This is a genomic window from Sphingopyxis sp. CR5 (genome assembly GCF_059693785.1).
On record NZ_JCATIE010000004.1, the window covers coordinates 276,577 to 367,023 of the forward strand.

The following is a 90,447-nucleotide window of genomic DNA, read 5'->3' on the forward strand; positions in this document are numbered from 1 at the left end:
GCATCTCGAGGCGCTCACCGAACAGGCGACGCAGCGGCGCGAGGCGATCGCCGCGAGCTGCGACGTGCTCGCGCGGATCGACGTCGCCGCCGCGCTCGCCGACCATGCGATGAGCCACAATTGGTGCCGCCCCGATCTCGCGGACGAGCCGTGCCTCGAGGTCGGCGGCGGGCGGCATCCGGTGGTCGAGGCGGCGCTCGCAAAGGGCGGCGAGCGCTTCGTCCCCAACGATGTCTCCCTTTCGGAGGCCGACCGGCTGTGGCTCGTCACCGGCCCCAATATGGGCGGTAAATCGACCTTCCTCAGGCAGAATGCGCTGATCGTCGTTCTTGCGCAGGCGGGCGCCTTCGTTCCCGCGAACGCGGCGAAGTTGGGGCTCGTCGACCGGCTGTTCAGCCGCGTCGGGGCGAGCGACAATCTCGCGCGCGGGCGCTCGACCTTCATGGTCGAAATGGTCGAAACCGCCGCGATTCTCGCGCAGGCGACGCCCGACAGCTTCGTGATCCTCGACGAGGTCGGGCGCGGCACCTCGACCTATGACGGGCTCGCGCTCGCCTGGTCGGTGGTCGAGGCGGTGCATGAGGTCAACCGCTGCCGCTGCCTGTTCGCGACGCATTATCACGAGCTCACACGCCTCGCCGAGACGCTCGATGCGCTGTCGCTCCACCATGTCCGCGCGCGCGAATGGCAGGGCGATCTGGTGCTGCTCCACGAACTTGCAGAGGGACCGGCGGACCGCAGCTACGGCCTTGCGGTCGCGCGGCTCGCGGGGGTGCCGGCCGGCGTCGTCAAGCGCGCCGAGGCGGTGCTCGCGAAGCTCGAGGCGGGGCGCCAGGCAACCGGCGGACTCGCCGCGGGACTCGACGACCTGCCGCTTTTCGCCGCGACGCTGGCCGAGGCGCCGGCGGAGGCGGCCGATGCGCTGCGAACCGCGCTCGCCGACATCGATCCCGATGCGCTGGCACCGCGCGAGGCGCTCGACGCGCTCTATCGGCTCAAGCAGATATTGGCGGAGGGGGCATGAGCGAGCTGTTCGCCAATCTCGAGGGACGCCGCGCGATCATCGACCGGCGCGCGGTGGCCGAGCGGCTCGAGGCGCTCGCCGTCGAAACGAACGACAGCGGCAAGCGACGCCGCGCGCTCGTCGACGAGCTCAAGGCCGCGCTCGAACAGGGCCGGGCGGAGGTCGCGCGCCGCCTGGTCGCACAACCGTCGTCGGGGCGCATCGCGGCGCAGGCGACCGCCTTCCTGATCGACCAGATCGTCCGTCTTTCGTACGACTTCACGGTCGATCACCTCTACCCCGCGGGCAATCGCTCGGCGGGCGAGCGGATCACGGTCATCGCGGTCGGCGGTTATGGTCGCGGCGAAATGGCGCCGTTCAGCGACGTCGACATCGGCTTCCTCACCCCGTTCAAGCAGACGAGCTGGACCGAACAGGTGATCGAGGCACAGCTCTATACGCTGTGGGATCTGGGGCTGAAGGTCGGCCATTCGTCGCGCTCGTTGGACGAGATGGTGCGCGCGGCAAAAGACGATCTCACCATCACCACCGCGCTGCTCGAAGGGCGCTTCGTCTGGGGCGACCGCGATCTTTACGATGCCGCCGCGGCGCGGTTCGATGCAGAGGTCGTCGCGGGCAATGCGCGCAGCTTCGTCGCCGAAAAGCTCGCCGAGCGCGACGAGCGGCACAAGAGGATGGGCGATTCGCGCTACGTCGTCGAACCCAATGTGAAGGAAGGGAAGGGGGGGCTGCGCGACCTTCACACCCTGTTCTGGATCGGCAAGTTCATCCACCGCGTCCGCACCGTCCCAGAACTCGTCGACGCGGGGCTGCTCACCGCAAAGGAGCTCCGGCAATTTTCGCGGGCCGAAAATTTCCTGCTCGCGGTGCGCTGCCATCTCCATATCCTCGCGGGGCGCGCCGAGGACCGGCTGACCTTCGATTTCCAGCGCGAGATCGCGGCGCGGATGCAGTTCGCCGACCGGCCGGGCAAGAGCCCCGTCGAGCGCTTCATGCAGCTCTATTTCCTCCACGCCAAAAGCGTCGGCGATCTGACCGGCACCTTCCTCGCGCATCTCGACGAACAGATGGCGGCGCGCGGGCGGCGCTTCCTGCCTTCGATCCGGCGCCGGCCGGGCAAGCTAAACGGATTCGTGCTCGACCGCGGCCGGCTCGCGCTACCCTCGGACGATTTCTTTCAGGCCGACCCGGTGCGCCTGCTCGAAATCTTTGCGCTCGCCGACAGGCACGGGCTCGAAATCCATCCGCAGGCGATGCGCCAGGCGCGCCACGATGCGAAGCTGATCGACGGCAAGGTGCGGCGCACCGCGCGCGCGGATGCGCTGTTCCTCGATGTCCTCACCAGCCCGCGCGACCCCGAAACGGTGCTGCGCTGGATGAACGAAGCCGGCGTTTTCGGCCGCTTCGTGCCCGATTTCGGCCGCGTCGTCGCGCAGATGCAGTTCGACATGTATCACCACTATACCGTCGACGAACACACGATCCGCGCGATCGGCCTGCTGTCGGACATCGAACAGGATCGGCTGAAGGGCGATCACCCGTTGTCGACCGCGATCATGGACCAGATCCAGTCGCGGCGCGTCATCTATGTCGCGGTCCTCCTCCACGACATCGCCAAGGGGCGCGGCGGCGATCATAGCGTGCTCGGCGCCGAACTCGCGCTGCGCGTGTGCCCGCGGCTGGGGCTGACCGACGCGGAGACCGAGACGGTGTCGTGGCTGGTGCGCTATCATCTGTTGATGTCGGCGACCGCGTTCAAGCGCGACCTCGCCGATTTCAAGACGATCCTGGACTTTGCCCAGATCGTGCAGAGCCCGGAACGCCTGCGCCTGCTGCTCGTCCTCACCGTCGTCGATATCCGCGCGGTGGGCCCGGGCGTATGGAACAGCTGGAAGCGCCAGCTCCTGACCGAACTCTACGATGCCGCCGAAGAAGTCCTCCGCCTCGGCCACAAGCAGCGCGGCCGCGAGGTGCGGATCGCGAGCAAGAAGGAGGAAGCGCAGGCGCTGCTCCAGATGGACGACAGGGATTTCGGCAAGCTCGCGAAGCGCCTGCCCGAAAGCTATTGGATCGCCGAGCCGGTCGAGGTCATCGCGGCGAACCTGCTCCACATCCAGAAGGCGGGCAGCGCGCCGCTGCATATCGCCGCGGTGCCCGACGACGATCGCGGGGCGACGCTGGTGATGGTGCTCGCCGCCGACCACCCGGGCCTCTTCTACCGGATCGCCGGCGGCATACACCTCGCCGGCGGCAATATCATCGACGCGCGCATCCATACGACGCGCGACGGCCTCGCGCTCGACAATTTCCTCGTCCAGGACCCGCTCGGCCGCCCCTTTGCGGAGGCCGAACAGATCGTGAGGCTGACCCGCGCGATCGAGGACGCGCTCGCCAACCGACAGAAATTGCTGCCGAAACTGGAGGCACGCGCGCTGCCCCGCACCCGCGCCGAAGCGTTTCGGGTGGCGCCGAACGTGTTCGTCGACAATAAGGCGTCCAATCGGTTTACAGTGATAGAGGTCAATGCGCAGGACCGCCCGGCGCTGCTCAACCAGCTCGCCTACGCGCTGTTCCAGTCGAAGGTCACGGTCCACAGCGCGCATGTCGCGACTTATGGCGAGCGCGCGGTCGATACCTTCTATGTCACCGACCTGATCGGCGACAAGATCGACGGCGGCGCGCGGGTCAAGAGCCTGGAAAAACGGCTGCTGGAGGCGGCGGGGAGCAACAGCGAGGATGCGGTCGCCGCCTGACGGGGGCCGTCGTCCGGGCGTCAGTCTCTCGCGGCGAGCACAAGGTTCCGGCCGCCCTGCTTCGCGGCATAAAGGATCGAATCGGCAGCGCGCATGGCGTCGTCCAGACCGGCGGGGTCGCGGACCCGCGCCATCCCGCAGGAAAAGGTGACCCGAACGCGGCCGACGAGAAACGGCGTTTCGCCCGCCATCGACTCCTGCATCCGCTCGACGATGTCCGATGCCTGCGACAGCGACGTATCGGGGAACAGGATCGCGAACTCCTCACCGCCCCAGCGCGCTGCAATGTCGGATCGACGGATCGACGAAGCGAGATGCTCGGCGAAATCGGCGAGCAGGCTGTCGCCGCGATCATGGCCATATTCGTCGTTCACCCGCTTGAAGCGATCAAGATCGACGATCGCGAGGACCGAATCGCGATGTCCGTCAAGCACCGGGCGAATGGCGTCCAGAAAGCCGCGCCTGTTGCGCAAACCGGTCAGGACGTCCCGCTCGGCCGCGTCCTTCAGCCGATCGATCCGCCGCGTCGTTTCGCTCGCAGCGTGCGCAACACCCTGAAGCAACCTGCCGACGATGTCGTCGCCGCCCGGCGGTACGGCCCCGACATCCTCGCCGCGCTGAACCGTCTGCAACAGCGTCACCGCATGCCGGACGGGCGCGAGCAGGGCAGATATCGACCAGATGGCGCCGATCGTGCCGGCCAGCGTGGCGACGAGCAGCACGGCCAATAGCGGCAGGTCCCAGTCGTGGCGCCAGCTCAAGATCGCCACGCACGCGATCAGCGGCAGGTGCACCGCCAGGAAGCAGACCACCAAAAGTCGTCGTTCATAATGACGGGGAAACAGGAAGCGCGTTGCGAGGTAGAATTGCATCCAACATGCCATCTATCTGATTTAACCGGCAATTTGACGCGGATTTTCGGGGATCGTTCCGGCGGTGGATCGTCGCATGGCGGTCGCTGCGACGAATCGTGGCATCGACCCGATGGATTGTTCTGACGGCGGCGTGTCGGGGGCGGCGCCTGCCGGGCCTACCCGCCGGCGGGGGCGGTCATCGCCGCCGCGGCGGCGAGCAAGCCGGCGTTGAAACGCTGCGACAGCGCAGCGGTCGGCACCGCGTTGAAGGCGTGAATCGCCCCGGCATAGCTGTGCAGGTCGACGGGGACCCCCGCGGCGCTCAGCCGGCGCGCATAGTCGAGATTTTCGTCGAAGAAGAGGTCGAGGCTGCCGGTTGCGATATAGGCTGGCGGCAAACCCGACAGGTCTTCGGCCAGACTCGGCGAAAACCAGCCGCGCCGCGCATCGTCGGCGCGATAATCGCCTTGCAGCGCGCGCCAGCCGAAGCGATTGCTCGCGCGGGTCCAGATGAACTCGCCCGTGCTCGGGTTGCGATAGGGGCAGGCGTCGCTTCCGGTGCGATGGTCGAGCATCGGATAGGTGAGCAGTTGCCCCGCGATGCGGGGTCCTCCCAGGTCGCGCGCCATGATCGCGAGCGCCGCGGCAAGCCCGCCGCCCGCGCTTTCGCCTGCGACAACGATCCGCCCGGCATCGAAGCCCAGCGCGTCGGCCTGGCCGGCAAGCCATGCCAGCGCCGAATGGCAATCCTCCTGCGGGGCCGGAAACGGATGCTCGGGTGCCAGCCGATAGTCGACCGACGCGACCGGTACGCCCGCGGCCTGCGCGAGCGCGGCGGGTGCCGACTGGATCTGCCGCGCCGATCCCATCACCATCCCGCCGCCGTGGATGTGCAGGATCGCCCCGGCGTCGCGACGCGGCGCTTCGGGACGATAGAGGAGGAGCAGGATGTCGGGGCCGCCGTGGATCGACGCGATCCGCACCTCTTCGGGTGCGATCGCCGGCGGCGGCAGGAAGGCATAGCTTTCGGCCGCCTTGGCCCGGATGTCGGCGATCGGCGCCGCGTCCAGGTCGAAGCGCGGGAACAGGTCGATCAGCGGCGCGATTTCGGGATCGACCAGCGGCCGTGTCGTCATCATCCTCTCCTCCGGGCCGGACGCCGCCCGTCACCCCCGAAGGCCAGCGCCCAGCTTCGCCGCTGCGGCGACCACCTTGTCGGCGATCGCCTTCAACTCGGCCTCGGTGAAACTCTTGTCCTGCGGTTGCAATTCGACCTCGATCGCCAGGCTGACCTGCCCGTCGGGTACGCCGGCCCCTGCAAAGCGGTCGAACAGGCGGGCGTCGACGATCGCCGTCTTGTCGGCGCCGCGGATCGCGCGGACGAGGTCGGCCGCGGCCAGCGTTTCCGGCGCGAGGAAGGCGAAATCGCGACGCACCGATTGCAGAGCGGGGGGCGCATAGGCCGCGCGCGCGGGGCCGCTTGCGCGCTTCGCGGGAACCGCGTCCATGAAAAGCTGCACCGCCATGACCGGGCCGTCGACGTCGAAGTGGCGCGTCAGCGCGGGATGCAGCGCCCCGAATTCGGCAAGCACCGTCTTAGGGCCCAGGCGAAGCGTGGCCGACTGGCCGGGATGCCAGACCGCCCCTTCGCTCACCGTCTCCATCACCTGCAACCGGTCGGTCGGCGCGCCGGCGGCGTCGAGCAACGCGAGGGCGGTCGCCTTGGCGTCGAAGGCGTCGAACGGCACCGGCTTGCCCGCCTGCCAGCTTCGCGCGCGCTTGTCGCCCGCCATCAGCAGCGCCAGCGTCGGATGTTCGGCGTCGGCGAGATAGCGGCGGCCGATCTCGAACAGGCGGATGCTGTCCGCGCCGCGATTCCGGTTGCGGGCGGCCGCCGACAGCAGGCCGGGAAGCAGCGACGGGCGCATGACCTTCAGGTCCTCGCTGATCGGGTTGGCGAGGCTCCACGCGCCGCCACCGAAGGGGGCGGCTTCACGATCCGAGACAAAGCTCCACGTCACCGCCTCGTGATAGCCCGCCGCCGCGGCGGCGCGGCGCAGGCGGCGTTCGAGCAGCTGGTCGGGGGTCGCGGTCGGCCGGGCGACGCCGTCCGTACGCGGCAGTGGGGTCGAAGGGATCGCATCGAAGCCGTGGATGCGGGTGACTTCCTCGACCACGTCGGCAGGCCCGTCCATGTCGCGGCGCCAGCTCGGCACGGCGATGCGCCACGCGCCTCCCGTTTCGACGCCGAAGCCCAGCGCCTCCAGAATGTCGCGCTGGCGTTCGGCGGGAATCGCGATTCCGCCCAGCGTTTCGGCGAGCGCCGGATCATAGGCGATCGTTCGCGGTTCGACCGGAGGCGTTCCGGCGCGGGTGATCGCCGAGGGGGTGCCGCCGCAGATCGACAGGATGTGGCCGGTGACGATGGCGGTCGCCTCGTCCAGAAAGGCGGGATCGACCCCGCGTTCGAACCGGCTGCGCGCATCGCTCGTCAGCGCGAGCGCCTGACCCGTGAGCGCGATCCGCTCGGGCGTGAAATAGGCGATTTCGAGCAGCACGTCGGTCGTCGCTTCGCTGCACCCCGAATGCTCGCCGCCCATGATGCCCGCGATGTCGTGGACCCCGGCGTCGTCGGCGATCACCGTCATCGTGCCTGTCAGCGCATAATCCTTGCCGTTGAGCGCGGTGACGCTCTCGCCCTCTTGAGCGCGGCGCGCGACCAGGGGGCCGGTCAGTTTGGCGCGGTCGTAGATATGGCTGGGACGGCCGAGGTCGAACATCACATAGTTGCTGATGTCGACGAGCGCCGAGATCGAACGCTGGCCGATCGCTTCGAGACGGCGGCGCATCCAGTCGGGCGCCGTACCGTTGGCGACCCCCGCGATGGTGCGGCCATAGAAGGCGGGACAGCCTTCGGGGTCGTCGGTGCGGATTTCGGTGGCCGGCCCGCCTTTGCCTTCGATCGCGGGCACCGCGAGCGGCTTCAGCGCGCCCAGCCCGGCCGCGGCCAGGTCGCGCGCGATCCCGCGCACGCCCATGCAATCCTGCCGGTTGGGGGTGATAGAAATGTCGATGACCGGATCGTTCGCTTGCTGATAGTCGGCGAAGGCCGTTCCCACGGGCGCGTCGGCGGGCAGTTCGATGATGCCGTCATGCTCGTCGCCGAGTTCGAGCTCGCGCACCGAGCACATCATGCCGTTCGACGTGACGCCGCGGATCGCGGAAACTTTCAGCTCCATGCCGTTCGCGGGCACGACCGCGCCAGGGGTTCCCAGCACGCCGACAAGCCCGGCGCGGGCATTGGGCGCGCCGCATACGACCTGCAACGGGGTGCCGTCGCCGGCGTCGACGGTCAGCACTTGCAGCTTGTCGGCCTGCGGGTGCTTCTCGGCGGTCAGAACCTTCGCGATGCGAAAGCCTGCGAGCCGTTCGGCGGGGTTTTCGACACCTTCGACCTCGTGACCGATGCGGTTGAGCGTGGCGACGACATCCTCGACGGTGAAATCGCCGTCCAGATGGTCGCGGAGCCATTCGAGGGTCAGTTTCATGCCGAGATTCCTCCGCTCAGCGTCGGAACGTTGAGCGCGCCGAAGCCATAATGGGCAAGCCAGCGCAGGTCGCCGTCGAAGAAGGCGCGCAGATCGTCCATGCCATATTTGAGCATCGCCAGCCGGTCGACGCCGACCCCGAAGGCGAAACCCTGCCATTCGGCGGGGTCGAGCCCGCAATTGGCGATCACGCGCGGGTGGACCATGCCGCTGCCCAGCAGTTCCATCCACGCATGGCCCGCATCGTCGCCGTTCCCCCCGACGATGCGGCGGCCCTTTTCCTGGGCATAGCCGACGTCGACCTCGGCCGACGGCTCGGTGAAGGGGAAATAGGACGGGCGCAGCCGCAGCACGATATCGTCGCGCTCGAAATAGGCCTTGAGAAAGGTCTCGAGCGTGTATTTGAGGTGCCCCAGATGGATGCCGCGGTCGATGACGAGACCTTCGATCTGGTGAAACATCGGGGTGTGCGTCGCATCGCTGTCGCTGCGATAGACGCGGCCGGGGGCGATGATGCGGATCGGCGGTTCATCGCGCATCATCGTGCGGATCTGCACCGGCGATGTGTGCGTGCGCAGCAGCATCGAGCGGCCATCGGCATCCATGTCCGGAAAATAGAAAGTGTCGTGCATCGCGCGCGCGGGATGTGTCTCGGGAATGTTGAGCGCGGTGAAATTGTGCCAGTCGTCCTCGATCTCCGGACCCGTCGCGACCGCGAAGCCCATGTCGGCGAAGATTTCGGCGAGTTCGTCCATCACCTGGCTGACCGGGTGGACGCTGCCGCTGGGCGCGATCTCGGCCGGCAGCGTCATGTCGAGCCGCTCGGCCGCAAGCCTGGTTTCGAGTGCGACGGCTTCGAGCGCGGCCTTGCGTGCCGCGATCGCGTCGGTCACCGCCTCGCGCAACGCATGGATCTGTGGCCCCTGTGCCTGCCGTTCATCGGGCGTCATGCCGCCCAGGGTCTTGAGCAGCGCCGAAACGCTGCCCGCCTTGCCCAGCGCGGCGACGCGCAGTGCCTCGAGCGCGTCGAGGTCTGCGGCGCTTTCAATATCGGCCAATAGCCCGGCCTTCATCGCCTGATAGTCGCTCATCTCATTCGTCCTGCGGCGGCGGGTCGCCCGGGGGCGCGCCGCCGCTGTCTGTCCTTTTGGCTTATCGGGCGATCGGCGATGGGAACCCGCCCTTGCCCCGCCGCCGCTTGCACCGAAGCGGCGGCGCGGGTCAACCCATATGAGCGTATCATCAGGCTCTAGCCTTGCGGCTTGTGCAGCCCCTGCACCGCCTCGCCCGCGGCGGCGGCGCGTGCAAGGGCCGCAGCGCCGAGGATCGGCTTCGGACGTGCGGCATAGGCGCGGGGGCTCATGCCCATGAAGCGCCGGAAATCGCGGTTGAACTGTGCCTGATCATAATATTGGAGGTCGAGCGTATCGATCCACGCCATCGAAGGGTCGAGCATGAACCGCGCGAGGCTCCGCAGGAAGCGCTGGCGGCGGAGCAGCAGTTTCGGCGGGAAGCCGAACGCCCGCCGACTGAGCCGTTCCACAGAGCGTTCGGAAAGGCCGAGCATGTCGGCAAGCGCGGAGACGCTGGCCAGCCCCTCGTCGACCAGCGCGGCATGGGCACGACCAATGGCCGGATCGCCGGGCGCGCTGTTGGCAAGGAGCGCGGTGAAATGTCCGTCGATCATCCGCGCGCCGGCATCGGCGTCCTCGATATGCGGCAGGCCGCTGGCGAGCGGCGCGATCGTGGCAAAGGCCGGGTGCGCGGCACCATCGCAAAAGCGGTCGGCAAGCGCGTCCGCGCGAAGCGGCACGAATCGCGCCCAGCCCATCGGGAGGATACCGATCCCCCAGGCACGCATCGTTCCAGCGGCGAAATAGGTCGCCCGGCTGGTCGGCCCCGCCACGATGAATGCAGGCGCCGGGCGCGGCGTATCGCCGCCGATCGCCGCCAGCGGAACTTCTCCCGTCACGAAGCGCATATTGGCCCATTCGGGATGCAGATAATCCTCGGCCCGGACCCCGGGCGGCGCGTCGATCTCAAGCAAATAGATGGTGCTGGCATAGGGGCGCAGCGCCGGCGACACCGGAAAGAAACGCGTGGTTACGCGCGGGCGGTTGCCTGCGGTTCGATTGCACTCGTCCATCGGCGCCAGCTTGCGAGGATCGCCGCCGAAAAACAATGAATTGAACGGCGCGATGTCGGTTTTCTACAACTTTTGTCACAGGTGTGACGCTATACGTCACCGACAGGGACCAGGGTTTATGCCACAGTATAGGAACACTTCCGCCGGCCGACGGCTATCTGCGACCCACGGCTAACCGGTTCGGAGGGAGGGGGGCGATGCATCCTCTGGATCATCGTCGAGACGGCGCGGGGGCATCGCCTTCCGCGCCGTCTCTCTCGGGCCGGACGGCCGTGCATGGAAAAGGGCGGCCCCCAGCGATGGAGGCCGCCCTTTTGGTTTTCGGTGTACCGGGGCGCGTCAGGCGGCCTTCGGCAGCGCCTTCTTGGCCTGTTCGATGATCGCGGCGAACACGGCGCCTTCGTTCATCGCAAGATCGGCCATGACCTTGCGGTCGAGTTCGATTCCGGCCAGCTTCACGCCGTGCATGAACTGCGAATAGGTCAGGCCTTCGGCGCGGACCGCGGCGTTGATGCGCTGAATCCACAGGGCGCGGAAGTTCCGCTTTTTGACCTTGCGGTCGCGATAAGCGTACTGGCCGGCCTTTTCGACGGCCTGGCGCGCGATGCGGATGGTGTTCTTGCGACGGCCGTAATAGCCCTTCGCCTGTTCCAGGATCCGGTTGTGCTTGGCGCGCGTGGTCGTGCCGCGTTTGATACGGGACATGTCTTAGCGCTCCTTACTTCAGGCCATAGGGCGCCCAGAGGCGCACATGGGCCGCGTCCGAATCGCTGAGCACGCTGGTGCCGCGGTTGGTGCGGATATATTTGGCGTTATGCGAAATCAGGCGGTGGCGCTTGCCGGCGACGCCGTGCTTCACCTTGCCCGAGGCGGTGAATTTGAAGCGTTTCTTCACACCGCTCTTGGTCTTGAGCTTGGGCATTTTCGTCTCCTTCTGTGCGACGATATCGACCGGCCCTGGCAGCCCTTTCCGGCCAGGCAGGTCATCCACTTATCGTGCGAAGGCGCGCGCCTAGCGGGATTCGCGGCGAAATGCAAGCGCGGCGGCGGTTCAGAAGCTTGCGCCGTCGACCCTCTGGATCGCCAGCGAATCGAGATCGGCTTCGGGAACGCAGCGCAGGTTCACCGCCGCCATCTTTTCCCCCGTCGGACCCGTGCCGACCGAAAAGCCCTGGCACCCGCAGTCGGTGCAGAACTGGTGATCGATATTATGCTTGTTGAACTTGTAGCTCGCGAGCTTGTCGGCGCCGCTTTTCAGGCGGAACCGGTCGATCGGCACGAAGCTCAGCAGGAATCCCTTGCGGCGGCAGTGCGAACAGTTGCAGCTCGTCGCTTCGCCTGGAACGTCGCCTTCGACTTCGTAGGTCACGGCGCCGCAGTGGCAGCTTCCTTCATAGGCCATGATCGTTCCTTTCGTGCATCAATGGTGACAGGCAAGCCCTTCGATCACATCTTCGAGCCGCGCCGGATCGCCGAGTGCGACGATATGGCCGCTGCTGTCGGCGTTCAGCGGGTCGCCGTTCCAGTCGCACATCATCCCGCCAGCGCCATCGACCACGGGAACGAGCGCGGCATAATCGTGCAGCTTCAGGCCGGCTTCGACCACCAGGTCGATATGCCCGCTGCTGAGCAGTCCGTAATTATAGCAGTCGCCGCCAAAGACCATGCGCTTGTGCGAGGTCTTCGCCGCGAGCGCCATGAAATGCTCGCCGTCGTGATCGCTGAAATATTGCGGGCCGGTGGTCGCTAGCGTCGCATCGGCGAGGTCGCGGCAGGCCCGCGTCGCGGCGGGGCGGCCATTGAACAGCGTCGGTTCGCCCATCGCGCCGACCCAGCGTTCGCCGCTGACGGGCTGGTCGATGATGCCGAGCACCGGCCAGCCGTCCTGCAACAATGCGATCAGCGTGCCGAAGATCGGCCGGCCGGCCATGAAGCTGACCGTGCCGTCGATCGGGTCGAGCACCCATTGCCGCGCCGCGCCCGCGCGCTCGGCGCCATATTCTTCCCCGATTATTCCGTCGCGCGGTGCCTCCGCGTCGAGCAGCCGGCGCATCGCCGCCTCGGCGGCGCGATCGGCCTCGGTCACCGGCGAGGCGTCGGCCTTGGCCTCGTGCGAATAGTCGGTGCGGAACAGGGGGCGGATGGCGGAGCCGGCCGCATCGGCGAGGCGATGGGCGAGCGCAAGATCGGATTCGAGCGACATGGCGCGGTGCTAGCGCGGCCGGGGCAGCGCCGCCAGCCCTTCGCGATCACCGGCCCGGTGAATTGAGCGATTCAACGCGATTTACAGATTGAGTATAATTTGTAAAAATCCTTTATGGCCGATGCCATTTCTCTCGACCCGGTGGTGGCGACCATCGCACGCTACGGCGTGCGTCGCACGTCGATGACCGACGTGGCACGGGCGCTCGGCATGTCGCGGCAATCGCTCTACAATCGTTTCGGTTCAAAGCCCGCGCTGATCGCATGGGCGCAAGGATCGCTTGCGGACCGCTCGCTCGCCGAGGCACTGGCGTCGATCAACCAGCCGGCGAAAACGCTTCCCGCGCGGCTCGTCGACGCGCTCGATGCTTGGGTCGGACGGCACCGCCACGCGCTCGACGCCTCGCCGCATGGTGCCGAGATCGTCTTGGCCCTGCAGCCCGACCCTCCCGACGCCGTCCGCGCCTCCGAACGAAAACTCGTCGCCGCAATGGCCGAAGCGATCCGGCTCAGCGGGCCCGGATCGGCGGTGCCGCGCGCGGGCAGCATTGCACAGGCGCTATGCTGGACGGCACGCGGCCTCGTCCATGCCGTGCCCGACCACGCGGCCTTCCGTCGCCAGATGGATCATATCGCCGGTGCGCTGGTTGCGCGATGATCGCTCAGTCGAACAGGGACGAGACGCTCGTTTCGTCGGCGATGCGCTTGATCGCTTCGCCGAGCAAAGGCGCCACGGTCAGGGCGCGCACCTTGGTGCTGTCGTTCACCGCATCGGTCGGCTGGATTGAATCGGTAATGACGAGTTCGGTCAGCTCGCTCGCATCGACGCGGGCGACCGCGCCGCCCGACAAGACGCCGTGGGTGCAATAGGCGACGACGCCCTCGGCGCCCTGCGCCTTGAGCGCGGCGGCCGCATTGCAGAGCGTGCCCGCCGAATCGACGATATCGTCGATCAGCACGCAGAAGCGGCCTTCGACATCGCCGATGATGTTCATCACCTCCGATTCGCCGGCGCGCTCGCGGCGCTTGTCGACGATCGCCAGCGGTGCGTTGTCGAGCCGTTTGGCGAGCGCCCGGGCGCGGACCACGCCGCCGACGTCGGGCGACACGACCGTCAGATTCTTGCCCCCGAACCGCGCCTGGATGTCGGCGCTCATCACCGGCGCAGCATAGAGATTGTCGGTGGGGATGTCGAAGAAACCCTGGATCTGTCCTGCGTGAAGGTCGATCGCGAGGACGCGGTCGGCGCCCGCAGTGGTAACGAGGTTGGCGACGAGCTTGGCCGAGATGGGGGTGCGCGGCCCGGGTTTGCGATCTTGTCGCGCATAGCCGAAATAGGGGATCACCGCGGTGATGCGCTTGGCCGACGCGCGGCGCAGCGCATCGGTGATGATCAGCAGCTCCATCAGATTGTCGTTCGCGGGGAAGTTGGTCGGCTGGATGACGAACACGTCCTGACCGCGGACATTTTCGTGGATCTCGACGAAGACTTCCTCGTCGGCAAAGCGGCGAACACTCGTGTCGGCGAGCGGCAGCTCCAGATAGTCCGCGATCGCGCGGGCGAGAGGAAGGTTGCTGTTGCCGGAAATGAGTTTCATGCGCTGCCCCTTGTCGCCGGTTGGGGATGGATGCGCGCCCCTTAGCCAGCGCACGCGGATAGGGGAAGGGTCAAATCCACCCGGCGGCCCGCAAAGCCGGCATTGCATCGCGCGCCACGGGCGCCTGGTGCCCCGTCGCCAGCGTCACGACGGCGGTTCGGCCTTCGCGGCGGATTGACGCGACCGCGTCCTTCGCGACCCACCAGCTGCGGTGGATGCGCAGGCCGTCGACGTCGCCGAGCCGCTCGATCGCGTCGCGCATCCGCATAAGGATCATCTCTTCGCGTGTGTCGCCGATCACGCGAACATAATGATCCTCTCCCTTCAACGCGCGAACGGCGCCAAAGCCGGGCGGCAGGTCCATCGCGGGCCGACCGGCGGGCGCGGGCGGCGGGGGATCTGCGGCGACGACTGCTTGTTCCGCGTCGCCGCGCGGCCGGAACAGCGCCTTCATCGGAACGACGACGACGACCGCAATGATGAGAATATAGAGGTACATCGTCCAGAAGCCGCGCCAGCGCAGCGTCCCGGCCAGGTCGAGGGGCGACGTCAACAGGACGATGACCAGCGTAACCGGCAGTGCTGCGACGGCAAGCGCAACCAAGTCCCCCGCGGCGCGCGGCAGTCCGGTCGTCTCGCACAGCCACCCCGCGACGATTCCCGTCGGGCGGAAAAAGGCATAGCCGGCGAGCAACCAGGCGATCCAGTTCAGGATCCGCAATGCGGGCGGCAGGGCAAAGGTTCCGAAGGGGCCGAGCAGCCCGATGACGAGGCCGATTGCAACCATCGCCAATATCTCGATCGCCAGTCGCTTTGCCATGCAGCGATGTCTGCGTGCCATTTCACGAAGCGTCAATGGGCTGGATGCCCCGGTTCGCGAACTTTCCTGCCGCGCCTGCGAAGCCGGGGTTGTTCGTCAACGGCGCTGCGACAGGAAGGGGCCATCGCCGATCCACCCGGACCAACTGCAACAGGAAACGCCCCGCATGACCAGCCCCCTCTCCTCCGCCATGCACACCAGCCAGCTCCCCGCGGATCGCCTTCGCCGTTTCGCGCTGATGGCGCTGCTCATCGTCGCCGCGGTGCTGGCCGCGCTCGCGGCGCGCAGCTTCGTGGGTTCGGACTATCGGACGCCCATGTGGGCGATATGGGTGCATCTCGCGACCGTCGTGCCCGCCGTGCCGCTTGGCGCCTGGTTGCTGTGGCGCGCCCGAAAGGGCGACTTGGCGCACCGGATCGGCGGCCGGCTGTGGGCGGTGATGATGCTCGTCACCGCGGTCGACAGCTTCTGGATCCGTACCGTCACCGGCACGATCGGACCGATCCACATTTTTTCGGTCATCGTGCTGGTCCAGATTCCGCGCGCCATCCTGCTCGCGCGGGCGGGACAGATCGACCGCCATCTGAAGATGATGCGCGGGGTCTATTTCGGGCTGATCGCGGCGGGTCTGCTCGCGATGGCGCCGGGCCGGACGCTATGGTCGCTCGTCTTCGGTTGAAATCGGGGCGGTTCGTCGTAAACGCGAAGGCATGACCGCTCCCGCCGACACGCTCACCCTCGTCCTGTCGCAGATGACGCAGGCGGTCGGCGACCTGTCCGCCAATGCCGAAGCGATGCGCGCCGTCCGCGCGCGTCACCGGCACGCCGACCTGATCCTCTATCCCGAGCTGCAACTGATCGGCTACCCGCCCGAGGATCTGGTGCTCAAGCCCGCGCTCGCGACACGTGCCGCGGCCATGCTCGCCGAACTGGCAGCCGACACCGCCGACGGCGGCCCCGCGATGCTCGTCGGCTCGGTCGAGCGCGACGCCGGGGGCAAGCTCTATAATATCGTCGCCCTGCTCGACGGTGGCGAGGTCGTCGCGATACGGCGCAAGCACGAGCTGCCGAACTACGGCACGTTCGACGAAAAGCGCGTCTTTGCGCCGGGACCCTTGCCCGACATCGTCGAATGGCGCGGGGTGAAGCTGGGCCTGCCGATCTGCGAAGACGGCTGGCTGCCGGCGGTCTGCCGCCATCTCGCGAAGCAGGGCGCCGAACTGCTGGTCTCGGTCAACGGCAGCCCGTACGAAATCGACAAGGACGACCGCCGATTGAGCCAGGTCTTCGGAACGCGCGTCGCGGAGAACCGGCTGCCGCTCGCCTTTTTGAACCGCGTCGGCGGGCAGGACGAGCTGGTCTTCGATGGCTGCTCCTTCGTGCTCAATGCCGACGGGACGACGGCGCACCGGCTCGTCGATTGGGAAGAGGAAGAGCGCGTCACCCACTGGGCCAAAGACGCCAGCGGGGGCTGGGTCTGCGCGCCGGGCGCGGTCGCGGAATGGGACGCGCATCCCGCGGACATCTATCACGCGATGCTGGTGTCCTTGCGCGACTATGTCGAGCGCAACGGCTTCCCCGGCGTCGTGCTCGGCCTGTCGGGCGGAATCGATTCGGCGATCTGCGCCGCGATCGCTGCCGACGCGCTGGGCCCCGACAAGGTCTGGTGCGTGATGCTGCCGAGCCGCTTTACCAGCCAGGAAAGTCTCGACGATGCGCGCGGATGTGCTGAGATGATCGGCTGCCGGCTCGACACGATAGCGATCGCGCCAGCGGTCGAGGCGTTCGATACGATGCTCGAAGGCAGCTTCGCCGACAGGGACGTCGACACCACCGAAGAAAATGTCCAGTCGCGTATCCGCGGCGTGACGTTGATGGCGCTCAGCAACAAGTTCGGCCCGATGCTGCTGACCACGGGCAACAAGAGCGAAATGAGCGTCGGCTATGCGACCATCTATGGCGACATGGCGGGGGGCTATAATCCGCTGAAGGATGCGTACAAGACCACGGTATTCGCGATCGCGAAGTGGCGCAACGCGCACGCGCCGCGCCTCTCGCGCAATCCGGTGTTCCCGGTGATGCCCGATCGCATCATCACCAAGCCGCCGAGTGCCGAACTGCGGCCCGACCAGAAGGACGAAGACAGCCTGCCGCCCTATGAGGATCTCGACCGCATGCTGCATATGCTCGTCGAGGAAGAGGCGAGTGTCGACGATGTGGTCCAGCGCTACGGTTTCGACCGCGATGCGGTGGCGCGGATCGAGCGCCTGCTCGCGATTGCCGAATACAAGCGCCGCCAGGCACCGCCGGGCGTCAAGCTGTCGACGCGCAACTTCGGCCGCGACCGCCGCTATCCGATCACCCACGGGTTCCGGACGGCCTGACTCGCCCTCACACCGGTTTGCTCGATGACTCGCATCGCGCGCGAATCGGGCTATAGGCGCGGCATGACCGTTATCACCCGCTTCGCCCCCTCGCCGACCGGCCACCTGCACGTCGGCAATGTCCGCACCGCGCTCCACAACTGGCTGTGGGCGCGGAAGGCGGGCGGGCGTTTCCTGCTGCGCATCGACGACACCGACATCGAGCGATCGAGGGAAGAGTATGTCGACGCGATCCGCGCCGATCTGGCGTGGCTGGGGCTCGACGCTGATGGCGAGGAGCGGCAGTCGGCGCGCTTCGCGCTCTACGAGGCCGAGTTCGAGCGCCTCAAGGCAGCGGGACGCGTCTATGCCTGTTACGAAACGCCCGAAGAGCTGGAGATTCGCCGCAAGGTGCTGCTCTCGCGCGGGCTGCCGCCGGTCTATGAGCGCAGGCCCGCCGATGCGCCGGAACCCGCGGGCGTGACGCCGCACTGGCGTTTCCGGCTTGACCATGACGCGGCGATCATATGGACCGACCTGGTCCGGGGGCCGCAGCATTTCGAGCCGAAGACGCTGTCTGACCCCGTCGTGCGCCGCGCTGACGGAAGCTGGCTTTACCTGCTCCCCAGCGTGATCGACGATATCGCGATGGGGATCAGCCATGTCGTGCGCGGCGAGGACCATGTGTCGAACACCGCGGCGCAGATCCAGATGTTCGACGCACTCGGCGCGCTGCCCCCGGCGTTTGCACACGAGGCATTGCTCGTCGGGACCGAAGGCAAGCTGTCGAAGCGCCTCGGCTCGCTCGGCATGGCCGATCTGCGCGAGGCTGGAATCGAGCCGATCGCGCTCGCGGCACTGCTCGCGCGGCTCGGGACGAGCGACCCGGTCGAGCCGGTGACGAGCCTCGCGCCGCTGATCGCGGGGATCGACTTCGCACGCTTCGGCCGTGCGCCCGCGCGCTTCGACGAGGCCGAGCTTGCGCTGCTCAACCAGAAGATCCTGCATCATACCGACTATGCCGCGGTGGCGCCCCGCCTGCCCGCGGCGATCGACGACGCGCGCTGGCAGGCGATTCGTCCGAACCTGATGACCGTCGCCGAGGCGCGCGACTGGGTCGCGGTCTTCGACGGGCCGTTCGCGCCGCCCGCGCCCGATGCCGCCGACCTGCCGGTGCTCGCCGCCGCTGCGGCCGCCGCGCCGGCGCTCGACTGGGATGCCGACCCCTGGCCCGCGCTCACCGATGCGGTAAAGGCGGCAACGGGGGCGAAGGGCCGCGCACTATTCCTGCCGCTGCGCCGCGCCCTCACGGCGCGCGACCATGGCCCCGATATGCGCGAACTGTTGCCGCTGATCGCGAAGGACGAAGCGCTGGCGCGGCTTTCGGCGCGCTGATCCTTTCCGGATGAATCGTTTGCGCAGGCTCGTGTGTTCCCGCGAAGGCGGGAACCCATCGCCGACCAGTGCAGGATCGCGCGGTCGGGAGATGGGCTCCGCCTTCGCGGGAGCACTCGGGTTTGAGAGCGCATCCACCCGCGCCACGCTTTGCCGACTTCTCCGATTGACAATTTGTGTCACGTTATATTATCTCGTCATTCGGCCTGGCCAACAGCTGCGGTCCAAGATGCGGCGGGGCCCGGTCGTTACTGGCAAGGAGAGAGGCCATGACGCTGATACCCCTGATGTCCGCCCTCGCCGCTGCGCCCGAGCGCGCGCCGGCGTCCGCGAATGCCCGCTACGGCTATGACCCGGGCGCGCGGCATCGCCCCATCGCGGCGGCGATCGCGATCGGGCTGCCTGCGGCGCTGGTTGTCGCCGTCGCGCTGTCGCCGATGATCGTCGACCAGGCGCCGCGCACGACTCCGCTCATCGGAACGCTGATCGAATTGCCGAAGCCGCCGCCACCCGACCCCGAACCCCGACCCGATGTCAGGCCGCAGTCCAGGGCCGATGCGGCCACCGAAAGGGTCGAAAAGGTCTTCAAGCTTCCGTTCGACGACACGAATCGGGTCGCAGACGGGCCGGTGATCCTCGATCCGCCGCCCCTGCCTCCTGGACCCGAAATCGGGATCGAGCGGCCCGCGCCGCCGAAGCTGGTTACCGCCCAGGTCGATCCGCGCTATGCTGGGCAGTTTCAGCCGGATTACCCGCTGCGCCAGCAACGCGCCGGCGTCGAGGGCAGTGTCGTCGTGCGCGTGCTGATCGGCACCGACGGGCGCGTGAAGGCGGTCGAGCTGGTCCGCGCCGACGATCCGGCCTTTTTCGAAGCAACGAAGAAGCGCGCACTGGCCAAATGGCGCTTCAAGCCTGCGACCCGCGGCGGCGTGGCCGAAGAAAGCTGGCGCGAAATGACGGTCAGCTTCGTCATCCGCGACGCGTAAAGCCGCTGCAGGCGAGGCGCACACACCGCCTCGCCTCCCAGGGGCTTTTCGCGGCTTTCGCTTGACAGAGGCGGCGAATCCCGCCAAGGGCGCCCGGATAAATGGGGGCGGCGCCCGGCGCGCGGCCCTCTTCGTTTTTCACACCAACCGCCGGGGCCGCCAACGCCCCGCCGCATCGGTCGGGCCCCCGGCGGATGTGCCAGATATTCTAAGGATAGGGCCATGGCCAAGCCGACGACCGTCAAGATCAAGCTGGTGAGCACCGCCGACACGGGCTTTTTCTATGTCACCAAGAAGAATCCGCGCACGATGACCGAGAAGATGTCGGTGCGCAAATATGACCCGCGCGCGCGCAAGCACGTCGAGTTCAAGGAAGCCAAGATCAAGTGACGCCTTGTCCTGCGCGGCATCGCCGCGCGGACTGAAAACGCGTCATTCCGGGCTCGATCCGGGATCCAGAAGGGCGGCGCCGCGCCGCCCTTTTTCGTGCGCGCGGCATATGCGCCATCGCGCGAGGAGGCCGCGCCGGTCCCGTTGATCGAGCGCGGAATCCGTCCCGGGGGGTGACCGACCTTTCCGGCGCCGCTATGGGCGGTCCGGAAGGGAGCGGCCATGCGGGTCATGTTGTTGGGGGCCGGCGGTTTTATCGGACGCCATATCCTCGCGGACTTGCTCGCGGCCGGGCATGACGTCGTTGCGGTGGTCCGGCGCGCGGAGGGTCTCGAACAGGCGTTTCCCGACGCGCGGTTCGTCGCGATCGATCTCGAGCAGGCTACCGATCCGTCGCGGTGGCGTGCGTATCTGGACGGCGTGACCTGTATCGTAAACGCGGCGGGCCTGCTGCGCGGACCCCATATGGAGGCGGTCCATGTCGCGATGCCGCGTGCGCTTTACGCCGCCGCGCGCGCCGCCGGGGTTCGGCAAGCCCTGTTGATCTCGGCGATCAGCGCGCGCGAGGATGTGCCGAGCGATTATGCGAAAACGAAGCTCGCGGGCGAGGCGGTGCTACGCGAATCGGGTCTCGATGCAACGATCCTGCGCCCTTCGCTCGTCTATGGCGACGGCAGCTATGGCGGAACCTCGCTGCTCCGCAGCCTGGCGGCGTTGCCGCTGGCCATTCCGGTTCCCGGCGCGGGTGACCAGCTCTTCACCCCGATCCACGTCGATGATCTTGCACGCGATGTCGTCCGGCTCTGCGGCGACGCGGCCGTAGCGGGCCGCACGCTCGAGCCGGTTGGTCCGGAGACGATCGAGCTGCGCGACCTGTTGCGGCGCTATCGCGCCTGGCTTGGGTTTGCGCCCGCGCGCTGTGTTTCGGTACCGATCCCGGTGATGCGCGCGTTGGGTTGGCTCGGCGACCTTGCGGGCCGCGGGCCGATCGCCAGCAACAGCCTGATACAGCTTGTCGCCGGCAATGGAGGCGACAGCGCCGCCTATGCGTCGGCGATCGGCACGACGTCGCGGAGTCTGGACGAGGCGTTGCGGGCCCGCCCAGCCGAAGTTCAGGATCGTTGGCACGCGCGCCTCTTCTTTATTGCGCCCGCGATCCGTGCGGTGCTCGTCCTGCTGTGGCTTGCATCGGCCTGGCTCGGGCTCGTGTATGGAAAGCACGCGACGGGCGAGGTCGTGACGGGCCTTGGTCTTTCGCCCCTGCTCGCCGATCCGCTGCGCATCGGCGCCAGCCTGGCCGACATCGGCATTGCGGCCTATCTGCTGCTCGGGCGCAGCGTGCGGATCGCAACGGGTCTTCAGGTCGCCGCGATCCTCGCTTTCTCGATCGTCATCGGCATCGCGCAGCCTCGCTTATGGCTCGACCCGTTGGGGCCGTTGCTCAAGAATCTGCCGATCCTGCTGCTCGTCGCGGTTCATGGCGTGATCGGGGACAAGCGATGATCGAGCCCTATTGGCTGGTCAAGACGCTGCACATCCTCAGCAGCACGATATTGTTCGGCTTCGGGGCCGGCACCGCCTGGTACTTCTGGTCGGCGCATCTTACGCGCGATCCAGCGCTCATCGCGCGCGTCGGGCGAATGGTGGTCCGCGCCGACTGGATCTTCACGGGTACGAGCGGCGTCGTCCAACCCGCAAGCGGGTTCTGGCTCGTTTTCCACGCCGGCTATTCTCCGACCGAACCCTGGCTCGTCGTCGCCTATGGCCTCTATGCGCTGGCCTTTGCCTGCTGGGCGCCGGTGGTCGTGCTTCAGATTCGTGCGACCCGCCTGGCCGAAGCCGCCGCGGCGCAAGGGCGCGCGCTCGGGCGCGATTATGCGCGCACGATGCGGTGGTGGTTCCTTCTTGGCTGGCCGGCGTTCCTGGGACTGACCGCCGTCTTCTGGCTGATGGTTGCGAAGCCGCAATTGTGGTGACGGCCGGTCGCCTGCTCAGGCGAACGCGCCGACGCTCTCGATGAATTTGATCACCGAAATCGGCTTCGATACATAGGCCTCGGCGCCCGCGGCGCGGATCTGTTCCTCGTCGCCCTTGCCGGCATAGGCGGTGACCGCCATGATCGGCACGGGGCGCAGGGCGGCATCGGCCTTCATCTGGCCGATCAGCTCGAGCCCGCTGACGTGCGGCAACTGGATATCCATGATGATCAGGTCGGGCGACACCTCGCGCGCTTTCGCCAGCGCGTCGCGGCCGTCGCGCACCGGATGCGCGCTATAGCCGTGGGCGTTCAACAGGTCGCAGAAGAGGCGGAGGTTGAGTTCATTATCCTCGACCACCAATATGGTCTTGCCCATGCGCGTTCCGTTTCCCACCTTGCGTCCGCCGCCCGTTTAGGCGAATCGGCCCGCGGAAACAATCGCCTCACCGATGAAGGACGAGACATTTGCACGAAGGCGACGAAGCACTCGCGCTCCACGCGCTCGGCTGGATCCTGGCCGATGAGCCGCGCGCCGAGCGACTGCTCGGGATGACCGGCCTCACGCCCGAGGGGCTCCGCGCCTCGCTCGGGCAGCGCGCCACGCTCGCCGCGGTGCTGGGCTTTCTCGCCGCGCACGAGCCCGATCTCGTCGCTTGTGCGTCGGCACTCGGTCAGGATCTGGACGCGCTCGCCGCGGCGGCGCGGCGCCTCGAAGGACAGGAAGGACAGCCATGACCCGCCCGCTCGTCATCACCGATTGCGACGAAGTGCTGCTGCACATGGTCGTCCCCTTCGCCAAATGGGTCGACGAAGAGCATGGCGTGCTGTTCCGCATGGAGGATGCGAGCTTCGCGGGGGCGCTCAAGCGCAAGGAATGCGGCACCCCGCTCGAGGCGGCCGAGGTATGGCCGTTGCTCGACGGCTTTTTCCGGACGGAGATGGAGCGGCAATATCCGATTCGCGGTGCGATGGCGGCGATGGCGGCGATCGGCGTCGCGGCCGACATCGTCGTGCTTACCAACGTCGGCCCCGACCATCAGGCCGCGCGCGCCGCACAGCTTGCCGCGCTCGGCCTCGCCGTGCCGGTGATCGGCAGCCGCGGCGGCAAGGGCGAGCCGGTGCGGCGCCTGCTTGCCGAACGGCAGCCGAGTGTCGCGGTGTTCATCGACGATCTTGCGGGGCATCATCATTCGGTCGCGCTCGAGGCGCCCGAGGTCTGGCGCCTCCACATGGTCGGCGAGCCGGCCATTGCCGACAAGATCGCCCCCGCGCCGCATGCGCACGCGCGGATCGACGACTGGGCCGAAGCGGCGGACTGGATCCGCGCGCGGCTCGCCGAAAATATCCCGGCCCCCCGGCCCCAACTGGTATAAGGACGCATCATGGACATTCCCGCCAAGCTTGCCGAACTCGGCCTCGACCTTCCCAAGCCGGCAGCGCCGGTCGCCGCCTATGTGCCCGTCGTCGAACAGGGCGGGCTCCTCCACATCAGCGGCCAGTTGCCGTTTCGCAGCGGCGAAGTCGTGACCGGACGGCTCGGGCTCGATCTGGACGAAGCCTCGGGCTATGATGCCGCACGGCGCTGTGCGCTGATGCTCGTCGCACAGATCGGCAAGGCGCTGGACGGCGACTGGTCGCGGCTCGAAAAGATCGTCAAGCTCGGCGTTTTCGTGAACAGCGACCCCGCCTTCACCGCGCAGCCGAAGGTCGCGAACGGCGCATCGGAACTGATGGAGCAGCTGTTCGGCGAGGCGGGACGCCATGCCCGCAGCGCGGTCGGCGTCGCGGTGCTGCCGCTCGGCGCGGCGGTCGAGGTCGATGCCATCGTTGCGGTGAAGCCCGCGTAAGGCTTTATGGCCGAAGCCGATCCGCCCGCGCGTACCCTGTCGCTCGGCAGCGGCGTCGCCGCGCTCGACGCGGCGGCGTGGAACGATCTCGCCGGCGATGCCAATCCGTTCGTCGGCCACGACTTCCTGTCGCTGCTCGAAGACTCGGGCAGCGTCGGTCCCGGCACGGGCTGGCAGCCTGCTCCGCTGCTCGTCGAAGACGCGAACGGTGCGCTCGTCGCCGCTGCCCCGGCCTATCTGAAGGCGCACAGCCAGGGCGAATATGTCTTCGACCATGCGTGGGCCGACGCATGGGAGCGCGCCGGGGGCAGCTATTATCCCAAGCTGCAGATCGCGGTGCCGTTCACCCCGGTACCGGGGCCGCGGCTGCTGGCGCACGGCCACGACGATGCCACGCTGCTGATCCGCGCCGCCGAAGCGGTGGCGCGGCAGAATAATCTGTCGTCGGCGCACGCGACCTTCGTCGCTCCCGAGCAGGTTCAGCTGTTCGAGGCGGCGGGTTGGCTCGTGCGGCGCGACATCCAGTTCCATTTCGCCAATAGCGGCTATGCGAGCTTCGACGATTTCCTTTCCACACTGACTTCGGCGAAACGCAAGCAGCTGCGCAAGGAACGCGCGCGCGCGGCCGGGGGCCTGCGGATCGAGGAGGTCACGGGCGCGGCGATCGCGCCCGCGCATTGGGATGCGATGTGGGCCTTTTATCAGGATACCGGCGCGCGCAAATGGGGGCATCCCTACCTGACGCGCGAGGCATTCGACATGATGGGTGCGCGTATGGCCGACCGCATCATCCTCGTCCTGGCGTGGGACGGCGATCGCCCGATAGCGGGCGCGATGCACTTCCTCGGCCTCGACGCGCTGTACGGCCGCTATTGGGGCTGCCTCGCCGACATCCCCTATCTGCATTTCGAGCTTTGCTATTACCGGGCGATCGACATTGCGATCGAGCGCGGCCTTGCCCGGGTCGAAGCCGGCGCGCAGGGCGGGCACAAGCTCGCGCGCGGCTATGGCCCCGTCGCGACCTGGTCGGCGCACTTCATCGCCGATCCGGGCTTCCGTCGCGCGGTGGCCGACTTTCTGGAGCGCGAGCGGTTGGCCGAAGAGTCCGAAATGGACTGGCTCGAAGGGCAGATGCCGTTCAGGCGCCCGGACGAGTAAAGAAATTTCACGCGAAGGCGCGAAGAAGATGGTTTGGGCCTACAGGCCCATTTCTTCACGAACGACGCGGATGGCCGCAGGAATTGAAAGAGCTAGCCGCTTCGCGGCAAACGCGACCTCTTCGCGTGAACCAATATCAGGCGGCGTAGCGCCGCGCGGCCGGACGGCGTGCGGTTTCGTCGAGCCACGCGCGCGCCTGGCGCTGCGCTTCGGCGATTTCGTCACGGCTCATTTCGTCCGACACGTCGGCGCGGCATTGCTGCCCTTCGAGGCTGCCACCGAGCGCGGCGAGATTGAACCACTTATGCGCCTGGATCAGGTCGACATCGACACCGCCGGTGCCGGTCGAAAACGCGATACCCAGATCGAAATAGGCGTTTGCATCGCCGCGCGCCGCATCGAGCAGACGGCTTTCGATCAGAAACTGGGCGGACTTCAGACTGTTGGCCATGATAACCCCCTTCGCTTCCCCCCACAGGAAGCTTCGAGGGCCGAACCTTGCCGTTTATGGTCAACAAAGCGTTAACGACGCGGCGATTTTTGGTGGGCAAGGTCCGTAATTGGCGGAAAACCGGGGTCCCTCGAACGAATCATTCGATGGCGAGATTGTCGATCAGCCGCGTTTTCCCGATACGGGCTGCGGCCAAAAGGCGCGCGGGCGGGCGAAAATCGACCAGGCGCCGGAGGCTGTTCGCGTCGGCGACCGCGACGTAATCGACGCTCGCAAAGCCCCCCGCCAGGATCGCCGCTTCGGCCTTCGCAAGGCTGTCGTCGACATCGGCGCCGCCCGCGATCGCCGCAGCGGCGGCCTTCAGCGCTGCCGGAAAGGATGCCGCCGCCGCGCGCTCGTCCGGCGACAGATAGGCGTTGCGCGACGATAGCGCGAGCCCGTCGGCATCGCGAGCGATCGGTGCGCCCAATATGTCGACCGCGAAATCGAGGTCGCGCGCCATGCGGCGGATGATCGCAAGTTGCTGCCAGTCCTTTTCGCCAAAGATCGCGATATCGGGGCGAACCTGGTTGAACAGCTTGGCGACGACGGTCGCCACCCCGTCAAAATGGCCGGGCCGGGCCGCACCGCAATAATCGGCGCCCAGTTCGGCGACTTCGATATGCGTGCGGTGCCCCTCCGGATACATGGCGTCGATATCGGGGGCCCAGAGCAGCGACACTTTTTCCTCGACCAGCAAGGCGGCGTCGCGCGCCTCGTCGCGCGGATAGGCGGCAAAATCCTCATTTGGGCCGAATTGCGTCGGATTGACGAAGATCGACGCGACGACATGGTCGGCAACCCGCCGTCCCATACGGACAAGCGACAGATGCCCGTCGTGCAGCGCGCCCATCGTCGGCACCAGCGCGACGCTTTTGTCGCCTTGTTTCAGCGCCGCCACTGCGCGACGAAGCGTGGCGATATCACGGATGATTTGCACCCTTGCCCGGCCTCCGATAATGGCGGCGCAAACGCCACCCCACGCGGCCGCCATGCCGCGCCGACAGGAAAATCGCAACGGTCATGACGAATCCCGCGCCGCACCGCATCATCTTTGCCAATGAAAAGGGCGGCACCGGCAAGTCGACCTGTGCCGTGCATTTCGCGGTTGCACTGGCCAGCCAGGGCTGGCGCGTCGCGGGGCTGGATCTCGATCCGCGCCAGCGCACCTTTCACCGCTATCTGGAGAATCGCGAGAACACCGCGCGGCGCCGCGAGATCGACTTGCCGACCCCGCGGTTCGAGGTGTTCGGCGGCTCGACGATCGAAGAGCTCGATGCGCAGGTCGCGCGCGTGTCGGAGGGCGCCGACTATTTCATCGCCGATACGCCGGGGCGCGACGATGTCTTCGCGCGGCACCTCGCGACCAGCGCCGACACGTTGATCACGCCGATCAACGACAGCTTCATCGACTTCGACCTGATCGGCCAGGTCGACCCCGAAACGTTTCAGGTCACGCGCCCCAGCTTCTATTCGGAACTGATCTGGGACACGCGCAAGGCGCGAGCGAAAAGCGACGGGCGTACGATCGACTGGATCATCCTGCGCAACCGCCTGCAGCATGTCGATGCACACAATATGCGCCGCGTGGGCGAGGCACTGACCCAATTGTCGCGTCGCGTCGGCTTTCGCGTGATTCCGGGACTCGGCGAGCGCGTCATCTATCGTGAGTTGTTCCCGGCCGGCCTCACCCTGCTCGACAAGGCGCATCTGGGCGGCATGGGCATGGGGCATGTGGTCGCAAGGCAGGAATTGCGCGAAGCGATGGCGGGACTCAACCTGCCCGCGCGCGAAAAAATGCACCCCGACGGAGACCTGTTCGCCGTCGCCTGATTTCCCTCCCCAGCCAGCAGAGAGAGCGACCTTATGACCCATGTTTTCCACCCGACGATGCTGCGCGAATATGACATCCGCGGAATCGTCGGCGATACGCTGACCGAAAACGACGCGCGCGCGATCGGGCGCAGTTTCGCGACCCTGATCCGCCGCGCGGGCGGGCGCCGGGTCGCCGTGGGCTATGACGGGCGCCTGTCGTCGCCGATGCTGGAGGTCGCGCTGGTCGAGGGAATCAACGCCGCGGGGGTCGACGCGCTGCGCGTCGGCATGGGACCGACGCCGATGCTCTATTACGCCGCGTCAACGCAGGACGTGGACGGCGGCATACAGATAACCGGCAGCCACAACCCCCCCGACTATAACGGCTTCAAGATGGTGTTTCAGGGCCGTCCCTTTTTCGGCGCCGACATCCAGGGGATCGGCGAAATCGCCGCCGCGGGCGACTGGGAAAGCGGCGAGGGCGGCTCGCAGCAGGTCGATATCGTCGACGCCTATGTCGATCGCCTGGTCGAAGGGTTCGCGGGAGCCGCATGCCGCGTCGGCTGGGACGCCGGGAACGGCGCCGCCGGCCCCGTGATCGAAAAGCTGACCGCGCGCCTCCCCGGCGAGCACCACCTCCTGTTCACCGATGTCGACGGACATTTTCCCAACCATCACCCCGATCCCACGGTCGAGGCGAATCTGGCCGATCTCAGGAAGCTGGTCGCCGAGAGGAATCTCGATTTCGGCGTCGCTTTCGATGGAGACGGCGACCGCATCGGCGCGATCGACGGCGAAGGGCGGGTAATCTGGGGCGACCAGCTGTTGCAAATCTATGCCGCGGCCGCGCTTCGCGACCGGCCCGGCGCGACGATCATCGCCGATGTGAAGGCCAGCCAAGCGCTGTTCGATCGCGTTGCCGACCTCGGCGGAACCCCGCTGATGTGGAAGACCGGTCACAGCCTGATCAAGGCGAAGATGAAGGAAACCGGGAGCCCGCTCGCGGGCGAGATGAGCGGCCACATCTTCTTCGCCGACCGCTATTACGGCTATGACGATGCGCCCTATGCCGCCGTCCGGCTGATCGAAGCGGTCGCCGCGCTCGGCCAGAGCGTCACCGAGATGCGCAGCGCGATGCCCGCGATGGTAAACACGCCCGAAATGCGGTTTCAGGTCGATGAGTCGCGTAAATTCGCCATTGTGGACGAAGTTCTCGACCGTCTTGCCGCGTCGGGCGCCGAAGTGAATCGCACCGACGGCGCGCGCGTACTGACCGAGGACGGTTGGTGGCTGCTCCGGGCTTCGAACACGCAGGATGTGCTCGTCGCGCGCGCCGAGGCAAAGGAGACGGCGGGGCTCGATCGATTGGTGGCGGCGATCGACGACCAGCTCGCGCGGTCGGGGGTGACGCGCGGCGAGACGGTCGGGCATTGACTAATGGCAAACGCCCTTCCGTTCCGGGGAGGGCAGGGAGACTAGGGACCTTGTTACCTGGTCGCAGCGGGTGGTGCCGCCGGCCGTGCCAAGCCGATGGCCCCACCCCGACCGAATGCAATAATCTTGCCAGATTGACGCTGGCGCCGCTCCTCGGGTAACGCCCGCCTATGACCGACGAACCGAAGCTTGCGACGCTGTCCGATGCCGATCATGGCGTCGCCGAACATACTGCGCATGTTCAGGAGGATGCGGCGGCAGGCAATGGCCTTGCGGTCGTGTCGATTGCCAAAAGCTACGACAAGCGCGTCGTGCTCTCCGATGTGTCGCTGTCGGTCGGCAAGGGCGAGGTCGTCGGCCTGCTCGGTCCGAACGGCGCCGGCAAGACGACCTGCTTCTATTCGATCATGGGACTGGTGAAGCCCGACGCCGGTCGCATCATGCTCGACGGCGCCGACATCACCTCGCTGCCGATGTATCGCCGTGCGATCCTGGGTCTCGGCTATCTGCCGCAGGAAACGTCGATCTTTCGCGGGATGACGGTCGAGCAGAATATCGCCGCGGTGCTCGAACTCGCCGAGCCCGACCGTATCGCGCGCGAGCAGAGGCTCGACGAGTTGCTCGAGGAGTTCGGCCTCACGCGCTTGCGCGACTCGGCCGCGATGGCGCTGTCCGGCGGCGAACGGCGGCGGGCAGAGATTGCGCGCGCGCTCGCCGCTAACCCGTCGATCATGCTGCTCGACGAGCCCTTCGCGGGCATCGACCCGCTGTCGATCAGCGACATTCGCGACCTTGTCGCCGACCTGAAAACGCGCGGGATCGGCGTGTTGATCACCGATCATAACGTCCGCGAGACGCTGGACCTCGTCGATCGCGCGTGCATCATCTACGACGGCAAGGTGCTGCTCGCCGGATCGCCCGCGGAGCTCGTCGCCGACCCGGAGGTGCGCCGCCTCTATCTCGGCGAGGGCTTTTCCCTATGACCACGGGCCCAGGCCTGCATATGTTCGTGCGGGGACACGCGCCTCTGCTGACGGGATAGCAGCGGTTGGCTCTGGGTCCACGCCTCGATTTACGCCAGTCGCAATCGCTGGTGATGACGCCGCAGCTGCAGCAGGCGATCAAGCTGCTGGCGTTGTCGAACCTTGAACTCGAATCCTATCTCGCCGAAGCGCTGGAGGGCAATCCGCTGCTCGACACGGCCCCGGCCGACGAGGGCGGCGGCGCGGACGAGCCCGCGGACGAGGTTCCCGCTCCGGCAGCCGAGGCGCCCGAAACCGACGCGGCGCTGGCATCGGACGCCGGAACCGCCGACGATCTCGACGTCGATTTTGCCGAAGAACGCTTCCATCACGATAGTGCGAGCGATTCGGTCGGCTTGTCCGGATCGGGCGACGATATCGATTTCGACAGCTTCGCCGAGGGCGCCGCCACGCTCCACGAGCATCTGCTCGCGCAGGTCGGCGAACGCTTTTCGGGTCTCGAGGCGATGGTCGCCGAACAGATCGTCGCGCTGATCGACGAAACGGGCTATTTGCGCGCCGACCTCGCCGAGCTGGCGCAGCGACTCGGTGTGCCGCTCGCGCTTGTCGCGTCGGTACTCGAAGGCGTCCAGACCTTCGATCCGTCCGGGGTCGGCGCGCGCGACCTCGCCGAGTGCATCGCGATCCAGGCGCGCGAAGCCGACCGCTACGATCCCGCGATGGAATGTATGATCGCGCATCTCGACCTCGTGGCAAAGGGCGCTTTCCCGCAATTGAAGCGCATCTGCGGCGTCGACGACGAGGATCTGGCCGATATGATCCGCGAACTGCGCGGCTATGATCCCAAGCCCGGGTTGCGCTTCGGCGGCTCGCCGCCGCAGGCGGTCGTGCCCGATCTCCACATCCGCCGCACGGCCGAGGGCTGGGCGGTCGAGGTCAACAGCGGCACCCTGCCGCGCCTCCTCATCAACCGGCGCTACTACAACGAACTGGCGGCGGGCGCGGCGGCGAAGAGCAAGGCGTGGCTCTCCGAACAGCTGGCCGGCGCCAACTGGCTGGTGCGGGCGCTCGATCAGCGCCAGCGCACGATCGTCAAGGTCGCGAGCGAGATCGTCAAGCAGCAGGAGGGATTCTTCCTGCACGGGGTCGCCCACATGCGACCGCTGACGCTGCGCCAGGTGGCGGAGGCGATCGGGATGCACGAATCGACGGTCAGCCGCGTTACCAGCAACAAATATCTGTCGTGCGCGCGCGGATTGTTCGAGCTTAAATATTTCTTTTCGAGCGGCATTTCGGCGACCGCCGGCGACGGCGCGGTGTCGGCCGAGGCGGTGAAGAGCCGGATCAGGGCGCTGATCGACGCCGAAGAGCCGGGGGCGATCCTGTCGGACGACGCGATTGCAAAGAAGCTCGCGGGCGAAGGGCACGATATCGCGCGGCGCACCGTGGTCAAATATCGCGAAGCGATGGGCTTTGGCTCGTCGGTGCAAAGGCGGCGGCAAAAGGCGCTGGCGGGATAATACCCCTCGTCACCCCGGACCTGATCCGGGGTCCACGACATCGCCGCGGCGATGGATGCCGGATCAAGCCTGTCCTGAGCTTGTCGAAGGGTCCGGCTTGACGAAATATGGGCGTGGAGCGGTTGACTTTTCGGCTGCTTCCCCATAGTTGCGCCGCTTCGCGTCAATACGCCCAGATTTACGGACAAGAGCCATGAAGATTCGCAACAGCCTGAAGTCGCTGAAGGACCGCCACCGGGACAACCGCGTGATTCGCCGTCGCGGCCGGACCTATGTGATCAACAAGACCAACCGCCGCTTCAAGGCGCGTCAGGGCTGATGGCCCTGCGGGGCGCTCGCCGCCCCGCGCGCGCATTGCAGGCCAGCGTAACGCCGTCGGATGCTTCCGGCGGCGCTTTCGCGTGTCCGCCATCCAAACCCCTCCCCTTCAGGGGAGGGGCAGCGAGACTTGATCCGGCGCAGCCGGTCTAGTCGCAGCGGGGTGGGCTTCGGACGGCGCGCCCTCTTCACTCCACCCTCCCTCGCTCGATGGGACCATTGGAAGGAGCCGCCATGATCGCCCGCTCGGTTATCTTCGACGTCGGCAAGGTGCTGTTCGAATGGGACCTGCGCCATCTGTTCGCCAAGCTGATCGACGATCCCGACGAGCTCGAATGGTTCGTCGGTCATGTCGTCACCCCGGCGTGGCATTTTCAGCACGACGCAGGCCGCCCGCTTGCCGAGATGGTGCCCGAACGCCAGGCCGAGTTTCCCGATCACGCGCATCTGATCGACGCCTATGCGGCGCGCTTCAACGAGACGATTCCGGGGCCCGTCCCTGGCAGTCTCGACCTCGTCGAGCGCCTCGACGCCGCAGGCGTGCCGCTGTTCGCGATCACCAATTTCGGCCATGAATTCTGGCACGGCTTCCGCCCGACCCAGCCGGTCTTCGACCGCTTCCGCGATATTATCGTCTCGGGCACCGAAAGGCTGATGAAGCCCGACCCCGCGATCTACGCGCTCGCGATCGAGCGATTCGGCATCGACCCCGCGGGCGCGCTGTTCATCGACGATAATCCGGCCAATGTCTCGGGCGCCGAGGCCGCAGGCATCGCTGCGCACCGGTTCGAGGGCGCGGCGGGGCTGGAGGCTGAGTTGGTGGCGCGGGGGTATTTGGCGGCATAGGCGGACGGGGTGCGCGTATATGGTTTCGCACGAAGACACGGAGACACGAAAAAACTTCTTCTTCCGTTCGCCCTGAGCCTGTCGAAGGGCCGTTCTTTCTTCAGCGCCGGAGAAGGAGAACCGTGCTTCGACAAGCTCAGCACGAACGGTGAATGGGTGCTCTTCGCGTCTTCGTGCCAACCAGAAGCCGTTACTTCTCCACTCCCAGCTGCGTCAGCACGAAGGCATATTCCTCGGCATCCTCGCGCAGCGCGCCCCAGCGGCCTGACTTGCCGGCGTGGCCCGCGCCCATGTTGGTGCGCAAGAGCAGCGTCGCGTCATTGGTTCGCGTCGCGCGTAGCTTGGCGACCCATTTCGCGGGCTCCCAATAGGTGACGCGCGGGTCGTGGAGCCCCGCCGACACGAGCATCGGCGGATAGGCTTTGGCGGTCACATTGTCATAGGGGCTGTAACTCAGCATATAGTCGAATGCCGCCTTGTCGATGACCGGATTGCCCCATTCGGGCCATTCGCCGGGGGTCAGCGGCAGGTCCTCGTCGATCATCGTGTTGATCACGTCGACGAAGGGCACCCCTGCTAACACCGCGCCCCAGAGTTCGGGCGCTTCGTTGGTGACGACGCCCATCACCTGCCCGCCCGCCGAGCGGCCTTCGATCGAAATCTTGCCGGCGCTCGTATAGCCCTTCGCGATCAGGCCTTTCGCGACGTCGATGAAGTCGTTGAAACTGTTCTTGCGGCGATCGGTCTTGCCCGCGAGATACCATTGGCGCCCCAGATCGTCGCCGCCGCGTACATGCGCGATGGCGTAGATCATGCCGCGATCGATCAGGCTGAGCCGCGTCGTCGAAAAGCCCGGCGCGACGCGGTAGCCATAGGAGCCATAGGCATAAAGGTGCAGCGGCGCGCTGCCGTCGAGCTTCGTCCCCTTTTTGTAGACGAGCGAGGCGGGAATGTTCGTCTTGCCGTCGCGGCTCGGCAGATTCACCCATTCGGTTATATATTGTGAAGCATTGTAACCCGAAGGGATTTCCTGCACCTTCAGCGTCTCGAGCGCCCCGCTCGCGACGTCATAATCATAGACGGTATCGGGGGTGACCATCGATTCATAGTCGAGGCGCAGCTTGTCCTGATGATATTCGGGATTGTCGCCGAGCCCCGCGACATAGGTCGCCTCGGGAAAGGCGATCCGTCCCGCCGTCAGCGGCGCGTCGTAGCGGCGCACGTCGACCTGATCGAGCCCGCTTTCGCGGGTTTCGAGCACGAAATAGTCGCGGAAGACCGCGAGGTCGGTGATGTAGGTCGAATCGGACCCCGGAATCAGCGTCGTCCACGCGCCCGGCGCGTCGAGGCGCGCAGTCGCGACGCGGAAATTGGGATGCTCGTCGTTGGTGTGGATATAGAGCGTCCCCTCGCGCTCATCGACGCTATATTCGCGGCCCTTTTGCCGCGGCGCGACCAGCAGGGGCTCGGCTTCGGGGTTGTCGGCGGGGAGCAGATAGACCTCGCTTGTCTCGTTATCGCCCGTCGCGATAACGATAAAATTGTCCGCCGCGGTCTTGCCGATGCCGACGCCGAAACCGATGTCGGCCTCCTTGTAGAGCAGCTTGTCGCCCGAAACCGGCGTGCCGAGTTTGTGCAGACGCACGTTGTCGGTGCGCCAGTTTTCGTTCGCGAGGCCATAGAGCAGGGCGTCGTTCCCTGCTGTCCACACCAGCGCCGACAAGGTACCGGGAATGACGTCGGGCAGCATCTCGCCGGTGTCGAGATTGCGGAATCGCACTTCGAATCGCTCCGAGCCATTGTCGTCGAACGCATAAGCCATCAGCTTGCCGTTCGGGCTTACCGCCAGGTCGGCGAGGCGGAAATAGTCCTTGCCCGCGGCGAGCGCGACCTCGTCGAGGATCAGTTGCGCGTCGCCGCCCGCGACCGGCCGGCGATACCATTTCTTATACTCGGCGCCCTGTTCGAACTCGATCCAATAGAGGTAGTCGCCATCCTTTTGCGGCACGCTCGCATCGGCTTCCTTGATGCGACCCTTCATCTCCTGAAACAGCGTCTCGACAAGCGCCTCGTGCGGTTTCATCGCCGCCTCGAAATACGCATTTTCCGCCTTCACATAGGCAAGCACGTCCTTGTCGTCGACGACGGGATAGCTTTGGTCGCGCAGCCAGTGCCAAGGGTCGGACAGCGTCTCGCCGTGCAGCGTCATGGCGTGGGGCCGCTGTTCGGCGACGGGCGCGGAAGGCATTTGGGTCAAATCATCGTCTTTCTCTTGGGCCGAAAGGGGCGGGGATGCGACAAGCGGGGTGGCAATTGCCGCCAGGAACATCCAAATAGCGCGCATAGACCGATACTCCCGCTGCGCCGCCCCCGCCGGGCAGGAATGGCAGCGATGTAGGAACAAGGAAGCAAGCATGTCCACCCCCGACTATCGCGCCCGCCTCACCAACCTGCGCCGCGAACTCGCGACGCGCGGCCTCGACGGTTTCGTGATCCCGATCAGCGACGAACATATGAGCGAATATGTCGGCGCCTATGCACAGCGGCTTGCCTGGCTCACCGGCTTCGGCGGCTCGGCGGGCACCGCGGCGGTGCTACCCGGAAAGGCGGCGATCTTCGTCGACGGGCGCTATACGGTACAGGTGCGCGACCAGGTCGACGGATCGCTCTACGACTATGTCGGGGTGCCGCAGTCGAGCGTCGCAGAGTGGCTCGGCGCCAATGTCGGCGCTGGGCAGAAGATCGGTTTCGACCCGTGGCTCCACGGCATCGACTGGGCGCGCGGACTGGCGCGCGCGCTCAAGGCGAAGGGCGCCGAACTCGTCGCGGTCGAGAGCAACCCGGTCGACGCGGTGTGGGACGACCGGCCCGCGCCGAGCGACGCGCCGGTGATCGTCTATGACACGCAGCAGGCGGGCCAATCGGCCGCCGACAAGCGCGCGGTGATCGCCGATTGGCTGAAGGCGCAGGGGCTCGACACGACGGTGATGACGGCGCTCGACTCGATCGCGTGGACCTTCAACATCCGCGGCTCGGACGTCACGCACACGCCGGTCGGCCTCGCCTTCGCGCTGCTCCACGCCGACGCGACCGCCGACCTGTTCGTCGCGCCCGAGAAGGTCACCGACGCGGTGCGCGCGCATCTGGGCAACAGCGTGCGGATCCACGACCGCGACGCGTTCGAGGCGGCGCTTGCCGAGCTTGCCGGCAGGCACGTCGCGGTCGATCCCGACCGGGCGGTCGCGGCGATCTTTACCGCGCTCGAGGGCGCGGGCGCGAAGATCGCGCGCCACCGCGACCCGGCGGTGCTGCCCAAGGCGATCAAGAACGCGACCGAACTCGGCGGTACCCGCGCCGCGCATGTTCGCGACGGCGTCGCGGTCGCGCGCTTCCTGAAGTGGATGGAAGAGGCGGCGCCGCAAGGGGGGCTCGACGAACTGGGCGCGGCGGCGAAGCTCAAGGCGTTTCGCGAAGACAGCGGCGCGCTTGTCGACCTGTCATTCGACACCATCTCGGCTGCCGGCCCCAACGGCGCGCTGCCGCATTACAAGGTCGACGAAACCACCAACCGCGCGATCGAGACCGGGACGCTCTACCTCGTCGATTCGGGCGGCCAATATGCCGACGGCACGACCGACATTACGCGCACGATCGCGATCGGCACGCCCACCGCCGAAATGCGCCGCCGCTTCACGCAGGTGCTCAAAGGCCATATCGCGCTCGCGACCGCGCGTTTCCCCAAGGGGACGCGCGGCAGCCAGCTCGACATTCTCGCGCGGCAATATCTGTGGGCTGACGGGGTCGATTACGCGCATGGCACCGGTCACGGCGTCGGCGCCTATCTGGCGGTCCACGAAGGGCCGCAGCGTATCGCCAAGCCCGCCGGCGGGCAGGCGGGGACCGAGGAGCCGCTGCACGCGGGCATGATCCTCTCGAACGAACCCGGCTATTACAAGGCGGGCCATTTCGGCATCCGCATCGAAAATCTGGTGATCGTGATCCCCGTCAGCATCGATGGCGCCGAAGAGGATATGCTGGGGTTCGAGACGATCACCTTTGCGCCGATCGCGCGCAACCTGGTCGATCCGGCGCTGCTGTCGTCGGCCGAGGCCGACTGGCTCGATGCCTATCATGCCGCCGTGCTCGAAAAGCTGGCGCCGGGGATGGGCGATGCGGAGCGCGAATGGCTGGAGGCGGCCTGCGCGCCCATCGAGCGCGTCCCGGCTGCGCTCGCGGCCTGAGCGGGCGATGACGGTTCGCCGCAGCGAGGTGCCGCTCGCCGATTTTCGCGTTCGCGAGGTCGTGCGCGTTCGCTTCAACGAGATCGATGGACAGAATGTCGTCTTCAACGGCAATTATCTGGTCTATGCCGATATCGGGGTTACCGAATATTTCCGGGCGCTAGGCGAGGGCCAGCCCGGACCCTATTTTCACCAATATGGTACAGACATTCGCGAGACGCATTGCGAAATCGACTATCATTCCGCCGCCCGGCTCGACGAGCTGATTACCATTGCGGCGCGGATCAGCCGTTTCGAGCGCGCGAGCTTCACGCTTCACTGCGGCATTTTCCGCGGTGAAGAGCGGCTTACCGATATCGAAATCAGCTATGCCCATGTCGACAGCGATAGCGGCCAGTCGACCCCGCTCCCTGGGACCTTCATCGCCGAGGTGCGGCGGTTCGAGGTGCGAACACCGGTTCAGGAGTGATTCGCCGCCACCGGGCTGGACCGGAAAGGCACGCGATTCCGCCGGATGGCAAAAAAAAGGGCCACCCGAAGGTGGCCCGTGAAAGTTTTGGGAGAGGATGCCTAAAAGGCGAGTGTGATATTGCACTGCACAATGAATTGTGCAACTGCGAAATAAGCATCCGCGATTGCATTTTTTGCAACTGATAACGATATCACTCTTCACTGCGCGCAATCCCTCGTCCCTCTCGCAAAAGGGCGTCCAATCGCGTAAATCGGTCGAATGGGAATGTTCAATCATTGGGATGTCGGCGGAGGCGTCTCCGACTTTTGGGATTATGTGCGCCAGCCGCGCCCGCACCGCTGGACCAGCTGGGGCGTGGCCATTGCCTTTTCGCTCGTGCTTTTCTGGGGATTTTCCAAATATCTGATCCCCTATGAACGCCCCAAGCCGCAGATCATCTATTTCGAGAACTGGAAGGCGAATCGCAGCGAGGCGGACATTCGCGCCGACTGGATCGCCCGCGCCAGGGAAACGACGCGGGAGAACGCCAAGCGCCGCGCCGAATTCCAGAAGCTCGCCGACATGATGGGGGTCGAGTATGATTCGACCGAGGCCGACAAGGTGACGCGCGAAACGTTGGGCAAGGAGGCCGATACGATCGGCGCCAAGCCCGCGCCGCCCAAGCGCTCGACCCTCGCCGAGCGTGCGGCGCGAACCCCGCCGGCGCCCGCTGACGAGTCGCCGCAGCGCTGATGCGGCGACCACCCGCCGATGCCGACTGGATGGCCGCCGCCGTCGCGCTGGCGCGGCGCGGGCGCGGGCTGACGGCACCCAATCCCAATGTCGGCTGCATCATCGTGCAGCCTGCCCCCGCTAAGGCGGGGGGCCGGATCGTCGCGCGCGGCTGGACCCAGCCTGGCGGGCGTCCCCACGCCGAGGCGGTGGCGCTCGCCGCCGCCGGCGACGCCGCGCGTGGCGCCACGGTCTATGTCACGCTCGAACCCTGCGCCCATGCGAGCCCGCGCGGCCCGTGCTGCACCGACAGCCTGATCGGCGCGGGCGTCGCGCGCGTCGTCGTCGCGGTGCGGGACCCCGACGCGCGCACCGACGGCCGGGGTATCGCGCGGCTTCGCGACGCGGGGATCGCGGTCGATACCGGCGTGCTCGCAGACGCGGCCCGCGCGGCGATGGCGCCCTGGTGGACGCGCGCGATGCGCGAACGGCCCTTCACGACGCTGAAGCTCGCGACATCGCTCGACGGCTGCATCGCGATGGCCGACGGGTCGAGCCGCTGGATCACCGGCGACCGCGCCCGGGCGCACGCTCATCTCGAGCGCGCGCTGCACGAAGGCATCGTCGTGGGACGGGGTACCCTTGATGCCGACATGCCGCGGCTCGATGTGCGGCTCGCCGGCCTCGAACGACGCAGTCCACGGCGTTTCCTACTGACCCACGGCGCCGCGCCCGCCGGATGGACCGCCCTGCCCTCGCCGACCGCCGATCCGCGTGTCGATTCGCTGCTGGTCGAAGGCGGCGCGCAGGCCGCCGCCGCGTTCCTGGCCTCCGACCGCATCGACCGACTGCTCCTCTATCGCGCGCCGATCCTGGTCGGCCGCGGCCGCGCGGCGCTCGGCGATATCGGACTTGCGGACCTGGCGCGCGCGCACGGCCGCTGGCGCCTTGCCGATAGCCGGATGCTTGGCAGCGACCGGCTCGACGTCTACGAGCGCATCAGGAAGGATTGACTGCTTCATGTTCACCGGAATCGTTACCGACATCGGCACCGTCCGCGCGCGCGAGGATCGCGGCGACACGCGTCTGATCATCGGCACCGCCTATGACGTCGATACGATCGATCTCGGCGCCTCGATCGCCTGCTCGGGCGCGTGCCTGACGGTGGTCGACAAGGGCGTCGACGAGGGCAGCAACGGCCCCGCCGGCTGGTTCGCGGTCGATGTCAGCGCAGAGACGATCGCACGTACCGCGCCGGGGATGTGGGATGCGGGTCGCCGGCTCAATCTCGAACGCGCTCTGCGCGTCGGCGACGAACTTGGCGGGCATATCGTCACCGGGCATGTCGATGCGGTCGGGCGGATCGTCTCGGTCGATCCCGTCGGCGACAGCGTCAGGGTCACCGTCGAAGCGCCGGCGTCGCTGGCACCGCATATCGCGCCCAAGGGGTCGATCACGCTCGACGGCGTCTCGCTGACGGTCAACGACGTGACCGATCAGCCGGACGGGACCGCGCATTTCACCCTCAACATCATCCCGCACACCCAGGCGGTGACGACGCTCGACGAGGCGGCGGCGGGGCGTCCGGTGAATCTGGAGATCGACGTGCTCGCGCGCTATCTGGCGCGGATGCAGCAGGTGCGGGGATAATCGGTTTCACGCGAAGGCGCGAAGAAGAAAAAGCTCACACAAAGACGCAAAGAGGCAACGGCGATTGCGCGACGGCTTTTCGTCGCCGCCAGCGATTATGAGAAAGGTGCCTCGTGCGAGTCCTGCGCAAGGCGTCCGGACGAGCCGCCCTCTTTGTGTCTTTGTGTGAGATAATCGAAACCTCGACGCAGCGGCTCTTCTTCGCGCCTTTGCGCCTTTGCGTGGGATATTCAGATGCCCTCGCCCCATCCCGCCGCCAAATCGGGGTCGGCGGCGATCATCGACCGGCGCATCGCGAGGCGGCCGATCCGCAGCAACTCGGCCTTGCGGCGCGCGGGGGCGAGGTCGCAGCGCGCCGCTTCGCGCACCACTGCCGCGCCATAGCGGTCGGCGACGATCAGGCCCGAGGTTTCGGGGCGATAATCGGGCGTTTCGAGGATCGCGGGGTCGAGTCCCGCCGCGAGCGCCCAATAGAAATGGTCGCACCAGTCGCAATAGTCGGGCCATTTGCCGTCGCCGTGCAGGTCGGCGCGGCTGACCTTGATCTCGACGATCGTGATCCGCCCTTTGGCGTCGATCGCGGTCAGGTCGGTGCGCCGCCCGTTGGGCAACGTCACCTCGGGGATGGCGACGAGGCCGGCTTGCGCGAACAGGCGGCACACGCCGCGCGCGACGTCCGCGGCGGTCAGCAGGTCGCTCGCCATGCCCATGCCATCGGACTCTCATATCCTCAGAAGGGGACGTCGTCGTCCAGATCGTCGTCGAACGGCGGCCGGCCGCCACCGCCGCTTCCGCCGCCGCCCTGGTTCCAGCCGCCGCCCGAGCTTCCGCCCGAACCGCCGCCCTGATCCCAGCCGCCCGACGATCCGCCGCCCTGGTTCCAGCTGTCGCCGCCACGCGAGCCGCCACCGCCGCCGCCCGGCGCGCCGTCGAGCATGGTCAGATTGCCGCCCATGCCCGCGATGACGACTTCGGTCGTGTAGCGGTCGTTGCCGTCGCGATCCTGCCATTTACGGGTGCGCAGCGACCCCTCGATATAAACCTTGGAGCCCTTTTTCAGATAGCGCTCGACGACGCCGACCAGCCCGTCGCCGTTGATCACGACATTATGCCATTCGGTGCGCTCCTTGCGCTCGCCGGTCATGCGGTCCTTCCACTGTTCGGAGGTCGCGATGCGGATATTGGCGATGCGGCCGCCGTTCTGGAACGACTTGATTTCGGGATCGGCGCCCAGATTGCCGATCAGAATAACCTTGTTGACGCTGCCAGCCATTGCCGCTCCGCTCCGCTAGAAGATGTGGAGGATCAGCCTAGGCCAAAGGCGACGGCTGTCCAGTAGGTGATACCAGCAGCGGCATAGGCGAGCAGGAACAGATAGCCAACCATGAACATTGGCCATTTCCACCCGTTTGTTTCGCGCCGGGTGATCGCGATCGTCGAAATGCATTGCGGGGCGAAGACGAACCAGGCGAGGAAGGCGAGCGCGGTCGCGATGCTCCAGCGTCCTTGCAGCCGCTCGCTCAGCGACTGCGACATCGCCTCCTCGTCGTCGCCGGCGTCGATCGCATTCGCGGTCGCGAGCGCCGACACCGCGACCTCGCGCGCCGCCATCGCGGGGATCAGCGCGAGCGCGATGTCGTGGTTGAAGCCGATCGGCTTCACGACGACCTCGAGCCCGCTCGCGATCCGGCCCGCGATGCTGTAATCGACCTGGCGCATGGCGCTGTCCGCCGGCGCCTTGGGAAAGCTGAGCAGCAGCCACAGGATCACCGTAGTCATCGCGATGATCGTCCCCGCGCGGCGCAGGAAGATCCACGCGCGCTGCCACAATCCGATCGCGATGTCGCGCAGCCGCGGCATCTGATACCGCGGCATCTCCATCATGAAGCTCGCCGAATTGCCGCGCGCGAGCGTGCGCCGCAGGACGAAGGCGACGATCAGTGCGCCGACGATTCCCGACACATAGAGGCCGAACAGGACGAGTCCCTGCAAGCCGACGGGCGATCCGCCGACCGCGCGATCGGGGATGAAGGCGGCGATGATCAGCGCATAGACGGGCAACCGCGCCGAACAGGTCATCAGCGGCGCGATCAATATCGTCGTCAGCCGGTCCTTGGCGTCGGGAATCGCGCGCGTCGCCATGATCCCCGGCACCGCGCAGGCAAAGCTCGACAGGAGCGGAATGAAGCCGCGCCCCGACAGGCCGACCTTCGCCATCAGCCCGTCCATCAGGAAAGCGGCGCGCGTCATATAGCCAGAGGCTTCGAGCAGCAGGATGAAGAGGAAGAGGATCAGGATCTGTGGCAGGAAGACGACGACTGCGCCGACGCCGGCGAGCAGCCCCTCGACGATCAGGCCGCGCAGGACAGTGTCGGGCATCGCGCCGACGACCCATTGCTGGAGCACGCCGATTCCGGCCTCCAGCGCATCGGCGGGCGGCGCCGCCCAGGCATAGACCGCCTGGAACATCACGAACATCAGCGCGAGCAGGATCAGGAAACCCGCGACCGGATGCAGGAACAGGGCGTCGACGCGCTGGGTCCAGCGGCGCACCGGGGTTTCGGACAGCGTGGCGGCGCGCGCGATCGCCCGCGCGCGCTGGTGCAGCGCGACGTCGGTGGGCGGCGGCGCAGCGTGGGTATGGGTTTCGAGCTGGTGGGTCAGTATCTCGCGGTCGACCGCCGCCAGCACCGCGTCGAGGCCGCGCCGTCGCACCGCGACGGTGGCGACGACCGGAACGCCAAGCTCTTCGGCCAGCCGGTCGGGATCGAGCACCAGCCCGTCGCGTTCGGCCAGGTCGACCATGTTGAGCGCGACCACCGTCGGCAGCCCGAGCGCGATCAATTCCAGTGCGAAGCACAGGTGATTGTCCAGGTTGGCGGCGTCCACCACGACGATCAGCGCGTCGGGACGCGTCTGCCCTTCCTGTCGCCCCAGCACGACGTCGCGGGTCACCGCCTCGTCGGGGCTCGACGGGGTCAGGCTGTAGCTGCCGGGCAGGTCGATCAGCGCCAGCGGCCGCCCGTCGGCGAAGCTCGCGTGACCCGCCTTGCGCTCCACCGTGACGCCGGGATAGTTGGCGATCTTCTGCCGTGCGCCGGTCAGCGCATTGAACAGGCTCGATTTCCCGGCGTTGGGATTGCCGGCAAGCGCGATCGTGGGAATGGCGCTGGTCATGCTGCGGCCGCGATCGCTTCCACCTCGATCGCGGCGGCCTGCTTGCCGCGGATGATCACCTGCATGCGCCCGATGGCGAGCGCGAGCGGCTCGCGTGAAAACAGGCTGCCGCGGTGGAGCGGGGTCACCTCGACGCCTTCCATCAGGCCGAATTCGCGCAGGCGGCGGCCCTCGTCATGCGACAGGAGCTGCCAGTCGATGCGGGCGATGCGCACGGTCGTCCCGAGCGGCGCGGAATCAAGCTTCGCGATCATTTGCGAGCGATTATCAATAACAGCGAGCAAACGCCAGCCCTAGTTTTCCATCGTCGCGTACGGGTCCCTCGACCCGATCAGCGCCCCGGATAGCGCAGGCGGCCGACGAAACGCGCCAGGCTCGGGCGTTCGCTGCGGCGGGCGGCGCGGCGATGCTTCCAGCCTTCGAAGCGCATCACCGCGTCGATGCGCCGCGCGAGGAAGGCCCGCGTGTCGGCAAAGCCTTCGCTCTCGTCGTTCAGGAATACCGCCATCGTCGAGGCATAGACCGCACCGAGGATCGCGCGCTTGCTGTAATGATTATAATCGGTCGCGGTGTCGCCCGCGAGGCGCCACATCGCATCGGCGCTGCGCCAGCCGAGCTTTGCGGCGAACGGTATGTTGGTCGGCAGTGCGAGCAGCGCGAGCGCGCGGCGCAGCGATTCGCGATTCGGCGCGAGTAGGTCGAGCCGCGCTTCCACGAGCGTCGTGATGCGCTCGCGGATCTTCAGTGTCGCGAGCTTTTCGGCGGGCCAGCGCCCTTCCATTGCGGCGTCGACATCGGCGAACCAGGCGTCGACCATGCCGCGTGCAGCGTCGGGAAAGGCGAGGCGGGCGACATCGGGATCGACCCCGACACGCTGCGCCGCATCGACCAGCGCCGCGTCGCTGAACCCGTCGAAAGCGGCATTTTCGGCGATCAGCGGCGCGAGCGCGGCGCGAATCTCGTCGAGGGTCGGGTCGGCGGGCAGGATCGAGGCCATGCGTGTCAGATAGGCCGCGGACGGCGCGACGGCAACCGAATCAGCACCAGCGCCGCGCCGACCAGCATGCCGCCCATGATGTCGACCGGCCCCAGTCGCTCGTCGAACATCAGCCAGCCCGCGAGCGCGGCAAACGCCGGCTGGACGAGCAGGGTCAGCCCGACGACGAGCGACGAGAAGCGCGGCAACGCCCAGATCAGCAGCCCCTGCCCCATGATCTGACTGGTCAGCGCGAGGACAACGACGACGGTCCAGTCCTGCGGCCAGATCCGCTCGCCGAGCAGGAGCGCCGTGGCAAGCAGGATCGGGATTCCCGCAGGGACCGAAATCGCAAGCGCCGACCACGACCCCAGTTCCCCGCGCACCCGTTGCATCAACAGCACATAGCCGGTGTAGAGCGCGCCGCCGAGCAGGCAGAGCAGGTCGCCGGCCAGATAAGCGGGCGACAATTCATAGCTCTGGCCCATGAGAAGCCCGGCGCCGGCAAAGGCGAGCAGGATCGCCAGCGCCTGCCAACCGCGCGGCAGCTGGCGGGCAAGGGCGATGCCCCAGACCACGAGCAAGAGACTCGCGCAATTGCCGAACAGCGTCGCATTGGCCACCTTGGTCCGTATGATGCCAAGGTGCCAGGCGGCGAGATCGAGCGCGAAGAACGCCCCCGCCCCCGCGGCGACCAGGACGGCGCGACGCGATGGCAGTCGTCCGCCGGCCTCGCGCCAGCCGAGCAGTGCGATCACCGGCAGGGCGAGCGAGAGGCGCCAGAAGGCGGCCGCGACCGGCCCGGTGTCGACGAGTCGCACGAGCATCGCGCCGAGCGACAGGCAGATGTTGCCGCCGAGAAGCCCGGCGAAGGCGAACGCGCCGCCGCGCGGCGGCGGCGCCGCGCTGGTGTCGATGCTGTCGGTCTTGGCGGTCATTTAGATTTTCTTTTGCTACCGGCTATTGTTTCGTCTCGCGGGCGTCCATAGCTCGGTCGGCCCATAGCGGCGGCCCGCCGGACCGTCGCGACAAAATTGGAACAAGCCGGAGGATTTATGACCGCAACGCTTTTCGATCCGATCATGCTGGGCGCCATCGAGGCGCCGAACCGCATCGTCATGGCGCCGCTCACGCGTGGTCGTGCGGGACCGGGCTTCGTGCCGAACGAGCTCGCCACCCAATATTATCGCCAGCGCGCCGCCGCCGGGCTGATCATTTCGGAAGCGACCGGCATTTCGCAGGAAGGCCTGGGCTGGCCGTCGGCACCGGGGCTATGGAGCGAGGCGCAGGTCGAAGGCTGGAAGCCGGTGACCGACGCGGTTCACGAAGCAGGCGGGCGGATCGTCGCGCAGCTCTGGCACATGGGCCGGCTGGTCCATTCGGTGTTCAACGACGGCAAGCCGCCGGTGTCGGCCTCGGCGACGAAGGGCGAGGGCCGCGCGCACACGCCGGTCGGCCGCCTCGACCTCGAGGAAGCGCGGCCGCTGCGCCTCGATGAAATTCCGCGCGTGATCGCCGATTATGCGAAGGCGGCCGAGAATGCGAAGCGCGCCGGCTTCGACGGGGTGCAGCTTCACGGCGCGAACGGCTATCTGATCGACCAGTTCCTGCGCGACGGCACCAATTTGCGCGACGACGATTATGGCGGCCCGGTCGAGAATCGCATCCGCCTGCTCCGCGAAGTGACCGAAGCGTTGATCGGCATTTGGGGCGCCGACCGCGTCGGCGTGCGCCTGTCCCCCAACGGCGAGACGCAGGGGGTCGACGACAGCGCGCCCGAAAAGCTGTTCCCGGCCGCGGCGGCGGCGCTCGACAAGCTCGGCATCGCCTTCCTCGAGCTGCGCGAACCTGGCCCCGACGGCACGTTCGGGCGCACCGACGTGCCAAAGCAGTCCCCCTCGATCCGCACCGCGTTCAAGGGGCCGTTGATCCTCAACAGCGATTATGACGTCGCCAGGGCCGAAGCCGATCTGGCGAGCGGGCTTGCCGACGCGATCAGCTTCGGACGGCCGTTCATCGGCAATCCCGACCTTGTCGAGCGTATTCGGACCGGCGCCGAATGGGCCGCCGACAATCCGCAGACCTGGTATTCGCCGGGCCCCGAGGGCTATATCGACTATCCGGCGCTCGAAGCCGCCTGACCCGCGACGTCGTTCGCCGACCCTTGTGGGCTCCCGCGAAGGCGGGAGCCCATTTTCATATCGTTCGATCCGGGACCGGCCGCAGCGACGCAATCCTGAGCAGTCTACGCGAGCTCGGGATTGCCGCTTAGCGTCCTGACGCTAACGACCTCAGAGCTATTCGCGCGTCGCGAGCGCCTTGTCGATCAGGCTGGCGCCGATCGGCGCGATGATCTTGTCGGCAAAGCGAAGCACGACGAAGCCAAGCACGAAGACCAGCGGCAGCGCGACGAAGGCGGTCACGATCGCGATCGCGACGATCATGAAGAACAGGGCGATGAACCCGCCGCTGAATTCGGCCTGGCCACTGGGGCCGAGCTGGATCGTGCGCGGGCCCTTGGCGTCCCACCATCTGGCAGTTTTGATCGTCTTGCGGCCCGGGGTGGCGGGCGCGCGATCCGGGATGCGCGCGGGGGACGGTTGCGATTCGCGATCGCGCCGGCGCGGCTCGTCGCCCCAGGGCTTCTGGCCCCGTGCGGCTATAGTCCCGGCGATCCGCCGCTTCGCGGCGTCGGCATCGCGTTTCGCCGCGCGCACCGATGCCGGGGGCGCCGCGACCGTCTTTGGCGGCGGGGCCGGGACGACCAGCGTCTCGGACGCCGGCTCGGGCATGTCGGGGCGGACCGCCTCTTGGCCCATCCGCCGGTCGTAATCCGCCATGCGCTCCGCCGCGCTCGGCGGCGTGCGGCCACTTGTCCGGTCGATCACCACCAGCCGGCCGCCGCGTTCGACGACGGAAAATCGGCTGGGCGGTGGTCGGTCAAGCAACGCCGAACTGTTCCTTCAGGGCCAGCATCGCGAGCGCGGCCTTCGCCGCCTCGCCGCCCTTATCCTTGCGCGTCTTGTCGGCGCGCGCAAGCGCCTGTTCCTCATTCTCGACGGTCAAAATGCCGTTGCCGATCGCGAGCCCGTCGAGCGTCAGCGCCATGATGCCGCGCGCGCTCTCGTTCGACACGACCTCGAAATGATAGGTTTCGCCGCGTATGACGATGCCGAGCGCGACATAGGCGTCAAAGCGCCCAGTCTCGTGGCCCAGCGCGATCGCGGCGGGAACTTCCAGCGCGCCGGGCACGGTCACCGTCTCGTGGCTATGCCCGTCGGCTTCGAGCGCGCTGCGCACGCCGTCGAGTAGCATGTCGTTGAGGTCGCCGTAGAACCGTGCTTCGACGATCAGTATATGTGCCATCAGCCCTCTCCCGGAATAGCGCGTTCGCCCACGATCGACAGGCCATAGCCTTCGAGTCCGACGAGGTTGCTGTGCGTCGGCGTCAGCAGTTCCATCGCATGCACCCCAAGGTCGGCCAGAATCTGCGCCCCGATACCATAGGTGCGCAGGTCCATGCCGTCGGTGGGCGGCGCGATCGTATCGGCATCGGCCGAGCCGGGAAGCGGGCGCATCAACAGCACGATGACCCCCGCGCCGGCTTCGCCGATCGCTTCCATCGAGCGTTGCAAACGGCGCTTTTTCGGGCCGGGGCGGCCCATCAGATCGTTGAACAGCGATACCGGGTGCATTCGTACCAGCGTCACGCCGTCGGCATCGACGGTGCCCTTCTGAAGCACCAGATTGACGCTGCCGTCGATCGTGTTGCGATAGGATTTCAGTCGCCAGTCGCCGCCATAATCGGATTCGAAGGGCTCGTCGGACACGCATTCGACCAGCCGGTCGTTGCGGTGGCGATAGGCGATCAGGTCGGCGATCGTTCCGATCTTCATCCCGTGGCGGCGGGCGAAGGGAATGAGGTCGTCGAGGCGCGCCATCGTCCCGTCGTCGTTCATCACTTCGCAAATCACGCCCGAGGGGTTGAGGCCGGCCAGCCGCGCGATGTCGACCGCGGCTTCGGTGTGGCCCGCCCGGACCAGGACGCCGCCATCGACCGCGATCAGCGGAAAGACATGGCCGGGCGTCACGATATCGTCGCGGCCCTTCGAGGCGTCGATCGCGACCGAGACCGTCCGGGCGCGGTCCGCGGCGGAAATGCCGGTATCGACGCCTTCGCGGGCTTCGATCGAGGTGGTGAAGGCGGTGCCGTGACGCGTGCCATTGTTGCGGCTCATCAGCTCGAGGCCCAATTGCTCGACTCGCGGACGCGTCAGCGTCAGGCAGATCAGGCCCCGGCCGTGCGTCGCCATGAAGTTGATCGCATCGGGGGTCGCCATCTGCGCCGGGATGATCAGATCGCCTTCATTCTCGCGGTCCTCGTCGTCGACGAGGATGAACATGCGGCCGTTGCGGGCTTCGGCGATAATTTCCTCGGGGCTGGCCATCGGCGAAATGTCGCTGCCATGTGCGAGCCAATGTTCGAGCTTGCGGAGCGTTTCGGCGGTCGGGTTCCAACCCGGCGAATCGAGATCGCGCAGGCTGTTGGCGTGGAGGCCGGCGGCACGGGCAAGGCCCGAGCGCGACATCGCGCCGTCGTCGACGATGGCGCGGATTCGATCGATGAGCTGTGTAGACATGCCGCCAATATTCACACTATAGTGTGAGTGTCAATGGCGACATCACATTACAATATCATTTGGGTCCAAAAACCGCCCCCGCGTCGCGCAGCGGTGCATCGGCTTTCTCGTCGAGCAGCGCCGATAGCCGGCCGGAGCGATCGTTGCGCTTGGCATAGTCGCGCGCCGACAGGCCGGCGATATGGTCGGCCTTGTCGGGGTTGGCGCCGCTCCGCACGAGCAGGCGCACCACCGCTGGATTGTTGACCTGCACCGCCAGGATCAGGGCGGTCTCGCCGCGCCGGTTCGTCTGGTCGACCGGGGCGCCATGATCGATCAATTCGGCGGCGCCATCGGTAAAGCCGAGCATGGAGGCGTGCATCAGCGGGGTCATGCCCTGCCGGTCGGCGATCGAGGGGTCGGCATCCTTGCCGAGGAGGAAGCGCAGCCAGGTCGTGTCGCGGCGCTTGGCGACGATCATCAGCGCGGTTTCGCCGGTATCGGGATTGCGCGTGTTGACCAGGCTTGAATCATTCTTGTCGATCAGCTTGGTCGCCTCGTCGCCGTCGCGCTTTTCGACCGCCTGCAGGAAGCTGTAGCTGTCGCTGAACTGCGCGGCGACTGGCGTCGCGATCAGCGCGGCCGCTACCAGCGCGGCGGACAGGGAAGCGAGTCGAAACTCGGCGCGGCGAAACATGATGGCGAACCCCCGGGACAGATGCGTCGCGGCTGCGACGACAAAGGTTGATTTTCGCAGTCTAGCCGATCAAGGCTGGACCAATGATGAATAGGCTGATTATGGGCCCGAAGGCCGTTCGTTCAAGTCTTGTCCTCGCCGCGGCGCTGGCCTTGGCGGCGTGCGGCGGCACGGCGCCGTCGGGCGGGGGCGAACCCCCGCTCGCGGGCGCGCGCATCGGCGGTCCGTTTACCCTCACCGACCAGAACGGCCGCACGGTCCGCGATAGCGACTTCGCGGGGCAATATCGCATCGTCTATTTCGGTTACAGCTTCTGTCCCGATATCTGTCCGGTCGACCTGCAAAAGCTGATGCGCGGCCTGTCGCTGTTCGAAAAGGCGTCGCCGAAACTGGGCGCAAAGGTCCAGCCGCTCTTCATCAGCATCGACCCCGCGCGCGACACGCCCGACGCGCTGAAGCCTTTCGTCGGCCGCTATCATCCGCGCCTGCTCGGCCTGACCGGGACGCCCGAACAGATCGCGGCGGTCGCGAAGGAATATGCGGTGGTGTATAACAAGGTCGAGGGCTCCGCGCCCGACCGCTATCTGATGGCCCATACCCAGATCGCCTTTCTGATGGATCCGGACGGCAAGCCGATGGCGATGCTGCCGCTCGACGATCCGTCGACCGACGTCGACGAAGGTGCGCCCGACAAGGTCGCGGCCGAGCTTGCGAAATGGGTGAAATAGGGACGCGCCCCTTTTGGGAAGCCCCGCTCGACAGCCTCGATGCCGGCGAGTGGGAGGCGCTGTGCGACGGCTGCGGCAAATGCTGCCTGCACAAGCTGGAGGATGAAGATACGGGCCGGATCTATCCGACCAACGTCGCGTGCCGCCTGCTCGACCTCTCGACCGCGCGATGCGGCGATTATCGGCACCGCCGCCGCCACGTCCCGGATTGCCTGACGCTGACGAAGGCGAAGGTCGCCGATATCGAATGGTTGCCGCAAAGTTGCGCCTATCGCCTGCGGGCCGAGGGGCGGCCGCTGCCCGACTGGCATTATCTGGTCTGCGGCGATCGCGATGCCGTCCACCGGGCCGGCGAATCGATCGTCGGCTGGACGGTCGGCGAGGATATTGCCGGCCCGCTCGAGAACCATCTTGTTCGGCGCATCGTCTGACCGCGCGGCCGATCCGCCGCAGATCTGGATCGGTGACGATGCCTGGCCCGTGCGACTGGTGCACCATGCACGCGCGCGGCGGTATCGCCTGGTCTTCGACGCCGCGCGGTCGGAACTCAGGCTGACGCTGCCGCGGCGCGGTAACAGTGCAAAGGCGCTCAAATGGGCGGCCGCGCAGCAGGATTGGCTCGCCGCGCAACTGGACAAGGCCGTGCTGCCGGTGCTCGTCGGGGCGGGGAGCGAGCTGCCGCTGCGCGGGCTCGTCCATCGCATCGACTGGAACCCGGCGCGTCCGCGCGCGGTGCGCGCCGAAGGCGATATGTTGCTGCTCGGGGGGCCGGCCGACACCGTCGGGCGCCGTATAGAGCGGTGGCTGAAGGCCGAAGCGCTCGCGCTGATGGCGTGCGAAAGCCGCGAGATCGCCGCGCGCGCGGGGCTCGCGGTCGGGCGTGTCGGCGTCGGCGACCCGCGCAGCCGCTGGGGAAGTTGCACCGCGACGGGCGACTTGCGCTATAGCTGGCGGCTGATCTTGGCTCCCGACCATGTCCGCCGCGCAACCGTCGCGCACGAAGTCGCCCACCTGCGGCACATGGATCATGGCCCGGCCTTCCATGCTCTCGTCGACGAACTGCACGACGGCGATGTCGGCGCGGCGCGGGCGTGGCTGCGCCGCGAAGGGCGCGGACTGCACCGCTATCGATTCGGCTAGGCCGTCGGCTCAACCACCCGGCGGCACGGCGGGATCGCGTGGCGGTACCGCTCTGGGCGCCGACGGGGCGCCGTTCTTCGGCGGCGCAGACGGCAGGGGGACGCGGATTTGCGGTGCGGTCCCGCGCGGCGGCGCCGCGTCGGGCTGCGGTGCGCGTCGTCCGGTCTGTTCCTCGATCCACTGCTGGTTGAGCACCGGCCCGTCCTCGACGGGGGGAGGCGGCGCGACGTCGCCGCCTTCGGGGGCGGGCTGGGCGCTCGGCAATTCGATCGGCATGCCGTTCTCGTCGACGAGGCCGCCGTCTTCGGGCGCGCCATAATAGGCGTCGTCGTCCTCTTCGAGCTGCCATTCGGGCAACACGACCTCGGTATCGAAATGCTCGACCGGCCGCCGCGCGACGGCGACCCGCATGAAATCGGCAAAGGCGCGCGCCGGGGCATGGCCGCCGTACAGGCCCCCGACCGGCTTCGCATCGTCGCGGCCCATCCACACGCCGGTGGTGATTCCGCTCGAAAAGCCCAGGAACCACCCGTCCTTGTTGCTCGACGTCGTGCCGGTCTTGCCCGCGACGGGGCGGCCGATCTGCGCGGCGCGTCCGGTGCCGGTGTTCACGGCAGTCTGGAGCAGGTCGGTGATGCCCGCCGCGACCCAATTGTCGACCAGAACCTGCCCGCGGTCGGCCTCGTGCTGATAGAGCAGGCGGCCGTCGGCGGTCGTGACCTTGGTGATCCCATAGGGGTGTACCGACACGCCCTTGCGCGCGACTGCGGCAAAGGCGGCGGTCATGTCGATCACGCGCACCTCGGCGCTGCCGAGCACCATCGACGGGTGGGTGTTGATCGGGGTGGTGATGCCAAAGCGCCGCGCCATGTTCGCGACCGACGAAAAGCCGATGTCGTCGCCCAGCTTCGCGGCGATCGTGTTCACCGAATAGGCAAAGGCGGTGCGCAGGCTCATCGCGCCGGCAAAACGACCGGACGAGTTGCGCGGGCTCCAGCCGTTGATCGTCACCGGCTCGTCGACCACCTGATCGTCGACCTTATACCCTGCCTCCAGCGCCGCCATATAGACGAACAATTTCCACGCCGACCCCGGCTGCCGGACGGCCTGCGTCGCGCGGTTATAGTTGGACGCGACATAATCGGTGCCGCCGACCATCGCGCGCACCGCGCCGTTGCGGTCGAGCGCGACCAGCGCGCCTTGCGCGCCGCCCGGAACGTCGGCCTGGATCGCCGCGGTCGCGGCGCGCTGCATGCCGAGGTCGATCGTCGTATAGACGTCGAGTGGTTCGTTGCCTTCGTCGATCAGCATGTCGAGCTGCGGCAGCGCCCAGTCGGTGAAATAGCGCGCGCTGTTCTGTCCGGTTTCGGAGGCAAGCTCGACGTCGGCGGGCTTGGCGCTGTCGGCCTGCGACCGGGTGATGAACCCCGCGTCGACCATCGTGTTCAACACCACCCCGGCGCGGCCGAGCGCCGCCTGCGCGTCGGCGGTCGGCGAATAGCGCGACGGGGCCTTGACCAGCCCCGCGACGACCGCCGCTTCGGACAGCGACATGTCGGTCGCGCTATGCCCGAAGAAGCGGCGCGAAGCCGCGTCGATGCCATAGCTGCCGCCGCCGAAATAGACCTTGTTCAGGTAAAGCTCGAGGATCTCGTCCTTCGAAAATTTCCATTCGAGCGCGAGCGCCAGCACCGCCTCGCGCAGCTTGCGCGACCAGGTATAGCTGTTCGACAGAAAGACGTTGCGCGCGAGCTGCTGGGTGATCGTCGACGCGCCCTGCATGCGCCGCCCGGTGCCATAATGTTCGACCGCAAAGATCGCCGCGCGCGTCATGCCCACCGGATCGACGCCGGGGTGATAGCGAAAGCGCCGGTCCTCGACCGCGATCATCGCATCCTGCATGACCTCCGGCGTCTCGCGCAGCGTCAGCCAGCGTCCGTAATTGGGGCCGAGCGACAGGAAGATCGTGCCGTCGGCGGCGTGGATGCGGATCGTCTGGCCCGCTGGTGATTTCTTGAGCGCCTCGAAGCTCGGGATGCGCTGTACCGCAATGCCGACCGCGACCGCGAGCGCGACCGCGCCGGTCAGTGCGAGCCCGAGCCCCCAGCGGAGCAGGCGGCGCAGCCACAACCGCACGCGCGATGGTTCGCTCCCGCCCTTTTTGCCCGATGACGATTTACCCGAAGATGCCTGCTTACGGGGCAAAGCCCAAATTCCTTCTCTCGCTCTGCCCCGGTGCTGGTCGGCCCCCGAAAGGCCGAGGATCAGCCTTCGTTCGTGTCCGCCTCTTCCCGTCCGCGCTCGGCGAAGTCAAGCGCCGCGCTGTTGATGCAATAGCGCAGCCCCTCCGGGCCGGGGCCATCGGGAAAGACATGGCCAAGGTGGCCTTCGCATTTCGCGCAGCGCACTTCGGTGCGGATCATCCCGTGACTCGCATCGCGATACTCGCTGACCGCAGCGCCGCTCGCGGGCGCGGTATAGCTGGGCCAGCCCGAACCGCTGTCATATTTGGTCCGGCTGTCGAACAGGGGCGCGCCGCATCCGGCGCAGCGGTACATGCCGTCGCCCTTGTGATCGGTATATTTGCCGGTGAACGCGCGCTCGGTCCCGCCTTCGCGCAGCACGTGAAAGGCCATCGGGTCGAGGGCCGCATCGCTCTTGGGGTCGGTCATGGCGGTGGTCTCCTTGCCGGGGCCGGGCTGATGCGCGGCCGTTCGTGCCTGCAATATCGTCACCGCGCCGGTGCATCGCAAGGGGGCGCCCCTTCTTCGCCCCTGTCCGCTTTACGCGCGATTAACCATGCAGGGGCTAGGATGAAAGCGTGACCCTGCGGCTGCCTCTTGCCCTGTTCCTGGCCGCTGCGGCGCCTTCGGGCGCCGGGGCGCAATGCCTGTTGTGCGCGACGGATGGCGATGGCATCACCGCCGCCCGAGCGAGCGAACGCGAAACCCCGCTGCATGTCGAAATCGAGACGCAACTCGATTTCAGCCGCATGGCGGTCGGTGCGATGGGGGGCGAAGTGGCGCTCGACCCGGCGACCGGCGCGCGGCGCCTCAGCGGGCAGGTCGTCGATCTGGGCGGCTATGCGGTCAGCGGGGTGGTCACGGTCCGCGGGGCGCCAGGCGCCGAATTGCGCGTCTTCCTGCCGGCTACGGTCGACCTCGAAAGCGGCAGCGGCGGACGTGCCAGGGTGACAGGGCTCGTTACCGATCTTGCAGGAGTCCCCCGGCTCGGCCCCGACGGCCGGCTACGTTTCCGCTTCGGCGGACGGCTTCGGGTCGATGGGCACGACGACGGGGATTATCGCGGCCGGATTCCGGTAACCGTCGAATATCAATAGGCGCGGCGCCACGCGCGCGCCTGTATCGGTCATTGGCACGCCCGCCGCTTCGCGGCACAATGGGGCGCATGAATCCACCCTTGTTCGATGTCGGCAGCACCGAAAGGAACCGGACATGCAGAGATACGGCGGCGGTTGCCAATGCCGCGACGTGCGGTTCGAGGCGCGGGGGACACCCTATCGTGTCGGGCTCTGCCATTGCCTCGACTGCCGCAAGCATCATGGCGCGCTCTTTCACGCCTCGGCGATCTTCCCCGCGGATGCGGTGACGATCACGGGCGAAACGCATTCCTATCAGGGACGGCATTTCTGCCCGCGCTGCGGCTCGTCGCTGTTCGGGCGCAGCGATGACGAGGTCGAGGTGAATCTCGGCGCGCTCGATGCCCCCGATCGATTTATCCCCACCTATGAAAGCTGGACCGTCCGCCGGGAAGGCTGGTTGCCGCCCTTCCCGCTTTCGCGGCATTATACGGGCGATCGCGAGGGGCAGGGGCGCTCCGAACCATAGCGGCAATTTGACATCGGGGGCGCCCGTTGCCACCTAGCGCCCGTTGCCGATAGCCAAGAGGAGACAGGCCCGCGCCGCGCGCGGGAACGCCGCCATGCGCCAGATCACGACCCAAAGCCTCGATCTCGCCGATGCGATTCCCTTTCTCGGCCATTTGCCGCCGTGGGCCGAAACCTTGCTCGGGCTCGCGCTGCTCGGCACGGCGTCGTGGATCGCCAATTTCATCGTCAAGCATATCGTGCTGCGCATCGTCACGCGCTGGCTGCCGCACGACGACCTGACTCCGCTGCCGGTCGCGTCGCGGCTCGCCAATATCGTGCCGGCGCTGATCATCTCGTCGGGGATCGTCCTTGTTCCCAATCTGCCGCCGGCGGTCGTCACGCTGGTCAGCAATGTCGTCGCGGCGTCGATCATCCTGTTCGTGGCGATGGCGATCAGCAAGGCGCTCGGTCTCGGCAACGAAATCTACGAGCATCGCCCCGACGCGGCGAGCCGCCCGATCAAGGGTTATATCCAGCTGTTGAAGATCGTCCTCTATGCGGGCGCGGCGATCCTGATCGTTGCGGCGCTGATGGACCAGTCGCCGCTGCTGCTGCTTTCGGGGCTGGGTGCGATGGCGGCGGTGCTGTTGCTGGTGTTCAAGGACACGATCCTATCGCTCGTCGCCTCGGTCCAGCTCACCTCGAACGACATGATCCGCGTCGGCGACTGGATCGAAATGCCCGCCCTCGGCGCCGATGGCGACGTGATCGACATCGCGCTCCACACGATCAAGGTGCAGAATTGGGACAAGACCATCAGCACCATCCCGACCCACCGGCTGATCTCGGAAAGTTTCAAGAACTGGCGCGGCATGTCCGAATCGGGCGGACGGCGGATCAAGCGTTCGCTGTTTCTCGACCAGAACGGCGTTCGCTTCCTCACCGCCGAAGAAAAGCAGAAACTGCGCCGCTTCCAGCTTCTCGACGCCTATCTCGGCCGCAAGCAGGAAGAACTCGGCGAATGGAATGCGGCGCTCGAAAAGGCGGGGCGCGATCCGATCAACGAGCGGAATGTGACCAATATCGGGACCTTCCGCGCCTATATGGTCGAATATCTGCGCGCGCATGCGCAGGTCGCGCAAGGCATGACGTTGATGGTGCGCCAGCTCGACCCGACTCCCCAGGGCCTGCCGATCGAAATCTATTGCTTCACGAGCACCACCGCTTGGACCGCCTATGAGGATATTCAGTCGGATCTTTTCGACCATATGCTCGCGATCCTGCCCGAATTCGGCCTGCGCCCCTTCCAGCAGCCCAGCGGGCTCGACCTTCAGCGCGCCTTTGCGGCCTGATCGGTCGTCGACAGGCGACGCGCGAGCGCGTAGCGCTCGGCGATGATCGACGCACTCCATATCCGACCGCCGGTGCAGGGCGATTTCGATCGCTGGCTGCCGCTGTGGCAGGGCTATAACGAGTTTTATGGCCGGAGCGGTACCACCGCGCTCCCATCCGACGTCACATCGGCGACATGGGTGCGCTTTTTCGATCCCGACCAGCCGGTGCACGCGCTCGTCGCGGAGTCCGGCGACGAACTCGTCGGACTCGTCCATTATCTCTATCACCGCAGCACGACCTCGATCGCCGACGTCTGTTATCTGCAGGACCTGTTTACCGCCGAAAGTGCGCGCGGCCGCGGCATCGCGTCGACCCTGATTGCGCGGGTGGCAGAGGAGGCGCGCCTCGCCGGCGCGGCGCGCGTCTATTGGCAGACGCACGAAACCAATCACACCGCGCGCCGCCTTTATGACGCGATTGCCGAACGCTCGGGTTTCCTCGTCTATCGGATGACGCTCTAGCGCGGCGTATCGCGCGCGCCTATGCTCGCGCAAAACCAACAGGATGCCGCCGATGCCGATCATGGCCGCCCGCCTCTACGACCAGGGAAAGCTCGTCCGCGACCTCGGCCCCGACGAAGCGATTCCCGCCGACTGCGGCGCCGGCGAATTTTTCTGGCTCGGCCTCTACGAACCCACCGAGGGGGAACTGGAGCGCGTCGCGCAGCGCTTCGGCCTTCACCCGCTCGCGGTCGAGGACGCGCTGAAAGCGAACCAGCTTCCCAAGGCCGAGGTCTATGGCGACCAGCTGTTCGTGATCGCGCGCACCGCCAATCTCGACGGCGACACGATCCAGCCGGGCGAGACCGCCTTTTTCGTCGGGCGTCATTTCGTCGTATCGGTCCGCCACGGCTCGGCGCGCGGCCATGCCGACGTGCGCGCCCGGCTGGAGGCGAGCCCCGCGCTGCTCGGCCACGGGCCGGATTATGTGCTCCACGCGATCCTCGACTTCATCGTCGACGGCTATTTCCCGGTGATCGACGCGATCGAGGACAAGATGCTGGTGGTCGAGGACAGCGTGATGGACACGCCGCTCGATGCCGGAGCGATCCGCCACCTTTACGCCCAGCGGCACGAAATCATCCGGTTTCAGCGGCTCGTCGGGCTGATGAAGGATGTCACCTACAAACTCGCGACGACGCCGTTGCCGTGCATCGACGATCCGGTGCGGCCGTTCTTCCGCGACATCTGGGACCATGTGCAGCGCGCCGAATTCCGCCTGTCGGGGCTGCGGGACATTGCCGCCGGGGTGGTCGAAACCAACGGCCTGCTCGAACAGCAACGCCAGGGCATGATCACGCGCCAGCTCGCGGCCTGGGCGGCGATCCTGGCGGTGCCGACGGCGATCGCGGGGATCTATGGCATGAATTTCCGCTTCATGCCCGAACTCGGCTGGCGCCTGGGCTACCCGCTGGCGCTCGGTCTGATGGCCGGCGTCTGCGCGCTGCTTTACTGGCGCTTCAAGCGGATCGGCTGGCTTTAACTCGCGACATAGAGCTGCGACCGGTTGCGCCCCGCTTGCTTCGCGTCATAGAGCGCCGCGTCGGCGGCGGCTATCAGCGCGGCCTCGTCGCCCTGATCGCCGATATGGTCGATATGCGCGATTCCGATGCTGACGGTGACGCACCCGCCCGGCGCCGGCGAGGGAAGCCCCAGCTTCGCAACCGCGGTCCGCATCCGTTCGGCGATCGCGATCGCGCTGGTCAGATCGGTCGCGGGCAGGATCGCGGCGAATTCCTCCCCGCCATAGCGCGCCACAACGTCGGTCGTGCGCATCGCGTTGTCCGCCAGTGCCTGTGCGACGGCGCAAAGGCGCTGATCGCCCACCGGATGGCCGAAATGATCGTTGAGCAGCTTGAAATGATCGACGTCGATCATCAACAGTCCGACGCCTTCGCCGGTACGCCGCGTGCGCGCGCACTCGCGCTCCAGGCTGCGATCGAACTGGCGCCGGTTGGCGAGCCCGGTCAGCGCGTCGATCAGCAGCATCGTCTGCAACTCGTCGCGCAAATGCTGGCCGTGAAGCTGGACGATGATGCTGCGCAGCCCATAGCCGAGAATCGCTGCGCCGCACCCTGCGATCGCAAGTCCCGGATGCCGGTCGACAAGCGTCGCCGCGACCACCAGCAGCGTCGCGGGAAGCATCAGCGACCCACCGCTCCGCACCACGCGCTCGAACAGGTCGCCGCGCTGCACGCGGCTCTCGCCTCCCGTCCCGCCATGCAGCGCCATCCAGGCGAGCAACAGGAAGGGCAGCGGCACGACCAGATCGGGCCAGGCGCCATAGTCGGCATCGGCCTGCATATGATTGAAATAGGCCGCCATCACCATATAGGCGAAGGCGTACAGGGTCAGGGCGCGGAAAAATCCGCGTTCAGCCGGGCTGGTGGCGGCGATCAGGCGTATCACCGCAAAGACGGCGATGAACAGATTTTCGATGTCGAACATCAGCCGCAGGTTGAGAAAGCCTTCGTCGCTCGCACCTTCCATCGTCGCAAAGGCGAAACTGTGGCGGAAGAAGAGATAGCCAAGCGCCAGCGCGAGCGCGGCATCGACGAGGCGCGCGGACCATATTTCGCGCCTTGTACTCGCCGTGGCAAAGATAATCGGCACGCCATAGAGGACGAACAGCAGCATGCTCAGGCTCGCGGTCCCGGTCACGCCATAATCGAGCATCGAGGCGATCAGATTTCCCGCCATCCCGCCGGCCCATAGCAGCATCGCCAGCGTCAGCGCCCACCACGCCCCCGCATAGGCGCCCAGCCGTGCCCGAACGAGGCAGGCACCGCCCGCTATCAGCGGTGCAGCGGTCATGGCGAGGATCGACAAGGTCCACGCATGCTGCGGCACGAAGTCGATCATGAGGGCATGCGCCGCGACGAAACATGCGGCGAGAAACCAGCCGGCGCGGCGCGCTCTGGCGTCTCGTTTCTCGGTTCCTGCCTCTACCCGCTCCGCCATCTTGTGCATTGCCATCGCCTGATTGCCCCTGATCGCACGGCGAGGTTAGCAAATGATGAGGAGCGCGTCCCGCTATCGAGGCGCGGGGCCGCCTCCGCTTCGCGCCCCGAACAGCGCGGTGCCGACGCGGACATGGGTCGCGCCCAGCATCACCGCGGTCTCGAAATCGCCGCTCATTCCCATCGAACGCAGCGGCAGGCCGTGGCGCTCGGCCAGTTCGTCGAGCAGCGCGAAATAGGGGGCGGGTTCGGTGTCGGCGGGCGGGATCGCCATCAATCCTTCGATCGTCAGTCCCGCATCCGTCGCTTCGGCCAGCAGGGCGGGAAGCTCGGCGACGGCACAGCCGCCCTTCTGCTCCTCGTCGCCGACATTGACCTGCACGAACAGGCGCGGTTGCCGCCCCGCCTTTTCGCATGCCCGGGCCAGCGCCTTGACCAGCGACGAGCGATCGACCGAATGGATGACGTCGAACAGGACGACCGCGTCGTCGGCCTTGTTCGATTGCAGCTGGCCGATCAGGTGCAGGACGATGTCGGGCGTTTCCTCGCGCAGTTCGGGCCATTTCGCCGCCGCTTCCTGAACGCGATTTTCGCCGAAATGCCGCTGTCCGGCGGCGATCAGCGGCTTGATGGCTTCGGCATCGTGGGTTTTCGACACCGCGATCAGGCAGATGTCGTCGGCGCGCCGCTGCGCCCGCTTCGCCGCGCGGGCGATCGCTTCCCTGACTTCGGCCAACCGCTCTGCCGCTTCGCTCATCTCGCCTCCTGTCCGGCGCGTCCGTTGCGCGCGCTCCGCTGGCGCCTATAGAAAGGGCGATGGATCGATTCCACCCCCTCTCGGTGCCGCGGCATTGGCTTTTCAGCGACGAGCGCGCGCCGCCGCCGGTCGAACGGCTCGCGGCGCTGCTGCCGCCCGGCAGCGGCATTGTGCTGCGCCACGATCGCCTCGCGCCCGCGGCGCGCTGGCGTCTGTGCCGCCGGATCGCACGGATCGCCGCAGCGCGTGGCCTTGTGCTGCTGCTCGCCGACACGCCCGACATCGCCCGGCGCTGGGGCGCCGACGGGGCGCATCTGCGCCAGTCGCTCGGGCGCCGTGCGGGCCAGGCGCGCGCGCTCGGCCTGCCCTTCGCCATGCCCGTCCACGATGCGGCCGAGGCCCGGCGCGCGCGTCGGCTCGGCGCGCCGATTGTCTTCGTCTCGCCCCTGCATCCGACGCGGTCGCACCCCGGCGCGCCGGCACTCGCCACCGCTGCATGGCTGCGCCTCGCGCGGCGGGCGGGGGGGTATCCCGTTGCGCTTGGCGGCATGACCGTCCGGCGCGCGCGCGCGCTGCGGCGGGCGTCAAAGGGCAGCGGCCTCAGCCCTGGCTGGGCGGCGATCGATGCGTGGGGGGAAGAAGCGGCGGCGAAACGGCGCCGGCGTCAGAAGCGGAACTGAGTCCCGACGTAAACAGCCTGGCTGTCCTTGCGCGAATCGGTCAGCGGTTCGAGCCGGTCGTCGGCTTTGTATCGCACGCCCGCGGTGACATCGATGTTGCGGGTGATGCGATAGCTGCTCATCACGTCGACCGACGGGGCATTGCCCGGTGCGGTGATGCGATCGGTCGCGCCGGCCGGGTCGCCGGGATGATTGATCATCCGCGTCGCAAAGCGCGATTTCTTTTCTTCCTGCTCGGGCGCCTTGGCGACGGGCAGGTTGCGCAGGTCGGTGCCGCGCGGAAGTTGCGGCGTCACGAATTTCTCGAAGCCCACCGACGCGCCAAGGTCATAAGCGATCGGTGCGATCGCGACCGGGGCGGTGCGGCCCTTCGCCAGCGCGGCGGTGCGCGCGGCGCTCGAGGCCATATCCTCGCGCTTGCGGATAACGACGGTGATCGCGCGATTCTTGCGCGCCTCTTCGGTTACCGCAGGGGTGAAGCTGAAATTGCGGCGCGCTTCTTCGGATACCTTGCCATAGCGCGCGATCAGGCGCGGGTCGCCCGAAGCGGGGGTGAACTGGCCCAGCAAGGTTTCGGAAAGCGTCAGGTCGCGAACGGCGTCGCCGCGGGTCATCGCCGCGAGCGCCGGAGGCAGGGCGAGCGACATCGCCGCCAGAACGACGATGCTTCCCTTCCAAAAATGTCGCGGCGTACGCGCCATGATTCTGCGACTCCAACCCCAGTCCCTCGTCAGATAGGCGCTCTCGTCGGATAATTCCAGTGATTCGGTCCCTGCTGCCTCGAAGGGTCGAGATTTGGCGCGCATTGTTGCGCAATAATCACAGTTTGCGCGCGGATCGGCCGACATTTTATTCGCCGGGCCTTGCCGGCTGGCGGACGAAACCGGCTGCCTGACTCGAGGCTGAACCGCGCCGGGCGGCGAATTGCCGCGCTTGCCGGGCGACGGCAAGCGCGATAGAGACGCTGCCAATTCTCAGCAATGCGGCCCGGTTGCGCGCCCAGAATAAGGTATTCGGAATGTCCCAGCTTCGCTTCCTCGTCCCGCTCGGTCGCCGTCCGGCCACGCTCGCGCTGCTTGGCGTTGCGGCGCTCGGCCTTTCGGCATGCGGCGGCAAGGAACGGCCAAAGGCGGACCTCGCCGCATCGCAGGTGACGACGATCGGCGTGAACAGCTACCTGTGGCGCGCGTCGCTCGATTCGCTCTCGTTCATGCCGCTGCTTCAGGCCGATTCGTCGGGCGGGGTCATCATCACCGACTGGTATGCGAACCCGCAGAACCCGAACGAGCGGATGAAGGTCACCGTGTCGATCCTCGACCAGGACCTTCGGGCGGACGCGCTGCGGGTTGCCGCATCGCGCCAGGTCGCGCAGGGCGGCACCTGGGTCGATGCGCCGGTCCAGGCGGCGACGGTGCAGAAGCTCGAGGAAATCATCCTCACCCGCGCCCGCGACCTGCGCCGCGGCGCGATCGAAGGTTAAGTCACTAGTCTCGTCATCCCGGCGAAAGCCGGGATCTCTCCGGTGCCTCTTGACACCCGGGTCGAGATCCCGGCTTTCGCCGGGATGACGATATATGCAGGATACACAACGGGGTAACGGACGAATGACCCGCGAAACGCGCTTTGGCGCCCTGGCTGCCGATGCCCGCTGGCAGGCGGCGTGGGAAGCTGCGAACANATACACAACGGGGTAACGGACGAATGACCCGCGAAACGCGCTTTGGCGCCCTGGCTGCCGATGCCCGCTGGCAGGCGGCGTGGGAAGCTGCGAACAGCTTTGCCACCACCGACGGCGACGCCGCCGGAAACGGAAATCGGCCAAAGGCCTATATCCTCGAAATGTTCCCCTATCCCTCGGGGCGCATCCACATGGGGCATGTCCGCAACTATACGATGGGCGACGTGCTGGCCCGCTTCAAGCGGATGACCGGGCACGACGTGCTGCACCCGATGGGCTGGGACGCCTTCGGCATGCCCGCCGAAAATGCCGCGATGGAAAAGGGCGTGCATCCGGGCGGCTGGACGCGCGCCAATATCGATACGATGCGCGGTCAGCTGAAGCGACTCGGCCTCGCGATCGACTGGGATCGCGAACTCGCGACCTGCGACGCCGACTATTATGGGCAGGAGCAGGCGCTGTTCCTCGATTTCCACGCCGCGGGGCTCGTCGCGCGCAAGGAAAGCTACGTCAATTGGGATCCGGTCGACATGACCGTGCTCGCCAACGAGCAGGTGATCGACGGGCGCGGCTGGCGTTCGGGCGCGCTCGTCGAAAAGAAGAAACTGTCGCAGTGGTTCCTGAAGATCACCGACTTCGCCGACGAGTTGCTCGAAGGGCTGAAGGGTCTCGACCAATGGCCCGAAAAAGTGCGGCTGATGCAGGAAAACTGGATCGGAAAGTCGCAGGGTCTCGAATTTTCGTTCAAGCTGGTCGGCGGTGCGCCGGGGTTCGACGTCTTCACGACGCGTCCCGACACCATCTATGGCGCGAGCTTCGCCGCGATCTCGCCCGACCATCCGCTCGCCGAGACACTCGCCAAGGATTCGCCGCGCCTCGCCGCCTTCATCGAGGAGTGCCGGCGCCAGGGTACGTCGGCGGAACAATTGGAAACCGCCGAAAAGCTGGGCTTCGACACCGGGCTGGCGGTCGAACATCCGCTCGATCCGAACTGGCACCTGCCGGTTTGGGTCGTGAACTATGTGCTGATGGATTATGGTACCGGCGCGATCTTCGGCGTTCCCGCGCACGACCAGCGCGACCTCGACTTCGCACGGAAATATGACCTGCCGGTCTATCGCGTCATCGCCGACGGCGATGATACCGGCCAGCATTTTGCAGGCGACGAGGCCTGGGTCGGCACCGGCCGGCTCGTGAACAGCCACTTCCTGAACGGCATGAGTATCGACGAGGCGAAAGCAGCGGTGATCGCGCGCGCCGAGCATGAGGGCTGGGGCAAGGGCACGACGGTGTGGCGCCTGCGCGACTGGGGCGTTTCGCGCCAGCGCTATTGGGGCACGCCGATCCCCTTCATCCATTGCGACGCGTGCGGCGTCGTCCCGGTGCCCAAGGACCAGCTTCCCGTCACCCTGCCCGACGACGTCGACTTCTCGGTCCCCGGCAATCCGCTGGATCGCCATCCAACGTGGAAGCATGTCGCCTGTCCGAGCTGCGGCGGCGCGGCGGTGCGCGAAACAGACACGCTCGACACCTTTGTCGATTCGAGCTGGTATTTCCTGCGCTTCGCCAGTTCCCCGGCGGACAAGCCGTTCGACCCCGCGGTGATCGCGCGCTGGCTGCCCGTCGACCAGTATATCGGCGGCATCGAGCATGCGATCCTCCACCTGCTCTACGCGCGCTTCTGGACGCGCGCGCTCGAACGCATCGGGATGATCGAGGTGAAGGAGCCGTTCGCCAGCCTGTTCACGCAGGGCATGGTCACGCACGAAACCTACAGCCGCGATCAGGGCGAGGGCGTCGCCCCGCTCTATTTCACCCCCGACGAGGTGACGCGCACCGCGGACGGCGCGACGCTGGTCGCCGACGGATCGCCGGTCGAGGTCGGCCGCGTGATCAAGATGTCGAAGTCGAAGAAGAATGTCGTCGATCCCGACGCCATCCTCGACCAGTACGGCGCCGACGCCGCGCGCTGGTTCATGCTGTCCGACAGTCCGCCCGAGCGTGACCTGCCGTGGAGCGAAGCGGGGATCGAGGGCGCGTGGCGCTTCGTCCAGCGTCTGTGGCGCCTGTTCGGCGAAACCGAAAACCTCGGTGACGGGGGCGAGGATATCGCACTTGCTAAGCTACTTCATCGCGCGATCGCGGGGGTCGCGGCCGATATCGAAGCCCTGGGCTTCAACAAGGCGGTCGCCAAGATTCACGCGCTCGCCAACGACATCGAAAAGGCGAAACCGTCGGCGACGCGCGCCGACGCGTGCGCGACGCTGATCCGCCTCGTCGCGCCGATGATGCCGCACCTCGCCGAAGAGGCGTGGGCGGCGCTGCCCCAGGCGCAGCGCGACAGCGCGATGATCGCCGATGCGGCATGGCCCGCCGCCGATCCGACGCTGCTCGCCGACGATGAGGTGACGATCGTGATCCAGGTCGCCGGCAAGCGCCGCGACGAGCTGACACTCGCCAAGGGGCTCGATCGGGACGCCGTCGAGGCCGCAGCGCTGGCGCGCCCGCGCATCGCCGAACTGCTCGCCGGCGCAGCGCCGAAGAAGGTGATTGTGGTTCCCGACCGTCTGGTGAATATTGTCCCTTAAGATGCGCGCCCCTCTCGTCTCCTGCCTGATCGCCCTGTCGCTCCCGCTCGCCGGCTGCGGGCTGAAGCCGCTCTATGCGAACGGCAGCGCGGGCGGCGTCGCGACGATGCTCGCCGACATCGATGTCGCGCCGATCGAGGGGCACGCCGGCTGGCTGGTCCGCAATGCGCTGCGCGACCGTTTCGTCGCGGCGCAGAACGGACAGGGCGAGGGCAATCGCTACCGGCTCGATGTGCGGCTCGAAGATTCGATCACCGGCTTCGGCGTACGATCGGACGATGCGATCACGCGCGAACGGCGGACGCTGCGGGCGCGCTACCAGCTCGTCGACGGACAGACGGGGCAGGTGCTGCTCGACGCGACCGCCGCGCAGGATGCTGGTATCGACGTGGTGGGCAGCGAATATGCGACGATCGCGGCCGAAAACAGTTCGCTCGAACGACTGGCCTCCGGCGTCGCCGACCAGATCGTCGCGCGGCTCGCCGTCTATGCGAACCGCGGCGGCCCGGCGGCCGCGCCCGGCGTTGCGCCGCCCGCCGATCGCTGATGAAGTCGGTCAAGCCCGCCGAGCTTGAACGCCTGCGGCAGCTCGATCCCGCGCTCCGGTTCATCCTGCTGACCGGTCCCGACGACGCGACCATGAATGCGATCGCGGCGAAGCTCGTCGCGCTTGCGGGCAAGGAGGCGGAGCGCCTCGACCTTTCCTCTTCGCAGCTCGCACAGGATGGCGCGCTGCTTGCCGCCGAAGCCGCCTCGCTGTCGCTCTTTGCCGGCACGCGGGTAATCCGGCTCGAAATCTCGGGCAGCGGGGACGACTGCCTTGCCGCGGTCGAGGCGCTGCTCGCCGCCGACAGCGGGATCAATCCCGTGATCGCAACCGGCGCGTCGGTGACCGCGCGGTCGAAACTGGTCAAGCTGGTCGAAGGCTCGGACGCCGCGGTCGCCGCAATCTGTTACCAGCCCGACCGCCGGGCGCTCGTCGGCATCGCGATCGTCGTGGCGGAGGAACAGGGGCTGCGCCTCGCCAATGCAGAGGCGCAGCTGCTCGTCGACCTGGTATCGGGCGACCAGGCATTGATGCGTCGCGAGCTCGAAAAAATGGCGCTCTATCTCGACGCGGACCGCGATCGGCAGCGGCAGGTAACCGCCGCCGATATCGCCGCGCTGGGCGCCGCGACGCACGAAGAGGATGTCAGCGAGTGCATCAACGTCGCGCTCGGCGGCAAGCTGCGCGACCTGCCCGACATGCTCGCCCGCGCCGCGGCGGTGGGCGTGGCGGAAATCCGGATCATCCGCGCCCTCGCGATCCGCGCGGCACAGCTGGCCCGGCTGCGCGCCGAGGTCGACGCGGGCGCGCATCCCGCGACGGTCGTTTCGGCAAAGAGCAGCGGCGTGTTCTGGAAGGAACAGGGCGCGGTGACCGCACAGCTTCACCTATGGGATTCGGTCCGCGTCGCGCGGCTGATGACGCGCCTGCTCGACTGCGAACGCGCGCTCAAGGCGTCGGGGACGCCGGGTGGGGTGCTCTTTCGCAAGCTGATGACCGATATCGCGCACCAGGCGGCCCGCGCGAGGTAGCGCGCGAGCGTCGTTGACCGAATAACCCGTGTGCTCCCGCGAAGGCGGGAGCCCATCTCCAGACGGCGCTATGTCGCATCGGCGGGAGATGGGTCCCCGCCTTCGCGGGGACACACTTCACAGGAGGTTCGTTCAAAGGCGACCAGATCGTTTCCCGATGTGGGCGGGTTATGGCGCCTCGCGCGCCTCCATGCGCGCCTTTGGGTCTTCGGGCGGCACGAAGGACCAGATCGTGTCGCCGGCATCGACCGTCGGACGCTGGTGCTTGGCAAAGATGACAAGATCGCCCGACGGGCGAACGACCGCCAGGCTGTCGCCGCCGCCCGCCTTCATCCGTGCGGCATAATCCGAATAGGTGAATTTCTCCGTCACCTTGGTGCGGCTGAAGGTCCAGCCCGCCTGCAGCCGGTCGAGCTGTTCCTCGATCGGGGTGGCGCCCAGCGTGAAGACGCGGCCGCGCCGCTGGCTGCCCTGCCGCGATTCGCCGATTACCCGGCTGACGCGGTCGTGGCCGATCTCGGGTGCCAGCTCGCTACAGACCAGCGCGTTATAGGCGTCGTTGTCGGTCGCGGCGATCAGCTGCTGGAACTGGCCCATGTCGAGGTGATCCTCATGCGCCTCGTCCAATATGTCGCCGTGATAGATGGGCAGGTCGACGCGCCGGGCGCGGCGCAGCGCCAGCTGGCTCGCGTCGGCGACCAGGACGTCGCGATCTTGCTTCTTGATGAATTCGGCAAAGGCGATCGTCCAGCTGTTCGCCCCGACGAGCAGGACGCCGTCGCCCTTGCCGCGGTCGAGGCCCAGCCAGCGGGCAAAGGGCGCCGCTGTAAAGCCATGCGCAAAGATCGTCGCGATGACGACCCCGAAGGACAGCGGTACCAGCGCCTCCGCGCCCGGGATACCATAGTCGGCCAGGCGCAGCGCGAACAGGCCGGTGACCGCGACCGCGACGATGCCGCGCGGGGCGATCCACGCGACGAACAGGCGCTCCTTGAACGGGATGCGCGTAAAGAGCAGCGCGATCATGATCGTCAGCGGCCGCACGAGGAACAGCAGCAGGAACAGGAAGATCAGGAACCGCGCCTGAAAATTGGACACCACGGTCCAGTCGAGCGTCGCCGACAGGATGATGAAGACGCCCGACACCAGCAGGACGGTCAGATCCTCCTTGAACCGCTGGAGCATATGGCTCGAATAGGTTTCGCGGTTCGCCATCACCACACCCATCACGGTCACGGTGATCAGCCCGGTTTCGTGCATGATCAGGTCGGACAGGACGAAGACCGCGATCACGGTGGTCAGCAGCACCGGCGCCTTCAGATATTCGGGAACCCATCCGCGCGGGAAGGCCCAGGTCAGCGCGTAGCCCGCCGCGCCGCCGATCAGGATCGCGAGCAGGCTCGCCGCGACGACGTCGGTGACGATACCGATGCTGTTCGCGTCGGCGCCGCCGTGGGTGATATAGGAATAGATGCCGACCGCGAGCAGCGCGCCGATCGGGTCGTTCACGATCCCTTCCCATTTCAGCATGTTCTTGACGCGCGGCGCGATATTCAATGTGCGCAGCAGCGGACCGATCACCGTTGGCCCCGTGACCACCATCACCCCGCCGAACAGCGCCGACAGCTCGAGCGACAACCCCGCGCCATAATAGGCGGCGGCGGTACCGAGCGCCCAGCCGACCGGGACGCCGACGAACACGAGCAGCGCGACCGCATAGCCCGCCTGCCGCAGCTCGCGGAATTTCAGGCTGAGCCCGCCCTCGAACAGGATCACCGCGACCGCCAGCTTGATGATCGGCTCGCGCAGCGCCCCGAAATCCTGTTCGGGCCGGATCAGCCCCAGCACCGGCCCCGCGACGATCCCGGCGATCAGCATCAGCGCGATCGCCGGGCGTCCGGTGCGCCAGGCGATCCACTGCGCGCCGATACCGATCACGCCGATCAGGGCGATTTTGACGAGCAGGGAGTCGATGGCGAACATCGGTCGAGCCTATGCGGGGGACAGCCAAAAAGGCCAGCCCAAAAAAGAAGCCGCCCGCCTGCGCAGCGGCAGGCGGGCGGCGATCTTACCCGTACGGGCGCGTCAGAACTTGCCGCGCAGCGTCACGCCATAGGTCCGCGGTTCGGCCAGGAACTGCGAAAAGATCTGGCGTCCGCCCGGATATTGCGGGTCGGCGAAGGCGGCGGTCGTCGACGTCGCTCCCTCCTGGAAGGGCGAGTTGAACGCGACCTGGGCATATTGCTTGTTGAACAGATTTTGTGCCCAGAGCTCCAGCGCCCATTTCTCGTCGGGACCGCGCACACCAACGCGTGCGTTGAACAGCGCATAACCGTCCTGTTCCTTCTGCGGGAACAGGTCCGACCCGGTATTATAGTCGCTGGTCATGCGACCATCGATATAGAGCAGGCCGGTCAGGCCGCTGCTGCCGATTTCGGGCGTCCAGGTGATGCTGCCGGTCGCGACCAGTTCGGGCGCGTTCGACATATTGTCGCCGGGCAGCTTGCGCAGCGCTTGATCGAGCGGGTCGCCCGCGCTGTTGCCGACCAGATTGTCGCGATATTTGGTACGCGCATAGGTCAGGCCGGCCGACATGCGGAAGCTGGGCGCCGGAAGCAGCGAGGCTTCGAGCTCGAAGCCTTGGGTCCGCACCCCCCAGCCCACATCGTCGGCGGCGCAGGCACCGGTCGACGAGGCCGCCACGTTATAGTTGGGCGCACCGAGAAACTTGCTCTGGTCGCGGTCGCCGCCGCCAAGATCGTCTTCGCAGCCGTTGATCGTCTGGACGATATAGGTCGATCCGTTAAACGTATTGAGCTGGAAATTCTCGAAATCCGACCGGAAGAAGGTTAGGCCGAGGCTGAACGGTCCAGTCGCATATTTGGCGCCCAGCTCATAGCTGTTCACCAGTTCGGGATCGAACTGGAGGTTGCCGACCAGCCTCTGCGCACCGCCGACCGCGGCGAAGCTTGAACTCGGGTCGCTGCCGAGAATCACCGGTGGTTTCAGCGCCGAGCGATCGAGATTGAAGCCGCCCGCCTTGTAGCCGCGCGAATAGCTGGCATAAAGGAGCAGGTCATTGGTCGGCTTGTATGACAGGATCGCCGTGCCGGTCCATTCATCCTCGCTCCGCTTGTCGTTGATCGACACGCCGTCAAGCTCGGCGGTCGAATTGCCCTGACAGGACAGGCCGAGGATGCCCGCCGCGGTGGCGGCGAGCGGACCGCTGAGCAATGGTTCGAACAATGCCTGATTGGTCTGGCAGACTGTATTGTCGTTGCCGAAGGTGGCGTCGAATTTTTTCTTGTCGTGCGTGTAGCGGACGCCGATCGTCAAATCGAGTTGATCGGTGATGTGAAAGATATTGTGCGTGAACAGCGCCCAGTTGCGGTCGCGCTGGCGATAGCGGTCGAGGGTGCTGCCCATGTCACTGATCGACGCCAGATTGTTGACGCCGGTCAGGATCAGCCCGCCGACCCCGGCCGGAAGCGTCGGGATCAGGTCGTTGGCCAGCGCGAACTGTCCCGCTGGACTGATGCAATTGGCGCTTGTCGGGTCATACAGCGGCACCAGCGTGGAACCTGTCACGAGGCGGCAGCTAGCGAACTGCCCATAGTCGGACCCGAAACGCAGATTGTCGGTGACGGTCAGCCGTTCGTCGGCATAGAAGCCGCCGACGAGCCAGTCGAGCTTGCCGTCGAACGCCTCGCCTTGCAGGCGCAATTCCTGCGTGAAGGTGTGGAACTGGCGATAGGCGTCGGGACTGTCGGCGCGATAGAGAATATCGACCGTGCCGTAATCGAGGTCGCCCGCCTGTCCCGAACGATATTCGCGGTAGCCGGTGATCGAGGTCAGCGTTGCGCCGCCGAGATCATAGTCGATCTGGCCGGAAAATCCGTAATCCTTGGTCTTGCCGGCATAGCTGCGTCCCGGCGTGACCGAGATCGCGCGATTATAGCCCTGGCTGAAGGCGCTCGGGTCCTGCCCCAGATCGGTGAGGACCTGGACGATATTGTTCGTCGTGTCGGTCGCGGGCACGCCCGGATTGTTCAGATTGCCGATATAGGGGTTGACGCTGTTGTCGACATAGATCGCCGCACAGCAGCGTTCGTCGCGATAGGTGTAATCGGCGATCAGCCGCACCGACAGCGCGTCGGTGGGCTCGAACAGCAATTGGCCGCGCAGGAAATAGCGGTCGCGGTTGTTGATGTCGGTGTTGTTCGCCGTGTCCTTGTAGAAACCGTCGCGCTTCACCCACACGCCGTCGAGGCGCGCGGCGAGCGTGTCGCTGATCGGACCGGTCACCCCGCCGGCCAGGCGCCAATAATCGTAATTGCCATAGGTGATTTCGCCGGTGCCGCCGAATTCGAACTCGGGCTTCTTCGAATAGATGCTGATCAGGCCCGCCGACGAGTTGCGGCCGCCCAGCGTGCCCTGCGGACCGCGCTGCACCTCGACCCGGTCGATTTCGCCGAGTTCGTTGAGGCCGATGCCCGAACGCGATCGATAGACGCCGTCGATGAACACCGGGACCGAGCTTTCGAGGCCGGGGTTGTCGCCGACGGTGCCGATGCCGCGGATGCGCGCCGAGCCATTGGCTTCCGAGCCGGTCGACGACACGAGCAGCGACGGGGCGACCTGGTTCAGCTGGCGGATGTCGTTTGCACCGCTGTTCTGCATCACCTCCGCGCCGACCGCCGAGATGGCGACCGGAACGTCGGACAGCGCTTGCGCGCGGCCCTGGGCGGTGACGATGATGACATTGCTATCGTCATAGGCGCTGTCTTGCGGCGCCGCGTCCTGCGCGCTGCTGTCGTCGGTCGCATCCTGGGCAAAGGCGGGCACGGACCCGATCGCCACCGCGAGCGAGACGCCGAGCGCGCTGCTACGCAAAAGGCGAGCGCAGTGAAGGGAAGAATATTTCATCTCAGGCACTCCTCTCAAGATTTCTTTGTTTTCGTTGCCGCGCAAACATATCGAAATGGCGCTGCCGTTCCAGCGAGCGCGGCGGCATTCCGGCATTGTTTCGCCGGGGTGATGTATTTGTGCCACACTAGGAAAAGCCCGGATTCCTTAGGGATTAGCCCATGGATCTGAACGGCTTCCCGGCTTGCCGTAGCGTCAGACGCGTGCCGTTTCGCCGCATGGAAAGTCGAGCAGGCGGCCGTTGGCCACCAGCATCGCGCGGTAGCGTCCGGAAAAATTCGCCGCGATCGTCGCGCTTTCGACGTCCAGGCCGCCGGTCAGGCTGCCGAAGGCGGGCAGGATCAGGCGCTTTTCGTCGCCCGCGAAGCACGGACGCGACACCATGCGGCCGCGCACCGTGCGGCGCAGCTTGGGATGGAAATGACCCGAGATTTCGGGACGCTCCTCGCCGCGCTCGCTGGCATGGCGCAGAACGATGCCGTCGACGACCAGCTCGTCGGCAACCTCGCCGCCCCACATGCCACCCGAAAGCCCGTCGTGATTGCCCGCGACCCACAGGATGCGGGTCGCGGCGGCCTGCCCGCCGAGCCGCTCGGCGACCGCGGGACCGATGCGCGCCGCGGCATCGCGGTCGTGAAAGCTGTCGCCCAGGCACCACAGCGCGCGCGCGCCGGTTTCGGCCGCGAGCCGGGCGAGGCGGTCGAGCGTGTCGTGGCTGTCATAGGGCGGCAGCGGCTGGCCGTGCGCGGCGTACCAGCTCGCCTTTTCGAGGTGCAGGTCGGCAACGATCAGCGCACCGTGGCGCGGCCAGAACAGCGCACGGTCGGCCAGGACGACGAACGACTGGCCGGCGAATTCGAGGATGGGCACCACGGGCATACGGCCGCTATGGCGGCGACCGTAAGCGGCGGCAAGGGGCTACAGGCTGCGCCGCCAACCGGCGTCGGCGAACCGTTGCCGCGTCTCGCGCCGGGCGCCGTCGGGCATGTCGAGCACGACGCGCCGGTTCGGAAAATCGATCTCCACCCGGTCGAACAGCGACAGGCTGTCCATGCCGAGCAGCAGCGCCGGGCGCTTGTCGAGACCCAGCGCCGTGAACGCATGCGAATCGGCGAAGGAGACCGGCAGGTCCGCGATGTTGATCCCTTCGATCGTGATCTTCTTGATCGCGGTGCGCCGGGCCGGCACGTCCTCGCCGGTGATCGCGCCTAGCATGGCGGGGACGAAGGGCGCGCTATTCTGCCGCCGCCCTTCGATCAGCTTCATCAACGCGATATTGCCGACGCTCGACTGCGCCCCGGTATCGACCACCAGGTCGACGCGGCGACCGTCGATCCGCGCGTCCGACAGGATCAGCCGTCCGGCACTGTTGCGCGCCGATACGACAATGGCGTCCCGGTCCCGGATGATCGGCCGCGCGTGGCGCCGGGTCGCTAATATATCGATTGTTTCGCGCCGGAAATCGATCAACAGGCGACGCTCTTCGAGCATGTCGACCCCGATAAGCCCCGCCGCGCCGATGTGGCGCCCGGCAAAGGCCGGGGCATCGAACGGGTTCAGCCGCAAATCGGTCATCGAAAGCGACGCGACCCGATAGCTCGGCGCCATCGCGGCGTTCGTTCCGATCGTCGACAGCCGCAATTTCTCGCCCTGCCCCAGTCCCAGGCGTGCGGCGAGCTCGCGTGCGATCACGGTGCGTTCGGCGCCGGTATCGACCAAGAAGGAAAAGGGGCCCTTGCCTTCGACCATCACCTGCACCGCCATGCGCCGCGTCGCGTCGAGGTCGAACGGTTGGACGAAAGGCGTGACCTCCTCGATTGGCAGGCCGGGGTCGACGACAGAGGTGGGGGGCGGCGACGCCGTCGCGTCCTGTCGCGGCGGCGCCGGGGCGGGCGATCCCGGTGTTGCGCCGACGAGAAGCGGCGCGGCGAGCAAGGCCCAAAAAGGCGACCGGACGGCAATCGGCGTCATATCGGCATCCCCTCGTTTGTTTGGCATCAATCTACGCCTGTTCGGGTCATCGGGCAAGCGATGCTCAGCCGCCGTGCATCGCCGTTCGTGCAAGGTCGTCGGCAAGCTCGCCGAGCAGCGCATCGTCGACGTCGGCCGCCGCCACGCTTTCGCGCCCGATCAGCACGAGCACCGGGACCGCGAGCGGACTGATCCGGTCGAGCGCCCGATGGACCATCGTTCCCGCCGCGCGGTCGAGCAGGTCGCCGAGGCGCGCGACGTCGGTCAATCGTTCGCGCGCGTCGGCCCATGCGGCTTCGAGCAGCAAATGATCGGGTTCATATTTGCGCAGCACATCGAAAATCAGGTCGGTGGAAAAGGTCACCTGCTTGCCGGTCTTGCGTTTTCCGGGATGCTGGCGCTCGATCAGGCCGCCGATGACCGCGACCTCGCGGAACGCGCGCTTCAACAGGTGCGACCCCTCGACCCATTCGACGAACTCCTCTTCCAGGATCGCGGCGTCGAACAGCGCCCCGGGATCGGTCACGGGGCGCAGCGACCAGAGCGCGAGCGCATAGTCGGACGCGACGAAGCCGATAGGCTGGAGCCCTGCGCGCTCCATCCGCTTCGACAACAGCATGCCGAGCGACTGGTGCGCGTTCCAGCCCTCGAACGGATAGGCGACGAGATAGTGGGCGCCCTCGTGCGGAAACGTTTCGACCAGCAGTTCGCCGGGACGCGGGAGCACCGAGCGCCGCGCCTGCATCTCCAGCCACGCGCGCACATCGTCGGGGAAGCGCGTCCAGCTTTCGGGTTCGGCAAGGAAGTGGCGCACGCGGTCGGCGAGCCGCGTCGTCAGCGCCATGCGCGCGCCGACATAAGAGGGGATGCGTGCGGGCCGCGTGGTCGCCCGGACATACAGGTCGGTGTCGCGGATCGCTTCGACCTCCAGGCTCAGCCCGGCAAAGGCGAAGGTGTCGCCGGGCGCCAGCGTGCTTGCGAAATATTCCTCGACGCTGCCGAGGCGGCGGCCGTTCCTGAACCGCACGTCCAGCGTCGGCGCATCGACGATGATTCCCGCGTTCAGGCGGTGCTGCGCCGCGAGACGCGGGTGCGCGATGCGCCAGTTGCCCTGTCCGTCGGGCGCCAGGCGGCGAAAGCGGTCATAGCTTTTGAGCGCATAGCCGCCGTCGCGGACGAAGCCGAGCAACCGCGCGAACAGGCCGGCGTCGATCCAGCGATAGGGTTCGGCGGTGCGCACCTCGTCGAGCAACGCGGCTTCGGCAAAAGGCGCCGCGCAGGCGAGCGCCATCACATGTTGCGCCAGCACATCGAGCGCGCCGGGACGAAAACGGTCGGCATCGCGCTCGCCCGCCGCGACCGCGTCGAGCGCGGCCCGCGCCTCGAGATATTCGAAGCGATTGCCGGGGACGATCAGCGCGCGGCTCGGTTCGTCGAGCCGGTGGTTGGCGCGCCCGATGCGCTGAAGCAGGCGCGACGATCCCTTGGGTGCGCCCATCTGGATCACGCAGTCGACGTCGCCCCAGTCGAGCCCCAGGTCGAGGCTCGAGGTCGCGACCAGCGCGCGCAGCCGCCCTTCGGCCATCGCGGTTTCGGCGCGCTGGCGCGCCTCGCGGTCCAGGCTGCCGTGGTGGATTGCGATCGGCAGGCTCAGGTCGTTGACCTTCCACAGCTCCTGAAAGATCAGTTCGGCCAGCCCGCGCGTGTTGCAAAAGACGATCGTGGTGCGGTTCTTGGCTATCTCGTCCATCACCTGATGCACCGCGTAGCGGCCCGAATGCCCCGCCCAGGGCACCGCGCCTTCGGGCAGCAGGATCGCGACGTCGGGCTCGGCGCCGGGCTCGCCCTCGACCAGCGTCACGCGCGCGCCGTCGCCGTCGGGCGCCAGCCAGCGGCGATAGGCGTCGGTGTCGGCGATCGTCGCCGACAGGCCGACGCGGCGCATCGTGGGGGCGATTCGCTGCAATCGCGCCAGCGCGAGGCTCAGCAGGTCGCCGCGCTTGCCGGTGGCAAAGGCGTGGATCTCGTCGATCACCACGGTTTTCAGGTCGGCGAACATCGCGAAACTGTCGGGATAGGACAGCAGCAGCGACAGGGATTCGGGCGTCGTCAGCAGGATGTTCGGCGGACGGCTGCGCTGACGGGCCTTCTTGTCCGAAGAGGTGTCGCCGCTGCGGCTCTCGACGCTGATCGGCAGGTCCATCTCGGCGATCGGCGCGCCCAGGTTGCGCTCGACGTCGGCGGCGAGCGCCTTCAGCGGCGACACATATAAGGTGTGCAGCCGGTCCGAAGGCCGCACGGCCAGGTCGACCAGGCTCGGCAGGAACCCCGCGAGCGTCTTGCCGGCCCCCGTCGCCGCGACGAGCAGTGCATGATCGCCCCGCGCCGCGGCCGCCAGCATCGCCGCCTGGTGCCGCCGCACCCGCCACCCGCGCGCGGCGAACCAGTCGGCGAAGGCGTTGGGAAGCGACATGGCTGAAGATGTGGCGTGCCAACGCCGGCGCGGCAAGCCCGGCGCGCCGCGCGACCGCAACGGGGCCCCGCGCGCACGGCACCGCAAAAAAATCTTCGAGGAGATCGCGCCTCCGGGTCCGGCGGGTCCGCCGACACCCTCCCGGATCATCGGCGCGACCGGCACCCGTCGCCCCGGGGCCGCCCGTCACAAAAGGGCTTGATGCGCCGGCCCAATGAGTCGATAGAGCCGCGCGAGGTCACGGAGCGGCGACACGGGCGGATTCGAACGCCGATCGCGCCACGGCGTCCCGACCGCGGGTGTAGCTCAATGGTAGAGCAGAAGCTTCCCAAGCTTACGACGAGGGTTCGATTCCCTTCACCCGCTCCATCTTGCTGCCCACGCGCAACCGCTGATGGTTGAAAAATCCCTGAAAATCCGCTAGTTTTTAAGCATTCACTGGCTTCCGGTGATTGCCCATGATCGCGTGTAGCTGAACGATTCGGGGGCATATCCGGGGGCCTTTCCAAAGTCCCTGATTTGCGAGGCCCCCAAATGGCGCTCACTGACACCGCGATCCGCAAAGCGAAGCCAAAAGATAAGCCTTATAAGGTCTCGGATTCGGGCGGCCTTTATCTTTTGGTCAATCCGATCGGCAGCAAGCTTTGGCGCGTTAAATATCGCCTTCATGGAGTGGAGCGTAAACTGGCGCTCGGCGCCTATCCTGCAATCACGCTCGCCGAAGCGCGAGCGGCAAGGGATGATGCGAAGAAGCAGCTCGCCCATGCCGTCGATCCCAACACTGCCAAGCGGCAGGCACGAATCGCTGCGAGTATCAGCGCAGGCAACAGCTTCGCGGCGGTGGCCGAAGAGCTGATAACGAAGCGAGAGAAGGAAGGTGTCGCACCGGCGACACTCGAAAAGCATCGTTGGCTTTTGCGTTTGCTAGGCGCAGAGTTCGGGCGGCGGCCGGTGGCCGACATCACGCCTGCGGAGTTACTTCACGAGTTGAAGAAGCAGGAACGGCGCGGGCGGCTAGAGGCGGCCAAGCAGGCCCGGGGTTTCGCGAGCCGCGTTTTCCGCTACGCCGCCGCTACGGCACGGGCCGAGCGCGATCCCGCGCAGATGTTGCTCGGCGCGCTTGTCCAACCGACCGTAAAGCATTTCGCGGCGATCACTGACCCATCGGAGTTTGGCGCCCTACTCCGGGCGATTGAGGGATATGTGGGCGATCCAGCAGTGATGCATGCGCTAAAGTTGACCCCGCATGTCTTTCAGAGGCCCGGCGAATTGCGCCAGATGGAATGGACAGAAATCGACTTCGTGAAGGCGGTTTGGACGTTACCCGCTTCCAAGATGAAGATGCGTCAACCGCACGCGGTGCCACTGTCACGCCAAGCACTCGCGATTTTGGAAAGTATGCGTGGGCTTTCTGGCAACGGCAAATATGTGTTCCCCTCGGTACGAACACGGGCGCGGCCGATCAGCGACAATACGATCAACGCAGCGCTTCGTCGTCTTGGCTATTCCAAGGAACAAATGACGGCCCACGGATTCCGAACCTCCGCCTCCTCGCTACTCAACGAGTCGGGCAAGTGGAATCCCGATGCCATCGAACGCGCTCTCGCTCACTTGGTCGCGGGGAGCATTAGGCGCATATATAACCAGTCGGCCTATTGGGCGGAACGCGTCGAGATGGCCCAGTGGTGGAGTGATTATTTGTGTCAGCTCCGTGATGGAGGCAATGTGGCCTTCCTTCGCTAGGAGAAGATGGTGGACGACCGGAAGGAAGTGTTGCCGCTCCGCATCGTTGCGGCTCGATTCATTAGCACGGATGACCAAGCGGGACTTGCCGAGCTCGACCGTATCACGGCGGAAGCGTGGCGCGTCATCCAGAATCGATATTGGATCTGGACGTCCTCGTTTATGACGACGGCACTAGTAACAGCCGGCGCTGTTCTCATTGGTGGCGCCCTTACGGTTGGCAAGGCGCCGGGCGCGGATTTGGCCACGCTGCTTGGACTTGGCGGCGCCGCGTTGATGATCGCGATTGGAGCGTCGTGGCGCGTGTTTCAGTATGGCGGGATGAAAGCGAGATCGCCCCAGAGCCCCGTTTACGCGGACCCGTCTGACTTGGCCGTTCGCAATCTGGAACGCCTGTTCGCCATTCTCCAGCTCGAATCGACGTCACGACCCTTCTACTACTCCCGCAATGGCGCGCGCCGATATGTTGACCACCGCTACTTCTTCGGAAAGCTTCGCGCCGCGCATGTAGCCAAGGACAACACGATCCGCAGCGCATTCTTCGGTCCAGTCGGACTCTGGTTCGACCGCGAGCTATTCCTTGAGGCGGATGTCGACAAGCTTATTGCTGACGCCAAGGCCGAACCAAATCGCGCCGGGGCGCCCAAGAAATATGATTACACCGACGCGGTCATCTCATTGATCGAGCATCCCGAGGTGCGGGCGATCGACATCACCAAGAAGCGCGGAAATCAGACTCGAATTATCGAGCTGTTGGAAGATTGGTATGACAGCCGCCGCCGTGAAATCCCAAGCAGAACGCAGCTTTCTTCTTATGCAAAGCAGATTCTGGAGACGATCGCGAAAAATCGCTCGTCTAAACGCTAGCCTGAATTACCGAGAAACCACGCAATTGCGCGGTGTCTAACCGGGACCAATTACCGGGAAACAGCCGCGAACGGCGGATTTCCGGTGCATCCGCATGCCGTTGGAACTGCCGGCGCTTAGCTGCAAATGATCCTGTCGCCCGCCGCATCGCGGCACTCCAACGGAGGCGACAATGGATGAACTCGCATACTCGATTAACCGCACGGCCAAGGCGCTCGGCGTCGGCCGGAGCACAATCTACAAGCTCATCAAGACCGGTCAGGTCGATGCGCTGAAAATCGGCACGCGAACGCTGGTCACCACCGAGTCGATCAGGCGACTGACCCAGACGCAGGCTTAGGCCTGATCCCAGCGAAGGCGACACGTCGCCCGCCATCCCACCGACACATCCCATTTTGTTGAAAGGACGCCGCATGTCCATTCTGCGTAAGGCCGTCGACCGGCTCACCAATTTCTTCCGCTTTGACCACAAAGTCACCCTGCGTTTCGCCGTCGACCGATACAACGCACACTATGTCATTCCGCTCATAGAGAAGTTGATCGCTGACGGTGAAGACGGAGACACCTACCGCTCCGCGCTAGCTCCGTGGAACCGGGCGGAGCGCCCGCCTCTCGCTCTCTATGACGGCGAAACCAGCTTCTGCCGAATCGATGGTCCGTACCAGTGGGCAGGCAATCATGTTTTCCCGCTGGGCGGTCTCGTTCTCAGCTCCGGCGTCACGGCCCACCTCGATCCCTATCAGGCGAGCGATCTTCATTTTCAAATGCGGGCCGCGATAGAGCGGGCCATTCAAGCGTGGGTCGCCGACAATGGATTGCGCGAATGTCCGATGACGCCCGTAGCGTTTGATCGCGAAGCTGCTGATCGCAAGGCCAAGACAATGATCGCGGCAAGGGGCGACATCTTCGATCAGGATCGAATGGTCGCGGCTCCTCGCGAGGAGGGTCAGGATCATGTCTGATACGGCTGCTTTGGAGGCAAGGTCGCGGGGTCGCGATGCTTCGCATCGGACCCGTAATTTGGATACACACCTCACGCACGGGTGCATCCAGCTTTTCCGCCACTTTTCGAGGGTGCGATCCGAGTGCGCTTCGCCGTTGCTTCGCCGAAGCAACGCTATTCTGCCAAAATTCGAGGGTGCGATCCGCACTCTCAGGGAGGCGGCGCGATGAAGACCGTCCAACATTCTATTCGCCTGCCCGCAGCGCTCGACACGGCGCTTCGCGCGCTCGCCGACCGGCAGGGCAAGACGGTTTACGCGATGCTTCGCCGCTGCGTGAAGACGGGGATCGACGGGCAGGTAAATCCCATAGTCAACAGCGCAGACGACCGCGAACTGGTCGCGGAGGTGGCGTCGATGAGCATGCGCCTCGCCGATGTTGAACGCCTGCTCGACCGCACCTTGCACACAGCCTGCGCCGCCTATTGCTATGCCCGCAGCGCCGCGATGGACGGCGGCAAGACCGACGAGGTCATCACCGCCGAGACCAATCGGGCCTATGACCGGCAACGGGCGACAGCGGGGGAACGGCCATGAGCGAGCCTCACGATCTGCGGCTGCATGCCGAGACGCTGCGGCGTCACCTTCGTTACAGCCAGACGCGGCGGTTCAAACGACAGCTTGCGATCATGGTCTCGTCGATCGCGCTCGGCGGTTTGGCCGCGCCCTATCTGATGCTCGACCCGAGCATCCTTCGGGACACGGGCACGCATTACCATGCGAAGATGCTGTCATGGTTTGCAGGCAACGGCGGCGATCCCGGGATAGTGATCCGTTATGAGGGGAGGGACTATCTGAACCCCGCTCGCACCGTCGCGACCGATCCCTATTTTGTCCGCCGGGCGAGCATCGCCAAGTCGTTCGTCTTGCGCGGCGCCATGCTGGGGTTTGTCGCGTGGCTGTCCGGCCTATTCCTGCTCCGCGATGTCGCGGCGCGCCGGCGCGAACGCACGCTCCGGGATCGCGTGATCGACGGCACCAAGGTGACGAGCGAGAAGGAGCTTGTGAAGCTGGCGCGAGCCGAAGCCGGTTCGCAGCCGCTGGCGATCGGTCCCGTCCCCTTTCCCCGCCGCCTCGAAACCCGGCACATGGCGATGGTCGGAACGACGGGAAGCGGCAAGACGACGGTGCTGCGCCAGATGCTCGACGGGATCGCGGCGCGCGGCGAAGCCGCGCTGGTCTATGACACCAGCGGCGAGTTCATCGCCCATTACTTCCGGCCCGAATGCGGCGACATCATCCTCAATCCGTTCGATGCCCGCTGCGTCTATTGGTCGCCCTTCGCCGAGATCGCCCACCCCGCCGATGCCGATCGCATCGCGCAACAGCTCGTTACGGAGACCAGTGACAAGGACAAGGATGTCTGGCTGGAAACGAGCCGCATCCTCGTCGCCAACATGATCCGCGAACTTTGGAGAGAGGAAAGATGCACGCTGTTCGATCTGCACGCGGCACTGAAGACGCTGGGTAAGGAAGAACTCAAGACCTGGCTCAAGGATACGTCGTCGGCGCGCACCTTCTCCGACGACGCCGACCGGGCCACCGGCAGCGTGCTCTTCATGCTCGCGAAGGCCGCGAACCTGATCCAGTTCCTTCGGATGCCCGAGGAAGGCGAGAAGGTCTTCTCGTTCCGGGAGTTCATCGCCGGCCTCGACGAAACGAAGGGCGCCAAGCCCTGGATCTTCGTGCCGCGAAAGGAAGAACAATTTGCGGCACTGAAGCCCTTGCTCGCCTGCTGGCTCGAATGCGCCGCGAGCGCCATGTTGGGCCTTGCTCCGTCATCCGACCGGCGCGTGTGGTTCCTGCTCGACGAGCTTGCCGACTTGCCCCGCGTCGACAATTTGACGCGGTTGCTGCCCGAGGGTCGCAAGTTCGGGGCGGCGGTCGTGCTGACCTTTCAGGGCGTCGGGCAGATGCGGCACCGCTATGGTGACGACCTTGCCGAATCCATGCTCGGTTGCTGCAACACCAAGCTCTTCCTCCAGATGGGCGACGGCGAGTCCCGGCGCTGGGCGAGCGACACGATCGGCACGTGCGAGGTCGAGGTTCAGACCATGACCGGCGCGCTTGGCGATGGCGACGACAAGCCGCGGATGACACTCGGCCGCCAGCGCAAGACTCGGCCCGCCGTGTTCGAAAGCGAACTTCGCCTCGCACGCTATGAGGGCTATTTGCTGTTCCCCGATGGGCTCCCCGTTGCACGCATCGCGCTTACCGCCGATCATATCGACAAGCGGGGCGAGCCGCGCCAGCCAGCCTTTGTCGCTGCGAACCCGGATACGACCCTCTGGCACCGGCCGATGGAAGCGCCTGCGCTGGAGAAGGCCGAGGATGCGACCCCCGCTGCTCCTCCGTCGGCTGAAAAGCCGAAAATAAAGAAGAAGCCGCCGTCCCCCCCGCCCGCAGACGATGGTGGGCCGATCTGATGGTCGCGTCGGTATCCGCACTGACCAGCTCGGCGCAGGCGAGCAGCTATTATGAGGCTGACGACTATTATGCTGAAGGCGGGCTGTCGCCGTCCGAATGGTATGGCAAGGGTGCCGAGGAGCTTGGGCTGTCGGGCGACGTCGATCGCGACGCCTTCCGCGAGCTGCTCGACGGCAAGGTCGCGGGTGGGCAGCTTGGCACGGTGCGTGACGGTCAGCTTGAGCATCGCCCAGGCTGGGATGTGACACTGAGTGCGCCCAAGTCGGTGTCGATCATGGCCGAAGTCGCGGGCGATCGGCGCTTGATCGCTGCACATAGCCAGGCGGTGAAGACCGCGCTCGCGCATGTTGAGGCGCATATGGCCGCGACCCGCGTTCGGCATGGCGGCAGCGTGACCCGCGAAGCCACCGGCAATCTCGTCGTCGCCAGCTTCCAGCATGGGACGAGCCGCGCCCAAGATCCGCAGCTTCATACCCATAATGTCATCATGAACGCGACGCAGGGTGAGGATGGAAGCTGGCGCAGTCTGGAGCCGCGCGCTATCTATCAGCTCCAGAAGCAGATCGGCGCCATCTACCGGCAGGAGCTGGCCGTGCAGGTTCGGGAGCTCGGCTATGAGATCGCACCAGGCAAAGAGTCGATGTTCGAGATCAAGGGCGTCTCGGAGGACGCGATGGCGGCGTTCAGCACCCGCAGCGCCGAGATCGAGGCGGCGCTGGGGGAACGCGGGACTTCGCGCGAAGAAGCCAGTGCCGCCGAAAAGCAGGTCGCCGCGCTCGATACGCGGCAGGCGAAGGTGGCGGCCGATCATGGCGCGCTTGTCGCCGGCTGGCGCGAGGCCGCCGACCGGGCTGGGTTCGATGCCGAGGCTCGGCTGGCGATGGTGCGCGAGGCTGAAGGCAAAGCAGCGAGCGGTACTCACCTTCCCGAGCCCTCCATCGCCGATCGCGCCGTCTCCCATGCCGCCGACAAGCTTGGCGAGCGGCAGTCGGTGTTCTCGGTCGCGGCGCTCCACGAAGAAGCGGGGCGAGTTGGATTGGGAAAGGTTGGCTATGCCGAGATTAGCGACGCGATCGGGCGGGCGACAAAAGAGGGCGAACTGGTCGACCGCGCATTCCTCGACCGGCGCGGCGCCGAGTTCGCCGGGTTCACGACCAGCCAGAATATCGCCGCCGAGAAGACGCTGCTTCGCATCGAAGCGCAAGGGCGCGATGCGCTCGCGCCGATCGCCTCGCCGCTTTCTGCGGCGAAGGCGGTCGCGGTCGCCTCGCGGCAGGCCGAACGTCACGGCTTTGCCTGGAATGCCGATCAGCGCGCCGCGACCGAGCAGCTTCTCACCAGCCGTAACCGGATCACAGCGGTGCAGGGCTATGCCGGCACCGCCAAAACGACCACGGTGCTGGCGACCTTTGCTCGTGAGGCGGAGGCGCGCGGGGTATCGGTCGTCGCGCTCGCGCCAACGGCATCGGCGGCGATGGTGCTCGGCGAGGCGCTGGGGACACGCGGCGACACGGTCGCGCGCCATCTGCTGTCGCCTGAGCATTCCGGACCCAGGCAGCCCGCCGCGTGGATCGTCGATGAGGCTTCGCTGCTTTCGGCTCGCGATACGGCCCGGCTGTTCGAGCTGGCCGAAAAGCATGATGCCCGTATCGTCCTTGTCGGAGACGTGAAACAGCTAGGGTCGGTCGAGGCAGGCGCGGCGTTCGCGCAACTTCAGACCGCAGGCATGGAAACTGCCACGCTTGGCGAGATTGTCCGACAGACGAATAGCGCGACCAAGGACGCGGTGCTGGCGTCGATCGGGGGCGACGCGAAGAAGGCGCTCGTGGCTCTCGATCGCGGTGGCGGCGCAATCATCGAGGGGGCCGACCGTGGCGAGCGCTTCGCCGCGATCGCCGAGAGCTATGCTGGTCTCGACAGGGCGAGCCGTGCCCGAACGCTGGTCATCGAGCCTTCGCGCGAAGGCCGCGATGCCTTGACCGCTGATATTCGTCAGGCGCTCGCCCAAGCGGGCGCGCTCAGGGGACCGGTGCTCGCCGTCGAAAGTCTCGTCAACAAGGGGCTGACGCGTGCCGAAGCGCGCGACCCGCTGAGCTATGACAAGGGTGATGTCGTCCGCTTCGCGCAGGATTATGCCGACAAAGGCGTCGCGCGTGGCGAGGCGTTCGTCGTGGAAGCCGTCAATCCGGCCAAGGCGTCGGTTGCGCTGCGGTCGGAGGATGGGCGCGAAGTGGATTGGCGGCTTCGCCAATGGGGCGCTGGTAAGGTGCAGGTGTTTGAGGCACAGCGCCTCGAATTGCGGACAGGCGACAGCATCCGGTTTACTCGCAACGACCGCGAGGCCGGTCGCGTCAATGGCGCACGCGCGGAGGTGACTGCAGTCGATGTCGATGCCAAGACCGCGACCGTGCGGGGTTCGCGAGGGCAGGTCCAGACGTTGCACTTCGATGTGGCGCGGGATCGGCATATCGCGCACGGCTATGTCGACACCGCCTTCGCGGCGCAGGGCCGGACAGCCGAGCATGTCATCATTCACGCCGACAGCCGTGCGACCAATCTCGTGGACCAAAAAAGCTTCTATGTCGGCATTTCGCGCGCCAAGCAGTCGGCGACGATCTTCACCAACGATCGCGCGAAGCTGGTTTCAGCAATCAATGAACGCGCTGGCGCCGTGCAGACAGCAATCGCATATGCTGCGATGCCGGCGGCCGATGCTCAAAAAACGGCGGGTTCGGCATTAGCCAAATCTTTTGCCGCATTCGGGCTTTGACCTCTCGGTCGGCAGTTCGCTGGTCGAGAGTATTTCATCCCTACTCGCGAATTCATGGCAGGTCGGGCCAAGACCACAGAGGCTCAGCATCCATTCCTTCTACGTGTGCGATCGTTTCGGGAGCGATCGAAGGCGGATCAGGCAAGTCAAATAGTTCGTCGAAAAAGTCGCCGAACCAGCGTTCGAACACGGCAACCTCAACCTCCGTGACTGGAATCGGATCGGGAAAATCGTCGACCACATTCCACGTTGAGAGGTCATGTTTCGGTGGTCTGCCCATGTATTTTCCTCGCCCATGCTTAGAGGTCAGGTTGCTGAGCCCGCCCGGGTTTTAGAGTCTTGCCAACTGCCTCTCCGAAAATCGGTCTTCGGAAGAGCGGTCTACCGGCTACCCGATTGTCCTTGCCAAACCACCACAGTTTCTCGAAGATTCCATGAGCATGCGAACAGACGTCGATCACCTACCTGCCGCCAAGCAGCGCGAACTTGAACGCGTCGTCGAGACGATCTTCGAGGAGTTTCGGGGCGCGACCGAAAATGCGACCGGCCCGCGCAAGGGTGCGCGTATTCTCAAGATTATCCTGTTCGGCAGCCACGCGCGGGGCGACTGGGTCGATGCGCCGCTGTCGGCGAACCAGTATAAATCCGACTATGACATCCTCGTCGTCGTCAGCCAGAAAGAGATGACCGACCGCGCCGCCTATTGGGCGACTGCCGAGGAACGTCTCATTCGCGCTTACACGATCGAAAAAACTCTACACACGCCGGTCAATTTTATCGTCCACAGCCTGCACGAGGTGAACGACGGGCTCTCGCACGGTCGTGTCTTCTTCATGGAGGTCGCGAAAGATGGGATCGCGCTCTACGAAGCCGATGACCGAGAACTGGCCACGCCTAAGCCCAAGACACCGGAACAGGCGCTCGAAACGGCGCGGGAATATTTTGAGGAATGGATGCCGAGCGCAGCCGGTTTTCTCGATACCTCGAAATATGCGCGTAGCTGCGGCAGACTCAAGGAATCTGCGTTCCAACTGCACCAAGCGACTGAACGGCTTTACGGATGTCTATTGCTGACCCTGACCTTCTACACGCCGTACAACCATAATATCGCGTTCCTGCGATCACTCGCCGAAGGGCTTGACCGTCGCCTCTACGGCATCTGGCCAGACGCCACGCATCGTGAGCGAGCAAAGTTCCAGAAGCTGAAGGAAGCCTACACCAAGGCACGTTACGCGAAGCACTACAAAATTAGCGAAGAGGAGCTGATCTGGCTTACCGATCGCGTCGAAGAACTAGGCCGCGTCGTTCATCAGGTATGCTCGGACAAAATCGCCGAGCTTGAGGCTGCGGCGCGACGATAGGCGCTGGGCCTGTGCCGCTTGCCGGGATTCCTAGATTCTGGCATAATCGTCGGCACGGAATGGAACGACTGGCGGCCATTCCGGGGATTACCCTGCCAGGCATCATGTAGGTCCGGCTGCGTGTCGGGCAGTTGCTGACAGCCGCTCCGGCGGCACCACAGCGAACACCGCTTGCCCATCCGCGCGCAATCGCGCGGACCGCCGCGGTGCGAGCTGCAAATGACACCCCTAACAACCGACGTTTACGAGCGCGAAGTCGTGATGGCGCGCGTCGGCCATCTCATCCGGCGCAAGCAGCGCGAAATCGAGCGCATCACCCGCATATTGCGCGGCCTGTTCGACCCGTCGGAGGTTCCGGCGCCCGAGCCGGGACGGATCAGGCGGATCATCCTGATCGGACCCTACGCCCGGCGATCTTGGTATGAAGATAGCCGGACGATCGAATTTTCCGATTATGAATTCTGGGTCGTCGTCAATCATCCGCTTTTCACCGACGAGCGTTGTTGGCGGCGCGCGCGGGCGACCATTGACCGGGAACTGGGCAATCGCTGCGCTGTCGATGTCGAAATCTATTCGAGGTGCGACATTCGCACCGCCAAGGCCGAGCACGACACTTTCATTCTCGATCGGATCGAGGCCGGCGTTACTCTCTTTCGCGTTTCGCGGGATGCGCCGCTTTCCTTGGGCGATCATCGGGAGGGACGGCCATGACCACCGCCCCCGGTCCATTCGCGTCGTTTGACGAATTCTACCGTTGCGAGAACAGGCAGCTGTTCCATTTTTTCAGGCGCCGCGTTGGACGCGAAGAAGCTTCCGACCTCACGCAGGAAGCGTTCACACGGATGTTACGGACCGGAGCTTTTGAACGGGTCGAAAATCCTCGCGCCTATCTCTTCCGCGCTGCTCACAATCTCGTGATCGAGCGCGCACGCCAAGCAAAACGCAAGGGAACGGGGTTGTTCCCTTTTTGTGAAGATCGCGATGCGCCAGCCGGCCCAGAACAGACGCTGGCCATGGAAGCATCGGATTTGCGACGGGGTTTACGGCGTGCGCTTCTCGCCATGCCCCGCCGCACGCGGCGGATTTTCCTAATGCATCGGCTGCGCCGCCAGACCTACCGCGAAATTGCCGCCGAAATCGGCATCCGGGAACAGGGGGGCGAATATCATATGATGCGCGCCCTCTCACGATTTCGGAAGGCGGTGGCGTTTCAACGGTGGTGAGCAAAAAGCAGCTCTTCTGAATGCGTTCTCGTCCAACAGTTCGCCGGCATCCCAGGGAGTTCAACTGCCAGTTGAGGAGATGAGGTCTCCGACAACGATCTCGGCGATCACGCGTTAGCGCTAGGGACCCCTATGACAACCTCTTGCGTTTCCTTGATCAACCTGATAGGTTGAACTATATGAGATCAAAGGTTGACATATTCTCCAATTTCGGGTATACTGCTTTTATACAGGGGGCAGAAAGGAGAAGCCATGATCACAGAGCTAGGAAAGGAGCTTCGGAAAATCAGGATCGATCAGGACGAGCGACTTCTGGACATGGCGGAACGCTTGGAGAAGTCGGCGGCGTTTGTGTCGGCCGTTGAGGTTGGCAAAAAAACACCTCCGAGTGGCTTCGAGGAAGCCGTCATAAAGTCCTACGGTTTAGCAGCGGATGTTGCTGAACGGTTGCGGAAAGCTGCCGACAGGGCACGGAAAGCTTTTACGATCGAACCGAACTCGATGCTCGGACGGGATACCGCAGGCCTTTTGGCTCGTCGGATGAACGACCTTTCGGAGGATCAACTGAAGGATATTCGTGAGATTTTGAATAAGAAATAGGGGTTACGAATGAGTGGTCAGGACTTCATCGTTCCGGCGCGTAGCTGGGATAACATTGAGCAGGTAGCTCAGGGTTGGCGGTCGAAGTTTGGCCTCGACGACACTCCTTACACGCCCATCATGGAAATGATGGAGAAGGTTCTCGACAACCGGCTGAATTGCTTCACGCTCATCCCAATGGACGCAGCTGAAATGGGCCCGGCAGAAGGCTATACCGAGCCTGATGGGAATTTCATCTGGTTGCGAGAAGACGTATATTATGGCGCATGGGCAGGCGAAGGACGCCATCGTTTTACCGCCGCCCATGAGCTTTCGCATTGGGCGATCCACACGAATATCCCATTGGCCAGGGCAATGCCAAACCAAAAGCTCCCGGCCTATCGTCTGAGCGAGCCACAAGCGAACCAGTTTGCTAGTGAGTTGCTAATGCCCGCAAAATTTTTCACGCGCTTTGATTGTGAACACGACGTGATGGAAAGGCACGGCGTTAGCTATCAAGCCGCGAGTAACCGCATCGACTATCTTCGCCGAAAAGGAAAAATTGTCGGATAAAATAAAGACCTGAGCAGGGCTCAGGCCTCCATTTCTCATCGGGCTCACAGGGGCTTGCCGGTGAGGAAGCCAAACACAAGCACCGAATCGAACGTTTTGCAGCGCCGCACCTAGCGGGATTGGGTTTTCTTGTCAAGGCAATAGCGCCCCTCGGAGACGTGGTATGGCGACGGGAACCCTCCCGCCGGCGCCCCCGGGATATCGCTACATCTTCCGCCCATGGCGGAAGTGTGCGCACACCGGTAAGGTGCTCTACGCTAAGGCTTTCGGGCTGAAGGCGTGGCCTATCCTTATTCCGGTCTAACCGCGAGTAAGGCGACGGTGGGCTTACCAGCCCACCGTCGAAGGTTCAGCCATGCAGCGTCTCATCGTTCAACTGTAATGACAGGAGATAATGATGAGTAATCCAAAAGGACCGCGTAAAACCGTCTATCGCAACTCTGATGATGGTCGTTTTGTAACCGAGCGTTACGCCGAGCGTCACCCCAAGACGACCGAGAAGGAGCGCGTAATCGTTCCTAAAAACCGCTAATTTTCGGTGCGCCTCGACCATCGGTCGGGGCGCATTTGATATGGAGGACTTCTCTACCCTTTAGGCCAAGGGCAGCTATGCAAACTAGTCAATCGCAACCACCTCGACTTTGATCTTTGCGAGGCGAAGCATGTCCTCTGCAGCCTGCTGGGCTTCAAGCCAGCGAACTTCCTCGGCCAGTCCCGATCCAAATACTACTCGTTGGATTCCCGACCAGATGATGGCGCGCGCACAATCACTGCATGCAAATCGAGTACAATATAGGGTGGCGCCATCCAGGCTTTTGCCTTTGCTCAATGCCATCATTATCGCGGCTCGCTCAGCGTGCTCAATGAAGTGGTAGCGCTCGGCTTCCGAGACGCCTCGCTCATTTTCAACATGAGCAGTTTTCAGCGCGGGCGGTAATACGTTTGCTGAACGCGATACCACTATTCCGTCTTTCACGATCACGACGCCCACGCCCGATTGAGGCACAAGCTTTGCCTTTGGATCGTCGCTACTGGCCCGTTCGCCATAAGCCATCGACAGGAAGTGGCGATCAGCTTGAGTTCCCAATGCGGTCTTGTGTAAGCTGGCGTCAGGGCGAGGGGGCAACAGATGATCCTAAACAATGAGCAAATAGAAGCTGCGGGCATCGTTTTCGCCGCGAACGACGAACTTCGTCGCTCCACCACTTACGACGCGTCTATTGGCGAATTTATCCTTGATGGGCAATGCTTGGAAGGGGACACATACCGGCTGCCGCCGCGTGGAATAATCTGGGTGGTATCCAAGGAGACCTTCAAGTTCGGCAACTCTCACACTGGCCTCGCGACGCTCAAAACAACCTTAACCCACAAGGGGATCTTGGCGCTAAATGTTGGGGTCATTGACCCCGGCTTTGAAGGCCCTTTGGCTACCGCTCTGGTGAATTTCAGCCGAACCACAGTCAAACTCCAACGCGGGAGCCCGTTCTTTCGCGTCCTTGTGGCTGAGCACACTCCAGCATCAATTTTTAAGCCAGTTATTGAAGACCGTCACGCCTACATTGATCGCGTGGTCAACCGCTCAACGGGCTTTGCGAACAGCTTCTTGGATACCAACTCGCTTGGAGATGAAGTCGCCGCTCGTATTTTCGGCCTCCCTAAACTTACTGTGGTGGTTGGGGTCTTCGGGTTGTTCCTCGCACTTATTGCTCTTGTGGCTTCCATCTGTGTCGCCGTGATCGGCGATTTGTCCGACGCTGCCGCGCTGGCGAATGATCTGAATACGCGCGTGGAGAGGTTGGAGAAGATAAAGCCCGCGTCGGGTACGAACTGAACGCCGCCTCAATTATTGATCCGCAGCGTGACGGCAAGGCCGACGATCGACCGCAACATGAGTTGTCCGACAATGCTCGACCAAGTCAGCTAGGGCAGAGCCGAGAGCTAGCTCGCACTCCCATATAATGCGCACGTCCCAGCCGGCGGCACGTAGAGCAGCTTCATTCCGCTGGTCCCGGGCCCGATTGGCTTCAAGTTTCTCCTCCCAGAAGTCGATCCGGGATTTGGGCATTCTTGCTAGGCTTCGTGGACAAAGCTTGACTGTGGACTCGGACCTTGATTCAAGGCTGGCTTTTGGAGGCTGCCTTGGGCGAGCGGATTGGCGTTACAGACGAAGAATGGGAAGTGATCGGGCCG

Annotated in this window: 90 protein-coding genes and 1 tRNA gene (1 of these 91 only partly in view); 54 read left to right on the forward strand and 37 right to left on the reverse strand. The window is 65.9% G+C overall.

Annotated elements, in window-relative coordinates:
• Both mutS and AC58D2_RS08225 read left to right on the forward strand, forming a co-directional pair.
• Nucleotides 1-1,024: the end of a DNA mismatch repair protein MutS gene (mutS, locus tag AC58D2_RS08220; RefSeq protein ID WP_497389129.1), read on the forward strand. 1,640 nt of this gene lie to the left of the window's left edge; 1,024 of the gene's 2,664 nt are visible here — the last part of the coding sequence; its start codon lies beyond the left edge, outside the window; its stop codon occupies nt 1,022-1,024.
• Nucleotides 1,021-3,777 carry a [protein-PII] uridylyltransferase gene (locus AC58D2_RS08225; RefSeq protein WP_497389130.1) on the forward strand — a complete coding sequence of 919 codons (2,757 nt, stop codon included), beginning with the start codon at nt 1,021-1,023 and terminating at the stop codon, nt 3,775-3,777. The genes mutS and AC58D2_RS08225 overlap by 4 nt, the downstream gene beginning before the upstream one ends.
• Before the next feature lie 20 nt (nt 3,778-3,797).
• Here AC58D2_RS08225 and AC58D2_RS08230 read toward each other — a convergent pair whose 3' ends face one another.
• The 9 genes from AC58D2_RS08230 to hisN all read right to left on the reverse strand — a co-directional run bounded on the left by AC58D2_RS08230 (nt 3,798) and on the right by hisN (nt 12,528).
• Entirely contained in the window at nt 3,798-4,661 is an 864-nt protein-coding gene (locus AC58D2_RS08230; RefSeq protein WP_497389131.1) for a GGDEF domain-containing protein, read from the reverse strand.
• Between the two features lie 146 nt (nt 4,662-4,807).
• Nucleotides 4,808-5,767 carry an alpha/beta hydrolase gene (locus tag AC58D2_RS08235; protein WP_497389133.1) on the reverse strand — a complete coding sequence of 320 codons (960 nt, stop codon included), beginning with the start codon at nt 5,765-5,767 and terminating at the stop codon, nt 4,808-4,810.
• A gap of 30 nt (nt 5,768-5,797) precedes the next feature.
• Nucleotides 5,798-8,179, reverse strand: coding sequence for a phenylalanine--tRNA ligase subunit beta (gene pheT / locus AC58D2_RS08240; RefSeq protein ID WP_497389135.1), 2,382 nt, complete (start codon nt 8,177-8,179; stop codon nt 5,798-5,800).
• On the reverse strand, nt 8,176-9,270 hold the full coding sequence (gene pheS, locus AC58D2_RS08245) for a phenylalanine--tRNA ligase subunit alpha (protein WP_497389137.1): 1,095 nt from the start codon (nt 9,268-9,270) through the stop codon (nt 8,176-8,178). The genes pheT and pheS overlap by 4 nt, the downstream gene beginning before the upstream one ends.
• Nucleotides 9,271-9,428: 158 nt before the next feature.
• Nucleotides 9,429-10,325: a helix-turn-helix domain-containing protein gene (locus AC58D2_RS08250; RefSeq protein ID WP_497389139.1), complete on the reverse strand. Its 897-nt coding sequence runs from the start codon at nt 10,323-10,325 to the stop codon at nt 9,429-9,431.
• Between the two features lie 339 nt (nt 10,326-10,664).
• The gene (rplT, locus tag AC58D2_RS08255; protein WP_497389141.1) at nt 10,665-11,030 is read right to left on the reverse strand and encodes a 50S ribosomal protein L20; all 366 of its coding nucleotides are present in this window, start codon (nt 11,028-11,030) and stop codon (nt 10,665-10,667) included.
• A gap of 13 nt (nt 11,031-11,043) precedes the next feature.
• Entirely contained in the window at nt 11,044-11,247 is a 204-nt protein-coding gene (gene rpmI, locus AC58D2_RS08260; protein ID WP_089215951.1) for a 50S ribosomal protein L35, read from the reverse strand.
• 129 nt (nt 11,248-11,376) lie between these two features.
• The gene (locus AC58D2_RS08265; protein ID WP_497389143.1) at nt 11,377-11,727 is read right to left on the reverse strand and encodes a GFA family protein; all 351 of its coding nucleotides are present in this window, start codon (nt 11,725-11,727) and stop codon (nt 11,377-11,379) included.
• An 18-nt stretch (nt 11,728-11,745) separates the two neighbouring features.
• Nucleotides 11,746-12,528: a histidinol-phosphatase gene (hisN, locus tag AC58D2_RS08270; RefSeq protein WP_497389144.1), complete on the reverse strand. Its 783-nt coding sequence runs from the start codon at nt 12,526-12,528 to the stop codon at nt 11,746-11,748.
• A gap of 114 nt (nt 12,529-12,642) precedes the next feature.
• On the opposite strand from hisN, the gene AC58D2_RS08275 reads away from it, so the two are divergent.
• Nucleotides 12,643-13,185 carry a TetR/AcrR family transcriptional regulator gene (locus AC58D2_RS08275; RefSeq protein ID WP_497389146.1) on the forward strand — a complete coding sequence of 181 codons (543 nt, stop codon included), beginning with the start codon at nt 12,643-12,645 and terminating at the stop codon, nt 13,183-13,185.
• 4 nt (nt 13,186-13,189) lie between these two features.
• Here AC58D2_RS08275 and AC58D2_RS08280 read toward each other — a convergent pair whose 3' ends face one another.
• Nucleotides 13,190-14,125, reverse strand: a complete 936-nt coding sequence (locus AC58D2_RS08280) for a ribose-phosphate pyrophosphokinase (RefSeq protein ID WP_497389148.1) — start codon at nt 14,123-14,125, stop codon at nt 13,190-13,192.
• A gap of 70 nt (nt 14,126-14,195) precedes the next feature.
• Nucleotides 14,196-14,945: a LytTR family DNA-binding domain-containing protein gene (locus AC58D2_RS08285; protein WP_497389150.1), complete on the reverse strand. Its 750-nt coding sequence runs from the start codon at nt 14,943-14,945 to the stop codon at nt 14,196-14,198.
• A gap of 166 nt (nt 14,946-15,111) precedes the next feature.
• Between AC58D2_RS08285 and AC58D2_RS08290 the strand changes: the two genes are divergently transcribed.
• The 7 genes from AC58D2_RS08290 to AC58D2_RS08320 all read left to right on the forward strand — a co-directional run bounded on the left by AC58D2_RS08290 (nt 15,112) and on the right by AC58D2_RS08320 (nt 22,055).
• Nucleotides 15,112-15,624, forward strand: coding sequence for a DUF2306 domain-containing protein (locus AC58D2_RS08290; protein WP_497389152.1), 513 nt, complete (start codon nt 15,112-15,114; stop codon nt 15,622-15,624).
• Between the two features lie 31 nt (nt 15,625-15,655).
• Nucleotides 15,656-17,329 (forward strand): NAD+ synthase, encoded by a 1,674-nt coding sequence (locus AC58D2_RS08295; RefSeq protein ID WP_497389154.1) that lies wholly within the window; start codon nt 15,656-15,658, stop codon nt 17,327-17,329.
• Nucleotides 17,330-17,392: 63 nt separating this feature from the next.
• Nucleotides 17,393-18,703, forward strand: coding sequence for a glutamate--tRNA ligase (locus AC58D2_RS08300; RefSeq protein WP_497389156.1), 1,311 nt, complete (start codon nt 17,393-17,395; stop codon nt 18,701-18,703).
• Nucleotides 18,704-18,972: 269 nt separating this feature from the next.
• The gene (locus AC58D2_RS08305; RefSeq protein WP_497389158.1) at nt 18,973-19,689 is read left to right on the forward strand and encodes an energy transducer TonB; all 717 of its coding nucleotides are present in this window, start codon (nt 18,973-18,975) and stop codon (nt 19,687-19,689) included.
• Nucleotides 19,690-19,911: 222 nt separating this feature from the next.
• On the forward strand, nt 19,912-20,079 hold the full coding sequence (gene rpmG, locus AC58D2_RS08310; protein ID WP_003042331.1) for a 50S ribosomal protein L33: 168 nt from the start codon (nt 19,912-19,914) through the stop codon (nt 20,077-20,079).
• Nucleotides 20,080-20,301: 222 nt separating this feature from the next.
• Nucleotides 20,302-21,582 (forward strand): SDR family oxidoreductase, encoded by a 1,281-nt coding sequence (locus AC58D2_RS08315; RefSeq protein ID WP_497389161.1) that lies wholly within the window; start codon nt 20,302-20,304, stop codon nt 21,580-21,582.
• On the forward strand, nt 21,579-22,055 hold the full coding sequence (locus tag AC58D2_RS08320; RefSeq protein ID WP_497389163.1) for a DUF2269 family protein: 477 nt from the start codon (nt 21,579-21,581) through the stop codon (nt 22,053-22,055). Before AC58D2_RS08315 ends, AC58D2_RS08320 begins: the two co-directional genes overlap by 4 nt.
• Nucleotides 22,056-22,070: 15 nt before the next feature.
• Here the strand turns inward: AC58D2_RS08320 and AC58D2_RS08325 are convergent, their stop codons facing one another.
• A complete protein-coding gene (locus AC58D2_RS08325; protein ID WP_497389323.1) occupies nt 22,071-22,433 on the reverse strand; it encodes a response regulator in 363 nt (120 codons plus the stop codon).
• Nucleotides 22,434-22,522: 89 nt separating this feature from the next.
• Between AC58D2_RS08325 and AC58D2_RS08330 the strand changes: the two genes are divergently transcribed.
• The 4 genes from AC58D2_RS08330 to AC58D2_RS08345 are packed head-to-tail and all read left to right on the forward strand — an operon-like array spanning nt 22,523 to nt 25,062.
• Nucleotides 22,523-22,792: a DUF3572 family protein gene (locus tag AC58D2_RS08330; protein WP_497389165.1), complete on the forward strand. Its 270-nt coding sequence runs from the start codon at nt 22,523-22,525 to the stop codon at nt 22,790-22,792.
• Entirely contained in the window at nt 22,789-23,430 is a 642-nt protein-coding gene (locus AC58D2_RS08335; protein ID WP_497389167.1) for an HAD family hydrolase, read from the forward strand. Before AC58D2_RS08330 ends, AC58D2_RS08335 begins: the two co-directional genes overlap by 4 nt.
• A 9-nt stretch (nt 23,431-23,439) precedes the next feature.
• A complete protein-coding gene (locus AC58D2_RS08340; protein WP_497389169.1) occupies nt 23,440-23,904 on the forward strand; it encodes a RidA family protein in 465 nt (154 codons plus the stop codon).
• 6 nt (nt 23,905-23,910) lie between these two features.
• Nucleotides 23,911-25,062 (forward strand): GNAT family N-acetyltransferase, encoded by a 1,152-nt coding sequence (locus tag AC58D2_RS08345; protein WP_497389171.1) that lies wholly within the window; start codon nt 23,911-23,913, stop codon nt 25,060-25,062.
• A 136-nt stretch (nt 25,063-25,198) separates the two neighbouring features.
• Here AC58D2_RS08345 and AC58D2_RS08350 read toward each other — a convergent pair whose 3' ends face one another.
• Both AC58D2_RS08350 and panC read right to left on the reverse strand, forming a co-directional pair.
• Nucleotides 25,199-25,513: a hypothetical protein gene (locus tag AC58D2_RS08350; RefSeq protein WP_497389173.1), complete on the reverse strand. Its 315-nt coding sequence runs from the start codon at nt 25,511-25,513 to the stop codon at nt 25,199-25,201.
• A 139-nt stretch (nt 25,514-25,652) separates the two neighbouring features.
• Complete coding sequence (gene panC / locus AC58D2_RS08355) at nt 25,653-26,492, reverse strand: pantoate--beta-alanine ligase (protein WP_497389175.1); 840 nt, start codon at nt 26,490-26,492, stop codon at nt 25,653-25,655.
• Nucleotides 26,493-26,575: 83 nt separating this feature from the next.
• Between panC and AC58D2_RS08360 the strand changes: the two genes are divergently transcribed.
• The 6 genes from AC58D2_RS08360 to AC58D2_RS08385 all read left to right on the forward strand — a co-directional run bounded on the left by AC58D2_RS08360 (nt 26,576) and on the right by AC58D2_RS08385 (nt 32,468).
• On the forward strand, nt 26,576-27,385 hold the full coding sequence (locus tag AC58D2_RS08360; RefSeq protein ID WP_497389177.1) for a division plane positioning ATPase MipZ: 810 nt from the start codon (nt 26,576-26,578) through the stop codon (nt 27,383-27,385).
• A gap of 33 nt (nt 27,386-27,418) precedes the next feature.
• Complete coding sequence (gene pgmG / locus AC58D2_RS08365; RefSeq protein WP_497389179.1) at nt 27,419-28,801, forward strand: phosphoglucomutase/phosphomannomutase PgmG; 1,383 nt, start codon at nt 27,419-27,421, stop codon at nt 28,799-28,801.
• A 170-nt stretch (nt 28,802-28,971) separates the two neighbouring features.
• Nucleotides 28,972-29,784: an LPS export ABC transporter ATP-binding protein gene (gene lptB, locus AC58D2_RS08370; protein ID WP_497389181.1), complete on the forward strand. Its 813-nt coding sequence runs from the start codon at nt 28,972-28,974 to the stop codon at nt 29,782-29,784.
• A 65-nt stretch (nt 29,785-29,849) separates the two neighbouring features.
• A complete protein-coding gene (gene rpoN, locus AC58D2_RS08375) occupies nt 29,850-31,304 on the forward strand; it encodes an RNA polymerase factor sigma-54 (protein ID WP_497389183.1) in 1,455 nt (484 codons plus the stop codon).
• 193 nt (nt 31,305-31,497) lie between these two features.
• Entirely contained in the window at nt 31,498-31,623 is a 126-nt protein-coding gene (gene ykgO / locus AC58D2_RS08380) for a type B 50S ribosomal protein L36 (protein WP_003046794.1), read from the forward strand.
• 233 nt (nt 31,624-31,856) lie between these two features.
• Nucleotides 31,857-32,468 (forward strand): HAD family hydrolase, encoded by a 612-nt coding sequence (locus AC58D2_RS08385; protein WP_497389186.1) that lies wholly within the window; start codon nt 31,857-31,859, stop codon nt 32,466-32,468.
• A 190-nt stretch (nt 32,469-32,658) separates the two neighbouring features.
• Here AC58D2_RS08385 and AC58D2_RS08390 read toward each other — a convergent pair whose 3' ends face one another.
• Entirely contained in the window at nt 32,659-34,716 is a 2,058-nt protein-coding gene (locus tag AC58D2_RS08390) for a S9 family peptidase (protein WP_497389188.1), read from the reverse strand.
• A 166-nt stretch (nt 34,717-34,882) separates the two neighbouring features.
• Between AC58D2_RS08390 and AC58D2_RS08395 the strand changes: the two genes are divergently transcribed.
• The 5 genes from AC58D2_RS08395 (at nt 34,883) to AC58D2_RS08415 (ending at nt 39,542) form a co-directional block, all read left to right on the forward strand.
• The gene (locus AC58D2_RS08395; protein ID WP_497389190.1) at nt 34,883-36,709 is read left to right on the forward strand and encodes an aminopeptidase P family protein; all 1,827 of its coding nucleotides are present in this window, start codon (nt 34,883-34,885) and stop codon (nt 36,707-36,709) included.
• A 7-nt stretch (nt 36,710-36,716) separates the two neighbouring features.
• Nucleotides 36,717-37,178: an acyl-CoA thioesterase gene (locus tag AC58D2_RS08400; RefSeq protein ID WP_497389192.1), complete on the forward strand. Its 462-nt coding sequence runs from the start codon at nt 36,717-36,719 to the stop codon at nt 37,176-37,178.
• A gap of 261 nt (nt 37,179-37,439) precedes the next feature.
• Entirely contained in the window at nt 37,440-37,913 is a 474-nt protein-coding gene (locus AC58D2_RS08405) for a hypothetical protein (protein WP_497389194.1), read from the forward strand.
• Between the two features lie 29 nt (nt 37,914-37,942).
• Nucleotides 37,943-38,905, forward strand: coding sequence for a bifunctional diaminohydroxyphosphoribosylaminopyrimidine deaminase/5-amino-6-(5-phosphoribosylamino)uracil reductase RibD (gene ribD, locus AC58D2_RS08410; protein WP_497389325.1), 963 nt, complete (start codon nt 37,943-37,945; stop codon nt 38,903-38,905).
• A 7-nt stretch (nt 38,906-38,912) separates the two neighbouring features.
• On the forward strand, nt 38,913-39,542 hold the full coding sequence (locus tag AC58D2_RS08415) for a riboflavin synthase (RefSeq protein ID WP_497389196.1): 630 nt from the start codon (nt 38,913-38,915) through the stop codon (nt 39,540-39,542).
• Nucleotides 39,543-39,772: 230 nt separating this feature from the next.
• Here AC58D2_RS08415 and AC58D2_RS08420 read toward each other — a convergent pair whose 3' ends face one another.
• The 6 genes from AC58D2_RS08420 to AC58D2_RS08445 all read right to left on the reverse strand — a co-directional run bounded on the left by AC58D2_RS08420 (nt 39,773) and on the right by AC58D2_RS08445 (nt 44,633).
• Nucleotides 39,773-40,246 carry an MmcB family DNA repair protein gene (locus AC58D2_RS08420; RefSeq protein ID WP_497389198.1) on the reverse strand — a complete coding sequence of 158 codons (474 nt, stop codon included), beginning with the start codon at nt 40,244-40,246 and terminating at the stop codon, nt 39,773-39,775.
• Nucleotides 40,247-40,272: 26 nt separating this feature from the next.
• Nucleotides 40,273-40,815, reverse strand: a complete 543-nt coding sequence (gene ssb, locus AC58D2_RS08425) for a single-stranded DNA-binding protein (protein WP_497389200.1) — start codon at nt 40,813-40,815, stop codon at nt 40,273-40,275.
• Nucleotides 40,816-40,847: 32 nt separating this feature from the next.
• Nucleotides 40,848-42,719 carry a ferrous iron transporter B gene (feoB, locus tag AC58D2_RS08430; protein ID WP_497389202.1) on the reverse strand — a complete coding sequence of 624 codons (1,872 nt, stop codon included), beginning with the start codon at nt 42,717-42,719 and terminating at the stop codon, nt 40,848-40,850.
• Entirely contained in the window at nt 42,716-42,973 is a 258-nt protein-coding gene (locus tag AC58D2_RS08435; protein ID WP_497389204.1) for a FeoA family protein, read from the reverse strand. Before AC58D2_RS08435 ends, feoB begins: the two co-directional genes overlap by 4 nt.
• 77 nt (nt 42,974-43,050) lie before the next feature.
• Nucleotides 43,051-43,716: a COQ9 family protein gene (locus tag AC58D2_RS08440; RefSeq protein WP_497389206.1), complete on the reverse strand. Its 666-nt coding sequence runs from the start codon at nt 43,714-43,716 to the stop codon at nt 43,051-43,053.
• A gap of 5 nt (nt 43,717-43,721) precedes the next feature.
• Entirely contained in the window at nt 43,722-44,633 is a 912-nt protein-coding gene (locus AC58D2_RS08445; RefSeq protein ID WP_497389208.1) for a DMT family transporter, read from the reverse strand.
• Nucleotides 44,634-44,750: 117 nt separating this feature from the next.
• Between AC58D2_RS08445 and AC58D2_RS08450 the strand changes: the two genes are divergently transcribed.
• Nucleotides 44,751-45,836 carry an alkene reductase gene (locus AC58D2_RS08450; protein ID WP_497389210.1) on the forward strand — a complete coding sequence of 362 codons (1,086 nt, stop codon included), beginning with the start codon at nt 44,751-44,753 and terminating at the stop codon, nt 45,834-45,836.
• Nucleotides 45,837-45,992: 156 nt separating this feature from the next.
• Here AC58D2_RS08450 and AC58D2_RS08455 read toward each other — a convergent pair whose 3' ends face one another.
• From AC58D2_RS08455 to AC58D2_RS08470, 4 genes are read right to left on the reverse strand one after another with little or no spacing between them, the layout of a single operon-like run.
• Complete coding sequence (locus tag AC58D2_RS08455) at nt 45,993-46,643, reverse strand: hypothetical protein (RefSeq protein ID WP_497389212.1); 651 nt, start codon at nt 46,641-46,643, stop codon at nt 45,993-45,995.
• Nucleotides 46,636-47,061 (reverse strand): 6,7-dimethyl-8-ribityllumazine synthase, encoded by a 426-nt coding sequence (ribH, locus tag AC58D2_RS08460; RefSeq protein WP_497389214.1) that lies wholly within the window; start codon nt 47,059-47,061, stop codon nt 46,636-46,638. The genes AC58D2_RS08455 and ribH overlap by 8 nt, the downstream gene beginning before the upstream one ends.
• Complete coding sequence (ribB, locus tag AC58D2_RS08465; protein ID WP_497389216.1) at nt 47,061-48,335, reverse strand: 3,4-dihydroxy-2-butanone-4-phosphate synthase; 1,275 nt, start codon at nt 48,333-48,335, stop codon at nt 47,061-47,063. Before ribB ends, ribH begins: the two co-directional genes overlap by 1 nt.
• A 55-nt stretch (nt 48,336-48,390) precedes the next feature.
• Nucleotides 48,391-49,011: an ankyrin repeat domain-containing protein gene (locus AC58D2_RS08470; protein WP_497389218.1), complete on the reverse strand. Its 621-nt coding sequence runs from the start codon at nt 49,009-49,011 to the stop codon at nt 48,391-48,393.
• A gap of 83 nt (nt 49,012-49,094) precedes the next feature.
• Between AC58D2_RS08470 and AC58D2_RS08475 the strand changes: the two genes are divergently transcribed.
• Genes AC58D2_RS08475 through AC58D2_RS08485 form a run of 3 tightly spaced genes read left to right on the forward strand, consistent with a single transcriptional unit; the run spans nt 49,095 to nt 50,879 of the window.
• Nucleotides 49,095-49,739 (forward strand): SCO family protein, encoded by a 645-nt coding sequence (locus AC58D2_RS08475; protein ID WP_497389220.1) that lies wholly within the window; start codon nt 49,095-49,097, stop codon nt 49,737-49,739.
• Entirely contained in the window at nt 49,727-50,170 is a 444-nt protein-coding gene (locus AC58D2_RS08480; protein ID WP_497389222.1) for a YcgN family cysteine cluster protein, read from the forward strand. The genes AC58D2_RS08475 and AC58D2_RS08480 overlap by 13 nt, the downstream gene beginning before the upstream one ends.
• Nucleotides 50,151-50,879 carry a M48 family metallopeptidase gene (locus AC58D2_RS08485; protein WP_497389224.1) on the forward strand — a complete coding sequence of 243 codons (729 nt, stop codon included), beginning with the start codon at nt 50,151-50,153 and terminating at the stop codon, nt 50,877-50,879. The genes AC58D2_RS08480 and AC58D2_RS08485 overlap by 20 nt, the downstream gene beginning before the upstream one ends.
• A gap of 9 nt (nt 50,880-50,888) precedes the next feature.
• On the opposite strand, the gene AC58D2_RS08490 is transcribed toward AC58D2_RS08485, so the two are convergent.
• Both AC58D2_RS08490 and msrB read right to left on the reverse strand, forming a co-directional pair.
• Nucleotides 50,889-53,084 (reverse strand): transglycosylase domain-containing protein, encoded by a 2,196-nt coding sequence (locus tag AC58D2_RS08490; protein WP_497389226.1) that lies wholly within the window; start codon nt 53,082-53,084, stop codon nt 50,889-50,891.
• Nucleotides 53,085-53,143: 59 nt separating this feature from the next.
• Complete coding sequence (msrB, locus tag AC58D2_RS08495; RefSeq protein ID WP_497389228.1) at nt 53,144-53,551, reverse strand: peptide-methionine (R)-S-oxide reductase MsrB; 408 nt, start codon at nt 53,549-53,551, stop codon at nt 53,144-53,146.
• Between the two features lie 149 nt (nt 53,552-53,700).
• Here msrB and AC58D2_RS08500 point away from each other — a divergent pair, with 149 nt between their 5' ends.
• From AC58D2_RS08500 to AC58D2_RS08520, 5 genes are all read left to right on the forward strand, one after another.
• Nucleotides 53,701-54,219 carry a DUF4402 domain-containing protein gene (locus AC58D2_RS08500; RefSeq protein WP_497389230.1) on the forward strand — a complete coding sequence of 173 codons (519 nt, stop codon included), beginning with the start codon at nt 53,701-53,703 and terminating at the stop codon, nt 54,217-54,219.
• Nucleotides 54,220-54,334: 115 nt separating this feature from the next.
• Nucleotides 54,335-54,727: a GFA family protein gene (locus AC58D2_RS08505; protein WP_497389232.1), complete on the forward strand. Its 393-nt coding sequence runs from the start codon at nt 54,335-54,337 to the stop codon at nt 54,725-54,727.
• Nucleotides 54,728-54,821: 94 nt separating this feature from the next.
• A complete protein-coding gene (locus AC58D2_RS08510) occupies nt 54,822-56,060 on the forward strand; it encodes a mechanosensitive ion channel family protein (RefSeq protein ID WP_497389234.1) in 1,239 nt (412 codons plus the stop codon).
• A gap of 42 nt (nt 56,061-56,102) precedes the next feature.
• Entirely contained in the window at nt 56,103-56,564 is a 462-nt protein-coding gene (locus tag AC58D2_RS08515; RefSeq protein ID WP_497389236.1) for a GNAT family N-acetyltransferase, read from the forward strand.
• A gap of 52 nt (nt 56,565-56,616) precedes the next feature.
• A complete protein-coding gene (locus AC58D2_RS08520; RefSeq protein ID WP_497389238.1) occupies nt 56,617-57,585 on the forward strand; it encodes a magnesium and cobalt transport protein CorA in 969 nt (322 codons plus the stop codon).
• Here AC58D2_RS08520 and AC58D2_RS08525 read toward each other — a convergent pair.
• Entirely contained in the window at nt 57,582-59,078 is a 1,497-nt protein-coding gene (locus AC58D2_RS08525; RefSeq protein WP_497389240.1) for a GGDEF domain-containing protein, read from the reverse strand. The two genes, AC58D2_RS08520 and AC58D2_RS08525, sit on opposite strands and share 4 nt — an antisense overlap.
• Nucleotides 59,079-59,135: 57 nt before the next feature.
• Nucleotides 59,136-59,819 carry a YggS family pyridoxal phosphate-dependent enzyme gene (locus AC58D2_RS08530; RefSeq protein ID WP_497389242.1) on the reverse strand — a complete coding sequence of 228 codons (684 nt, stop codon included), beginning with the start codon at nt 59,817-59,819 and terminating at the stop codon, nt 59,136-59,138.
• Nucleotides 59,820-59,878: 59 nt separating this feature from the next.
• Here AC58D2_RS08530 and AC58D2_RS08535 point away from each other — a divergent pair, with 59 nt between their 5' ends.
• Nucleotides 59,879-60,499, forward strand: a complete 621-nt coding sequence (locus AC58D2_RS08535) for a thiamine phosphate synthase (RefSeq protein WP_497389244.1) — start codon at nt 59,879-59,881, stop codon at nt 60,497-60,499.
• Here the strand turns inward: AC58D2_RS08535 and AC58D2_RS08540 are convergent.
• Nucleotides 60,484-61,200 carry a hypothetical protein gene (locus AC58D2_RS08540; RefSeq protein ID WP_497389246.1) on the reverse strand — a complete coding sequence of 239 codons (717 nt, stop codon included), beginning with the start codon at nt 61,198-61,200 and terminating at the stop codon, nt 60,484-60,486. The genes AC58D2_RS08535 and AC58D2_RS08540 overlap by 16 nt on opposite strands.
• 317 nt (nt 61,201-61,517) lie before the next feature.
• Here AC58D2_RS08540 and AC58D2_RS08545 point away from each other — a divergent pair, with 317 nt between their 5' ends.
• The 4 genes from AC58D2_RS08545 (at nt 61,518) to holA (ending at nt 66,343) form a co-directional block, all read left to right on the forward strand.
• A complete protein-coding gene (locus AC58D2_RS08545; RefSeq protein WP_497389249.1) occupies nt 61,518-61,979 on the forward strand; it encodes a DUF3576 domain-containing protein in 462 nt (153 codons plus the stop codon).
• A 221-nt stretch (nt 61,980-62,200) separates the two neighbouring features.
• Nucleotides 62,201-64,765, forward strand: a complete 2,565-nt coding sequence (leuS, locus tag AC58D2_RS08550) for a leucine--tRNA ligase (protein WP_497389251.1) — start codon at nt 62,201-62,203, stop codon at nt 64,763-64,765.
• 1 nt (nt 64,766) lies between these two features.
• The gene (gene lptE / locus AC58D2_RS08555) at nt 64,767-65,312 is read left to right on the forward strand and encodes an LPS assembly lipoprotein LptE (RefSeq protein WP_497389253.1); all 546 of its coding nucleotides are present in this window, start codon (nt 64,767-64,769) and stop codon (nt 65,310-65,312) included.
• On the forward strand, nt 65,312-66,343 hold the full coding sequence (gene holA, locus AC58D2_RS08560; RefSeq protein WP_497389255.1) for a DNA polymerase III subunit delta: 1,032 nt from the start codon (nt 65,312-65,314) through the stop codon (nt 66,341-66,343). The genes lptE and holA overlap by 1 nt, the downstream gene beginning before the upstream one ends.
• A 168-nt stretch (nt 66,344-66,511) precedes the next feature.
• Here holA and AC58D2_RS08565 read toward each other — a convergent pair whose 3' ends face one another.
• From AC58D2_RS08565 to AC58D2_RS08585, 5 genes are all read right to left on the reverse strand, one after another.
• Nucleotides 66,512-68,326: a cation:proton antiporter gene (locus tag AC58D2_RS08565; RefSeq protein WP_497389257.1), complete on the reverse strand. Its 1,815-nt coding sequence runs from the start codon at nt 68,324-68,326 to the stop codon at nt 66,512-66,514.
• A 102-nt stretch (nt 68,327-68,428) separates the two neighbouring features.
• Nucleotides 68,429-71,269: a TonB-dependent receptor gene (locus tag AC58D2_RS08570; protein WP_497389259.1), complete on the reverse strand. Its 2,841-nt coding sequence runs from the start codon at nt 71,267-71,269 to the stop codon at nt 68,429-68,431.
• A gap of 195 nt (nt 71,270-71,464) precedes the next feature.
• On the reverse strand, nt 71,465-72,148 hold the full coding sequence (gene pdeM, locus AC58D2_RS08575) for a ligase-associated DNA damage response endonuclease PdeM (RefSeq protein WP_497389261.1): 684 nt from the start codon (nt 72,146-72,148) through the stop codon (nt 71,465-71,467).
• A 39-nt stretch (nt 72,149-72,187) separates the two neighbouring features.
• Nucleotides 72,188-73,240: a retroviral-like aspartic protease family protein gene (locus AC58D2_RS08580; protein ID WP_497389263.1), complete on the reverse strand. Its 1,053-nt coding sequence runs from the start codon at nt 73,238-73,240 to the stop codon at nt 72,188-72,190.
• 64 nt (nt 73,241-73,304) lie between these two features.
• Complete coding sequence (locus AC58D2_RS08585) at nt 73,305-75,713, reverse strand: ligase-associated DNA damage response DEXH box helicase (protein ID WP_497389265.1); 2,409 nt, start codon at nt 75,711-75,713, stop codon at nt 73,305-73,307.
• A gap of 295 nt (nt 75,714-76,008) precedes the next feature.
• Between AC58D2_RS08585 and AC58D2_RS08590 the strand changes: the two genes are divergently transcribed.
• The 8 genes from AC58D2_RS08590 to mobF all read left to right on the forward strand — a co-directional run bounded on the left by AC58D2_RS08590 (nt 76,009) and on the right by mobF (nt 84,521).
• Nucleotides 76,009-76,082 (forward strand) — tRNA-Gly (locus AC58D2_RS08590).
• A gap of 165 nt (nt 76,083-76,247) precedes the next feature.
• A complete protein-coding gene (locus tag AC58D2_RS08595) occupies nt 76,248-77,456 on the forward strand; it encodes a tyrosine-type recombinase/integrase (protein ID WP_497389267.1) in 1,209 nt (402 codons plus the stop codon).
• Between the two features lie 9 nt (nt 77,457-77,465).
• Complete coding sequence (locus tag AC58D2_RS08600; protein WP_497389269.1) at nt 77,466-78,323, forward strand: hypothetical protein; 858 nt, start codon at nt 77,466-77,468, stop codon at nt 78,321-78,323.
• A gap of 172 nt (nt 78,324-78,495) precedes the next feature.
• On the forward strand, nt 78,496-78,663 hold the full coding sequence (locus tag AC58D2_RS08605; RefSeq protein WP_497389271.1) for a helix-turn-helix domain-containing protein: 168 nt from the start codon (nt 78,496-78,498) through the stop codon (nt 78,661-78,663).
• 73 nt (nt 78,664-78,736) lie between these two features.
• Entirely contained in the window at nt 78,737-79,285 is a 549-nt protein-coding gene (locus AC58D2_RS08610; protein ID WP_497389273.1) for a hypothetical protein, read from the forward strand.
• A 207-nt stretch (nt 79,286-79,492) separates the two neighbouring features.
• Nucleotides 79,493-79,861 (forward strand): hypothetical protein, encoded by a 369-nt coding sequence (locus AC58D2_RS08615; protein WP_497389275.1) that lies wholly within the window; start codon nt 79,493-79,495, stop codon nt 79,859-79,861.
• On the forward strand, nt 79,858-81,750 hold the full coding sequence (locus tag AC58D2_RS08620) for a type IV secretion system DNA-binding domain-containing protein (RefSeq protein ID WP_497389277.1): 1,893 nt from the start codon (nt 79,858-79,860) through the stop codon (nt 81,748-81,750). Before AC58D2_RS08615 ends, AC58D2_RS08620 begins: the two co-directional genes overlap by 4 nt.
• The gene (gene mobF / locus AC58D2_RS08625) at nt 81,750-84,521 is read left to right on the forward strand and encodes a MobF family relaxase (RefSeq protein WP_497389279.1); all 2,772 of its coding nucleotides are present in this window, start codon (nt 81,750-81,752) and stop codon (nt 84,519-84,521) included. The genes AC58D2_RS08620 and mobF overlap by 1 nt, the downstream gene beginning before the upstream one ends.
• A gap of 52 nt (nt 84,522-84,573) precedes the next feature.
• On the opposite strand, the gene AC58D2_RS08630 is transcribed toward mobF, so the two are convergent.
• Nucleotides 84,574-84,801 (reverse strand): hypothetical protein, encoded by a 228-nt coding sequence (locus AC58D2_RS08630; RefSeq protein ID WP_497389281.1) that lies wholly within the window; start codon nt 84,799-84,801, stop codon nt 84,574-84,576.
• Nucleotides 84,802-84,961: 160 nt separating this feature from the next.
• Between AC58D2_RS08630 and AC58D2_RS08635 the strand changes: the two genes are divergently transcribed.
• The 6 genes from AC58D2_RS08635 (at nt 84,962) to AC58D2_RS08660 (ending at nt 88,789) form a co-directional block, all read left to right on the forward strand.
• Nucleotides 84,962-85,882: a nucleotidyltransferase and HEPN domain-containing protein gene (locus AC58D2_RS08635; RefSeq protein ID WP_497389283.1), complete on the forward strand. Its 921-nt coding sequence runs from the start codon at nt 84,962-84,964 to the stop codon at nt 85,880-85,882.
• Nucleotides 85,883-86,101: 219 nt separating this feature from the next.
• A complete protein-coding gene (locus AC58D2_RS08640; RefSeq protein WP_497389285.1) occupies nt 86,102-86,593 on the forward strand; it encodes a hypothetical protein in 492 nt (163 codons plus the stop codon).
• The gene (locus AC58D2_RS08645; RefSeq protein ID WP_497389287.1) at nt 86,590-87,105 is read left to right on the forward strand and encodes an RNA polymerase sigma factor; all 516 of its coding nucleotides are present in this window, start codon (nt 86,590-86,592) and stop codon (nt 87,103-87,105) included. The genes AC58D2_RS08640 and AC58D2_RS08645 overlap by 4 nt, the downstream gene beginning before the upstream one ends.
• Before the next feature lie 252 nt (nt 87,106-87,357).
• The gene (locus tag AC58D2_RS08650; protein ID WP_497389289.1) at nt 87,358-87,705 is read left to right on the forward strand and encodes a hypothetical protein; all 348 of its coding nucleotides are present in this window, start codon (nt 87,358-87,360) and stop codon (nt 87,703-87,705) included.
• A 9-nt stretch (nt 87,706-87,714) separates the two neighbouring features.
• Nucleotides 87,715-88,257, forward strand: a complete 543-nt coding sequence (locus AC58D2_RS08655; RefSeq protein WP_497389291.1) for an ImmA/IrrE family metallo-endopeptidase — start codon at nt 87,715-87,717, stop codon at nt 88,255-88,257.
• 397 nt (nt 88,258-88,654) lie between these two features.
• Nucleotides 88,655-88,789 (forward strand): hypothetical protein, encoded by a 135-nt coding sequence (locus tag AC58D2_RS08660; RefSeq protein ID WP_497389293.1) that lies wholly within the window; start codon nt 88,655-88,657, stop codon nt 88,787-88,789.
• Between the two features lie 84 nt (nt 88,790-88,873).
• Here the strand turns inward: AC58D2_RS08660 and AC58D2_RS08665 are convergent, their stop codons facing one another.
• Complete coding sequence (locus AC58D2_RS08665; RefSeq protein ID WP_497389295.1) at nt 88,874-89,311, reverse strand: deoxycytidylate deaminase; 438 nt, start codon at nt 89,309-89,311, stop codon at nt 88,874-88,876.
• Between the two features lie 75 nt (nt 89,312-89,386).
• Between AC58D2_RS08665 and AC58D2_RS08670 the strand changes: the two genes are divergently transcribed.
• Entirely contained in the window at nt 89,387-90,088 is a 702-nt protein-coding gene (locus AC58D2_RS08670; RefSeq protein ID WP_497389297.1) for a dCTP deaminase domain-containing protein, read from the forward strand.
• The last annotated feature ends 359 nt before the right edge of the window (nt 90,089-90,447 follow it).

Bases quoted from the DNA above. Each gene is read 5' to 3' on its own strand.
- AC58D2_RS08225 (WP_497389130.1), top strand. From the start codon at position 1,021: ATGAGCGAGCTGTTCGCCAATCTCGAGGGACGCCGCGCGATCATCGAC.
- AC58D2_RS08230 (WP_497389131.1), bottom strand. From the start codon at position 4,661: ATGGCATGTTGGATGCAATTCTACCTCGCAACGCGCTTCCTGTTTCCC.
- AC58D2_RS08235 (WP_497389133.1), bottom strand. From the start codon at position 5,767: ATGACGACACGGCCGCTGGTCGATCCCGAAATCGCGCCGCTGATCGAC.
- pheT (WP_497389135.1), bottom strand. From the start codon at position 8,179: ATGAAACTGACCCTCGAATGGCTCCGCGACCATCTGGACGGCGATTTC.
- pheS (WP_497389137.1), bottom strand. From the start codon at position 9,270: ATGAGCGACTATCAGGCGATGAAGGCCGGGCTATTGGCCGATATTGAA.
- AC58D2_RS08250 (WP_497389139.1), bottom strand. From the start codon at position 10,325: ATGGACGAGTGCAATCGAACCGCAGGCAACCGCCCGCGCGTAACCACG.
- rplT (WP_497389141.1), bottom strand. From the start codon at position 11,030: ATGTCCCGTATCAAACGCGGCACGACCACGCGCGCCAAGCACAACCGG.
- rpmI (WP_089215951.1), bottom strand. From the start codon at position 11,247: ATGCCCAAGCTCAAGACCAAGAGCGGTGTGAAGAAACGCTTCAAATTC.
- AC58D2_RS08265 (WP_497389143.1), bottom strand. From the start codon at position 11,727: ATGGCCTATGAAGGAAGCTGCCACTGCGGCGCCGTGACCTACGAAGTC.
- hisN (WP_497389144.1), bottom strand. From the start codon at position 12,528: ATGTCGCTCGAATCCGATCTTGCGCTCGCCCATCGCCTCGCCGATGCG.
- AC58D2_RS08275 (WP_497389146.1), top strand. From the start codon at position 12,643: ATGGCCGATGCCATTTCTCTCGACCCGGTGGTGGCGACCATCGCACGC.
- AC58D2_RS08280 (WP_497389148.1), bottom strand. From the start codon at position 14,125: ATGAAACTCATTTCCGGCAACAGCAACCTTCCTCTCGCCCGCGCGATC.
- AC58D2_RS08285 (WP_497389150.1), bottom strand. From the start codon at position 14,945: ATGGCAAAGCGACTGGCGATCGAGATATTGGCGATGGTTGCAATCGGC.
- AC58D2_RS08290 (WP_497389152.1), top strand. From the start codon at position 15,112: ATGACCAGCCCCCTCTCCTCCGCCATGCACACCAGCCAGCTCCCCGCG.
- AC58D2_RS08295 (WP_497389154.1), top strand. From the start codon at position 15,656: ATGACCGCTCCCGCCGACACGCTCACCCTCGTCCTGTCGCAGATGACG.
- AC58D2_RS08300 (WP_497389156.1), top strand. From the start codon at position 17,393: ATGACCGTTATCACCCGCTTCGCCCCCTCGCCGACCGGCCACCTGCAC.
- AC58D2_RS08305 (WP_497389158.1), top strand. From the start codon at position 18,973: ATGACGCTGATACCCCTGATGTCCGCCCTCGCCGCTGCGCCCGAGCGC.
- rpmG (WP_003042331.1), top strand. From the start codon at position 19,912: ATGGCCAAGCCGACGACCGTCAAGATCAAGCTGGTGAGCACCGCCGAC.
- AC58D2_RS08315 (WP_497389161.1), top strand. From the start codon at position 20,302: ATGCGGGTCATGTTGTTGGGGGCCGGCGGTTTTATCGGACGCCATATC.
- AC58D2_RS08320 (WP_497389163.1), top strand. From the start codon at position 21,579: ATGATCGAGCCCTATTGGCTGGTCAAGACGCTGCACATCCTCAGCAGC.
- AC58D2_RS08325 (WP_497389323.1), bottom strand. From the start codon at position 22,433: ATGGGCAAGACCATATTGGTGGTCGAGGATAATGAACTCAACCTCCGC.
- AC58D2_RS08335 (WP_497389167.1), top strand. From the start codon at position 22,789: ATGACCCGCCCGCTCGTCATCACCGATTGCGACGAAGTGCTGCTGCAC.
- AC58D2_RS08340 (WP_497389169.1), top strand. From the start codon at position 23,440: ATGGACATTCCCGCCAAGCTTGCCGAACTCGGCCTCGACCTTCCCAAG.
- AC58D2_RS08345 (WP_497389171.1), top strand. From the start codon at position 23,911: ATGGCCGAAGCCGATCCGCCCGCGCGTACCCTGTCGCTCGGCAGCGGC.
- AC58D2_RS08350 (WP_497389173.1), bottom strand. From the start codon at position 25,513: ATGGCCAACAGTCTGAAGTCCGCCCAGTTTCTGATCGAAAGCCGTCTG.
- AC58D2_RS08360 (WP_497389177.1), top strand. From the start codon at position 26,576: ATGACGAATCCCGCGCCGCACCGCATCATCTTTGCCAATGAAAAGGGC.
- pgmG (WP_497389179.1), top strand. From the start codon at position 27,419: ATGACCCATGTTTTCCACCCGACGATGCTGCGCGAATATGACATCCGC.
- lptB (WP_497389181.1), top strand. From the start codon at position 28,972: ATGACCGACGAACCGAAGCTTGCGACGCTGTCCGATGCCGATCATGGC.
- ykgO (WP_003046794.1), top strand. From the start codon at position 31,498: ATGAAGATTCGCAACAGCCTGAAGTCGCTGAAGGACCGCCACCGGGAC.
- AC58D2_RS08385 (WP_497389186.1), top strand. From the start codon at position 31,857: ATGATCGCCCGCTCGGTTATCTTCGACGTCGGCAAGGTGCTGTTCGAA.
- AC58D2_RS08390 (WP_497389188.1), bottom strand. From the start codon at position 34,716: ATGCCTTCCGCGCCCGTCGCCGAACAGCGGCCCCACGCCATGACGCTG.
- AC58D2_RS08395 (WP_497389190.1), top strand. From the start codon at position 34,883: ATGTCCACCCCCGACTATCGCGCCCGCCTCACCAACCTGCGCCGCGAA.
- AC58D2_RS08400 (WP_497389192.1), top strand. From the start codon at position 36,717: ATGACGGTTCGCCGCAGCGAGGTGCCGCTCGCCGATTTTCGCGTTCGC.
- AC58D2_RS08405 (WP_497389194.1), top strand. From the start codon at position 37,440: ATGGGAATGTTCAATCATTGGGATGTCGGCGGAGGCGTCTCCGACTTT.
- ribD (WP_497389325.1), top strand. From the start codon at position 37,943: ATGGCCGCCGCCGTCGCGCTGGCGCGGCGCGGGCGCGGGCTGACGGCA.
- AC58D2_RS08415 (WP_497389196.1), top strand. From the start codon at position 38,913: ATGTTCACCGGAATCGTTACCGACATCGGCACCGTCCGCGCGCGCGAG.
- AC58D2_RS08420 (WP_497389198.1), bottom strand. From the start codon at position 40,246: ATGGCGAGCGACCTGCTGACCGCCGCGGACGTCGCGCGCGGCGTGTGC.
- ssb (WP_497389200.1), bottom strand. From the start codon at position 40,815: ATGGCTGGCAGCGTCAACAAGGTTATTCTGATCGGCAATCTGGGCGCC.
- feoB (WP_497389202.1), bottom strand. From the start codon at position 42,719: ATGACCAGCGCCATTCCCACGATCGCGCTTGCCGGCAATCCCAACGCC.
- AC58D2_RS08435 (WP_497389204.1), bottom strand. From the start codon at position 42,973: ATGATCGCGAAGCTTGATTCCGCGCCGCTCGGGACGACCGTGCGCATC.
- AC58D2_RS08440 (WP_497389206.1), bottom strand. From the start codon at position 43,716: ATGGCCTCGATCCTGCCCGCCGACCCGACCCTCGACGAGATTCGCGCC.
- AC58D2_RS08445 (WP_497389208.1), bottom strand. From the start codon at position 44,633: ATGACCGCCAAGACCGACAGCATCGACACCAGCGCGGCGCCGCCGCCG.
- AC58D2_RS08450 (WP_497389210.1), top strand. From the start codon at position 44,751: ATGACCGCAACGCTTTTCGATCCGATCATGCTGGGCGCCATCGAGGCG.
- ribH (WP_497389214.1), bottom strand. From the start codon at position 47,061: ATGGCACATATACTGATCGTCGAAGCACGGTTCTACGGCGACCTCAAC.
- ribB (WP_497389216.1), bottom strand. From the start codon at position 48,335: ATGTCTACACAGCTCATCGATCGAATCCGCGCCATCGTCGACGACGGC.
- AC58D2_RS08470 (WP_497389218.1), bottom strand. From the start codon at position 49,011: ATGTTTCGCCGCGCCGAGTTTCGACTCGCTTCCCTGTCCGCCGCGCTG.
- AC58D2_RS08475 (WP_497389220.1), top strand. From the start codon at position 49,095: ATGATGAATAGGCTGATTATGGGCCCGAAGGCCGTTCGTTCAAGTCTT.
- AC58D2_RS08480 (WP_497389222.1), top strand. From the start codon at position 49,727: ATGGGTGAAATAGGGACGCGCCCCTTTTGGGAAGCCCCGCTCGACAGC.
- msrB (WP_497389228.1), bottom strand. From the start codon at position 53,551: ATGACCGACCCCAAGAGCGATGCGGCCCTCGACCCGATGGCCTTTCAC.
- AC58D2_RS08505 (WP_497389232.1), top strand. From the start codon at position 54,335: ATGCAGAGATACGGCGGCGGTTGCCAATGCCGCGACGTGCGGTTCGAG.
- AC58D2_RS08510 (WP_497389234.1), top strand. From the start codon at position 54,822: ATGCGCCAGATCACGACCCAAAGCCTCGATCTCGCCGATGCGATTCCC.
- AC58D2_RS08515 (WP_497389236.1), top strand. From the start codon at position 56,103: ATGATCGACGCACTCCATATCCGACCGCCGGTGCAGGGCGATTTCGAT.
- AC58D2_RS08520 (WP_497389238.1), top strand. From the start codon at position 56,617: ATGCCGATCATGGCCGCCCGCCTCTACGACCAGGGAAAGCTCGTCCGC.
- AC58D2_RS08525 (WP_497389240.1), bottom strand. From the start codon at position 59,078: ATGGCAATGCACAAGATGGCGGAGCGGGTAGAGGCAGGAACCGAGAAA.
- AC58D2_RS08530 (WP_497389242.1), bottom strand. From the start codon at position 59,819: ATGAGCGAAGCGGCAGAGCGGTTGGCCGAAGTCAGGGAAGCGATCGCC.
- AC58D2_RS08535 (WP_497389244.1), top strand. From the start codon at position 59,879: ATGGATCGATTCCACCCCCTCTCGGTGCCGCGGCATTGGCTTTTCAGC.
- AC58D2_RS08540 (WP_497389246.1), bottom strand. From the start codon at position 61,200: ATGGCGCGTACGCCGCGACATTTTTGGAAGGGAAGCATCGTCGTTCTG.
- AC58D2_RS08545 (WP_497389249.1), top strand. From the start codon at position 61,518: ATGTCCCAGCTTCGCTTCCTCGTCCCGCTCGGTCGCCGTCCGGCCACG.
- leuS (WP_497389251.1), top strand. From the start codon at position 62,201: ATGACCCGCGAAACGCGCTTTGGCGCCCTGGCTGCCGATGCCCGCTGG.
- lptE (WP_497389253.1), top strand. From the start codon at position 64,767: ATGCGCGCCCCTCTCGTCTCCTGCCTGATCGCCCTGTCGCTCCCGCTC.
- holA (WP_497389255.1), top strand. From the start codon at position 65,312: ATGAAGTCGGTCAAGCCCGCCGAGCTTGAACGCCTGCGGCAGCTCGAT.
- AC58D2_RS08565 (WP_497389257.1), bottom strand. From the start codon at position 68,326: ATGTTCGCCATCGACTCCCTGCTCGTCAAAATCGCCCTGATCGGCGTG.
- AC58D2_RS08570 (WP_497389259.1), bottom strand. From the start codon at position 71,269: ATGAAATATTCTTCCCTTCACTGCGCTCGCCTTTTGCGTAGCAGCGCG.
- pdeM (WP_497389261.1), bottom strand. From the start codon at position 72,148: ATGCCCGTGGTGCCCATCCTCGAATTCGCCGGCCAGTCGTTCGTCGTC.
- AC58D2_RS08580 (WP_497389263.1), bottom strand. From the start codon at position 73,240: ATGACGCCGATTGCCGTCCGGTCGCCTTTTTGGGCCTTGCTCGCCGCG.
- AC58D2_RS08585 (WP_497389265.1), bottom strand. From the start codon at position 75,713: ATGTCGCTTCCCAACGCCTTCGCCGACTGGTTCGCCGCGCGCGGGTGG.
- AC58D2_RS08595 (WP_497389267.1), top strand. From the start codon at position 76,248: ATGGCGCTCACTGACACCGCGATCCGCAAAGCGAAGCCAAAAGATAAG.
- AC58D2_RS08605 (WP_497389271.1), top strand. From the start codon at position 78,496: ATGGATGAACTCGCATACTCGATTAACCGCACGGCCAAGGCGCTCGGC.
- AC58D2_RS08610 (WP_497389273.1), top strand. From the start codon at position 78,737: ATGTCCATTCTGCGTAAGGCCGTCGACCGGCTCACCAATTTCTTCCGC.
- AC58D2_RS08615 (WP_497389275.1), top strand. From the start codon at position 79,493: ATGAAGACCGTCCAACATTCTATTCGCCTGCCCGCAGCGCTCGACACG.
- AC58D2_RS08620 (WP_497389277.1), top strand. From the start codon at position 79,858: ATGAGCGAGCCTCACGATCTGCGGCTGCATGCCGAGACGCTGCGGCGT.
- mobF (WP_497389279.1), top strand. From the start codon at position 81,750: ATGGTCGCGTCGGTATCCGCACTGACCAGCTCGGCGCAGGCGAGCAGC.
- AC58D2_RS08630 (WP_497389281.1), bottom strand. From the start codon at position 84,801: ATGGGCAGACCACCGAAACATGACCTCTCAACGTGGAATGTGGTCGAC.
- AC58D2_RS08635 (WP_497389283.1), top strand. From the start codon at position 84,962: ATGCGAACAGACGTCGATCACCTACCTGCCGCCAAGCAGCGCGAACTT.
- AC58D2_RS08640 (WP_497389285.1), top strand. From the start codon at position 86,102: ATGACACCCCTAACAACCGACGTTTACGAGCGCGAAGTCGTGATGGCG.
- AC58D2_RS08645 (WP_497389287.1), top strand. From the start codon at position 86,590: ATGACCACCGCCCCCGGTCCATTCGCGTCGTTTGACGAATTCTACCGT.
- AC58D2_RS08650 (WP_497389289.1), top strand. From the start codon at position 87,358: ATGATCACAGAGCTAGGAAAGGAGCTTCGGAAAATCAGGATCGATCAG.
- AC58D2_RS08655 (WP_497389291.1), top strand. From the start codon at position 87,715: ATGAGTGGTCAGGACTTCATCGTTCCGGCGCGTAGCTGGGATAACATT.
- AC58D2_RS08660 (WP_497389293.1), top strand. From the start codon at position 88,655: ATGAGTAATCCAAAAGGACCGCGTAAAACCGTCTATCGCAACTCTGAT.
- AC58D2_RS08665 (WP_497389295.1), bottom strand. From the start codon at position 89,311: ATGGCTTATGGCGAACGGGCCAGTAGCGACGATCCAAAGGCAAAGCTT.
- AC58D2_RS08670 (WP_497389297.1), top strand. From the start codon at position 89,387: ATGATCCTAAACAATGAGCAAATAGAAGCTGCGGGCATCGTTTTCGCC.